Below are 115343 nucleotides of genomic sequence, written 5' to 3'. Positions count from 1 at the left end.
CAAAGCCGACAACGCCTCCGTCGCATACCACGAAGGTGCCCATCTGCAATGGCTTATAAACACGGGCATCGACCCACTTGTTTCTCCAGCTCGCCGGAGCCGGAAAGCAAAGCGGACGGAGCTCCTCCTCCCCGGCCACCTTGGCGACAAGCCGGCCTTGCCGGTCATGTGCCAGCCTGATAAACACCTTGTCGCCGACCTCAGGTCTCAGCTCATGCAGCTCAGGAAGCTCCTTGAACGGGAGCAGCAGGTTGCGGCCAAGCCCCATTTCCAGGAAACAGCCGAAGCGCGGATGCAGATCGACGACTTCAAGCAGCGCCACTTCGCCCAGAGTGACGAGAGGCCTTTTCATCGTGGCGGCAAGCCGGTCCTCCGTATCGTAGAACAGGAACACTTCAACCTGATCGCCGACCTGTACCTCTCCCACCGTCTCGCTATAATGCAGAAGCACGTCCTGCTCTCCCGTCGACAGGAAATAACCGTGGGGTGACACCTCTCGGGCTATTTCCAGCTTGACAAAGGTACCTGCCTCCAGTCTCATACCCGCTCTACCACTTTCGCGTCGGACCATAGCCTTTCGATGTTGTAATACTCCCGATCGTCCCTATGGAATACATGAACGACGACATCGCCCATATCGAGCAGCACCCAGCGCGCCGTATCCATCCCTTCCATGCCGCGGATTCTTACCCCCTGCTCCTCGGCTTTTTTGCGGATTTCCGTAGCGATCGCTTGTACCTGAGTTTCCGAGTTCCCGTGACAAATCACGAAGTAGTCGGCAATGAGCGAGATTCCCCGCAAATTCAAGGTTACCAGATTCATCGCTTTCTTGTCTTCCGCCGCGTCGACCGCGAGTGTCATCAACTGTTCTGGCGTTATGGTCATTAAGCTTCCTCCTAGAAAAATCAGTATGTAAATGTCACACCTATGAGTCCTATAGCTTCTCCGCTGCTTGGATCTCCTCAATCAAACCGTTACGTGCAAGCACCGTCAGCGGGTAAATCCGTTTTCCTTTTTCCAGCAAAAATGAGATGGTGCCGTCAAAGCCGGCAACCAGTGCCTTCTCTACACTATGTTCGGCGATTTCACGAATATTATTCACACCCGGAAAGTCTCGGCCCGGCTCAATATAGTCAGCAAGACACACAATCTTCTCCAGCAGGGACATGCCGATTCGTCCGGAGGTATGATACCGGATGGCATGTAACACATCCTCATCCGTGACGCCATATCGCTCCTTGGCTACGATGGCTCCTGCCGGCGCATGCCAAAGCTCTTTATCGTAGTCCAGCCAATCCCCGGGGTCGCTGACGTCCCGAAGCGCCTTCGCTTGCTCCTCCACCGGCCAGTACTTACATACGTCATGCAAAATGGAGGCAAGCTCCGCCTTCTCCGGGTCTGCACCATACTGCCCGGCCAGCTTCACGGCCGTCTGCATCACTCCGAGCGTATGCTCCCAGCGCTTAGGCGGCATCTGGAAACGGACGGATTCGATAAGCTCCTCACGCTTCATACAACCGGTTCACCTCGATATATTGTTGTACCCGATCCGGCACCCAGTAACGGATGGATTTGCCCTGCTGCCTGCGATTCCGAATCTCCGTGGAGGAGATGTCCATCTGTGGCATGGCCGCGGCAACGACAGCACTCCGGATGGCATCCGGCAGCTCAGACGGATTCACCCGGTAGCCCGGGCGCTCCAGCCCAATGAAGGTAACGAGCCGGGCAAGCTCCTCGATCTTGTACCATTTCGGTAAATAACCGACCATGTCCGCACCGATGATGTAATAAAATTGATGCTCGGGATACTCCGACCGAAGCTGGGTTACGGTGTCAATGCTGTAGGAAACGCCGCCCTTGCGAAGCTCAACATCCACGGGCTTGAACCCCGGCTGGCCTTCGACTGCAAGACAGACCATCTCCCAGCGCTGCTCGGCCGAAGCTCCCTGCGTCCTGGGTTTATGCGGAGGCACATTCGTGGGCATGAACCATACCTCCTGAAGTCCCTCCGACTCCATCGCGCTTTGGGCCGCCATCAGATGACCGTTATGAATCGGGTCAAACGTTCCTCCCATTAGGCCGACCTTCATCCTTCTCCCCCGCTCCCGTACGATCCGGAACTACTCCGGAAGCTCGATTGTCTTATGCTCCTTCGATTCCTTGTACAGCACGACAATTTTACCGATTAGCTGGACCAGCTCCGCTTCGGCGCCTTCCGCTAGCTGCTGAGCTACCTCAGCCCGGTCCTCCATAACATTATTGAGAATTGTCACTTTAATGAGCTCACGTACTTCCAGAGCCTCGTTGATATGACGGATCAGATGATCGTTCACACCGCCCTTGCCGACCTGAAAAATCGGGTTCAGATGATGCGCCTGCGAACGAAGGTAACGCTTTTGCTTGCCTGTTAACATGTTGTCCTGCCTCTATTCTCTCGTAATTTGTCCTTTTAATCGGTGAACGATTGTACAACGACTTCCCTCATCGCCGCAATCGGAGCCGGCTGTCCCGTCCAATACTCGAACGCATAGGCGCCCTGATATATAAACATGCCCAAGCCGCTATGTATGGTCGCGCCCTGCTGCTCGGCTTCACGAAGGAAGCGCGTAGTCAGCGGATTGTACACGAGGTCGCTTACGACCGTAGCCGAACCGATCAGCGAGGTATCCATAGGAACCTCATCGACGTTCGGATGCATGCCCAGAGAAGTATTGTTCACAATCAAGGCAGCCTCTCCGGCGGCAGCGGCCACTTCGTTCAGGCCGAGACCGATCGTCTGGCAGAAGGAGCTCATCGAAGCAGCCAGCTCCACCGCCTTTTCTTTCGTCCGATTGGCGATATAGAGCTTCGAAACGCCTTCCTTCGCGAGCGCATAGCCGACACCTCTTGCCGCGCCACCCGCTCCGAGCATCAGCACCGTTCGGCCTTGCAAATCGATGCCTGTCTCTTCCTTCAGCGAACGGACGTAGCCGATCCCGTCGGTATTATAACCGATCAGCTTCCCGCCCTCGTTCACAATCGTGTTCACCGCTCCGATGATCCTTGCGCCTTCGTCAATCTCATCCAAGTAGGACATGACCTCCACCTTGTGCGGGATGGTCACGTTGACGCCGCGGAACTGAAGAGCGCGAATGCCCGCTACAGCATCCTTGAGCGTCCCGGGCAATATATGAAACGCTGCATATGCCGCATTGAGCCCCGCTGCCTCGAATGCACGATTCAGCATGATGGGCGACTTAGAGTGCCGAATCGGATCTCCAAATACACCGTACATGGTCGTATAGCTGTTGATTTTCCCCTGGTTCATTGCTTATCCTCCCCGTTACAGCCTGAAGCTAAATCAGCGATTCTCTAACCGCTACCTTTACTCCCTTAGGTGCATGGATCACAAGATCCGCTCCGGCCTCCCCGTTAACCTTCACCCAGCCTAAGCCGGAAATCGAAATATCCTGCTGCGTTCCCTTCGGAATGCGAATGGCATGTTTGGTCAGCGGCGGAAGCTCCTCGAGATCCGCGGCATTCGGCGGCGTTAGGAGGGTTCCCTTATGCTCCGCATAAAGCTCATCAGCCCGCTCCAGCTTCGTCCGGTGGGCTCCGATGGCGTTCGAGAGGTAGAAGGTAAACGACTGACGCTCTCCTTGTACAAAATCGAAACGGACCAAGCTTCCGAAGAAGACCGTCTGTTTTGCGTTCAACTGATATACGAGCGGTTTGACCGGCTTGTCCGGCATCAGCTTATGCAAATCCTTCTTATCGACAAGCTCCGTTAAACGGTGCTTGTAGACAATGCCCGGCGTATCGATGATTTCCGTTCCGTCATCGAGCGGGATGCGGACGAGATCCAGCGTCGTGCCCGGATATTGCGATACGGTCAGCTCGGCCTCCAGATCGCTGTAATCCCGGATAAGACGGTTGATGAGCGTGGACTTGCCGACATTGGTGGCACCGACGACATAAATATTTTTGCCGTCCCGGTTTTCGTCCAACGCTTCCAGCACCCGCTCGAAGCCCATGTTCTTCTTGGCCGAGCAAAGCACGACCTCAACAACCTTCAAGCCCGCTTCCTTCGCTTGGCGACGAACCCAGTTGACAAGACGGTTCATATTCGTCACCTTCGGCAGCAGGTCGATCTTATTCACCACAAGCACAATCGGATTGTTTACGACAAACCGGGAAAGTCCGCTGATCATGCTGCCTTCAAAGTCGAAAATATCGACGATATTGACCACGAGCGATTCCGTCGATCCGACATGGCTCAAGAGCCGCAGAAAATCGTCCTGGTTCAAGGTTGCGCTGGAAGCCTCGTTATAGTTCTTGATGCGAAAGCATCGCTGACATATGATCGGGTCCCTCTCCAGGGCCTTCTCCGGCACATAGCCGATGCGGTCCGCATGCTCGGTCTGTATGGAGACCCCGCAGCCTGCGCAGTTTTTTTTATCCGTAAGCATTTCCGTCATCTTGCATCCTACCTCTTCATAAGCGTGATGGCTTTCTCGATATTGCGGTTCACGATCTTGGTGAACAGGCCTTCGTCCTTCAGCTCGATGGGACTGACCAGGATCGTATGCAGTCCGAGCCGGTTGCCGCCAAACACATCGGTCAGCAGCTGATCCCCGATCATAATCGTCTGCTCCGGCTTCAGGTTCATCATGTGCAGAGCTCTGCGAAACGATGCGCCGATCGGCTTCTTCGCCCGGTAAATAAAAGGCAGGGACAGCGGCTCTGCGAATGCGGACACGCGTACCCGGTGATTGTTCGAGACGATCACTACCTGGAAGCCGATTTGACTGACAACCTTCAGCCAATCGATCAGCTCGGGTGTTGCCAGCGGCGCCTTCGCCCCGACCAGCGTATTGTCCAAATCCGTAATAATACCGCGAAATCCCTGCTTAAACAATGTATGCAGATCTATATCGAATATCGTTTTGACCTGCTCATCTGGCTTCAGCTTCTTGAGCAATAACGTTCACCTCAGGATATTGGCTTTCTACGTCAAACTATACCATAATTGTCCTTTTTGTTGCAAAAAAAGAGGCCGGCCCCATAAGCGGTTATCTTATGGAGCCGCCTCCTGCTTCTACATCTGCGACCGCAGCTTCTCCACTATCGAAGCGGTCACCCTGTAATCCTCTTCCGTCACTTCCGCTTTACTGTACTTGGCCTTCTCGAACGTATTCAGCACGCTCTCGAGATCCGCCGACATCCATTTGCTCTGCTTCGTCCAGCGGCGAACCGCTTCCCGCAGCGTTTCGTAATCCTCTCGCACATAGCCGTTACGCCTCAGGATACGCAGCATCCGCTCGCACTCGACGATGATTTTTTGCTTCAGCAGAGAGGCCCGGCGTCTCCGGGCACGCTCCCGGAGCAGCTCCGGCACTTGGAATCTCCAAGCGAGGAATGCTGCAACAGCTGCAGCTGCGGCAACCATTCCGCCGTAAGCCACATGATGCGGCTCCACGACAGAAGCCTCAGCCGCAGTGTCCTCCGGCGTTGTTGCGGCTTCTACCGCCAGATCCGGCTGCAGCTCAGGCGCAAGCGTAGCCCGTGGCAGCACGAATCCGGCCGTCGGCTCGAACGGCACCCAGCCGTAACCGCTGAAGTACACCTCAACCCAGGAATGCGCATCGGAATTGCGAACGGTATAGACACCGCCGGCATCTGGATTGAGCGCCTCCTCCGGCAAAAAGCCTAGCAGCTCCTCGTCAATGAGCGTGGTGCCGGAAGCATAGCCCTTGACCCAGCGGGTCGGCAAGCCTACGGACCGAGCCATGACAGCCATGGCCGACGAGAAGTAGTCGCAATAGCCTTCCTTAATTTCGAACAGAAACCGATCGACGAAGTCACGGCTGCGTCCTTTGGAAAGGTCCGGCTGATTGTTGTAGGGAAACGAGGATTGCAAATACTGCTCGAGGAGCTTCGCCTTATCGTAAGGCGTCGATCCGCTTTTCGTAACATCCGCCGCCAGCTGGCGCACTCGTGCCGGCAAGCCTTCCGGCAGCTGCAGATAGTCGGCAAAGTCCGTTTTGTTCGGTACGTCAGGCGCTTTGCGCAGCAGCTCCTCATCGATGACAGGCATTTGGGATACGACCTGATATGTTTTGGGAAACGGCTGCCGTTCGTTGAATTGCAGCTCCGCTTGCTGGGCCGTCCACTGCATCGCTTCAAAGCCGGTCTTGGCTCCATTGATGTCCGTCACCTTCTGAATGGAGAAAGCTCCGAATAACACCGGATATTTCTCCTCGTTCATCATGGTGACGGTCTGGGTGACCTCTACCGTCTGAAGCTTCCCTGCAGGCTGCCTGCTGTCCGCCGGCAGCACACTGTCGGCCCTGACGGGAACGGATGCCGCCCGCCGCTCCGAATCGCTCTCTTCCCAGCCGCGGCCGGAATAAAGAGATCGAACCTCCCCGCGCCAATAGCTGCGATGAGTCGTATCCACCGTCATAACGGGCGAATAATCGAACTGGAAGCCTCCGCCAAGCGAAGAGTCGTTCCTGCTGTAGCCTGAGGAGGAATCCCCTGCGAGGCCCGGAGCAACGAGCACGCCTTTGCCCGTGGTGAAGTTCATCGGCTCGCCTCGCAGCTGTCTCCACGCCGTGTACGGATCGGTCATAAGCGGCCCTACCTCCGGCATAAGCGCTCCAGCCGTTACAGTGAGCGTAATCAGCCCTATAACCGGAATCGCGATGGAGGACGGATATTCGGCCAGGTAGCCCCATGCAGACGGGTCCTTCCGGCGAAGCTGCGAGAAATGACATAGGATCAGCAAAAACAGCCCAGAGCCTACGACAAACGCGACCTCGGTCCACAAATAAATCATGGAAAAGGAATCGCGGATACAGAGCGCCATAACACCAATCAGCATTAATGCGTAAACCCGCCACTTCACTTCGACCCACCAGATGACTGTGAGATAAACTACCCATGTGCCTAGGCCGAACCATAAATAAGGCGTCAGCTCGTAGAGGTTCAAGAAGAGCTTGGAGGACAAGAAGCTGCCGAGCGTCATCGGCTCGACGACCTTAAACCTCTCCAGCACAGCCACGTTAATCCAGATCACGGAGATGAGCTGCAGCCCTCCTCTCAGAAGCCAGTGCAGCTTCGGCACATGCTCCCAAACAAAGGTAGCGAGCAGAACAAGCTGAACAATCAGTACCGTTTCGGGCAGCCAGACGCCGTCCTCTTTGGAAATCCACGAAACAAACTGGAGCAAAAACACCCCGCTAAGCAAAACGGTCAAGCGATGTGTCCAATCGGTAAAAAACAGCTTGCGCAGTATGCTTTTCGATTCCGTCATACGGCACTCCGACCTCCTAACGCCACCGGCAATTCAGCCAGCGAGGAGATGGCATAGCCCGCCATGCCTCTGCTTTGAAGCTGCTTGAGCCAAGCTTCTTTCCCTTTGAGCTCCGGTCCGATCCAAAAATGACAGGGATTCAGCTGCATCTGCTTCAGCCACCCCATAATCTGCAGCATCGGCTCCCCGGATACCGGCGTAATGAGAGCAACGAAGCTACCTGGCGCCATGTCCTGCACTTTCTCCTTCAGCACCTGGCGAATCGTATAAGCTCCGTCGGACTCCACTTCCACACAGTGCTGCATAACGGCCTTCAGCTGATTTTGCCCGAGCTTGGGCTCGAAATAAACGTCGTCCGACCCGTGCGAGATGAGGCCGAGCGACAGACCGCGGTGCGCCCCGTATTGGAACAGCGAAGCTGCTACGGAGACGGATAGCTCGAATAGCTCTTCGGCTTCGTACACCCGTTGCTGGCGATCAAGAACCAAATACGTCTTAGGCAGCGATTCCCGCTCAAACTCTTTCGACTTCCACGTGCCCGTCTTCGCCGTTGCATTCCAGTGGATTCGGGACAAACGGTCTCCGTAAATATATTCACGCACGCCGTTGATTTGGGTTGTTTCACGAACCGCCCGGGTGGTCGTCGAGTGATGGTTCGTTCCTTTCATCATCTGGTGGAACTGCTGCCACTCGCGAATCGGTACGGTTTGCGGCAGCACGGCGATCGTCTGCGGCAAATCAAGAGCTCCGCTATGCTCGAAAAGCCCGAATATATCCTCCGTCACGCACTCGGTCCGACCGAAGGAATACATGCCGCGGCGCAGCGCGGGCGTTTTGTACTCCCACTGTCCCCGGCGCCGCCAATCCGGTACGATCGTCGTTTCAAAGACAAGCTCAATGCCATTCTTATGCACGAGCCGATCCTTCACAAAAATATAAGGCATCGGCCAAAAGCCGGGGATTTGCAAATCTATCGCGACTCCGACTGAGCTTCCGGCCTCAATGGTCGTGCCGTACTCACTGCTGCTTAAGGTGCGGTGACCCTGAGTCCGCTTAATTCCGCTCCACTGTCCGAGCAATAAATAAATACTAAGAAGAGTAATGATGACAAATAGCATGAACGCCAGCTTCCCGCCCTGAAACAGCAGGAATCCCAAGCTGCCCGCGAAGGCCGCGAGCACGCTCCAGAATTTCGCGCTGAGCCGCGGACGTTCCGCTTGGCCATGAGCGAAGATGGATTTCATCATGATTATTTCTCCCACCGGACAGGCACTCGTACCTGCTGAAAGACGGACTGCAGCACCGTGCCAACCGTCGCCCCTTCCATTCGCGCTTCCGCCTGCAATATGATTCGGTGCCCGAGGACATAGGGAGCAAGGAACTTAATATCGTCAGGGATAACATAATCGCGTTCCTGCAGCAGCGCATACGCCTTGGAAGCTTGAACGAGCGCCATGGTTGCGCGGGGACTGGCGCCGAGATAGATCGAAGGATGCTCGCGCGTAGCTCGAACGATACTGACCAAGTAGCCGGCCACGGCTTCCTCCAAATGCACCTGCTTAACTTGCTTTTGCAGCGCCAAAATCTGATCCACCTCCGCAACCGCTTCCAGTTCGTCAAGCGGGTGCACAATGCTCTGGGATACGATCATCCGGGTTTCCGTCGCTTCATCGGGATAGCCAAGGCTGAACTTCATCATGAACCGGTCCAGCTGCGCCTCCGGCAGCATATAAGTGCCTTCGAAGTCGATAGGGTTCTGGGTCGCCAGCATCAGGAAGGGCTTCGGCAGCTCGTGCGTCTCTCCGTCTACCGAGATATGGCGCTCCTCCATCGCTTCGAGCAAAGCGGATTGGGTCTTGGTGGTCGCCCGGTTGATCTCATCGGCAAGCAGGATGTTTGTCATAATCGGTCCCGGACGGAACATAAACACCTCATCCTTCGGATGATAGATCGAAACTCCGGTGATATCGGTAGGCAGCAAATCGGGATTGCATTGTATTCTACGGAACTGGCCGCTGATCGATTTGGCCAATGCCTTGATCAGTACCGTTTTGCCGGTTCCGGGCACATCTTCCAGCAATACATGACCGCCGCCGATCATCGCCGTCAGCAATAACATAATTTCGTCGGTCTTCCCGAGGATGCATGATTCCAAATTCGTTTGAATGCGCCGCAGCGCTTGCACATCTTCTTTCAACATGGTTTCCATCGTCTCCAGCCTCCCCGTAAGATCATGCACATCATGTCCATAACATCTACTACGTAATAACCGTTCAAAAGGTTTTCCATTCTAGCTGCGGGCAGACTCCTAGAAGCTTACTCTCCATTTTACAGCAACGAAAAAACGCCGTATACGTGTAAAAATACTGAAATTGTTTGTATAATTACACATTTATGCCATATTTCCCGCGGCTTTCTGTGATTCCTATGGAAAAGAGCCTCAAAGCACCGCTTTGGCGGTTCCTTTGAGGCTCTTGTTATCGTCTTGCCGTTATCCTTGCGGCTTGAAGACCAGTGCTGCAAGGAAGGAGAAAATGATCGCTGCCGAAATGCCTCCGCTGGTCACCTGAAAGATACCCGTGATAATACCGATCGGACCGCTGCGCTCCAGCTCGGACATGGCCCCGTGCACCAAAGCATTGCCAAAGCTTGTTATCGGCACTGACGCTCCTGCACCGGCAAAAGCGATGAATCGGTCGTATAAGCTGACGTCGCCGACCCAAATGCCGTCGACAATCGCACCCAGCACCACGAGCGTGCTCATCGTGTGCGCCGGAGTCAGCCGCCCGACGTCCATCATCAGCTGCCCAAGAACACAAATGGCTCCTCCGCATATAAAAGCCCATAGAAATGTCATTCGTGATGCCCCCCGCTTTCTATAGCTACTGCATGTGCGATACATGGGATGCTCTCCCCTTGCTGGAAGGATAGCGGAGAAAGCAGTGCACCCGTAGCAACGACCAGTACCCGATGCAGCTCGCCGCGCTTTAGCTTTTTCAGAATATGACCGTACGTCACCGTTGCCGAGCAGGCACAGCCGCTTCCCCCGGCTTGCACCGGCTGATTCTCAACGTCGAAGATCATCAGGCCGCAATCGCGAAATCTCGTTTGATCCATGGCCACCCCTTGCTCCATCAAGAGATCGCTGGCGATATCAAATCCGACCTTGGCCAAATCACCCGTCACAATAAGATCATAATAGCCCGGCTCACGCTCAAAATCGCGGAAGTGAGCCGTAATCGTATCCACCGCCGCCGGTGCCATCGCGCCTCCCATATTGAAGGGATCCTTAATGCCTAAATCAACGATGCGGCCGATCGTAGCGCCGGTCACCACAGGCCCCCGGCCCTCCTTGGCAATAATCGCAGCGCCGGCCCCTGTGACCGTATACTGCGCAGTCGGCGGCTTCTGAGAGCCGTATTCGGTCGGATAACGGAATTGCTTCTCCGCCGTGCTGTTATGGCTGCACGTTGCCGCCATCACATGGGTGCCGTAGCCTCCGTCCACAATCATCGAAGCAATCGCCAAGCCCTCCATGGATGTGGAGCAAGCGCCGAAGATCCCAAGGTAAGGAATTTTCATCGAACGGACGGCGAAGCTGTTGCTGATGATCTGATTCAGTAAATCCCCGCCCACATAGAACTGTATCTGATCATTGGACAACCCCGAGTGTTCGACAGCGAGCTTGGCCGCTTCCTCCAGCATGACCTTCTCGGCCTTCTCCCAGCTCGCCTGGCCGATAATATTGTCCTCGTGCACCACATCGAACTGATCGCCTAGGGGACCCCGGCCTTCCTCCGGGCCGACCACCGTTGCCGAACTGATGATGACCGGCTTGTTCCGAAACTCCCAGCTTTGCTGACCCTTGTGCATTTACTTCCACCCCATCCCCAGTGCAAGATGTACGAGAGCAATGAAGAATGCCGCGACCGTACCATAAACAATGACGGAGCCTGCCAGCTTAAACATGTTCCCTCCGACGCCGAGAACCAGCCCCTCGCTGCGATGCTCTATGGCTGCGGAGGACATGGAATTGGCAAAGCCTGTGACCGGCACGGCCGTACCTGCGCCTGCCCATTGGGCGATTTTGTCATATACACCAAACCCCGTTAATAAAACAGAAATGAAAATCAACGTGGCCACCGTCGGGTTATTTGCCGTTTTCTCCGAGAAACCGAACCATGAAATATACATCTGCGTGATGCACTGACCAAGAAAGCAAATAAAGCCTCCAACCAAAAATGCCCGAACGCAGTTCATGAAAACAGGTCTTGCCGGCTCCTTCTTCTTGGCAAACGCCTGATATTCCTTATGCGACCAATTCAATGAACCTTTCGATTTTGTTTTCGTCGCCATACTGATCCTTCTCCTTCTATCGTTCTTGGTTTAACGGGATTCGTCAGGCGTCATGCCTGCAATAAGCTGTTGGAGTCGTTCCGCTTGCCTAGCATACTTCTTCATATCATCTTTTGAAGGTGCGGAGGCATCGCGGTATTTCAGCAGCTCCGCTTCACATACCTGCATTGCTTCCAGGAGCGTGTCCTTGGTTGCCGTCTGGATGGAAGCCGCCTCGTCATTGTACAAGTCAATGTAAAGCCCCCCATCCGTATCCAACTGACCGAAGAAAACCTGATCTAACGTAAGGTTTAGCTTGTCCAGCTCCTTTAGGACCCATTCCCTTGTCACGCCAATTTTAGCTAAAGTGTCGTCCATCAATTCTCCGTCTTGAATTAAGGTATGCGGCGAATGCACTGCCTTAACCGGAAGCTTAATATCATTTGGAGTAAGGGGCTGGTTTCCTTTCTTCAGCATGACACTCACTTCACCGCTTGGCTCCAGCGTAGCAAATTCCACATCGGCCACCCGAAACGTATTTTTTTTGCGCAATTCCTCAAGCAGCTCGTCGATGGTCAAATGTTCTTTCAGCAGATTTTTGTCAATAATTTTACCTTTATCAATAAGGACTGTCTCTTTCCCTTCAAAAAGCCAGCGAAGCCACTTGCTGTGAAGAGTGAGCTTCTCTATCCATAGGGGGATAAGCGTCCATATCAGAATTGCCGCGATACCGTGAAAATAGTGCGCTTCAAGCTCCGTTGACATAAAACCGGCCAGCTCTCCCAAAGTGATCCCGGTGACATATTCAAAAAAGCTGAGCTGGGAAATCTGCTTTTTCCCGCGAACGCGCGCCAGCACAAACAAGATGACCAAGGCTCCTAAGGAACGGATGACTATATTTAACGTACCCTCCACGGCAAGAGCTCCTTTACAGACTCAGTAATCAATGCAACAAAATTAATTATTTGCTAAAAGCGCCTTGGTTATTTATTGGATAGGTTTTACTTTACTTGGTAATCCGTCAAAGCAAATAAAAAAGAGCCCTTCGGAGACAATTCCGCAAGGGCCGATGAGGTTTCCCGGGCAATTACAAGGCAATCAGCAATAAAATCACGAGCAGGATGAAAAGCACTAAGGCCATCACTGCATAGCTTTGAGCATGCATACGAACCGCTCCCATCAGGCGATTTAATTGTTCAACTAATCACAGCGTATGCAGCTCCGAAAAAAAAGGGCTGTGCACCTGCCTATCTCTATACCATGGATTGGCAATCGTGTTATAATAACGTCATTGTTCACGTTAACATAATCTTATTTTGCAGGAGGCGTCATCATTTATGAGTATTCAGTCGAAGGATCAGCTGCTTGAGTTCGTTCATGAAGCCGTTCGGAATACCCCGGTTACCGACATTCACACCCATTTATTCGCCGAGTCGTTCGGGGAACTGTTGCTATGGGGGGTGGATGAGCTGCTTACCTATCATTACTTGATTGCGGAGACGTTCCGCTACAGACAGGATTTATCCTATGAAGACTTCTGGCAAATGACCAAGCGGGAACAGGCGGATCTGATCTGGCAGACGCTCTTTATCGAGCACACCCCTTACAGCGAAGCGTGCCGCGGCGTCGTTACGGTATTAAACCGGCTTGGGTTCGATGTCGGCAAGCGGGATTTGGAGGAGTATCGCTCTTATTATGCCCATGTGAGTGCAAGTGAGTATATCGACAGAATTCTGGAGCTTGCTAAGGTGAAAACCGTCGTCATGACGAACGATCCGTTCGACGCGTACGAGCGAGAGCGCTGGGCTGAAGGGGGGTCCGTTGATCCCCGTTTCCTGGCGGCACTGCGGATTGATCCGCTGCTTAATTTATGGGACGGCACTTGGCCGAAGCTGGCCGAGCAGGGCTACGATGTGAAGGAGGATCTGTCCGGCTCCACGCTTGCCGAAATACGCCGTTTCCTGAAGGACTGGATCGCCCGGATGAATCCGCTCTACATGGCCGTATCGCTGCCGAATGACTTTGCTTATCCGGAGGATTCGGTCCGCGCACGCATTATTGACGAGTGTATTATCCCTGTAGCCCGTGAGGCGGCCATCCCGTTCGCGATGATGATCGGCGTGAAGCGCAAGGTCAATCCGTCTCTTAAGGATGCTGGAGACAGCCTTGGCAAAAGCGATATCGGGACGGTCGAGCGCATCGTCAGCAAATATCAGGATGTGAAGTTTCTCGTCACCATGCTCTCCCGCGAGAATCAGCACGAGCTTGCCGTCACGGCAAGAAAAAACCGCAATCTGCTGATCTTCGGCTGCTGGTGGTTCTTGAACAATCCGAGCTTGATCGAGGAAATTACCCGCATGCGTTTCGAGCTGCTTGGCGGCAGTATCATTCCGCAGCATTCCGATTGCCGGATCCTGGACCAGCTGTTATACAAGTGGGACCACTCGCGCGGCATCATTGCCAAGGTGTTGTACGACAAATATGCCGATCTGTTCGACGCCGGCTGGCGTCTTGAGGAGGACGAGATCAAGCGGGATGTAGAAGATCTGCTGGGCGGGACCTTTTGGAAGTTCCTCGGAAAGCCGGACCGTGCTGCATAAGCTAACGAAAAAAAGACCGCCGCGGCGCAAGTGCCGGGCGGTCTTTCCCATAGTTATAATGCTTCTGCCTGCCTCACAGCCTCTGCATCCGGTTCGAGCGTGCCTCCTGCCGCAACCGTAAGCATCCGCTCAATAATGACAATCGACTGCGCTCTCGTTGTCCGTTCCTCCGGAGCCAACCGGCCGCCGGACAGCCCCTGCAGCAAGCCGAGCTTTACGGCATTCTGCAGAGCCCACGCAGTTTGCACCACAGCCTGAGGCGACTGAAGTTCCTTGATTGCCGCCCGCACGGCAACTCTGGCCATCTCCGCACGGGTCATCGGCTCATCCCATGCAGCTTGGACGTCCTCTTGCCCGTACACTCCCGCTGCAAGCAAGGCATCGATGTACGGCACGCTCCACGATTGCCCAGCGGACGGCGCTGACGTCGGCAGCTTCAACGCCACTGCAGTCAACTTTGCAAATTCCGCTCTCGTGACAGGCAGCTCGGGCCGGAAGCTTCCGTCCTCATAACCGTCGACATAGCCCTTGCCGGCAGCGGCGGCAATAGCCTTCTCCGCCCAATGTCCGGCCAAATCACCGAATAAAGGTGAGAACCCTCCCACTGCCGTCGGAGTAGTACTGTTCTTAAATGAACCGTCTCCCAGCTGACCATTGATATTCGAGCCCCAGGTCCATACGGACCCATCCTGCAGCATGGCCGCTGAGTGCGAGCCCCCCGCTGCGATTGAAGCAATTGCTCCGGGTATCGCTACCTTTACCTGCTTCACACTGCTTGTGTTCGACCCATCCCCCAGCTGTCCCTGAGTGTTCGAACCCCAAGCCCATAAGCTGCCATCCTGCCTCAATGCCAAGGAGTGATAACCTCCCGCTGCAATAGCCGCTACATGATTGAGTTCCAGGATGACGGGCTCCTTGCGGAGCGTGGAGGTACCGTCCCCGAGCTGGCCGTACGTATTGTAGCCCCATGCCCACACGGTGCCGTCCTTCTTCAGGGCAAGAGAGTGCGTCCGCCCTGCTGCGATGGCCTTAACGTCTGAAAGACGATTCACAGGCACGGCGTAGCGTACTGCGTCCCCTTTGCCATTGCCGAGCTGCCCGCCCGTATTGTCTCCCCATGCCCATACCTTGCCGTCCGAGCTCAAGGCAAGCGCGTGGTTATAGCCTGCGGCTATCGCTTGAATATTGCTTAAGCCGGGGATCCGAATCAAGCTTTTCTCTCCCATGACCTGGCCGTTCGCAAGCTGACCGAAGCTGTTGTCTCCGGCCCCCCAAACGGTCCCGTCCGCCTTCAGAACGATCGTAAAGCTGTTGCCCACAGCTACGGCAGCCGCTTCGGACAGTCCGGGAATAGGCGCCGGCTCCCTCCTGCCGTCCGTCGTCCCGTCCCCGAGCTGGCCGTAAATGTTGTTCCCCCAGGTCCAGACGGTTCCGTCGGACTTCAGAACGGCCGTATGCCCATAGCCTGCAGCGACTTGCTTCACTTCCTTCAGGGAGCTGAGTGCAGAAGGTTTATTTCTGTAATTTCCTTTGTCCAGGCCGAGCTGCCCGAACGTGTTCTCCCCAAAGGCCCAGAGCTGTCCATTGTTACGGACCATCGTAAAGCTTTCCCCTGCTGAAAGAGCGACATCCGCCATGGAATAGCTGTCCGTCTTTGGCCCCTCATCCCCCTTGCTTGGCGGGGCAGCCGCAGCTTTTACGTTAAAATCCCCCACCTGCTGTGGCTTATACCGGTCTGTTGTCGTTCCGTCGCCCAGCTGGCCGAGCGTATTGTTGCCCCAGGTCCAGAGCGAACCGTCTTCCTTCACTGCGAAGGAATGAAACCTTCCGGTCCCGAAGGCTTCGACCTTGCCTAACGATTCCATCTCCATGGGAACACTATATTTCTCCACTTCCTTCGTACCCAGCTGCCCCAAGCCGTTAGAGCCCCACACATAGAGCTCATTATCGCGGGTCAATGCCATGGCATGGGAATTTCCTGCAGCAATCTTTTTCACTTTCGGCAAACTTATACTATTGCTCAGCGTCGATTTGTCATTGTAGCTGCCGTCCCCCAGCTGCCCGGCAAAGTTGGTGCCCCATGCGTACAAATAGCCCATGTCGTTCAGTGCTAGGGAAAACCCGTTCCCCGCTGCAATCTCCACCGCATCCGTAAAATACGGAATGAAGTAAGGCACGGTGAGATAACCCGTGGAATACTGATTCATCTGGGTTCCATAGCTGGCGGCGCCCCATACGCAAACCTGATTCTTATAGCCGTCGTACGGACTGTTCCATATCGCAAGCACGTGGTTCGCTCCGGATGCGATCGCTTTAATATATTGCAGATTAGGAATCATCGCCGGAACATTTCTCCCGGTCGTCGTGCCATCGCCCAGCTGGCCCCTGTCGTTCGCTCCCCAGGTCCAGACGGTCCCGTCCTTTTTTAAAGCAACCGAATGCGAATTCCCTGCAGCGATAGAAACGATATTTTCCAGTCCCTTGATTTGAAACGGCGTCATCCGGTCCGTCTGCGTGCCGTCGCCAAGCTGTCCGCTATCGTTCTGCCCCCAAGCCCATACGGTTCCGTCTTTTTTCAAGGCAAGGGTATGGTTCAGACCGGCGGCGAGAGCAGTAATGCCCGTCAGTCCTTCAACCTGACTTGGAACAAACCGGTTCCCCCCCGCTGTTCCGAGCTTCCCCCGCAGATTATCCCCCCAAGCCCATACGGTTCCGTCCGCTTTCAGCGCCACGGAAAAGCCTTGGCCGCCCGTCACCTGCACCATCGGCTCGTTTGCCTGCGAGGGAGCGTCTGCGGCTAGCGCAGCTCCCCCGCCTGCAAAGGACGACCATATAAGAAGCAGCAGCATCGCCCAAGACCAGCTGCGCCGTGCGAAATCATTCCTAAATGGCTTCATTGTGTTGTCTCCTTACTGTAGTAACCATAGTTCATTGCCTGCTATACGCCGGCAGCCGAATCGCTCGTCAGCTCGGCAGGCTTACCGCGCCGGAAGCGGCGCTTAATCGCATCCATGATGCCGTCCAAGAACGTATACACCACCGGAATCAGCACCAGAGTAATAATCGTGGAGAAGGTCAAGCCGAAGGCCACTACCGTAGCCATGGACGCTTGCGCCTCAGCCCCTTCTCCGAAGCCGATGACAAGAGGCAGCATCGCCAGTACCGTCACTGCGGTAGTCATCATAATCGGCCGCAAGCGCACCTTGCCTGCTTCGATTAACGCATCGTACAGCGTATACCCCCGTTTGCGAAGCTGGTTGGTATAGTCGACCAGTACAATCGCGTTATTCACCACGATCCCGACCAGCATAATCATCCCCATAATGGAGTTCATGTTGATCGTCCGGTTCGTCAGATACAGTCCTACAATGGCGCCGATAAAGGTCGGCGGCAGTGAGAACATGATGATAAACGGTCCGTACAACGACTCGAATTGGCTCGCCATCACCATGTATACCAGCACGACCGACAGGATCAGCATCAGATAAAGGCTGCTGAAGGCACTGTTCGTATCTTGTCTGGAAGCCAAAGTAATCGAATAACCGTCCGGCGCGGGGATGTTCTTCAAAATCTCCTCCACCTGCTTCATAACGTCGCCAAGCGGCGCACCCGATACGGCCCCTTGTACAGTCGTCAGACGTTCGCCGTTAATGTGCCGGATCTGAACCGGACTCGAGCCCGGCTCAACCTTTGCAATGGCGCTGAGCGGAACTTGAGCTCCCCCTTGCGCATTAATGACGATTTGATTTAAATTCTCGAGGTTGTTGGTGAATTCCGACGGGAATTTCACCAGCACGGAAATTTGCGTGTCCCCTGCTTTAAACTGGGTCGCCACCGAGCCCTGGTACGCCGTCCGGAGGGCGGTCATGACCTCTCTCGCGGTTACTCCATAGTAGGAAGCCGCGTCCCGGTCGATCTTGAGATCATAGGCGGGAATACTTCGCTCCAGCGTATTCTGGACGCTTCGCAGGGTCGGCAGTGCTCGCATCTCTTCCGCAACCATGTCACCCAGCTTGCTGAGCACGGCCATATCGGGCCCGTTCAGGTTGACAACAACCGAATCGGCTCCGCCCCCGCCGCCTCCAAGACCCGGAAGCCGGACGGAGGAGCGTGCGTTAACGTTGATCTGCGCACCAGGGTATCCCTGCGTCAGCGTACGCACCTGATCGACTACCTGCTGGGTTTTCAGTGTGCGTTCTCCCAGGGGTTTGAGCGTTACCGCAATGCTGGCGTTGTTCGTGGAGGCGCTTTGAAAGGCTCCTCCCCCCGCGCTACCCACGGTAGTGAAGATGGTATCGACATCGGGCAGATCCTTGATTTTGTTCTCTACCTTCGTGGCGATATCGTTGGTAATCTCGAATTTCGTGCCTTGTGGCATGCTGATGTTGACATTGAACTGCCCTTCATCGGTAGAGGGCATCAGCTCATTGCCGACGAATTTGACAAGAAAGACGCTTCCTCCCAGCATGGCAACCGTTGCCACAACGATCACCCAGCGATGGCCGAGCGACCAGCGAAGAATCAAGGCATAGCCGGAGGTGAACCGGTTCATTCCTCTGCCGAACCACACGGCAGGGTTGTAGGAGCGGCCTTCAGGCAGCGTCTCCTCATGATGCTTCTTCAGCAGCTTCGCCGCAAGCATCGGAACGAGTGTGATGGCCGCGAACAAGGCGGCGATATGGGAGAAGCTTACCGTAAGCGCCATCGGCGCAAAGAAGTTTTTGATGATGCCGTTAATGAACACCGTCGGCGCAAAAACGGCAATCTGTGCCAGGGCGGATGCAAGCACCGCCGTACCGACCTCAGCGGTACCCTTCTTGGCTGCTTCTATCGGAGATAAGCCCTCATCCCTTTTGCGGAAAATGCTCTCCAGCACTACCACGGCAAAGTCGACAAGCGAGCCGAGACCGAGCGCCAAGCCGCCAAGCGTGATCGTATTGATCGTCTGGTTGCCGAAGTACATCATACTGAAGGTGCTGATAACCGAGATCGGAATTACGACACCGATAATCAGCGTTGCCCGAATACTATTTAAGAACAGCATAAGAACAATGATGGAAAAAATAGCCCCGAACAACGTATGCTCTATTACGGTATTGATCGAGCTCTTAATGAATTTCGACGAATCGTTCAGCACGGCCAGCTTGACGCCCTCCGGCAGCTGGCTCTCAATTTCCTTCATCGTCTTGCGAATGTTATCGGCGACGGATACGGTGTTCCCGTCCGATTGCTTCTGAATGGATAAGCCTACGCTTTGCTCCCCGTTGCGTCTCGCATCGAAGGTAACCTCCTGATACGTATCGACGATTTTGGCAAGCTCGCTGAGCGGTACGGATTGGCCGCGTGACAGCGGCACCCGTACTTTTTCAATCTCCCCGGTTGATTTAAATTCGCCGTTGATGCGAAGCGGTACCAGCTGCTGACCTTTATACACCAAGCCCGCATCCTGCGTCTGGTTATCGTTTCCTAGCGCCTGGGTCACCGAATTAAGGGTGAGTCCGTACTGCAGCAGCTTATTCTGATCGAGCAGCACTTGAATTTGTCTAGTACGTCCACCCGTCACGCTAACCGATGCCACGCCGTCTACCCGCTGCACGGCGGGGCTGACGACGTTGTCGGCAAGATCGCGCAGGGTCAGCAGATCGGCATCCTTCCCGTAAAGCGACAGGTTCATAATCGCCTGGCTATTCGGGTCCGCCCGGTTGACGACCGGCGCGTCGGCGTCCGATGGAAGCTGCCTTCGCACCCGGTCGAGCCGTTCCCGCATCGTCTGGGTAGCCTCCATAATGTCGGTGCCGTAATTGAACTGCACCGTGACGGTGCTTCCTCCTGTCCTTGAGTTCGAGGACACGGAGGATACATTGGCGATCGTAGCCATCGAAGCCTCGATCCGGCTGGTCACTTGCGCCTCTACCTGTGCTGGAGAAGCGCCTGCCCAGTTGACGGATACGGAAGCCGTCGGAATTTCCATATTCGGGTATAAATCCACCGGAAGCAAGGGTGCTGCGATCGAGCCCAGTATCGTGATGGCGATCATCAGCATCATAATGGTAACCGGACGGTTAACCGAGAAATTCGCTAACTTCACTGACCTCCACCCGCTCTCTCGGTTTGCCCTTGGCTCCCCTGCGGACTCCCTTGCTGATTGGTCTGCGGCTGCCGCTGATTGCCTTGACCGCCTTGACCGCTTGGCGCATTCTGTCCGCTTTGTCCGTTCTGTCCGCTTTGTGCGCCTTGTCCGTTCGGTCCGCTTTGGCCGTTCTGCCCGCTCTGGCCGTTCTGCCCGCCCTGATTACCCTGCTGGCGCTGCGTGCGCTGATTGCCCTGCTGGTTTCCTTGCTGGTCGGTTGGCGCGCCCGGCTGCCCGTTCGGGGTCCCCTGCTGACGCTGCCCGCCGCTTGGCTGGGCCGCGCCCTCCTGACCCGGCTGCACCACTTGGACTGCAGCCCGATCGGACAGCAGCTCCTGTCCCTTAACAACGATCTCGTCGCCTTCCTTCAGCCCGCTTGTAATTTCAAACAGCGCGCTGGTAAGCGTTCCGACCTTCACGGACACCTTGCGGGCACGTCCCTCCTGCACGATGAAAACCGCGTTGCCGCTCGGCTGGCTGAGCACCGCATCGGCCGGCACCATGATCGCTTTGCGGCCCTCCGATTTGAGGCTTGACGTCGCAAACATGCCCGGCAGCAGCTCATGCTTCGGGTCATTCACCTGGATGTCAACGCCGTACGACTTCGTCACCGCATCAAGTGTAGGACGAACCGCCGATACGATGCCATCGAAGGTTTTGTTCAGGGTCGGTACATTCACCTTCATTTCCATGCCAACCTTGATTTTACCGATCGTGGCCTCAGAGATGCTTACTGTAGCCTGAACAGGGTCAACCGCGGCGATCGATACGATATTCGCCTGTGAGCCGGCGTTCTGGCCGACCGGCGTATTAATGGCTGTGACCACCCCGTCAACCGGGGACAGCAGTACGCCGTCCTGAAGCTGCTCCTGCAGGTTGCGCAGGTTCGTTTGGGCTTGCTGGTATTGAGCCTGGTTTACGGCGAGCCCTTCCTTGGATTGTGAGTTTATGTAATCCTGCTCGTTTTGCGAAAGCGTAGCGTTCAAGGAGCCCAGGCTCAGCTGCAGCGTGGCTTCTGCGTTTGCCAAGGCCAGCTGGTCCTTCTGCACCGTTTGCGAGTTGGTTTCCATAATCATCGAAAGCGTATTTTGCGCATTGGTCAGCGTGATCAAATCCCGGTTCAGCTGCTCTTGCGCAAGCTGTACCGCTTGCGAGGCTTCCGCCGTCTCCACCGCGTTCTGCGCGTTAATCAGCGCGGTCTGTGACACGCTCGACGGATTCTGCGCCTGCTCCAGCTTCAGCTGTGCCTGCTGGAGCTTGACCAGCGCAGCGTCAATCCCGTTTCTGCTGGTCACGGCAGCGATATAAGCGTTCTGTGCAGCCTGCACATCGAGCTGCAGCGACTGCAGGTTGTTAATCGCATTCGCTTGGGAGGTTAAATAGCTGTCCTGCTGCGCGGTGAGGGCGTTCTTCGCGTTCTCCAGGTTCGTGTTATAAGTAACGATCGCGCTGTTCAGGCTTTGCTGGGAAATCGCGACCGCTTGCTTCGCTGCCGCAATCGTGTTCTGCTGATCGCTGATCGCCTTGTTGAAATTCGCTTGCGAGATGGCAACCTGCTGCTTGAGTGTTGCGATCTGATTCTGCAGATCCAAAATGCTTTTCTCATTGGTTGCCCGCTGAGAGGCGATTCGTTTCTCCGCCGTTGCTTCGGCATTCGCCTGATCCTTAATAGCCTTTTGCAGCTGTGCCGAGCTCACGGCAAGAGCGTTCTCCTGCTGGGATATTTGCTGCTGCAGCGTTGAGGTATCCAGCTTCGCCAGCGGATCGCCTGCTTTAATCCTGTCTCCGACCTTCACCATAACCTCCGTTACCCGGCCGCTGACACGGGAGGAGACGTTAGTAGTATATTGCGGAGTGATTGATCCTGTAAACACCTGTCCGCCGCCCATATCGGACATCTTAACGACCTGCGTCTCTACTGGAAACGAGCGAGGTCCGCCGCGCTGCGCCGGGGAAGCGCCGGGCTGTCCGGGTGCTACCGTACCGGCAGGAGCAGCGCCCTGGGTATTTGGTCCCCCTCCATTCAACAAAGAAACACCGACAACAGCAATGACAGCGATGACTGCTACGGTCGTTACGATCCATTTTTTTGAAACATTCTGGATCCAGCTAAACATGTCCATACCCTCCTGAATCGTTCATTCCTATCCGCACCGCATCAAGGAAGAAATCGCTTTCATTATCTGATGATTAAGACAATACATCTTGTTTCAAAATAGCTCAAATTCATGATCAAACTGTGATGGAATTGTGAAAAATGTGTGAAGAAACAAATACGAAGGAATAATGCGAAGAATGTCGAAGGGAAGTACGAAAAAAGAAAAGGACTCCCTAAGGAGTCCCTTTGACGGTGATTTTGGATTTTGGTACCTGAATCTCACGAAAGCCGGATGACTGACCTCCACTCACAATGCAGTACGGGTACTACAGTAACGAGTCTTTGGCACATCCCTCCGCTTCTATATCGATTCAAAACCTGCTTCCACGGTATTATTCGTTGAATCACTCAACGGAACCACACCTCTCTTGTTCACCGTCGATAATAATATGTCCGGTATGAGGAGTCTTTATACGCCGCTTTTCAAAAGAAAGCTATTCGATAATGACGACTACCGTTCCTAATGTTACGTGGCGAAACAGCCATTCCACATCTTTATTGTGCATGCGGATGCACCCGGATGAAGCTCTGGATCCGATGGACCAAGGACGATTCGTACCGTGAATGCCATAAGTATAGCCTCCGGTCCCCGGTACATTCAGACCCAGCCACCGGGTCCCCAGCGGATTATCCTTATGTCCTCCGGGGATTTGCTTGCGTACATACCACGGCTTTTTGATTTTGGTCGTAATTCGAAATTGACCTACGGGCGTCAAGGACTTGCTTCTTCCAGTAGCTACGGGAAAGGAATGGGTTGCATGGCCGTTCATATAAACCGTCAGCCGATTCCACCTCTTATCAATGACAAGATACATTCCTTCCTCTTTCAGTCCGGCAAGCCGCTCTTGCTCCAGCTGCTTCTGCCTATCATTAGGAAGAGCGGCTGCTGCTTCCGCTGCCCTCGCAGTGAAGGGCACCAAATAAGAGCCGACAAGGAGGAGGACAAGCAGCATACCATGAATACGTCTTAGTTTCATACCCTACAGACTCCATTCCTTATTTTGCAAGCATTTTACAATAGCTTCCTATATTGTTTGTTTCCTTCGGCATGCCTATGCAATAACAAAATCTTCTTCTTACCCGACGTCTTTACTGATTTCCAGGGATTGTCTCCGGGCGTTGTTACGCTTATGATGGAACTACATGTGATAAAGAGGAGGAAACGTGATGAACATGCGTATCGGCATCGTCGGAACGGGCGGCTTCGCCAAGAAACACGCCGGGATTGTATCAAGAATGGACGGTTGTGAGGTAGTCGGCTTTACAGGAACAAGCTTGGAGAAGGCGGAAAAAGCGGCCTCAGGATATTCCGCGGCGGCGGGCTATGAGCAGGTAGAAGCAATGCTGGATAAAGAAAAACCCGATGCTGTTTATATTTGTGTCCCCCCTATGGCTCACGGCCCCATTGAGCGCAGCTTAATTGAGCGGGGGATCCCTTTCCTAGTAGAGAAGCCCTTGGGTGCGGAAGGAACCATCCCCGGAGAGCTGGCGAAGCAAATTACCGAGAAGCAGCTGATTACTTCCGTCGGCTATCACCTGAGGTATACGGATGGCGCGCAAAAAACGAAAGAGCTGCTCGAGGGGCGTTATGTCGGACTGGCTAACGGTTATTGGCTCGGAAGCATGCCGGGAGTGGCCTGGTGGCGGACACTTCAGGGCTCGGGCGGACAGTTCGTCGAGCAAACGACACACATTACCGATCTTGTCCGATATTTTTGCGGGGAGGTCAGCGAGGTATACGCACAATTCAACAGGGTCGTCATGCATGAACGGGTCCCGGGGACGGAAGTTCCCGATAATGGCGTCGTCACCCTGAAGCTGCGCAGCGGAGCGGTCGTTAGCCTGACGAATACGTGCATGCTTCCGATCAACCATACAAGCGGGCTTGATCTGGTGACGGACTTGGGTGTTGTGGAGTTTCGGGCTCATGCGGTCCGCGATATACGCAAAGGTCAAATTACCGAATTTCTCAATCTAACCGATCCGTATGTGAAAGAAAATGAAGCTTTCCTTCATGCAGTCCGAACAGGCGATACAAGCAGGATACGTTCAACCTATGAGGATGCGCACCAAACCCATCTGGTATCCATGGCTGCTGTTCGCTCTGCGGAAACCGGCATACCTGTACGTCTATAACATTACACAAGAAAAGAGGGAATGCTCTTCAGGGAGCGTTCCCTCCTTCCTTTCTATAACGGCTGGGCGGAAGCCCGTAATAATGGGTGAAAAACCGGGTAAACGAATAAATTTCGGGGTAGCCCACAGCCTGTGCTATCTCGGTAACCGGCCATTCCGAATCGAGCAGCAGACTTGCCGCCTTTTCCATGCGAAGCTTCTGCAAATATTTGGCCGGAGCGATGCCCAGCTTCTCGGTGAATTTGGTTGAAAAGTACGACCTGTGTATGCCCGCTTCACTCGCAGCATCCTCTACCGTAATTCGTTCACAGAAATGAGCTTCCATAAATCGGATACTTCGTTCCAGCCAATCGTCCTTTCTCCCTGCCGCCTCCCTGCCTTTACCCGCCTGAAGCGCACTAAAGACACCGTACAGCGCACTCATTAATCGGGCATAACCCCCAGGCTCGTTCGCCTGCGTGAAGGCAGCAAGCGCTCCCACAAGCTCCCTTTCCAGCTCCCGCGTCATCATCCGTCTTGCATATGGCTTCTCCTCGGACAGCCCCGTTTCTTGCAAAAGCTCGGGCACTAGCTCACCGTCTACCGTGAGCCAGCACATTTTGAGAGGCTGCCTGCTGTCAGACGGCTGCATATATTCGTACTTGATTCCCGGGAACACACAAAAGAAGTCCCCTTCCTCCAGCTCGATCTGCTGTTCTTCATATAGAAGACGCACGGCGCCATCCATAACAAAATGCAAACTATACGTTTCCATGACCCTCGGGCCTACGCGGTACGTCGGCTTTGCCAGGTTTCTGCCTGCGCGCAGCGGCCACAACCCGCGCAATCGCTCTTGCTCCGTAGGACTATAAAATAAAAGCTCGGCGTATTCCATGCCGTAATCCTGCATTGCCGGTACCTCCCAGATGCGTTTCATGAAAGTTTAGCATACCGGAAACCTAACAAATTGACAAGGATAATTCTAAGGACTCAGCGAGTTGGAACGCAAAAAAGGCTGCATCCGAAGCAATTATCACTTCAGACACAGCCGCTTTTCATTTGCTCCTAGGCTTGACTTGCTTCAATCGCCTTAGACAGATCGAACAGAATGTCATCAATAGCTTCCGTTCCGATGGACAAGCGGATCAGACCCGGCGTTACGCCGCTCTTCACTTGATCCTCCGGCTTCAGCTGTTGATGTGTTGTGCTGGCCGGATGAATGATCAGGGACTTCGAATCCCCGACGTTCGCCAGATGGGAGAAGAGCTTTACATTGTCGATGACCCTCTTACCCGCCTCTACTCCGCCTTTGATCTCGAAGCTGATAATCGCTCCTTGACCTTTCGGCAAGTATTTTTGAGCAAGCTTATAGGAAGGATGGCTCTCCAGCCCCGGATAGCTTACCCATTCCACGGATTCGTGCTTCTCCAGGAACTCGGCAACCTTCTGAGCATTTGAGCTGTGACGCTCCATGCGCAGATGCAGCGTTTCCAGGCCCTGCAGCAGCTGGAAAGAGTTAAACGGCGAGATGGCGGCTCCCAGATCGCGAAGCAGCTGAACGCGCGCTTTGATAATATAAGCAACCGGGCCAACCGCATCGGTATATACAACGCCATGATAGCTAGGGTCCGGAGTGGTCAGACCAGGGAATTTGCCGCTGGCAGCCCAGTCAAATTTCCCGCTGTCCACGATAACACCACCGATAGAAGTGCCATGGCCGCCGATAAATTTAGTAGCCGAATGCACGACAATGTCCGCCCCGAAATCGATCGGACGAAGCAAGTACGGGCTTGGGAACGTATTGTCCACAATGAGCGGAATCCCGTTCTCATGCGCGATTTGTGCTACGGCCTCAATATCGAGCACGTCGCCCTTCGGATTGCCGATCGTCTCGGCGAACAGCGCTTTCGTTTTCTCGTTGATGGCGCCGCGGAAGTTCTCCGGATTGCTAGGATCTACGAATCGCACCTTCACACCCATCTTAGGCAAGGTGTGTGCAAACAGGTTGTATGTACCTCCGTACAAGCTGGAAGCGGATACAATCTCGTCGCCTGCCTCGGCGATGTTCAGAAGAGCAAAGGTAATGGCCGATTGCCCCGAGGAAACGGCCAGCGCCGCAGCACCGTTCTCCAGCAAAGCGACTCGCTTCTCGAATACATCCGTAGTCGGATTCATGATGCGGGTATAAATGTTGCCGAACTCTTTCAGCGCGAACAGGTTGGCCGCATGATCCGAATCCCGGAAGCCATACGATGTCGTTTGATAAATCGGAACCGCCCGGGAATTCGTTGTCGGGTCGATTTCCTGACCGCCATGCACGGCTAACGTTTCCGGTAAAAACTGTCTTTCCTCTGACATTTTCCCAGCCTCCATTATTCAACTAGATAATAGCATAGTAAAACTCTCACTATCATTATGAATCTCTACTATTTTACTAAATAATAGCAGCTCTGAGAAGAGCGCTTACTTAACATACAGACGGCTTGTCTCTTCCCATTTCTCTCCAGGAGCAAGTGACAGCAAACCGATTTGCTCCGCAGGCAGATCCACCATAGGCGCGTTCACCAGATTCATCTGCGGCTCAGGGCAGAAGAAGCCGGGGGTCGCATTGTTATTCCAGATCATCCAATGCTTGTAGGCTGTTCCCACATCATAAACAAGCGTGACCTTCCTGCTCACATCGGTGAGCTCCATCCGGTTGCGCCCATTCTGCGGATCGCTCGTGTAGTGATTGTCCATCGGCTCGAAGAACGGGGACAGGCCGGTTGTTTTCATGAGCTCCTCCTCCGCGGTTAACGGCTGGAAGCTGCCTGTCGGCAGCATGCGCTCGTTCAGCTCGTAGCGCCGGCCTGTCGTCATCATGAACCGGCAGTCATCCGGCGTGCTCCCCGGAATAAACGGAGCGTTCAGCGTCGTATGGAAGGCTAGCAGGCAAGGAAGCTGCGTATCGCCGTCGTTATTGACAAGCACATGCTGCAGCAGACCGTCCTCGCTTAGCGTATAGCTGAGCTTGATCGTGAAGGAATGAGGCAAATAAGCATATACGGAATGCCCGGGTCTTACCTTCAAGGCGAGCGTCACCTTGCTCTCGTGGTCGTTCGATGAGAAGTCCAGCACCTCCCATGGAATATTATGCACAAAGCCATGAAGGTGGTTATTCGTTTTCTCCTCATTGACAGGGAATTGATATACCGCTGCCTGCCAAGGAAACTTCCCATCCTCGTAACGGTTCGGCGGGAAGAGAACGGGAATGCCGTGAACGATGGGAAACTCCTTGAAGGAAGTCATCTCCTCCTCCGCCGGCTCCCGTAAGAATCTGTACCCGTTCTCCGTATCCCGAAACGCGATCAAATTAGCGCCGATTTCCGGCAAAACGGCGGCTTCGTATCGGCCTGCGCGCAGCCATACCGCCTTCTCTCCATGAAATTCTCCCCAGAAGCTTTGGTTCGACATGTGATCCTCCCTAAAATATCAATGTGTAGCAACTTACCTATTCTCGATTCGATCGAGCATTCCTGCCGGGCTTTTCCAAGCAGCGCGAAAAAACTCATCCCTTTCAGAGCGGAATGAGTGGTACGAGCCAACCTGAGTGAATACACTGTACAAGCATCGCTTTGCTTTCGCAAAACTCAGCATCGCTTTCGAGGCAAGTTTTGCCTCGCAAAACTCTGAGGGGGATCGAGGAATGAGTATTTTTTTTAGCTACATCTTTTTAGGGTTATCGCTCGCCGCTCCGATCGGTCCGATCAATGCGGCACAGTTGAACAAGGGGCTCCGCAGCGGCTTTTGGCATTCGTGGCTTGTCGGACTCGGCGCCATGATCGCCGATATGGTGTACATGCTCCTCGTCTATTTCGGCGTCGTCCACTTTCTAAGCACGCCGTTCATGCAAACCTTCCTATGGCTGTTCGGCTGCTTCGTGCTTTGTTATACGGGTATAGAGAGCCTTATGGGAGCCGGTAAAATAACGAACGCCCGCGATGACGACGAATCCCTGGTTAAGTCGTTCTTCTCCGGCTTTCTGATGTCGCTCTCCAATCCGCTTACCATCTTGTTCTGGCTCGGAATTTACGGCTCCGTGCTGGCCAAGACGGCCAAAACCGCCGGCCCTGAGGAGCTGGTTCTTTATAGCTGCGCCATCATGCTGGGAGTGGTGCTTTGGGATATCACGATGGCTTCCATGGCCAGCACCTTCCGCAAATATTTAACGGCTAGGCTCCTTACCCTGATTTCCATACTTTCCGGCTTGTCGCTCATCGGCTTCGGCTTGTACTTTGGGCTCGAAGCGTGCAAAATGCTCTTTTTCCGCTGAGGAGGCTCCGGCCTTCTTCTTTTTTTTCCATACATATCGCATGACCAAGGTCAATACGCCAATGACGATGATAAACCCAAGACTGATCATGAAGCCTGGGCGGGTATCGTCATGAAACAAGCTGCCGCTGACTGCGCCAAGAATAAGAGCCATCCCGGCAAAACGTTTCGTCTGCCCCCAGCCTGTCAATGTAAGAAGCTTACCGGAGGTAACTAGGATAAACAGCCAATTATACAGCAGCATCAAGCCCGCCGCCGTAGTGACATAGTGGTATAACCGATCCGGGAGCAGCAAGGCCATCAAGATGGAAACCATTAACCCTATCGTTGTTAGCCCGATCGCAGGCAATGGCAGCTTACGCTTATACTCCTTGGCGAAAACAGGCGGAGCGTCACCGTCCCCTGCCAGGGTGACGAGAATGGTGGTGACCGCGAATAAAGAAGCCACCATTGTAGAAAATCCGGCAATGATGAAAACCCCGTTGAACAAATGCGGAACGAAAGGTAAATTCCAGTTGTTCAACGCCAGCAAAAACGGACTCTCCTTATCATTGAATTGATCCATGGTCACCAAAACGATCGCCAAGGACAAGGAAATAAGATACACGACGGTCAGCAGAAGAATCATAATTTTCCCTGCTTTCGGCGCTTCCTTCGGTTCCTTGAGACGGGTGGCCATCAGCCCCATAATTTCGATTCCCCCGAACGCATAGAACGCAAACAAGAACGCTGACCACAGGCCGATCGCCCCGTTCGGGAGCAGCTGCTCTCTTGTTACCGGGGCCGATGGGGCGCGCGAACCGCCCGGAAGCCAGCCCAAAAGTCCGATTGCAGCGATCACGATAAAGATGAGGATAGCGGCTATCTTCATCACGGCAAATACATGCTCCGTCCTCTCGAACCCTTTATGCCCCGTTAAAATCACGATCAAACCAAGCACCGCATAAACGGAAGCGAGCAGCCACATCGGCACGTTCGGGAACCAGAATCGGGAGAACAGGGAAAGCGCCGTCATCTGGCTGCCCATAATCAGCAGCTCCGAGGACCAGTACACCCAGCCGCTGCTAAAGCCCGCCCACCGCCCGTAGGCCTTCTTCGCGTAAGAACGGAAGGATCCCTTCAGAGGCTCCTCCGCCGTCATGCGTGCAAGCACGTCAAATACCATATAAGTTCCGAAGGCAGCAAGAATGAAGGCGGCTAGAACGGCCGGCCCCCCAGTTTCAATGGCAATGCCGGAACCGAGAAAGTACCCCGTTCCGATGGTACAGGCTACTCCCAGCAGCGAAAGCTGCCACCATTTCATTTTTTGTTCCTTGGCACTTCCATTGGTTTTCTCCATAGTGCGAATCCCTCCGACGCCTAAGGTATGGTTTCAATACCTTATCCTGCTTTAGCCGTTCTTTTTTTATGCACATGGGTCCTATCGCAGCTCCCTCATTCGACACAGCTATCCATGGTTCGATATTTACCCCTCACCCCGGATACGCATTGTATCCTGTAAAAAAATGTTATATAATATTTTTGGTTACTTGGAACTACACCATGGCGATCACGATTCGACAAGTGCCTTACCTTGAACGGGAAGGAATGATTGATGAGCTCATTTGGTGAAGAAGCAAGCACTCCGCCGCTCGACAAAAACGCGAAAGAACGGCGAATTGATTTTAATCCTGAGAACGATTACATGAATTGAAACTTTTTCGACTTCTTTGTCGTATTATCATATAAAAAATCATGATTTGCTGTTTCAACAGATTCGATCATGGGTATAAATGAGTAGAGAAAATTATTTTCCCTATTACACCTAGAAAAGAAGTGGTTCGTTCGAACCATATAATAACGGCTCTATTATGAAAGAGAGGGATAACCACAATGAGTTACGCCATTTGTTATAAGGGTAAGCTGCTCAGTCAGGCAATGGATCGGGAACAGGCGGAAGCCAAGCTGCAGAAGCTCAGCACCTGCTTTATCGGCTTAGAGCTTGTGGAGGTGGAAACGAAGACGAAGGAAGAGACCGCGCCTCCCATTCACAAGGGTATGAATCTGCTTCAGATCATGGAAGCATAATATAAAAAGGAAAAAGCACAAGGTCCGTTCCCGGGAACAGACCTTGTGCTTTTTTTTGCTTGTTTGCTCTAGAATGCGGCAATAACCGCGTCCTTGTATTTTTCCTTTATAAAGTTCTTCACATCATCCGAGTTCAGCGCCTTAACCAGCTTCTGCATCGCTTCGGAGTCCTTATTGTCCGGACGCGCCGTCAAGATGTTGACATACGGGGAGTTCTTGTCTTCGATAAACAGCGCATCCTTCGTAGGAGACAGCTTCGCTTCCAGCGCATAGTTGGTATTGATCAGCGCAAGGTCTACTTCGCCCAGAGCGCGCGGCAGCATGGCTGCTTCCAGCTCCTTGATCTTCAGCTTTTTCGGGTTGTCGACAATGTCCTTCACTGTCCCCTTCACGCCTACGCCTTCCTTCAGCTTAATGAGGCTGTTCTTCTCCAGCAGCGCCAGTGCCCGGCCGCCGTTGGAAGGGTCGCTCGGAATTGCAACGGTTGCGCCCTCCTTCAGCTCATCCACCTTCTTGATTTTCTGGGAATAGGCGCCGAACGGCTCAATGTGGACGCCCGCCGCCTTCACGAGGTTCATGTTCTTGTCTTGATTGAACTGCTCCATGTACGGAATGTGCTGGAAGAAGTTAGCATCCAGCTGCTTCTCAAATACTTGAACGTTCGGCTGGACATAATCGGTAAATTCCTTGATTTCCAGATTTACGCCCTGCTCCTTCAGCTTAGGCTGCACGAATTTCAAAATTTCCGCATGGGGTACGGCTGTAGCGCCTACCTTCAAGGTAACCTCTTTCGCTGCGGGAGCCGGAGCCGCTGCATTGGAGCTTCCGGAGGAAGCTTCCTGCTTGGTTCCGCATGCGGACAAAGAGAGGGCAAGTACGATGGATAAAGCTGTTGTGACTACTTTTTTCATGTGAATGGTTCCTCCTGTAGTAAAAATGCAGTGAATATTTATATGAAGCCTTACTTGCGCTGATACTTCCGGACGAGCCGGTCGCCGAGCGTTTGCAGGACTTGAACGAGCGCAAGCAAAATGAGCACGGTCACAATCATCACAGTGGTCTGGAAGCGTTGATAGCCGTAGCGAATGGCCAAATCGCCCAGACCGCCGCCGCCGATAACTCCGGACATCGCCGTGTACGATACCAAAGTGACGGCTGTAATGGTGACGGCCGCTATGAGTCCCGGACGGGATTCCGGCAGCAGCACCTTCGTGATCAGCTGCATGCGGGTCGCTCCCATCGCTTGGGCCGCCTCGATAACACCTCGATCGACCTCGCGCAGCGCTGTCTCGACAAGCCGTGCGAAGAAGGGCGCTGCCGCGATGACAAGCGGCGGGATGGAGCCGGGAACGCCTAACGAGGTGCCCACAATTAACCGCGTAAGCGGAATGACCAGTATCATCAGAATGATGAACGGAACAGAGCGGAGCACGTTCACTACAAAGGATAGGACCGCGTAGATCAACGGCTGCTCCAGCAGCTGTCCTCTTCCCGTCAGATAGAGCACGATGCCGAGAGGCAAGCCGATGAGTACGGTGAATAGGGTGGAAGCCCCCAGCATGGAAAGTGTATCCAGCGTATTCGAGCCGATCTCGGCCCAGTCCAGCTCCATAAGCTTATCCATGCGTCAACACCTCCACATCCAGGCCGCGCTCGCGAAGCAGGTCGATGGCTCGCTGCGCCTCAGCTCCGGTCTCTCTAAGCTCCAGCAGCAGCTGACCATAGGGCGTATCCTTCAATCGCGATACCGTTCCTTGCAAAATGACGAAGGGCACCTTCGTATCGCGCATCGTTTCGTACAACACCGGCTCATACGTCATCTCACCAAGGAAGGTGATGAGGATGCGGGTTGTGTTCCCCGGCGCGCGCCCCGGCCATTCTGCAGTAAGCGGTTCGGAAGCCTCCGCTACAAACTGCTTCGTTGTAGGGTGCTGCGGCTTCAGAAATACATCCGTAACCGGGCCAAGCTCCACAATCCTGCCTCCGTCGAGTACAGCGACCCGGTCGCAGATCGAGCGGATGACCTGCATTTCGTGGGTGATCAGGACGATCGTGATGCCCAGCTCCCGGTTGATGTCCATAAGCAGGGCCAAAATCGACTGTGTCGTTTGCGGATCAAGCGCCGACGTTGCCTCATCGCACAGCAGCACCTTCGGATTCGTCGCCAGCGCTCTGGCGATGCCGACCCGCTGCTTCTGGCCTCCGGACAGCTGGGCGGGATATTTGTGCTCGTGGCCGCCTAGGCCGACGAGACGGATCAGCTCTTGAACCCGACGCTCTACTGAAGGCTTGTCCGCCTTGGCCAGCTTAAGCGGAAAAGCGATGTTATCCGAGACAGTTGCAGACGACAGCAAATTAAAGTGCTGGAAGATCATGCCGATCGAACGCCGTTCCACCTGAAGCTTGCGGTCATTCAGTGACGTAATGTCGATGCCGTCGACGATAACTTGCCCTGAGCTGGGCCGCTCCAGCAGGTTGATGGTCCGGATCAGCGTGCTTTTTCCAGCGCCGGAATGGCCAATGACACCGAAGATTTCGCCTTTGCTGATGGTAAGGTTTATATGGGATAAGGCTGTGATTTTTCTATCTTTTACCAGGTACTCCTTGGTAACTTCATGAAGCTGTATCAATTCATCCACCCCCTTGGTTAGGCATGAAAAAAGCCCCTGCACACAGAGGTACAGAGGCTGACTTTATCGCTCTTGTCCCTCTCATCTTCCAGAATCGCGCCGATTCTGGAGGAATTGGCACCATACTTCCCTGCGTTACGCATGGAACGGTTGCCGGGCTTCATCGGGCCTTTTCCCTCCGCCTCTCTTGATAAGAAGTTTGCTATTATTTTACCTTAGGTCATTAACAAGTAGTAATTTTATTACGAATTGACGATACTGTCAACCACTATTTGTTCTCTGGATCGACCAGTTGGCAATCCTTGAGCGGGATCAGACGCGTCTTATGCTTGAGCTTGTAGCCGAAGTAGAATGCCGCAAACAAAGGCAAGCCGATGTAGGACGAGAGCAGCGCCTTCCAATCGATTGCATCGCCGGTGACAGCCGAGTAGCCTTGCCCGATCATAACGAACAGGCAGAGTGCGAATGCAAAGATCGGTCCAAACGGATACCACCGTGCTTTGAAGGGCAGATCGTTGATACGAAAGCCTTGCAGCCGATACGCTTTGCGAAAGCGATAATGACTGACCGCGATCCCAAGCCACGCCAGAAATCCGCACATGCCGGACAAATTCAGCAGCCAGATGTAGACGACGCCGTCGCCGAACAGGGAGGTGAAAAATGCCAGCATCCCTACGGCTGCCGTCGCTAGCAGCGAGGTTACCGGAACCCCGCGGCGATTCAGCGCACCAAGCCACTGCGGCGCCTTCCCCTCCTTAGCGAGCACCCAAAGCATCCGGGTCGAGGCATACATTCCGGAGTTACCGGCGGAAAGCACCGAGGTCAGAATGATCGCGTTCATGACGGAAGCGGCAAAAGCCAAGCCGGCATTTTCGAATACGATGGTGAAGGGGCTTACCGCAATATTGTCGACGTCTCCGTTGATCAGCACCGGATTCGTATAGGAGATCAGCATCCCGATAACGAAAATAGCCAAAATATAAAATAAGAGGATGCGCCAAAATACTTGCCGGATTGCTTTCGGGATATTCACCCTCGGGTTCTCGCTCTCCCCTGCTGCAACCCCCAGCAGCTCCGTCCCTTGGAAGGAGAAGCCCGCCGCCATGAACACGCCCAGCATAGCCATAAAGCCTCCATGGAACGGAGCGTCGCCCTCTGTAAAGTGAGTGAACCCGACCGGTTGTCCGCCCAGAATCCCGAAGATCATGAGCAAGCCGACTCCGATAAACAGAATGACGGTAACGACTTTAATCAAGGCAAACCAATATTCGGCTTCCCCGAAGCCTTTGACCGATAAATAATTAAATAGCAGCATGATAGCAAGGAATAGCACACTCCAAGGCAAAGACGGCGTGTCGGGAAACCAGAACTTCATGATGAGTCCGGCGGCCGAAAGCTCGGCGGCGATCGTTACGGCCCAGTTGAACCAATAGTTCCAGCCGAGCGCATAGCCAAGCGCAGGGTCGACGAAACGTCCCGCATAAGTACTGAAAGAGCCGGACACCGGCATGTAGGCGGCCATCTCTCCCAGGCTGGTCATCAGGAAGTACACCATGATGCCGATCGCCGCATACGCCAGCAGCGCTCCGCCCGGTCCTGCCGTGGAAATGGCCCCGCCGCTGGCCAGGAACAAGCCGGTCCCGATGGAGCCCCCGATCGAGATCATCATCAGATGCCTTGCCTTCAGCCCGCGCTGAAGTTGTTTATTTTGTTTATTGCTCACTTGTACTACCCCTTCTTCCCTATGGACGAATCAATCCAAAAAACATCCACTAGTTTACTAGAAAATGCCGGGTTGTGGCAATGGAATTCTTTAGGCGGTAAGGTAGGTCCCGTTGAATGAAGGGGCGTCGATGCGGTATTATAAAAGTAAAATAACTTTTCGGTTGTAAAGCATACACCGTTCCTCCCTGCGCTCAAGTTAGGGATGGACGGTGTTTTTTTTGTGCTTATATCCGGCAGAGGAGTGAAGGCTATTGGTATTCGAAGCTTTGTATAAGGAATTTATGATTCGTCATGAGCGAGGCTGCTCCAAGGAACGGCTGCGGAGACTGCTATTGCCGTGGATTTCTCGCCCTCTCCCCCATGTTAGCGGCATGCTGGGACACTAACGTCACGGTAGCGCTGATCGCGCGGCGTCACGGACCTCGACATGCCTTGCAATAAAAAAGGATCTCCCGTGACTACCGGCATGGGAGATCCTCACTGCTTATGGCATCTTTTTTCCTCGCGAGGTAACGTAAAGCGAGTACCACTCTTCACGCGTCAGCGTAATGTCCATTGCCGCTGCACAGGCACGAATACGCTCCGGGCTCGTTGTGCCGATGACCGGTTGAATTCCGGCCGGATGGCGCATCAGCCAGGCGAGCACTACCGCTTCCGGCGTCGTTTCCTTTTGCTCGGCAAGCTTCTGGACCAACGCGGCGGTTTGCTTCACTTGGTCCGGCTGCCCGGCCAAATCACGCCCGGTGTACAGGCCTTTGGACAACGGCCCCCAGGATTGCACCTGAATGTTCTCAAGCCGGCAATGCTCCAGCGTGCCCTGGGCGAAATTCACTTCCGCCCCCGGCTTCTGGTTCACGAGTACCCCCGCATCGATCCAATCCAGCTTGGACAGGCTGAGCTCCAGTTGGTTAACGATGAGCGGCACGTCCAAGCTAGCTTGCAGCATTCTCATCTGAGCGGAGTTCATATTGGAAACGCCGAAGGTTTTTACTTTCCCTGCCCGCAGCAGCCGGTCGAACGCCTCCGCCACTTCCTCCGGCTCCATCAACGGATCCGGCCGATGCAGCAGCAGAATATCGATTGCATCAACCTTAAGGCGGCTCAAGATGCCGTCAACGCTTTGGACGATATGCTCCTTGGAAAAATCATACCGGCCCCGCCGACCCGGTCCATCCTCGAACCGGATGCCGCATTTGGACTGGAGCACCATTTTCTCCTTCAGCTCTGGGCGCTCGGCCAGCACTTGTCCAAATACTTGCTCCGCTTTACCATAAGCGTAAATATCCGCATGATCAAACATAGTAATTCCCGCGTTGAGGGCAGCATCTACAGCCTCATGAGCGGCACGCAGGTCCTCCGCAGTTAACGGATCCCGCTTCCAGCCTCCGCCTAGCCCCATACAGCCCAGCACCAATCGGCTTACGGCAAAGCCGCGTTGTTGCAAAGGTATTTTCCTCGACATGTCCAATCTCCCTCCGGCATTACATTGTCATCGGTACCTTACTCTCTACCTAGTATAGGCCACCACATCCCATTAAGAAATATCTGAAAAAATGTTCAGCTACTTACGTCGAGGTAACTACTCGTAAAAAGCATTGACAGCAGCCCAAAATGCTGATAATATTTAATCCATACTATTCCAATAGGAATTAATAAATTATAATCCACCGTACACAGCGGAGACGAATACCTGCCCGACAGGTATTGGGCTCCGTTTTTTTATTTCGCCCGGTACCTATAAAGCTTAGCGGTTGAAATACGCCGCATAATAGAACAGGAGGATTCATCTTATGCACATTCGAAAAAAACTAGGGATCATGGCACTGGTGGGAGCCCTCTCCCTTTCGATGCTGGCCGCCTGCGGAACCGTGCAAACTATAGCTACTCAAGGCGCAGGAGGCGGCGAAAAGCCCAAAGAAAGGGTCGTAGTCAATATCGGGGTGCAAGGAAAGACAGGGATTCTGCCCTATGCCAGGGAAAAGGGCTATTTCGAAAAGGCCTTTGCTTCAGTAGGAGCAGAGGTGAAATGGTCGGAATTTGCCAGCGGTCCGCCGCACTTCGAGGCGCTCACAGCCGGACGTATTGACTTCGGAGCTGTGGGAGGGACTCCTGTCGTGTCCGGGCAAACGGGAGGCGTCGACTTTAAGGCAATAGCCGTCACCTCCGACGGGAAGAAAGGGAACATGATTGTCATCCCCAAAAACAGTCCGATTAAAGAGCTGAAGGATTTAAAAGGGAGAAAGGTCGGGGTGGCCAAAGGGAGCAGTGCCTATAATTTCCTCTATATGGCTATCGATCGAGCCGGTCTGAAGGGGGATGACGTGAAGGTCATTCAGTTGCAGCCGGATGAAGCAAGACCTGCACTGGACAGCGGAGCCATTGATGCTTGGGCGGTGTGGGATCCGTATGCTACGACGGCCGTTCATCAAACCGGGGCCAAGTTCCTCGCTACCGGCCAGGATCTGAACATCAATGCACCCAGCTTCCTGATCGCCCGTACAAAGTTTACGAAGGAGCATCCGGAGTTGACGGTGTTATTTCTCAAAACCTACGAGGAAGCCCGTACCTATTTTGTTTCCCATCTGGATGAAGTGGTAGAGGATATTTCCAAAGCACAGAAGCTGGATAAGGCCATCACGGCAGAGGTGCTGAAAAATGCGGAGCCGATTCTATCGCCGGCTATTCCGGAATATGCCAAGGCGCACCAGGAGCAGGCGGACTTCCTTTACTCCGTTGGGGCGATCAATAAGAAGCTGGACACCTCTCAGGTTATTGACAATACGTTCGTAGAGCAAGCCTTAAAAAAATAAAGAAAACCTCTGCATTCAGCAGCGTTAAAAAAGACGCGTCAGCCCGGTTGATTTAGCCGTGCGCGCGTCTTTTTTTGTCATTATTTAATAATGGCGATCGATCCGATCAAAGGAAGGGGCTTCGCTTGACCCTGCGCCGCGTTCACAATCCCAAGGATCGCAAAGATCAGAACGAGCAGGTTCGCGATCGGCAGCAGCAGCCAGCCAATCAGCGGAATGATGCCCAGCACGATATTCACCGCAATGCTTAGAAGCAGCAGCAGCAGCCCCTGATTGGCATGATATCTTGCGAAGCGGGAATCCTTGGCGACCAGAAGCGGAACGAAGAACAAAATGTATCCGATAACCGCCATCCATTTATTGTTTTGTACGTCTGCTGCATCGTAGGAGCCTAAAGCCGTTTGATTCGTTTCCATAATTACACCTCGGTATCTAAGTTCTAAGCCTAGTATACCGGAATTCGCTGCCGAATTCTGTGTCGTATACTACAATCCTTCTACGGCCGACTGCAAATAATTCCTTTCCTGAGAGGCCGAATGGATCGGGGAACCCTCCCCTTTAGTGTAATCCGAGGCCTCTACAGCTTGCAGCATATGCCCGCGAATGCATTGCAAGGCATCCCTGCATGCGATCAATTGCTGCACCTCCATAGACAGCATCCTTTCAGAAATCTCTTTGGCGGCGGTTTCGCCGAGCCATGATTCAAGTTCCGACCAGAGGTACGAAGCCTTTTCGGCATTAGGGTGTTCGGGTTTATCGTTATGTATTGTCATGGAAGTCCCCTCCTCCCTCCATTATATCGAATTTTGTCGAATGAGTCATCATCAAATTAGCGGGACAAGCTGCATGCCACGAAACAAAGGGAGAAGTGCACCCGCTATGCACATCTCCCAAGTGTAAGCTATCCCGTAAAGCTGTCCCGCCATTTCAGCCATCTTTTTTCCAAGTAACGAACGAATGAATCCGAGCCTTTGCCGACAACAGCGAAAATGATGATCCCGACAAACACGATAGCCGTCTGTGAAAACTGTCTCGCGTCAAGAATCAGGTAGCCGACACCCTCGCTGGAGCCCATCAGCTCCGCGACGACCAAGCCCAGCCAGGCAACACCGATGGACAATCGCAGGCCGAGCAGAATGTTCGGCAGCGCCGCAGGCAGCACAAGCTTTGTAATTTGCTGCCAGCGGCTAAACTCCAGGATCCGCGCCACATCGAACAGCTTCGAATCGACATTGCGTATGCCAAGAAACGTATTAACGTACAGCGGGAAGAACGCCCCCTTCGCAATAAGCAGCACCTTGGAAAATTCCCCGAAGCCGAACCAAAGGATAAACAGCGGCGTTACCGCGAGATGCGGTATGGTACGGATCATTTGTACGGTAGGGTCAAGCGATTGTTCAAATTTCTTGAACAGCCCTGTAGCCAGCCCCAGCACAAGTCCAAGTCCCCCTCCCAACAGAAAGCCAAGCGCCGCACGATAGATGCTGATCTGCAGGTGCTTGAGAATTTCTCCCGAGGCCGTCAGCTCATAGAAGGTAACGGCAATGGTCGCAGGAGTCGGCAAAATATTGCCGGAAACGAAGCCCAGGGACCCCGCCAGCTGCCACAGGATCAGGATGAGAGCCGGCAATGCGCTGCCACGCGCGGCCCGTATCCAAGTGCTCTCCTTCGGCCCCGCGGAAGAAGGAAGCAGAGCTTCCTCCGAAGGTTGTAGTGTATTCCCCGCTTGCGTCCGGCTGCCGGCGCTTGCGGGTATGGTTTTGGCGGTTAAGCTCATGCATCATCTCACCTTTCCCCTCATTAAATCCCTGAGCTGTCGATCAGCTCCAGCTCTTCGACACGCTCGAATTCGCTGAGCACCTTATGGCGCAGCTGCTGGAACGAAACGGTCGATTTCTTGCGCGGATAGGGCAAATCCACGGGAATCACATGGCGTATCGTGCCGGGCCTCGCATTCATAATCACGACCCGGTTCGCCAGAAACACCGCTTCGTCAATATCATGGGTCACAAGAATCATGGTCGTCTGATTTTTTTGCCATATGTCCAGCAGCACCTCCTGCAGGTGTCCCCGCGTAAAAGCGTCCAAAGCGCCGAACGGCTCATCCAGCAGAAGCACCTTGGGATTGCGGAGCAAGGCGCGTGCGATCGCTACCCGCTGCGACATCCCGCCGGAGAGCTCCCGAGGATATGCCTTCTCGAAGCCGTTCAGCCGAACCAGAGCGATCAGTTCATCGACCTTGCGGCGCACCTCCGGATTCGTTAACGGCAAATCGGCCGCAATATTTTTCTCTACCGTTAGCCAGGGGAACAATCGATGCTCCTGAAAAATAAACCCTTTATCGATGCTTGGTCGCTCCACCTTCTCCTTCTCCAGCAGCACTTGCCCACGGTAGTCGGTATCCAGGCCGGCGACGATTTTGAGCAAGGTGCTCTTTCCGCAGCCGCTCGGTCCGATCACCGTGATGAATTCCCCGCGCTTTACTTGAAGCGAAATATCCTGAAGCGCTTGAACAGAGCCCTGAGGGGTGGGAAAAGACTTGAATAACCGTACAATATCCAATAGTACACTCATGGCTTCAGCTCCTTATGCACTCTCGATAGTCAGCTCCGTATTCTCTTGCGCTCGCTCTGCCAGCTTCTGCTTGACAAGCGGCAGCAGCAGCTCTCCTGTCGTTTTCGCTTCTTCCAGGTTCGGGTAGCCGGATAAAATAAAATAGGAAATGCCCAAATCCACGTATTCCAGGATTCGATCGGACACCTGCTCCGGTGTGCCTACAAGCAGCATCGAGCCGCCGCCCCTCACTGTAGAAAGTCCTGCCCATAGGTTCGGGGCGAGCAGAAAGTCATGGTCCCGCGACAGCTCACGCAACTCGTTTTGACGCTTCTGGTTGGTCGCATCGGTAGTGGCAAAGCGTTGATTGGAATTGTCGATTGCCTTCCGTTCCACTTTACTGATGATGTCCCACGCTTCACGCCATGCCTCTTCCTCTGTTTCCCGAACAAGCACCTGTGCCCTTAAGCCGTAACGAAGCGTTCTGTCGATTCCCTTCTCCCGCTTCAGCTCCGCACGAAGCTGCTCCAGCTCCGCAATCTGCTCGCGTATCCAATCGATCGGCTCCGCCCACATAAGAAAGACGTCGGCCGTTTCCACCGCAGTTCGCTTCCCGGCAGCCGAGCTGCCCCCAAAATATAAGGGAGGGTGCGGATTCTGAATCGGTGCGGGCAAGCTCGCCCCGTCCTCGAGCTGAAAGTACTTCCCTTGAAACTGTACGCGTTCCGCTCCTCCATAGGTAGAATTCGAGGCTAGGAAGCTATCCGAGCCTTTCTTTGATTGCGTCCAAACCTCTTTCACAATGTGAAGAAATTCCCTTGTTCGTTCGTAGCGGGCATCATGATCGTGGGCCAGCGGATCTCCGGTAGCGATAAGATCCTGCGGCGAGCCGCCCGTCACCACATTCACCAATGCCCGGCCTCCCGATATATAATCGAGTGAAGCAGCCATGCGAGCCGCCAGGACGGGCGCGATGAGTCCCGGACGGAATGCGACAAGCGGCTTAAGCTTCCGGGTATGGGCAGCGATGGCGGAGCCGACTACCCAAGAATCGATGCAAGAGCCCCCGGTGGGGATGAGTGCGAAAGTAAAGCCTGCTTCCTCCGCCGTCTTCGCTACTTGAATCATGTACTCTGCGGTAGATTCCCTTTCCGGCTTCACCCCGATATATTTGCCGTCGCCTGTCGTCGGTATGAACCAGCCGAACTCCACTTGCTGAGACTTGTTTGTCATAACATTTCACTCTCCTTTACATGTTTGAACGGATTCCCAACGATCAACTCAGAAGGGATAAAAAAAGGAGACTCCTCTTACCTGCTCCTTCAATAGGATGCGAGATAAGCGAAGCCTCCGGTGAACCGGTAGACATATTAACTACAATTCCAATGTGTTTACTATGTTTTAATGAGCTCAGTATAGTTCAGTATCCCATGCAGTGTCAATATCTTTTTTCTAACTTCGCATAAGAAGGAAATAGCGAGATCCCGAAGGACCCCGCTACGCTATCTACTAGTTGGTTGCACTCCCGCCGTATAGGAACCGATATTCCCAGTGACGTCCGGCGATCGAATCGGTCCGCACCCCGCCGGATTCAGGCGAATAGGTATGAAGCATCATTCCGTCGCCCAAGTAGATCGCTACGTGAGTAATCGTCTCGGCAGTTTTGTCAATGCCGCTGTAATCGGATGCGCTTGAGCCGTTATAGGACATGAAGAACATCAGATCACCGCGCTTCAGCTGACGCCAATCGGAAGTAACGGCACCCTGCTGCTTTACGTAATCGCCCTGGGCCCGGGAATCTCCCGGCACAACCGTCCGTGTAGCATCCCAGAAGGCTTGCTGCACCAGATCGGAGCAATCGAACGTCGCCGTATCGAACCGCTCCGAACCGAACTCATAGGGCGTCCCGGTGTAAGCCGAAGCCGCTTGTATGATGCTTTCAATTCGCTCCTGAAGAGGCAGCACAACGGTCGTTACCGAGAAATCTGCTGTAATATACTTACTGCTGCTGCTGAGATAGCCGACCACGCCATTTTTATCCTTTGCCTTATACCAGCTGTCATTGATTTTCTCCAGAACGAGAACCTCCTCGCCTGTAGACAGCATCCGGATTTTGGACGCTTCGGTGGAAGGACCGGTCCGGAAATTGACCCCATAGATGATTTTTGCATTGCTGATCAACGTTATGTACTTCGTGCCGGAGCTTACATAGCCCATAGTCCCCTGCTGATCCTGAATCCGGTACCAATAGGGATTTACCACGTCAAGAACGGTAACGACCTCTCCTGTCTTCAAATAACGCATGACCTGGCTTGAGGTGCTCGGCTGGTCCCGGAAGCTTACCCCGGCAACGGCTTGTGCCTTGGTGGGAACCGTTTCCTCCGCTTGTACAGCGGAACCTAGGGAAAGTACAATAAAGAGTAAGACCAATAAGGATGCAAGCTGCTTCTTCATGCTGTGATAACCTCCGTGTCTTTGGGTTGGAATGGAAAAGAACCCTCTCCTTACCAGCCGTTGAAGAAAGAGGGTTATCCCGGGTTCCCTAGATCCTTCGGCAGCTGGCGAGCATGGTTGAACGATCAACCGAAGCCCCTGTAGCTTTGCGTCACCGGCTTTCGCCGACTTTGCCATTATCGTGAGAGGTTAACTTAAATCATTTCGTGACTCTATTATAGTTTGAGTGGGTACCGATCGAAAATAGTCGAAACGATGCATCATTTCCCATGGGAAAACAAGGCTAGAAGCCCTATTGACCCCTTGTAATATAATGGAAATATAAATATAGGTCACAGCTTAGAGCGGTCCAACGCATGTAGCCTCACTCGATAATTGCAAAATGTTTAAAATTGTTTCACAAAGATTCCGTAAAAATTGCCCGTTGCTTCGAATAGTATGAAAAGAAACTATCCACGGGAGGTCTACACTATGGAGAAACGATGGACTCGCTACGAGCTGCAGGAGCCCTTGATTGCGCTGCATAACGGGCATCTGTACAAGGGACGGGACCTCGCACTGAGCCGCCAGGTTCTCGTGTTCATCGTCAAGCTTAGCGGCAGCTACCCGGCACAGGAGTATATAGAGGAATTGGGCAAAGGCGGGCATACGGCCTGGCCTTCCCTGCTGCATGTTCTGGATGCGGAGGTTACCGCTGAGCAGGTATCCATCATTCTGCCCTACGAGAAGGGAGAACCGCTGATCCGGTTGATCGAGCATCATACACTTTCCTTCGAGCAGATCGTCAAGCTGCTGGTCGAGCTGGGACACGACCTTCAGGACGTGCTGGAGCGGCGCCCGTTGGACTTTTCCTTACGGGCGGAAAATTTGTGGCTCCGGCATGACGGCAAATTGAACATCATTCACTCATGGGATAAGGGAACCGCAAAGGAGCGCCCCGCGAAGGAGCTTTGCCGATTGTTTTTCCAGCTGATTACCAGATCCTCCCATGTCCCGGAGAACTCCGAACCTTTCCGGGTTCGCCTTGCCGCGGCATTGGCGGAGCTCGGAGTACAGGAATCGGCCCGGAGCATTCTGGTTCAGGCGGCCCAGCGCACCATGCAGGAGCAAACCTCGCTGGCCGCCTGGATACGCAGTCTCCAGGACGCCTTGTCCGGCACAGGTGACCCCGAGGTCGCGTCAGTAGAGGAAACGGAAGAATACGAAGAAGAGGAACCCGTCAGGAAGAGGGGCTGGACCTCCTTTTTCGGTAAAAAAATGTGGATCGGCCTTACGGCCGGCGTGATCGGACTTGTTGTTTTTATCGGCGTATTTGCTTTACTGTTCGAAACTGTAGGAAAAATGCTTGCTTCAGATGAGAGAAAGCCGGCCGTCACGCAAGCTCCGCCCCCGGCTCAGGAGAACCCGGCTCAAGAAAAGCCGAAGCCCGCTCCCGAGCCGAAGCCTGCCCCTCCGGCCGGAGACGGACCTGTTCAGGTGCCCGCCCTTAAGGGGCTTGGCAAGGAAGAGGCGGAGAAGCTGGCGCTTTCCTCCGGGTTGAAATACGCTTATTTCCTCGAAGTCAACGAGCAGCCGGCAGGTAAAGTGTTCAAGCAGGAGCCCCAGCCCGGCGAAACGGTGGATAAGGGGACCCGGGTTACCTTCTGGATCAGCAAAGGGAAGCCTTAAGGGCTATAAAAGCGCCCCTACGCACGCTTGCCATGGCAAACGTAATAAGGCGGTTGAGGGCTTATCTAAGCCTCCTCCGCCTTATTGTGCTTGCCGCAAGCCTTCTCGGCTACTTCACAGCTATTGCCGCCACCGTCGATAAGAAATGGGCCAGCACGGCACCCACTTGGTCGACATGAGACTCATTGATTTTGTTTTTGTACTGCATAGTGACCCTCAGAATATCTTGCTCCGGCTGAAGCAAGCGCTGCTCCCAGCTGTATGCGGTTCGCCGCTCCAGCTCAAGCACCGTGGAATCGGCCCAATCGGCCCACAGCTTGTCCGATTGCGACTGCACATACGACTCGTAAGCCGAAGGCATATCGATCCATAGCTGCAGCGACACCCCGGGCTCCTCCTCCGCAAGACGCAGCCCCCGCAGCTCCCCTGCAAAATCCAGCAGCTCGCTCGTTAAGGTGAAACCGGCACTGCATGCTCCTCCCGTATGACGGAACGTGATGCTAAAGCTTCGGCTCATATCCGCCAGGTTCACCAAATCCTCGCGCATCGTAATCAGAAATTCCCCTTGCGCATCAAGATCATAGGCCTCTCCTTCGAAAACTACCTTCAAATTGTCATAAATCGTCGGATCAAACATACCCATCTCTCCCCTGTCTTCCTGCATAATCCATCCTTATTATTATCATAGTAAAAGGGATTCCCAAAAGAAAGGAGGGACAACCCATGGCTGACAAAGCAACCCAAGCGCAAAATTCCGTGGAAACGGCCCATAACGCCGTACAATCCGCCGAAGCGAACCCTACTGACCGTCAAGTCGCTCAGGCCCAGCGTTCCCTTCGCCATGCGCAAGCTGCCGTTGATCAAGCGTTGGAAAGCAGCAGCAACGAATCGGCAGTCACCTCGTCCGTGAATCAATTAGCGGAGGACCAAGCTGCTATCAACGACAGTGCTTCCGAATAATCGGAGGGCGATGCCTTAAAGCCTGTGTCCGCTGTCAGCATACGGACACAGGTTTTTTACGTTAAGCATGTCTACTTTGGTTTATGCTCCGCTTTCTGGTATGATGTCTAAATGCATCAGGAACTCTTCATTTCTTTCCAGCAAAGTTAACGTAAAGGAACGATCATAGCATGAACCAAACCTACACCCTGCGCCAAAAAATCAAACAGCTTCTCTTTGTATTATTGCCGATCCTGGGAACTCAGGTGGCTATGTTTGCCATGAGCTTCTTCGATGTGTTCATGACCGGTCATTACAGCGCTGTCGACCTGGCCGGCGTTGCGATCGGAACGAGCCTTTGGGTGCCCGTGCAAACCGGACTCAGCGGTATCCTGCTTGCCGTCACTCCGATCGTGGCGCAGCTTGCGGGCGCAAACCGCAAAGACTCCGTCCCTTTTAAAGTCGTACAGGCCTTATACGTATCAGTCCTGCTTTCTACAGCCGTAATTGTCATCGGCTTCTTCACCGTGAATCCGATTCTGAGCCTAATGGGGCTTGAAGCGAAGGTGGAGAGCATGGCCAGAGACTATTTGATCGCCATTGCCGCCGGAATCCCGGGACTGTTTCTTTACACCGTGCTCCGCTGCTTCATCGACGCGCTGGGACACACGCGAACCTCCATGTACATCAGCTTCGTTTCGCTGCCCATCAACGGACTGCTGAACTACTTGTTCATTTATGGGAAGATGGGGCTGCCTGAGCTCGGCGGAGCAGGAGCGGGCGTCGCTTCCGCCATTACCTACTGGGTCATTTTTTTGATCGCGTGGCAGGTCGTCGCTCGGATCAAGCCGTTTACGGAATATGCTGTCGTCAGCCGGTTTTATCGAATCTCCCTATCCGATTGGAAGGAGCTCCTGACGATCGGACTGCCGATCGGGCTGTCCATTTTTTTCGAGGTAAGCATCTTTGCCGCCGTGACCATGCTCATGAGTGAATACAGCACGATGACCATAGCGGCGCATCAGGCGGCCATCAACTTCGCTTCCTTCCTGTACATGATCCCGCTTAGCATCTCCATGGCGCTGACGATCCTGATCGGGTTCGAGGTCGGGGCGCGCCGGTTCCGTGACGCCCGCATCTACGGCCGGCTCGGCATCGGCTTCGCCTTGGGCATGGCTGGAATTTGTACAGTGATTCTCCTGCTCTTTACCAAGCCGATTGCAGGCATCTACACCGGCGATCCGGAGCTTCTTGAGCTGACGGGACATTTTTTACTCTATGCCATCTTCTTTCAGCTCTCCGATGCCGTGGCCGCTCCTATTCAAGGGGCGCTTAGAGGCTATAAGGACGTGAACGTCACCTTCATGGTAGCGCTGATATCTTATTGGGTCGTAGGACTTCCGTTCGGCTATATTCTGGCTCATTATACTGAAATGGGTCCGTTCGGCTACTGGATCGGATTAAGCACCGGCCTTACCTTGGGCGCCATCGGACTATTCATACGTCTGGTGCGGATTCAAAAGAAAGTGCACTTGCCCGCAAGCTCCGAAACTTAAGAAGCGTTAGCCCTCTCCTCCCCTTCCTCTTGCTCAGCGTCCGAGGCCAGGCACAGCCCCGCCTGATACTTGGTGTTGTCCACAAACACAAAGCCGGTGAGAAACACGCTCTCCTCGGGCTGCTTCGTCACGACATGGAGCTTTTGGCAATTCAGACAATAATACATGGAATCCGACCTCTTTTCCGTCATTAAGACAATGATAGACAAAGCATATGCCGGATCCGCGCGAAACATACCTAAAAAAAGCCTGTCAGCACCGGAGCACCTCTCCTGCCGACAGGCTTTGGGCGTTAGCTTCCTGTTTGAATCAGACGTACCGATTGCTCCTGCAGTTGCTGTATATATGCCGTATCCGTCTGCCGGTCCGTGATCACCGTATCGATCTGTTCCCAATCGGCGACATGGGCGAACGACTGCTGTCCGAATTTGCTGTAGTCTGCCATCAAAACCACCTGATCGGCGATTTCGATCATTTTTTGCTTGATCAGCGCCTGCAGCTCATTCGATTCGCTGACCCCCCGCTCCGGATGAACACCCTTGCAGGAGAGAAACGCTTTATCCACGTGATACGTGCGAAGCGAACGCTCCGCAAGAGGGCCTACGTACGAAAGTGAACGCGAAGTGAGCCGCCCCCCGGTGCTGATCACCTGAATTTTCTCCTTCGTGCTCAGCTCCATCGTCACCCTGATCGAATTGGTCACAACCGTTAGCGGAACGTCCGGCAGAATTTGGGCCATATACCAGGCGGTAGAGCTCGCATCGAGAATAATCCGGTCGTTCGGTTGGATCAGGCTGATAGCCGAAGCGGCAATGTCCCGCTTTTGCTCGGCATTCGTCGTTTCCCTGACCAAATAAGGAATTTCCGAGGTGCCCTCGGATTGAACGCTTACCGCCCCGCCATGGCTCCTGCGGAGCTTTCCTTCACCCTCCAGCCGGTCCAGGTCGCGCCGGATCGTTTCCTCCGTCACCTGACAAAGCTCACTCAGCTCGGTCACCCGAATACTCCCTCGTTCATTCACCAGCTGTACGATTTTCTGCCATCTCTCTGCCACCAGCATTGCTTTCATCCGCTCCCTTGATTTTCCGTACCTATCCTTCCCTGCTCTCTATTGTACAACAAGACGGTCCGGCAGACTACCTGAAGCGGTTCGGTCATCAAATACGCGCCCAGGGTCAGGGATTGACAATTTCTTCATATTCCTCTACAACCATAGAAAGGAGTCATGCCACGCACTCTCCCGAAGAGTTCTATGCCTGGCTGGCTTACCTAAAGGAAGTCAAGGCGTATGGGACGGAGTAACGGCGGGGCTGCAATTTTTGGGCGACACCCGAATGCTCCGAATCGTGGAAGAAGCGACCTCCTTCATAGGTGAACGCAATCGCCGTCTCGGGCTCACTTGGAACGATGAAACCGTTCAGCCTCATGAGTTCATCCAGTGGCAATAACACCGGTATACGAAAAAAACGGTATGCTCCCCGGCTCGACCGCCGGAAAGAACATACCGTTTTCACTGCAGATTACTCGCCGTCTTCCGGCGAAGAGAAGATCCCCATGCTCAGGTAACGCTCGCCTGTATCCGGGGCGATGCATACCACGCGCTTCCCCGCTCCCAGCTTGCGGGCCACCTGGATAGCCGCGAAGACGGATGCGCCGGACGAAGGACCTACCAGCATGCCCTCTTGACGCGCCAGATTCAGCGTTGTCTTAACCGCTTCCTCATCCCGGATTTGAATGATTTCATCGTATACCTTGGTGTTGAGGATTGCCGGAATGAAGCCGGGACTCGTCCCTACCAGCTTATGAGGACCCGGCTTTCCTCCGGATAATACCGGGGAGCCTTGAGGCTCCACAACCGCAATGTGCAGGTTCGGCAGGTGCTCGCGAAGCGTTTCCCCCGTACCGGTAATGGTGCCTCCCGTGCCCGCCGTCGCTACGAAGCCATCCAGCTTGCCGTCCATTTGCTCCAATATTTCCAGCGCCGTGGTCACACGGTGAATGTCGGGATTGGCCGGGTTCTCGAACTGCTGGGGAATGAAGCTGCCCGGAATTTGATCCCTCAGCTCCAACGCCTTGGCGATAGCGCCCGGCATCCTTTGTTCGCTGGGCGTCAAGACGACTTGTGCTCCGTATGCCTTAAGTATATTGATCCGTTCCTTAGACATATTGTCGGGCATAATGAGGATAGCCTTATACCCTCTCGCCGCTGCAATCATCGCTAAGCCGATGCCGGTGTTGCCGCTGGTCGGTTCAATAATGGTTGCACCCGGTCTCAGCAGCCCCTGACGCTCTGCTGCCGTGATGAGTCCGTATGCAGCGCGGTCCTTCACACTGCCCGACGGGTTGCATTTCTCCAGCTTCACATACACTTCCGCCGAGTCGGCCGGAACGATCCGCTGCAGCCGGACAACCGGCGTTTGGCCGATCAGCTCGGTAATATTGTTATACATTCCCATGATGATAGGTCCACCTGCCTTTACTTAGCCAAATCCAAGTGCTTCATGATCTGTTCGCGCAGCTGTACAAAATCCGCCCCGTTGCGGTTGCGCGGCCGCGGCACCGTCGACCGGATGGTCTCTACGATGCGGCCGGGGCGGGGGCTCATTACATATATCGTATCCGCCAGGTAAATGGCTTCATCAATATCATGAGTGATCAGCAGAACGGTTTTGCCCGTGCCTTCCCATAAGCGGATCAGCTCGTTTTGCATCGTAATTTTCGTAATTGCGTCCAAAGCTCCGAAAGGCTCATCCAGGAGAAGCACTTCAGGATCCATCACCAAGGCCCTGGCGATGGATGCGCGCTGTCTCATGCCTCCGGACAGCTGATGCGGGTAATACTTCTGGAAGCCGGCCAGCCCCACCTTCTCGAGCATGGCATCGGACTTCTGCTTACGCTCGGTTTTGGACATTCCGGCAAGCTCAAGCCCGAAGCCTACGTTCTGCTCCACCGTTCTCCACGGATACAAGGCATGCTCTTGGAAAATCAGCACTCGGCTGGGATCCGGTGCTTGAATCGGCTTCGCATTTGCGGTCACGACTCCCGTTGTCGCCGTTTCCAAACCGGCAATCATCCGAAGCACCGTACTTTTACCGCACCCGGAGGGACCGACAATCGCAGCGAATTCTCCCTGCTCCAGTCGAATATTGACCTGCTTTAACACCTCTAAAGTTCCGAACGCTTTGGAGACGTTGTCTACATGGATGGTTTGCACGTTATTCAGCTCCTCCCGTCTTCACATAGCGGTAACGGAGCAGCCTGCGCTTCAGCCATTCCAGCAGCACCAGATCAAGCAGCGCCGCGATGGTGCCGATCACGAGAATACTCATGAGAACGCCCTCCATATCGGCAACCTCCCCGCGCCAGCGGGAATAGTAGCCGAGACCGATGGAGGCGCCGCCTACCATTTCGGCTGCGATCAGGGAACGCCATGCGTTACCGAAGGCTACCTGAGCCCCGGTAATAAACGCCGGCAGCGATTCCGGTGCAAACACCTTGAGAATCAATTGCCGCTTAGAGGCTCCAAGCACCCGCGCCAGCTCCAGATGCGTACGGTTCACGCCTTCCGTGGAGTTAAGAACCGAAAGCGCCATCGGGAAGAAGCTTGCAATAATGATAACGGTAATGATCGTAGCATCGCCGAACCCGAGCAGGATGACAAAGAAAGGCACCCATGTGATTGGAGGTATCGACTGCAGGATCGAAATCAAGCTGCGGAGATACACCGCAAAGCCTTGAGAGACGCCCGCGATCAAGCCGAGCGTAGCCCCAAAAAGGCAAGCCAACGGGTATCCCAAGGCTAGACGGTACAGACTGCTTTTGATCCCGTCGGTAAATTCAGGTTTGTTCGTACTGGCGAGCAAGCGTTTGAACACATCAGGCACGTCCGGCAGCAGATAGGCCGGCAGGAACAATGCAGCTATCTGCCAAATAAGAAGAAGGCTCCCTACCGCATACAGATAGGGGAGCACCTTCTTCCAGGAGGAGCTTGACTTCGGTTTCGCTTGTGCCGTCGCTGAGGATGATGAGCCCACCGAGAATTCTCCTTACATATTGATTTTTATCATTCACCTAGAGCGCGATCTCTATTTTTTCTGTTGCTGCTGCCAAGTAAGGTCGAGAATATCCTTCACATTCACAGTCTTTTCCAAAATCCCTTGGCTGCTCATGATATCGGAAATTTCCTGCATACGAGTGATCTGGTCAGGGGTGATCTCCCAGTTAAAAATTTGTGTTTCAATAGCTTGTTTAATCACTTCAACCGATTTCATTTCGCCGCCATGATGGGAAGTCATGGTGTCCTTATCCACGAATTTGCTCACGAGCAGCTCGGCGGATTTGGAAGGATCCTTCTGCAGCATTTCGATAGCTTCCTTCTGCGCATCAAGAACCATGTTCACCGCATCGCGGTTTTCCTTCAAGTGCTTATCGGTTGTGATAACCACCATACAAGGGAACGGCCAAACCTTGCCGATCTCGTAGATTTGCTTCATGCCCATCGTCTTCGTCGCAATGCTGTCATACGGCTCGAATACGAATGCCGCATCCACCGCTCCGGAGGCTAACGATTGAATTGCCTGTGCCGGCTCGACATACACCATTTGAAGATCCTGCTTCGTCAGATTCGCATTCTTCAGTGTGACGCCGGTAAGAACGATATCCGCCGTGCTCCCTTGACCTTGGGATGCAAGCTTCTTCCCTTTCAAATCCTCCACCTTCGTAATGCCGCTGCCTTCCTTCACCAGAATGCTGTGAAAGCCCATCTGCGCGCCGCCGACAACCTTCAGTCCGGCACCCTTGGAAGCCCAAGACACCGCGTTGGTAAAGCCGAGCACGCCCGCATCCACCTGACCTCCGACCATCGCTTTAATCAGGTCCGTACCGCTGTTAAACTTCTGCAGCTTCGCGTTCAAACCGTGCTTATCGTAAAGCTTCGCTTCATAAGCAAGCATCGCCTGAGCATCGTCCATAACGTTCAAATAACCGATTACGAAATCCTTCTTCGCCGCCGTTGCAGCGCCTCCGGTTCCCCCTGCGGATGGAGCCGCCTCTTGCTTCGCATTCGTACCGCAGGCCGACAGCACCAGCAGGGTCATGATGACCAAGAAGCTTAGCAGGGCTTTGTTTCTTCTCTGTAGACTAATCAAGATGTGAGCCTCCCTAAATGTGAAAATACCTACTAATATAGTAGGTATTATAGTGGAATGAAGAGATATGTCAAGAACTATTCTTTTTCGATAGTTCGTACGATTAAATCTGAAACGGGGGAATCCACCGGCCGTCCACATCGGTAAAACCGTATTCCTGGGCCAGCCGGCCCACCTGAAGCACACTGCCGCTTTTTTTCATCACATCGCGGTCTGCGGCTAACGCACAAACGGCCCGCCCGATATAATGAGTCGATTCCGTCAGCTGCAAGGCATCCACCTTCTGCCAATTCGCTTCATCCGTATCATGGCCCGAAAGGACAAGCTCGGTTCTCATCCATCCCGGGGAAAGGGCAACGACCGCCACTCCCTTGTCCTTCAGCTCCTGAGCTAATCCGAAGGCCATACGATTGATGGTGCTTTTGGCCAGATCGTAATAGAACGCGGATAAATACTTGCCGTCGTCCCAGAAGGTCGGATGTACGATAAGCCCTCCTCCTGTTTCCAGAAGCAGCGGAACGGCATAACGATTCATGCCGAGCTGCGCCCGCACACCGCCTTGAAACATCGCATCCCACAGCTCCAAGGGATATTCCCAGAAGGGGATCGGCTTAAGGCTCCATTCGAGGTCATGCCCTCCCCAGGCGTTGTTGACCAGAACATCCAGCCTGCCCTGTTCCTTCCGTATTCGCTCCACCAGCGCCTCCGACTGCTCGTCCTGCCTGTGGTCACATCGGCAGGCATACGCCGTCCCTCCGGCTTCCCGGATTTGGTCGACCGTCTCGTCCACGCTCCCCGGAAAACCGTTCGTCGTCTCTCCGCGCACGCTTCTTCCGGACACATAAACGATTGCCCCTGCCTTCCCGAGTTCTATCGCGATGCCGCGTCCTGCCCCCCTGCTTCCGCCTGCTACCAGAGCAACCTTTCCCGCCAACGTCGTTTCTTGCATCAGTCATCTTCACCTTTCCTTAGGAATGATTCCCATGATAAAAGGCAAATATGTCATCTTCCGTCATGTTTGACAAAAGTAAAAATCGAGCGGACCAAAGCCGGGTACCGCAGGTTTGGACACGCCCTCCCCCGCAGTAGACAGCCGTTACAAAGAAAGAGGGTACCCGGCAGATGCCGGATCCCCTCTTTCTGTTACTCGGCGGAAAGCACGATATGTGCTACCGTAAGCTTAGGAACTTCGTAGGTGAAGCTGTTGCCCGTAATCCGGCTGATCCCTTCCCGCTCGGTAATCCGCGGGCTGGTGCCGTCGAACGCCCATACGCGCGCCGATGTATACTGTGTGCTTCCGGCGATGTTCAAAACGGCATTCATCGCATGGTCATTGTTTTTGTTCATTACAATTAGATGAAGCTTGTTGTCGCTGTCCTTAAAGACGGAGCCGTAGATGGAGCTGTTCTCGATGTTTGAGGTTTCGGCCTTCACCTTCGTGTCGCCGAACCTCGCGCCGCCTCCGTCGTAGTTGTTGAAGATCTTGAAGGCTGCCGTTACATAAGGCGCATCCTCTAGGTTGTTCACCATTTTCCAGAAATTTGCCAAATATACTCCGTATTTCCCGAAAATCCCGAGCACATCCGCATGGGCGATTCCGCCGTAGACGTTGTTCTCTCCACCGTAATTGTACTCTGTAATCGCAATCTTCGTTCCCGGGTTGTACTCATCGATCGACTGCTGCAATCTCGGGATGACCGGCAGGAAGGAGCTGTACCACTGCCCGATCCAGCTGTCTTCGGTATAGCTGGGATCCCACAGCGACCGCGGTGCCTGCATACGCGCCAGGTTCGCTTCCAGCTTATCATTGGAGCCGCTGTCCGTGATCCGGTAGCCGCCGGCGGAAATTTCCGGATACCAGTGGAAATCGAACACATCCAGCAACCGTTTGTTTTCCCGCTCGGAGGCGATCCGGAACTTATCGAGGTAATAATCGGCATACCAGCGATAATTTCCTTTCACGGACTCCCAATCATCCGCTGCGTGCATGCTGTACATTTCATCAAAGCTGTAGGCCACCGGGCCGAACATTTCGGCATAAGGATCGACGTGCTTCACGGCCTTGGCCAGCTCGATTCCCTTATTCAATACCTCCGCACTGCCCGGCTTGGCCGGATGCATGTGAGGATGCGTGCTCTTCCACAGACTCGGCTCGTTATCGATCGCATACCCCTTGATGCCCGTAGGCGTCGAGGCGTTACCGTGCTTATTCACGAGCAGGTTGACGAATTCATCCATGTACACCTTGTCGTCGGTTAGATCCGGCGTCAGGCTGAACGGCGCCCCTTTGGCCGCCTGCACCTGCTTCCAGCGGGAAGACGGAGCCGTCTCCGCCGAGCTTACCTCCCCATTCTTGTCCGCCGCCACATAGCCTGCGGTCTGCAGAGTGGTTAAGGTGTAAGCGCCCATAGCTTGAGATTTCTGATGAAAGCCGGAGACGCCGATGCCCGGATCGTCCATATTACCGCCCCATGGGATGCCGCCATAATACCACGGCACATAGTTGTCGCTTCGATGGAAATAATCGTCGCCGGCATTGGAGGCATTATTTTCCCAGTTGTAGGTTGACATTCGGTTACCGCCCTGACGTCTGGAGCCCCAGTTTTCCGTACCGGTCAGGTCATCATTCGTTCCATAAATATACGGGCTGATCGGTGCGCGCTGGGCCTCCGTATCCACCGTGAAGTTAACGGTGAACTTGCCTGTAGGCACATAGAGCGTATTCAGCTTGAGCGACGAGCTCCATGCACCTGTCGTTGTGCCGTCCTTCGCTCTCACTCGATACGTATGAGACGTTCCCTGGGCAAGGCCGGTATGGTTATAGATTGTGGCTGTGCCTGCATTCATCACGGAGCCGTCGACTTCGATGTCGTAGCCTGTAATCTCTTCCTGAAGCTGATTCCAGGTTACGGTGATGGCGTCCTGCGAAGCTTTCGCCCTTACGTTCTCCGGTGCAGGCAGGATTTGCTCGCCCGTAGTTTTAACGGTCAGCGCCGAGCTCCACAAACTCAGCTTGTCGCCCTTTCTCGCTCTTACCTTGAAGGTATGCCGCGTACCCGGACGCAGCCACTGACTCAGGAACTCGCTTCCCTGCACGTTCTCGGTGATGGCACCGTCCGCATCCACGTCATAGCCGGTTGCCCCCGCCACGGCGTCCCAGGTCCATAGGATCGACGTTTCGTCGGGCACCGCCTTGATATTCGACGGGAATGCCGGCATATCGAGCAGCACCGGTTCCATGCCCCAATCCAGCTGCCCCAAGCGGTAGCCCGTCGCTTTCTCATTGGCTACCGACTCACTAGAACCGTTGAAGGAGTAATCGTCGGTTTGCTTAAAGCTCGACCAGTCGCTTTTGTTAAGCCAAGTGTATACGCCCACCTTGCTTCCAGGCTGAAGCGTCCCTGCGTTTTCCTTGAAGCCAATCTCCAGGTAATGGTCCGCGTTCGCGGAAGGAATCGGCATTTTTACGAAGGCGGTCGTGACTTGATCCTTAACGGCCGTCGTCCAGAAGCCGAGAGACAACGGCTTCTCCCCATCGATGGTAAAATAATAACGGGCCCTCACATCCTTCAGCTCTATTGCGTTCTTGCTGATGTTGTAAATTTCAATCCCCGGGCTCGGCTGTTGAGTGGAAGCGTTCGTTCCCGTTTTGATGTTGACTTGCAATGAACCCTTGCTTACGGCAGGCGCTGTTTTCGCCTTTACTTCGCTGCTCCATAGCCCGACCGCATGGCTGCTCTTGGCGCGCACCCGATAGGAATGAGCCGTATCCGTCTGCAGCCCGCTATGGATGTAGCTTGTACCGGTGATAGTGTCTACGATGGTTCCGTCCGCTTCCACCTCATACATCACGTTACTGTCTGCAATAGCGTCCCAGGTTAAGGCCACCTGTGTTTCTCCGGGAACGGCCTTCACGTTCGCAGGAGCAGGCAGCGACGGCTGCTGTACCGAGCCCACGGTAAATTGCCCCGCTTGCGCATTGTGGTGATAGACCGCCGTGCGGTCCGGCTTTTGAACGTCGACCGCCACTTGATACACGCCTTCCGGTGCGTTTGGCGGAACATTCCAGTTCGCTGCCAGCCGCTTCACCTGCGAAGCCTCGAACGTCTCCAGGAAGGTTTGCGACATCGCTTTGGCTCCGTTTGGATCAACCAGGCTCAGCTCGACCAGCGCTTGCGAATACACGCTCGCTACAACCGAGGCGTCTACCTGCACTGAGGTCCCTCGCTGCGCTTGTGCCGGCGTCACACCGGCATTGCTGGTGAAGGTGAGCGTCGGAGCTCCCTTCGTGACCGTCAGCTCTGCCGCTCCGGCATGCCATTTGTACATGCTGCTCCAGCCGGCTCCGAACACCCCCATGCTGACGATGTATTTGCCCTCCGGCAAGCCTGCGGGGAGGGTCCATTCAAACGGAACGGTCGCCGGAACGCCGGCTTTGACGCTGATATTGTCCTTGAACATTTGGTGAACCTTCTTCAGCGAAGCGTCGAATATCTCGACGTCCACCAGCAGCGCCGTCGTTTCGGGTACCGTCACCTTCGCATCCAGCTTCACGGCAGAGCCAGCAGGGGCGCTGCCCGGCTGCACTGCTACAGCGGTGTCGACTGAGGCAGCGGCAACCGCGACGGCAGACCCTCCTATCGAATGGGGGCTGATGCTCCCCAGCATAAGCGGGAACGCCAGCAGGCATGCAGCGATTTTCTTTCCCATTTTTACAGATGATTCCATTTAGTGAAACTCCTTTCCTTTGTTGAGACGGTAAATCGTAGTTATGAAATTTAGTTATCGGTCAGTTATTGGGTTCTCGTCTCTGTCCTGACACATCATAGCAGAACGTCCGGAGCGTTTACTGTATGGTTCACCACAAAGTGCGGAATATAGTTCCATATTACCAGTCATATGATTCTTAGGAACTATATACGTAATTTTGTCAAACCCCTTACAATCCGGTAAGATAGAAGTGGAGAGGAGTGACGCAGCATGGCCTTCGGCGCCAGAGTTTTAAAGACAGGCATAGCCATTACCTTAGCCCTTTTTTTAGCCGGGCTTCTGCATATGACGCCTCCGGTCATCGCCGCGGTGGCTGCCATTTTTGCCGTTCAGCCGTCCATCTACCGCTCCTGGAGGTACATGTGGGAGCAGGTGCAGACGAATGTGCTGGGTGCGGTACTCGCCATGACGGCAGGCTTGCTGTTCTCGAAGGATCCGGTCGCCATCGGCTTGGTCTGTGTACTGATCATTGCGATTTGTTTGAAGCTGAAAATGGAGGAAACCGTCGGGCTCACCCTGGTTACCGTCGTGGCTGTCATGGATGCTGCCGGGGATTGGCATTTCGCGCTCAACCGCTTTGTTCTGATCATGCTGGGGCTTGGATCGGCCTTTCTTATCAATATCTTGTTCTTCCCGCCGGATCCGAGGAAGCAGTTCATCGCACAGATTCATTCCGTTTTTGCCAAAATGTCGCTGCTGCTGCGAACCGTCATCTCTAACGAGGTGAAAGAGGTCGTTTTCCGTGAGGAGAAGGAGGAGCTTGAGCGAAGCATCCAGTCGATCGCCGACAAGTACCGGCTGTTCGAGGAAGAGACGAAAAAGCTGAAGCGAGGTAAGGTCAGCCACATTCGGCAGCTGATCGTATATAAGCAAATGCTCCTTGCCCTGCAGAAGGGTGCAGCCGTGCTGGATGCCGTCCAGCAGCATTACTTCCAGGCCGTTCGCTCGCCGGAAACCGATGCCCTGTACGATGAACACCTGGAGAAGCTGCTGAAGTATCATGAGCAGGTGCTGCTCAAATTCGAAGAGAAGCTGAAGCCGGACATTCGGCTTGCCCCTTCGGGCGGAAAAGAGAATGACCGTTTTATCGATACGATGATCGAGCGGTATACCGCGAATCCCGAAGGCAAGGTACGGCTGGCTATCGTAGCGGCGGCCGTGTATGACTACGGCTACCATGTCGGGCGTCTGGATAAGCTGGTGGGGCGGGAGCTGAAAGAGGAAGCGGGCGTGGAGACCGGAGAACCGGATGGTACATAGGCCTGCCTTTCTTTGGAAACCATAGGTGTGCAAACCACAGGAGGTACTACACGCTATGGAAAATTCATTTGAGGATGCTGTGCTGCCGGTCACCAGTGTGACTAGCGGTGAGATTCAGGAGGCGGCGCAGGGCATTCACTGCCTGCCCGTTCAGATCGTCAATGTCGTCTTCGCCGACAATGGCTCGGAGGGCTGGGTGCTCATCGATGCCGGCATGCCCCGCTCTGCGGAGGTGATCCTCCGCGAGGCGGAGCACCGTTACGGCTCGGCAAAGCCGGAAGCGATTGTGCTGACACACGGTCATTTCGACCATGTCGGCGCCATCGTCGATCTGGTAGAGCACTGGCAGGTGCCGGTGTACGCACATGAGCTGGAGCTCCCCTATTTGACAGGCGAACGGGATTATCCGCCGGCCGATCCCGCCGTTGATGAAGGCTGGATTGCAAAGCTTTCGCCGCTGTTTCCGAATGCGGGCATTGACTTGAAGCCCCATGTCCGGCCCTTGCCTGCTGATGGCACCGTACCCGGACTGAAGGACTGGCGATGGATTCACACACCGGGACACACACCGGGCCATGTCTCCCTCTTCCGTGAATCGGACCGCTGCCTGGTTGCAGGAGACGCCTTCGTGACGGTGAAGCAGGAATCGCTGTATAAGGTCGTGCTCCAAGAGCTGGAGCTGAACGGCCCGCCCAAATATTTCACGACCGACTGGTCCGCAGCCTGGGAATCGGTGAAGAAGCTGGCCGCCCTCCAACCCGCCATTGCGGTTACCGGCCATGGCCGTCCGATTCGCGGCGAGGAGCTGAACAGGGCGCTCGGAGAGCTGGCCGAGCGCTTCGATGAGCTGGCCATTCCGAGCGAAGGGCGCTTCGTGCATTAGACGGCAGCATGCCAAACAGAGCCTTCAGCGTAAGCCGTCGGCTCTGTTTTTACTCTATTATAGAAGGGATTGCATACCCTTATGGCATTCGGCATTAAGATAGAAGAACTGGCCGCGTGGAAGGCAGCCGTAGCTCGCGGGGAGCTCGCCTTCCTTACCCATTACTGGATTGACGAGCGGTTTCCCGGCGTAACGTCGGTCACCAAGGTCGGCTGCTCCGATGTCGAACGATTAGCCGATTGGTGCCGCGCTAACGGACTGCCTCCCCGCCATATTCATCACCGCCCGCCGTACCCTCATTTTGACCTGCTCGGTCCAAGGCAAAAGGAAATTTTGCTCAAGGAAGGCTTATCGGAGCATATCCGCAGATTTAAGCTGTAACTCAGCGGCCGCAGGCGCCCCGATTACTGCTCCTCACTTGGCGTAACCATCGCCTTCAACGCTTCGAAGGATACGGGCGTGTAATCCCAATGCTCGACGCACAGGTTGATATACTGATTGCCTTCATATTTCTGCCCGTGAATGTGTCCGTGAAGATTCACATAGGGCATATGTTTGTTCATATACATCGGCTCATGCGATAAGAAGAAAAACCCGCCATAGACAATCGGATGCTCATGCACCTCCTGAAAGCCTGCCTCGAGCCACCAGCTGCGGCTTCTTCCCCGGTCATGATTGCCCATGACGAGCACCTTATATCCTTGGAGTCTGCTGAGGATATCGGCGGTTTTCTCCTTGTTCAAGAACGAAAAGTCCCCCAGGTGATACACCTTATCCTGTTTGCCTACCGCAGCGTTCCACTTGGCGATCATCGCCTCCGTCATCTCTTCCGCATCCTGAAACGGACGATCCTCGAAATCGATGATATGCGCATGGCCGAAATGCTGGTCCGAGGTCATAAACACCTTCTGCATGGATACGTCGCTCCCTTACGCTAAGCTACCGTTACGATGATCGGCTCTTGCTTCGTAATGATGATCGTATGCTCATGCTGCGCCGTAAAGCTGCGATCCGTTACGCTCAGCGTCCAGCCGTCCGGCTGCTCCACAACGAATTCTGCACCCGTGGACAGGAACGGCTCGATCGTAATGACCTGACCCTCCTTCAGCATCCGCTTGTCATGCTTGTTATACACTGGCCAAATCTCGGAGGGCGCTTCGTGAATCGCTTTTCCGACGCCGTGGCTGCATAGATTGCGAATGACCTTGAAGCCGCCTTTAGCCGCCTCCGTCTCAATGATGCGGCCCACCTCGTTCAGGCGTACGCCATGCTTCAAGGAAGAGATGACCTTCATCATCGTCTCATGGGTATAATCGCACAGCCGAACCAGCTCCGGTGTGAACGGAGGCATTTGGAACGAATGGCCGGTATCGGCCACATAACCGTCCTTTTCGGCGCATACGTCGATATTCACAAGATCTCCCGGTTGAATGATCCGGCTGCCCGGAATCCCGTGAGCAACCTCTTCATTAATGCTGATACAAGTGTGACCGGGAAAATCATATATTTTCTTCGGCGCGGACACTGCCCCATGGCTTTGCAGAACGCGCCCGCCGATCTCGTCGAGCTCCTTCGTGGTCATGCCCACCCTGGCACTGCGCTTCATTTCCTTCACTGCCAGAGCAACGATTCTGCCGATTTCCTTCAAGGCTTCAATATCTCTCTCCGAGCCGACTGTCATCTTTCGCACCACTCCAATACGTATAGGTATAAACTTATTTTACCACAACCGGAGGGCAAAAGATGTATCCGCACCCGCACATGTTCCACAGGACTCCTATAGCAGAAGGCTGCCCTCCTCCCACTATTCCGCCGCTTGAACCGGCTGCTTCAAGGCAGCTTTCGCGCTTCGGCGCATCCCCAAGGCCGCTTCGAGCAGAACACCGGTGCCGAGCGCCGTACACTCTAGCGGCTTCTCCGCGATCATGACCGGCACGCCGGTCTCCTTGCGGATGCGCTCGTCAATTCCCTCCAGCAGGGCGCCTCCCCCGCATAGCAAAATGCCCTGCTCCACCATATCGCCGGCCAGCTCCGGAGGGCACTGATCAAGAGTGGCGCGTATAGCCTCAACGAGAGAGCCCAAAAAATCGTCGATTACAGAGAAGATTTCTTTCGAGCTGATGCGCAGCGATCGAGGAAGCCCGGCCACCAGATCGCGGCCCCGGATCTCAATAGAGCGCTCCTCGGTGGAGAGCGTAGCCGAACCGACCTGCATTTTAATCGTCTCCGCCGTACGTTCTCCGATCTGCATGTTATACTTTCGTTTCACGTAATCCATAATGTCCCTGTCAATGGACATGCCTGCCCGCGGAATGGTGTGGCTGGCGACAATGCCTCCGAGCGAGATAATGGCCACCTGGCTTGTCCCGCCGCCGATATCGACAACCAAATGTCCGACCGGCTCGTCGATCGGCAGCTGCGCTCCAAGTGCTGCGGCCAGCGGCTCCTCAACGGCAACCGGCTTGTGCATTCCCTTTTGCATCAGAGTCTCCTCTACGGCTCTACGCTGCACATTCGTGATGCCGCAGGGCACCGATATATAAACTTTGGAGCTGCGCCGAAACAGACCTCGCCCCTGAAGCTTTTGCACAAAGTGCTTCAGCATGCTGCTCGCCAAATCAAAATTGGCGATCACCCCATTCATCAGAGGGTAAGCGATTTCCACATGGTTCGGAGCCCGTCCGATCATCGCTTGTGCAGACGCGCCTACAGCCAATATTTCCTGAGTGTCCTGACGATAGGCGACAACGGACGGCTCGTGCAGCACGATGCCTTTGTCCCTCTCATAAATAACGGTGTTACAGGTACCCAAATCAATTCCATAAATCGTCTCCCAACGCTTCAACACGCTTCGGATTCCTCCCTTGCTCCCTTTTTCCTACTGCCTAAAGCGGTACTGGGTATCCTATACTATTCTGTCGATACCCCGGTTTTAAGGGGACAAGGTAAGAAATGCCTGATATTACCGCTGTCCGCGGTCGAAGGGCTCGTCCGGCTTTTCGGGAGAAGATTCGCGAAAGCTATCGATAAATTGCTGCGCGCTTCTCGACAAATACCGATCCTTGAGCCATAAAATACCTACCTCGGACTTCATTTCGACATCCTCAATCTCCAGAATGCGCACGACATCCATCGGAAAGGAGGACATGACCGACTTCGGAAAAACGGTTGCGCCAATTCCGCCGGCTATAAGGGAAATAATGATAGCTACGCTTGAGCATTCGCAAACGATCGTCGGCTCAAAGCCATGACGGCGGCACTCGTTTACCACCTGCTCATGCATTCGCGTCGTTTTGTCGGTCTTTAATGTGAGAAAGGGGAACCGGGCAATTTCCCTCATCGGGATCGCCGACACATCGGCATATTCCTCCCACCCGCTGGGGATAACTACCACTAGCGGATCCGAGGGCAGCGGCAGCACGCCGTATTGACTTGAAGCCGACAACGCCTCGAAGGGCAGCCTGGCCACCACCAGCTCGATGCTGCGCTTGTCCAAGAGCTCGCCGAGAAAGAAGTGATCTCCCTCCACGATTTTGTACCGTACCTGCGGATACCGTTCCCTGAACCGTTGAATGCGCTCCGGCAGTAAGGAAATGCAGGATACGACCGAGCCGATGGACAGCATCCCCTGCACGCTCTCCTCCCGCTCCTTCACCTCGCGAATCGTCTCGTCGAATTGCAGCAGCAGCGTTTCGGCCTTGACACGCAGAAGCTCACCCGCATCGGTCAGCTTGAGACGCTTGCCGTCGCGGTCGAACAAGCGTACGCCAAGCTCCTCCTCCATGAGCTTCAGCTGTCTGCTAAGGGGAGGCTGCTCCATGTTCAACAGCTTCGCGGCACGGGTAATTTGCCCCTCCTGGGCGATGGTCAAAAAATATTTTAACTGGCGAAAATCCATCCGGCTTGCCCCCATTCACTTCCATACCTAAAAGGTATGATGAACACATCAAATAGATATTTTTAATATACCCCAAGAAGTGATAGCATTCAATTCATAGACTATTTTACTATAAGGAGAGACGGTCCCTATGGCACAAGCTGCACCAATCCAAATTCAGCGCACGCTTCACAAGAAAGAGAAGCCTAACGAGAATCAGCTGGGCTTCGGCATTTATTACACGGATCACATGTTCATCCTTGATTACTCTACGGAACGCGGCTGGCACGATGCCCGTATCGTTCCTTACCAGCCGATTACGCTGGATCCCGCCGCGAAGGTATTCCACTACGGACAAACGATTTTTGAAGGATTGAAAGCTTATAGAACGGAAGACGGCCGCATCCTGCTGTTCCGTCCGGAGCAGAACTTTCAGCGCTTGAACCGTTCGAATGAGCGTTTGAGCATTCCTCACCTGGATGAAAGCCTGGCTCTTGAAGCTCTGAAACAGCTGGTGCTTGTCGATCAGGACTGGGTTCCCTCCGCGCCCGGAACATCGCTTTATATTCGGCCTTACATTATCGCAACCCAACCGGCGCTCGGCGTCGCTCCGTCCACTCACTACAAGTTCATGATCATCATGTCGCCTGTAGGAGCCTATTATGCGGAAGGCCTCAATCCGGTCAAAATCTACGTGGAATCCGACTATGTCCGCGCCGTGAAGGGCGGTGTCGGCGAAGCCAAAACGGCCGGCAACTACGCGGCAGGCTTGAAAGCTCAGGAAGGAGCTACAGAAAAGGGTTATTCCCAGGTACTCTGGCTTGACGGTGTCCATCGCAAGTATATTGAGGAAGTCGGCAGTATGAACGTATTCTTCAAAATCAACGGTGTAGTGCATACTCCTGCCTTGAACGGCAGTATTCTTAACGGAATCACCCGCAAATCCATCATTCAGCTGCTGAAGCATTGGAACATCCCGGTGGAGGAGCGTACCATCTCCATTGAGGAAATCTATGAAGCAGGCCGGAACGGCAGCCTCGAGGAAGCCTTCGGTACGGGTACCGCGGCCGTTATCTCTCCGATCGGCGAGCTGAACTGGCGCGACGACAAGCTGACGATCCGCGACGGGCAGACCGGCGAGCTGTCCGGCAAGCTGTACGACACACTGACAGGCATTCAGAAAGGCTCCACGCCGGATCCGTTCGGCTGGACCGTTGAAGTCAAAGAAGCGCTGGTATAACAGAAAAGGCAGGCATATGACGCGATATCCCGCGTCTATGCCTGCCTTTATTGTTAGCCCTTCACCGCCAGAGCGTCACGGTCCACCGTACCTGGCGTTTTTTCCATCCAACCGTTATCGATCAGCAGCTTCGCCCCATCCTCCGCATACGTTAAGATTTCAGTCATCAGACGTGTGTAAGCCGCAACCACATCTCTTCGCATGGATACAGAGATGGCCGCTCCATAATTCTGCACTCCCGCCGTATTCAAACCGGTGATATGAAAAAGCATCAGTTTATCGGAGAACGGAGGCTCCGTGGAATCCAACACATCGGAATCCCAGGTCATAGGAGCCAGAAGATCGTCATCCTTCAAGCATGATGAAAAGACCTCCAACTGCTTTTGAGCCAAATCCTTTCCCCGCAGAAAATATTGCTTTACCTCAGCGGATTGCGCCGTTTGGGCAAAGCCGGTGATGAGTGCCTTGCCTAGAGCGTTGGTCTGAATATCTGAATAGAAATGGCTGATTTCCAATGCATTGAGCGGTCGCTTGTCACCGAAGAATCCGTTCAAGAAGCTTTCCTTCTGTACATATTCCGCACTTTCCGGTGTCGGGAGGTAGGGGGAGCGAATATACAATCCCTTGGAAAGCAGAAAACCGGCTGCCTTATTGTATAGCTCCGTGACGGAGGCTAAGCATTCGGAGAAATACACTCTGACATCGGTCCGGGCAGAGACGGCTAAAGCCATTGCATACAGAGAGAGCCCTTGCTTGGCTACGTTTCGGAGATACACCAGCATAAAGGTATCGGAAAAAAGCCGGGGTGCTCCGACGTTGACATCCTTGTCCGTAAATCCGATGGGAATAGGGAATCGCTCATTTTTAAATATGAATGCAATCGTTGCTGCTCGCAGCATAACATGGCCTGGCAGGTTTACATATTTGGGGTTTTAGGCGGTCAAGCTAGAGTGAACGAATTTCTGCGAAAGGAGCGTGCATGCATGAGTAGAATCACCCTAGGCAGCATCACGATTGATGTTCAGGACGAACGGCTTTATAATTCCGATTATTATACGATTCATTGCGAGCAAGCCCGGCAGTCCGACCATTGGCTTCAGTCGATTCAGGAGAGGCTGGAGGATCCGGAGAGACTCATCATTGAAGGAGAAGGTGCAGACACGAAGGTCTACTCCCGGCAGCCTGACGCCATCTTGGAAATGGCAAAAGCGATGAACGAGCACATGGGCGTCAAGGTTGCGGAGGAAGAGTTTACCCGAGCTCGCGATCTATTGATTCGCAAGCAAAGCGAGTCATAATAATTAAAGCTTCTATCGAAGCCCTCTCGGGGATGTACATTCGTGTTCAAGAGGAAGCTTTTCTTGAAACATCAGAATCCTTGAGCTCCGCTCAAAACTTATAAATTCTAATGTTATAAAACAAGCCGTCCCGGTGTGTTCCGAGGCGGCTTGTTTGGTAGCGGCTTTATTCGTCTTCTTTAAATATAGGGTCCACGGTTAGGGCAAAGGTAAATTCCTTCTCGTCCAAACGGTACTGCGGCAGCAGCTCCGGTCCGCAGGAATTCGAGCCGACCCCGCCCATCTTGTAATCGAGATGAACGACGGTCTCCTTGCGTTTGCGCAGCTTGTAATCATGCGAAGCTGCTGTTAAATCCTCAGGGGTATAGTGTGCCGCGTTAAACGAAAACTCGCCGCCTGCCGGCACGGAGAACCGAAGACCCATTCCGAGTTCATTCGAAACGATAGCCCATTCGGTGCCGTAACGAGAGCCGTTCTCCTGCGGCATAATGTAATTCTCGAACATTTCATCGACCGAAAGCAAGTATTTGCCCTTGCGCGAGCTCTGACGCTTGTCGATATAGCTCTCATGCGGACCGTAGCCGAAATATTCGACCTCCTCCGCTCCTTTAGGCATGATCAGCTGCAGACCAAAGCGAGGAAGATGCACCAATCCTTCTCTTATTTTCATGCGAGCTTCCAGCGCAATGCGCCCCGTCCCGTCAATGCTCCACTTGGCTTCTCCATGCATCAGAGGATATCGGATATATCCGCCGAGCGAGAAGCTTACCGTAATTTCTACCAAGCTGTCGGACGTTTGAGTCCAGCTGCAGCTGTATACCTTCATTTCAGCCCGGTCGTAGCCTTCCTTTACCCACTGATTTTTGACGTTGCGGTCGTTATCCGTCGGAGCCCGCCAAATCGCAAACTTCGCGGGAGCCTGCAGCATTTCGACGTCATGCTTAGAAATGCTGATGAAGGTGCCGTCGTACAGATCAAATGCATGACGGAAATCAAAGCCCTCCACTCGGAGCACATGTCCATGCTGCGACGTGTTGATCGGTGATTCTCCTTCCCTAACGACCTCTTGTGCTTTGACTGCATTTGCGGAAGGCAGCTCAAACTGCTCGAAGGTAATTTCATGTCCGACGCCTGCCCATGCGGTTTCCTCCAGCGTACGGAATGTAATCGTTACGAAGTAGCGTCCCGTATCCGCTGTAGTCGTATATGGAATAACAATGCTCTCCTTTTGCCGAGGAGCTGTAGTCAGCGGCTTCAGCTGTCCCTGCTGCACCACTTTGCCGTCTTTTTCCAGCTTCCAGCTTCCGGTAAGATGCGACAGATCGATGAAATCATACAGGTTTGTCACCATGAATTTGCCGTTTAGGAGATCCACGGCTTCCACACGTACCGGAGCAATAACCTTCTTGAGCTCCAGAAGTCCGACATGCGGCTTCCGGTCCGGAGTGACCAGCCCGTCGATACAGAAATTGCCGTCATTCGGCTTATCGCCGAAATCACCGCCGTAGGCGAAGAACGGCGTTCCGTCAGCCGTTTCGGTTTTGATTCCGTGATCAATCCACTCCCAGACGCAGCCGCCCATCAGCTTCGGATATTGGTAGATTACGTCCCAATAATCCTTCAAATCTCCCGGGCCGTTACCCATCGCATGGCTGTATTCGCAGAGAAAAAGCGGCTTCGTATTGGCATCGTTCTTGGCGTATTCCTCAATGTATTGGACGGATGAATACATCCGGCTTTCCATGTCGAGACTTTCCAGATTCGTATTTCCTTTATAATGCGGAGCCGCTCCCTCATAATGAACCGGTCGGGATGGATCTCTGCGCCGCGTCCACTCGGCCATCGCAATATGATTCACGTCGTAGCCCGATTCATTACCCATGGACCAGATGATCACGCATGGATGATTCTTGTCACGCTCCACCATGCGTTCGGCACGTTCCACGAACGCCGCTTCCCATGCCGTGTTGGCGGAGAGCTTATGGAAGGCGCCTTCCGCCCAGTGCTCGGCACTCCCCATGCCATGAGCCTCCAGATCCGCCTCGTCAATCACGTAGAAGCCGATCTCATTACAAAGCTCCAGAAAGCGCGGATCATTCGGGTAGTGCGAGGTCCGAATCGTGTTCACATTGTGCTGCTTCATTAGGTGCAAATCTTTCAGCATGTGATTGACCGGGATCGTTTGCCCAAGCTCCGGATGGGAATCGTGGCGATTGACGCCCTTGAGTTTAATCGGCTGTCCATTAATCCGGAACACACCGTCCTTGATATCGACCTTTCGGATGCCTACAGGGAAAGCGACCACCTCTTCCCCGCTATAAAGGTACAATTGATACAAGTAGGGCTTCTCCGCATTCCAGAGTACCGGGTTCCCCAGTGTAAAGCGGAGGGCTCCCCTTCCGTTAATCGAAGCAACACTTTCGCCGACGAGCCGTCCCTCGGCATCCTTTAGCTCAGCGCGAACCTCCGTAAGTCCCGTCGTTTCAATCTCAGATGTCAACGTTGCCTGGAGATAATCATCGGAGAGCTCCACTTTATTGAAGGTGTCTCTGATGTGCACGGTATCCCGTGCCAGGAGATAGACATCCCGAAAAATTCCCGAGAACCTCCACAAATCCTGATCCTCCATGTAAGTACCGTCGCACCATTTCAGCACCATCACAGCAATACGGTTGCGGCCGCTGCGAAGATAGGGGGTCAGCTGGAACTCTGCAGGCACGCGGCTGCCTTGGCTATAGCCTACATAGGCTCCGTTCACCCAAAGGTAAAAGCAGGAGTTTACTCCTTCGAACACGATGTACTTGTCCTTGTGATCCCAGCGGCTGGACACGTGAAAATCTCTTACATACAACCCGGCCGGATTGGCATCGGGAACGTAAGGAGGGTCGCACGGAATCGGATAGTTGACATTCGTGTAATGCAGCTGATCGTACCCGTTCGTTTGCCAACAAGAAGGAACGATGAGGTCGTCCCATTCGCTTACATCGGCATGCTCCTCGAAAAAGCCATCCTCTACTTGCTTCACGCTGGAATGGTACTGAAATTTCCAACTGCCGTTCAACGTTCGGTAAAAGGGCGATCTTCCGCGCTTCCTAGCGTTCGCGTGAACGGCATCGCCGTAGGGAATATAATACGCCCTCGGCTGCTGCCGATTGACCTGAAGGACACTTGGATTTTCCCAATGCTTCGTCACAGAAATCATAGCTATGATCAGCTCCCGATATGGATTGGTATGAGTATATTTTGATTATAACTTCTCTTGTTTTCGGAGGATATCAAATAATATTATGCTTGATATGACAATATTCATATGACCCGGGACACCCTCCTCATCGTCTCTGCGACCACGGGCTCCTTTATTCGGGAGGGAACACCGCGTCTGCCGATGCAGAAAGAAAAAGACCGCCGCAGCGGTCTTTTCCCATCCCTATTCCATAACTTCTTGCAGATTCTTGAATTGTCCTGTGAACATCCGGTGATATGTGCCCTCTTCCTCCAACAGCGCCTCGTGACTGCCTCTTTCGACGATATTCCCGCGGTCGATGACCATGATCGTGTCCGCGTCCCGTATCGTGTTGAGGCGATGCGCTATGATGAAGCTGGTTCGCCCCCGCATGATGTTCAACAGGGCATCCTGAATGTGGAGCTCGGTTCGCGTATCGATGCTGCTCGTCGCTTCATCCAGAATCAATATCGACGGCTTCGCCAGAATCACCCTTGCGATCGCAAGCAGCTGCCGCTGCCCCTGACTAAGATTGCCGCCATTCTCAGACAACAGGGTGTCGTATTGATTAGGCAACCGCCGGATGAAAGCATCGGCATTCGCCGCCGCTGCCGCCTCCAGCATCTCCTCATCCGTAGCATCCGGCTTGCCGTACTTGATGTTATCCCGGATTGTCCCGGAGAACAGATAGGTGTCCTGCAGCACGATACCGAAGCATCTCCGCAAGCTGTCTCGTGTGTATTCTTTAATATCCCTGCCGTCTATGAGAATGCGCCCTCCCGTAACATCGTAGAAACGGGTCAACAAATTCACTATAGTCGTTTTCCCCGCGCCGGTCGGGCCAACCAACGCAGTGCTGCTGCCTTCCTCGGAACTAAAGCTGACCTCCTTCAGAATCGGCACATCCGCGCGGTAGCCGAAGCTGACGTCCTCGAAGGTGACCCGGCCTTTCACATCGCGAAGCTCTACCGCACCCGGCGGATCCGCGGGCTCCTCCTTCTCATCGAGCACCTCGAACACGCGTTCCGCACCGGCTACGCCGGATTGAAGAATATTAAAGGTGTTCGCCAATTCGTTAAGCGGCCTGACGAACTGCCGGGAATAGCTTAGAAAGCTTGCGATGACGCCTACCGTAATATGTCCCTTCAAGGCGAGCACAGCCCCGACGATGGCTACGGCTGCGAACCCGATGTTATTAATTACACTTAATAGCGGCATCAAAAACCCGGACCAAATCTGTGCTTTTAAGCCGACCTCATAAAGCCGTTTGTTAACGTCATCGAACTCCCCTATGGCTTTCTCCTCTTGATTGAAAGCCTTGACTACCTCGATCCCCGAGATCGTCTCTTCGATATGCCCGTTCAGTCGTCCGAGCTGCGCCGATTGCTCCTTGAACATGACGCCGGTCTTCCGCGTAATGGTACGTGCCAGCAAGTAGACCAGCGGCACCGTGATCAGTGTAGCGAGCGTCAATATCGGACTTAAGACCAGCATCATGATAAGCGATCCTGCGATAGCAATAGACCCTGACATCAGTTGAACCGTCGTTTGGGATATCGTATTGCTTACATTATCGATATCGTTCGACAGGCGGCTCATGAGCTCCCCATGCTTACGGCTGTCGAAAAAGGCCAATGGCAGCTTCTGCAGCTTGGCAAACAAGCTCTGGCGCAAGCTTTTGACTACACGCTGCGACACCCCGGCCATAAACCAGCCTTGAAGAAACGAGAGCAACGCATCGGAGACATAGGCTAACGTAAGAATAAGAACCATCGTTTCCAGCAGCCCGAAATCAACCTTGCCATCCGCCGCTGTCATGGCATCGATCGATACCCCGATGAGATAGGGACCCAGCAGCGTTAGGCAGGCGCTCACGGCGATAAACATGAATAGGATCGACAGCCGCTTGCGCTCCTGTCCTAGGTAGGACCACAGCCTCTTTAGCGTAGCGGTAAACTGCTTGGGCTTGGCAACAGGACCGCGGGCGCGCGGACCGCCGAAGCCGCCTCCCGGCATGCCCGGCCGCTGGGCGAAGGGAACGTCCGGCGGAGGCGACTGGTCTTTGGCGGAATTACCAGGTTTAGACATCGGAGGTCACCTCTTTTCCGATTTGGGACTGGAAAATTTCCTGATACACTTTGCAGCTTTGCATTAATTCCCGATGCTTACCGACCCCAACGATCGAGCCTTCATCCAGTACGATGATCTTGTCGGCATCCATAACGGAAGTAATCCGCTGGGCAATGAGCAAGCAGGTTACATCCCGGGCGTAAGTGCGCAGCGCTTCCTTGATCTTCGCTTCGGTTGCCACGTCGACGGCGCTGGTGCAATCATCCAGGATCAGGATATCCGGCTTACGTACCAAAGCGCGTGCGATGGAAAGACGCTGCTTCTGTCCGCCGGAGAAATTAACCCCCCGCTGGCCCAGAACCGTCTCATAGCCTTCCGGGAACGAGGTGACAAAGGAATGAGCCTCGGCCATTCGGGACGCCTGCTCGATCTCCTCCATGGTTGCATCCTCCTTGCCCCAGCGAATATTCTCGGCGACCGTTCCCGTGAAGAGCACCGATTTTTGCGGGACGATGGCAATGGTCTCCCGAAGCTTTTTCGGATCCAGCTCCTTCACATCCACCCCGCCGACCTTGACCGTTCCCGATAATGTGTCATAGAACCTTGGAATCAAGCTGACGAGTGTGCTTTTACCGGAGCCTGTGGAGCCGATAATGCCGACCGTTTCGCCCTTACGGCATTGAAAGCTGATATTTCTCAGCACAGGCTCGCCCGAAGCACCCTCGTAGGAGAAGGTCACGCGGTCGAATTCAATAGTGCCCCGCCGGCTGTCCTCTTTCGTCAATTGGGCATGCTCGTTCCATGTCATCGTATTATCGTGCATGAACACCTCGCCGATTCGTTCTGCAGACGCTCTGGCGCGAACGAACATATTGAATACCATGGAGATCACCATGAGGGCAAACAAAATCTGCGTCATGTAGTTGACGAACGCAATGATCGTTCCGACCTGAAGCTGCCCGCGGTCGACATACAAGCTGCCTAACCATAGTACGGCGATAATCCCGAAGTTGACGGACAGCATGATCGCAGGGTTAAAAATAGCCATGGCCCGCATCACTTGAATGGACCGTCCCTGGTATTCGTTGTTCACCTCTTGAAACCGGTCGACCTCATGATCGAACCGATTGAATGCCTTCACTACACGTACACCCGACAAGTATTCCCTCATGACTCCATTCACGCGGTCCAGCGCCTGCTGTACCCTGACGAAGCGGGGATATCCCACCTTCATATTCAGAGCAATCAGCAAGCCTACTACGGGTACAACCACAAGCAGTACAATCGAAAGCTGGGGATCAAGTCTTACAGCCATAATTAAGCTGCCTATGCACAGCAATGGAGCCTTGACGAAAATTCGCATCAGTCCGTTAAAAAAGTTTTGCACCTGCGATACGTCATTCGTTAGCCTTGTGATGAGCGAAGCCCGTTCGAAATGGTCTATGTTCTGAAATGAAAGCGTTTGTATTTTTTTGAACAAATCACTTCTCAGCTCCATACCGAAGCTTTGCGACACCCGGCTGGCAAAAATGTTGCGCATCGACGCAGCCACGGCGCCAACTGCAGTTATCAGGAACATAAACCCGCCTGTCCGCAGCACATAATCCATTCGCCCCTCGGCTACCCCCACATCGATGATTTTGGCCATCATTGCAGGCATCAGCAAGTCCGCTGCCGCTTCCATACTAAGGAACAACAAGGCGAAGCAAAACATCTTCCAATGCTTCTTCATATACTTCAATAAAAATCGCAACAGCCACTCCTCCCATGCTGACAGGTTTCCTTCCTATTCCTTAAACATACTCCTATCTTTTCAAAAAGTCACCATTATCTTAGGAAAAATTCAGTTCAACCGCTCCATTTGGAATGCACGCTTAAGTTTCGTATAATTTGATTATGATGAGGAGAGAGGGATGAGGATGCAGCTTAAGTGGCTCGAATGGGCAAAGCAAATTCAAGCGATCGGTCAAACGGGTCTTGCCTACTCCAAGGATATGTATGATTTGGAGCGATTCCAAATGCTCCGGGATTTGAGTGCCGAAATCCTTCACGAATATACGGAAGTGGAGACGGAGAAGATCCGGAACCTCTTCGCGTTCGAGGAAGGCTATGCTACCCCAAAGGTGGATATCCGCGCCGTTGTTTTTCAGGAAGGGAAGCTGCTTCTCGTCCGTGAGAAGCTGGACGGAGCTTGGGCACTGCCCGGGGGCTGGGCGGACATCGGACTTTCGCCCAAGGAGGTTGCGGTCAAGGAGGTTCGGGAGGAAGCCGGGCTGGAAGTAGCGGCCACAAGGCTGCTGGCTGTGCTTGATAAAAAGTTTCACGACCATCCGCCCGCGCCTTCCCATGTATACAAAATGTTTATTTCATGTGAAATTGTCGGCGGCGAAGCCAAAGAAGGGATGGAGACCCTTCAGGTCGGGTTCTTCGCCGAAGACGAGCTTCCTGAGCTGTCATTGGAACGCAATACTTTGGCTCAAGTGAAACGCATGTTTGAGTATGGACGAAACCCCGATCTGGAAATTATGCTGGACTAATAACAGCAAGTGTCTACATAAAGAGAGGATAGGATGAACAGATGAACAAGCTCAAGCTGGGATTAGTAGGTACAGGCAATATCGTCAAAAATGCGCACATGCCGGGATGGTCCTCCCACCCGGAAATCGAAATCGCTGCAGTATGCGACACCAACAAGCAGCTTGCAGAAGCGTTTGCTACCGAATTCGGGATTATGGCCGTATATTCGGACTATCGGGATCTGTTAAAGCGCGACGATATCGATGTCATCGGCATCGGAACGCCCAACTTGTTCCACTCCGAGGTAGCGATAGCCGCACTTCAAGCAGGCAAGCATGTGTTCTGCGAGAAGCCCGACGCGATCAATCCGGCGGAAGCTGAGAAAATGGCGGCCGCTGCGAAGCAAAGCGGCAAGGTGCTCATGGTTATGCGCAACAACCGGTTCCGCGCCGTTTCCCGGTTCCTCAAAACGTACGCCGATAAGGGCCACATGGGCGAAATATATACCGGACGCTGCGGCTGGATCCGCAGACGGGGCATTCCCGGACGCGGGGGATGGTTTACGACCAAAGCATTATCCGGCGGCGGTCCGCTGATCGATCTTGGGGTCCATATGATCGATCTGGCGATCTGGATCATGGGCAATCCTAAGCCGGTAGCCGTCAGCGGCGCTGCTTATAACAAATTCGCAGCGGAATCCGAAGAAGGAACCTTCGATGTGGAGGATCTGGCCTCCGGCTTTATTCGATTCGATAACGGCGCTACCCTGCAGATCGAATTCAGCTGGGCATCCAATATCGAGGAGGATCAGCGTTTTGTGGAGCTTAGGGGAACCAAGTCCGGATTTTCATTAATCGACGACCAAGTGAAGCTATTTACCGAGATTGAAGGGGTGCTCTGCAATGTTGAGCCGGTATTCCCTGCAAAGGATCCGAACGGGCATACGGTCAATATTCACCATTTTGTCGATGTCGTATTAGGTAAGGCAGAGCCGATCTTTACCCCGGAGCAGGGTGTCGATATGATCAAAATATTGGACGCCATCTATGAATCCGCTAAGCAAGGCAAGGAAGTAACACTCCATTAATAGAGAAACGCTCCATCCTATAGGTCGCGGATGGAGCGTTTCTTGATGATTTTAGCCGTTACGCTTGTACGGTTTGCCGATCAGCTGCATGGGATTCCTCCAAGAACCGCTCGCATTCAAGAGCAGCCATACAGCCGGTTCCCGCTGCCGTAATTGCCTGTCTGTACTTATGATCCTGTACGTCGCCGCAGGCGAAGACCCCCGGAATATTCGTTTCCGTGCTTCCCGGCTTCACGATGAGATAACCAAGCTCATCGGTCTCCAGCTGTCCGCCAAGAAACTTGGTATTCGGAGTATGGCCGATAGCGACGAAGATACCGTCCGTTTCCAGAAGCTCCTCTTGGCCGGTTTCATTATTTCGCACCTTTAAGGCGGTCACGCCGCGCTCCCCGGCTACCACTTCAAGCGGAGTGCGGTTCAAGCTCCATTTGATCTTTGTATTCTCACGGGCGCGCTCCTGCATGATTTTCGACGCCCGCAGCTCGTTCCGGCGGTTCACGATGACTACCTCGGATCCGAAGCGGCTTAAGAAATTCGCTTCCTCCATCGCGGAGTCTCCGCCCCCAACCACGATGATTCTCTTGTTACGGAAGAAGAAGCCGTCGCATGTCGCGCAGGTGCTGACCCCACGGCCGACGTTTTCCTTTTCTCCCGGAATGCCGAGGTATTTGGCTGATGCACCCGTCGATACGATCACCGATTCCGCTACTATCTCGCCTTGCCCCTCCACCTGCAGCTTGAACGGCCTTTGGGACAAGTCGACGGAGTTGACCCATCCCGTGCGGAATTCCGCTCCGAAACGCTCCGCCTGTTTACGCATATTCGCCATCAACTCCGGCCCCATAATGCCGTCAGGGAAGCCCGGGAAATTTTCTACCTCTGTTGTCGTCGTTAATTGTCCCCCTGGCTCGGGTCCTTCAATTACAAGCGGGCTTAATCCCGCTCTCGCCAAGTAAATCGCCGCTGTCAATCCACCGGGGCCGGTTCCGATAATGACCGTTTTCAACATATGAATTCCTCCTTTAAGCCACATCTCTATATAAAAAAATCATACCATCCATGCCAAGTTTCTGCATGAAGGTATGATGAAGAGCGAATGAAGGTTTCATGAAGATTCATCTGTAATTCGATAACCTACGCCGCGAACCGTTACGATATATTTCGGCGATCTAGGATCATCCGCCAGCTTCTGCCGCAAGCTCTTAATATGCACGTCGACTGAATTGCTTCCCCCGAAATAACCTTCTCCCCATACGCGTTCCAGCAGCTCTTGCCGGGAAAGAACGCCGCCGGAAGCCTGCAAAAGCACTTTCAGCAAATCAAACTCCGTTTTTGTCAGCTCCACCCGTTCGCTGCCGCGGGTCACAATCATCCGTTTCAGGTCAACGGCGATATCTTTGAAACGCAGCTCCTCCGTATCCTTGGAGAAACGGAAGCTTTCACTTTGTGTCGAAAGCTCTTCGATCTTCGCCAGCGCTACATCTACCGGACATGGCCAAGGCAAGGCATCTCCCTTGAGCTCTTTTCCTCCCGCACCGTCAACAAGAATAAGCTGTGCTTGACTATTCCCTGCCAGAGCCGGACTAATCTCTACGATCCCTTTCGTTCGATCCACGATCAGCAAATCTCCCTGCAGCTTGGATAGGACCGGATCATGCTCACTGTGAAACAGAAGCACGTCGTAGCAGCGTACCGTGAGTGCCAGGACCAAGGAGCGGAGAGTGGCAGGATACGGGCTGATGATCACAATACGCTTGGTAGTATCGCAAAACGCGCCCTCAACGGGGAGCTGCTCTTCTAGTTCTTCGTATGGCTGCATGCTGCACACACCCCCTTGAATAAAAAGTGCTCTCCCGTCATCTTATATCCGGTCTCCGTTGCGATGGCGGCAAGCCATTCCCGCGGCGCCTCCGTCAGCACCTCATCCACTCTTCCGCAGGAGGTGCACTGAATATGCTGATGATCCTCCATTCTGGCGTCATACCTGCTGGCATCGCCGTCCAGCTTCAGCTCACGAACATATCCTTCTTCCGTGAGGAACCGTAAGGAATTATATACAGTCGCGTAAGCAACTTGGAAACCGCGGGTTTTTAAGCGCTCAATGATATCGGCGGCGGTCGGATGGTCGTGGGAATCTGAAATGATGTCCAGAATCATTTTACGCTGTGTAGTAAGAAGACCTTTGCGCGTCATACGGACTCCCCTTTCATTTATTTATACTTAGTTTAAATTTAACTCTAAATGAAGAGGAAGTCAACAGGGTCTTGGAACAAAAAAAGATTCAGCTGCTCCCTGCTCTACCGGCAAGAAACCAACTGAATCCTACGATAAAATCTACAAATTAACTTGCGCTCGCTAGAAGCCGCTTGCACTCCTCCTCCAAATATCCGAAATCCTTCAAATCCCGTAAGCTTTGAAGGATGGTCATCTTATCATCGCCCGATAGCTCCAGCAGCTCGTCCAAATCAATCTTGGGATGCTTCTCCATAAAGACAAGCAAGCCTTTCGCTGCCCAGCTAAGCCGATTGTCACGAAAATCTCCGACAATTTCACGGAATACCTTATGCGGCAAAATCCCCCGTTCCACAAGGTTTTGGAGTGCTTGCGTCGTCTCCCTTGAGCTCATCCTGCCAAGGCTCGCAATTTCTTTCATATCGGGTATGGAAGCGGAGGCTTCCTGTATAAAGGTGCTTAATACGATACAAACCATTTGCTCGTAAATGTCCAAGCCCGGCACCTGCATAATTTCGGAAACAGAAAATTGGCGTGTTCCGCCGGAATGCGCGATCGAATTCAAAGTCCCGGTCCCTCCCATTGGATCATGTTTTCCTTTACCATTGTAAGCGATTCATATGACCGAATTATGTGCAAACCATGTTCATCTTTTTAAAAAAATGAGTTCACCGCAAAAATATTCCATCTTTTTACATAAATGACACAAAACCAAGAAACAAATGATTGCAATATTACAACATATTGCTATAATTAGTTGTGAAATCATTACAACAGGAAAAAGGCAAACTTATCGAAAGATAAGGACGCAAAGCCTCAAGCCTAAAGAGCGACCTCTACGGCGGTTGGGTTGCCAAAGTAATCATATTCCTTTCGTGAATATGCTTGCCTTTTCATGCCCAGGCAAGCTTTTTGGCATTTCCAGGCTTTGCTTACCAGCTGAGGTGATCCTAATAACATGAACGGTCTCATACACAAAATTTATGATTTCTTGAATCAACTTGGAGACGCTACCATGATCACCGACGTCCATGCCGTTGTCATTAAGGTGAACCCTGCATTTACCCGTCTCTACGGCTGGGAGGAGCATGAGATCATTGGGCGAAGGATGCCCATGGTGCCCGAGCGGCATTGGGCCGATACGGAGCTTGTTCATCAATCCTTATTAACCAACGGACAGTTCAACGAGTACGAAACGGTGATGCAGGACAAGCGAGGAACCCTTTTTCCCGTCTCGGTCAATTTATCCGTGCTGCGGGACCCGCAAGGAAAAATCTCAGGCTTCATTTGTATCACCAAAGACTTAAGCGAGAGAGCCCGCATGCCCAGAGATCTCGAATTAACAAAGGATGACCTTCGTCTCATGACGGAGCATATGACGGATAGTATTCTGGTTCTCGATTTGCAAGGCAATTTCACCTACGTCTCCCCAGCCTTAAGCCAAGCCATGGGGGTTTCTTCCGACCAGTCGATTCATGTAAAAGAAATCGTTGATCCCGTTGAATATGGGCAAGTGATGGAATGCTATGAAAGCATCCTCCGCGACAATAAGCCGCATTCCACCGAAATTCGCATGAGACATGGCGAAGATTGGCTTGTTTATGATGCAAAGGGCTCTCCTATTTTGGAAGCGACGGGAGAAATCAAGTCTGTTATTTTCATATGCCGGGATATAACGGATCGCAAGAAAGCCGAGCTGGCTTTGCAGGAAGCCGAGGAAAAATATCGCAGCCTTGTGGAGGAGGCATTGGTAGGCGTTTATATGTATCAGGATGAACGCTTCGTCTACATCAATCCCCGACTGGCCGAGATGTTCGGTTATACGGTAGCCGAAATGAACCGAATCCATCCCTTGAGCTTATTTGCAGAAAAGTACCGGCCGCTCCTTAGAGAGCAATTGAATAATATAAGCGCCAAGCGTACAAAGGACCTGAATCTGCAAGCGGAAGGCGTCAAAAGGGACGGCTCCGCCATCTTCTTCGAAATGAGCGGGAAAGGAACTTTATATAACGGCAAACCTGCGGCCATAGGAACCGTGCTGGATATTTCAGAGAGAAGGCGGGCCGAGAATGCCATACGGGAAAGCGATCGAAGATACCGGAAGCTTCTCGATCTGTCTCCCGAACCGATTCTCGTGCACAGCGGCGGCATCATCGTTTATGTGAACGAAGCGTGCCTTCGGCTGCTCCAAGCCAATCAGCGCTCCGATGTGATCGGTACGCATTTATTTCAATTTTTGCAAGATGAGGATACGCACAAGGCCATGCAGCGGCTCGAAACCGCCTTAAGCGTAAAAAGCAATCCGGGTTACATGGAGTACCGGCTTGTCTCGCTCGACGGTCAAGAAAGAGAAGTCGAATCTTCAAGTACGATGATCGATGTAGTGCTTGGCATTCCGGTCATTCAGACCGTGCTTAGGGATATTACCGAGCGTAAAAAAACAGAAGAGCTTATTCGCCGTTCGGATAAGCTGTCGGCACTCGGACAAATGGCCGCGGGCATTGCGCACGAAATTCGCAATCCGCTCACTTCTCTGAAGGGTTTCGTCCAGCTGCTTCGTTCCCAGTCCTCGGGGCATCCGGAATATTACGAGATTATGCTCTCCGAGTTGGACCGGATCAATGAAATTGTGACCGAGTTTATGAAAATCGCCAAGCCGCAAACGGCACATTTTGAAAAGAAAAACCTTGTGGAAACCTTGGAGCATATCGTTGCCCTTATGAATTCACAGGCTATTTTACATAATACCGAAATCGTCATGTACTCGGAGGGTGCGGTCCCTCTCATTTACTGTGATGAGAATCAGTTGAAGCAGGTCTTTATTAATATTTTGAAAAATGCCATTGAAGCTATGCCCCGCGGGGGAACTATCACGGTGTTCCTTCGTCCTATTTCGGAAGGCGAAATTGATATTCAGATCACCGACCAGGGCGGCGGCATTCCGGAGTCCTTCTTGGCGAAGCTGGGTGACCCGTTCTTCACCACGAAGGAGTCAGGCACCGGTCTCGGGCTCATGGTGTGCTACCAGATCATCGAGGCGCATCATGGACACATCGATATCAGCAGTGAGCTGGGGCAAGGCACGACGGTCCGTATCCGCTTACCAATACAATAAGAAAAGCTTCTACCGAAGCCCTTTCGAAGTAGTGCATTCGTGTCCAAAAGGTAGCTTTTCTTGAAACATCAAAATCATTGAGCTCCGCGCAATACTTATAAATTCTGATGTTATAAAAGAGGCTGTCCCCGGGATGATGAAGTGACCCTCATCATCCATGGGACAGCCTCTTCTCTTTTTACTTACCCCTTTAATGCCCCTACCATAACACCTTTCACAAAATATTTTTGCACAAACGGATATACACACAGAATCGGTACCGTGGCTACCATAATGGTAGCGTATTTGATGGTTTCCCCGATCTGGAAGCGGTCGCCCGCATCCGCACCCTGCGTCATACTGTCCGTAGAGTTGGCAATCAAAATTTCACGCAGCGTCAGCTGGAGAGGGAATAATTCCCGATCCTTGATGAAGATCGAGGCGTAGAACCAGCCGTTCCATTTTTCCACTGCGTAATAAAGGATCATCACAGCAATCACCGGCATGGACAGCGGGATGATGATCTTGAAGAGGATCGTAAAATGATTCGCCCCGTCGATCTTGGCGGATTCCTCCAGGCTCTCGGGAACAGCCATAAAGGCCGTACGCATAATAATCAGATTAAAAGTGCTGATGGCAAAAGGAATGATTGTCGACCACAGGGTGTCGAGCAGCCCTACATTCTTGACGATAAGATAGATCGGGATTAAGCCCCCATTAAAAAACATCGTGAAGACGATAATGAATATAAAGGCTTTGTTCCACATGACGTTTTTTCTGGATAACACATACGCTCCTAACGCCGTCATCAGCAGGTTGATCGTTACCCCCGCCACGAGGATGAACAACGTATTTCTGTAGCCGATGAGAATACCCGGATTCTTGAACACGCTCACATAAGCTTCCAGGCTAAAGCCAAGCGGCTTCAAAAGCAAGCCCCGGTGAGTTACGAGCTGGGTAGCGTCACTGATCGACGCCAGGGCAACATACAGCAGCGGGTAGAGAGTCACCATTACCAGTACGCCCAGCACGCTATAGATAATCACATCAAATATACGATCAAACAGACCCTTATCCGTTGTCATAAGCCCCTCCTCCTCCTCACCATAAGCTGCTTTCGTTCACCTTGCGGCTGATATAGTTCGCAGAGATGAGCAAAATGAGATTGATGACGGAATTGAACAAACCTACCGCTGAGCTGTAGCTCCATCCAAACTCCAAAAGACCCTTACGGTAAACGAAGGAAGAAATCACATCGGCCGTATCGTAAGTTACCGGGTTATAGAGCAGGATGATTTTCTCAAACCCGACATTCAACAGGTTGCCCATGCGCAAAATAAACATGATGACGATGGTCGGCATAATGCCCGGCAGCGTGATATGCAGCATTTGCTTCCATCTGCTTGCGCCGTCCATACGGGCCGCTTCGTATTGCTCCTGATCGATACCCATGAGCGCGGCAATATAAATGATCGACTCCCAGCCGATTTTTTGCCAAATTTCAGAAATGATGTAAATCGAACGGAACAGCTCCGGCTTCTGAAGCATCGCCTTTCCGTCATAGCCCAGATAGGTTAAGAACGTGTTGATAATTCCTTCGCTGTTCGTAAAGTCCTTAATCATCCCGCAAATGACTACCAGGGAGATGAAGTACGGCATATACGTAATCGTTTGAACCACACGTTTAAAGAGCTGGTGGCGAACCTCGTTAATCAGCATAGCAAGTATGATCGGGGCAGGAAATTCAAACAACAAGGAATACACACTGATGACTACGGTATTCTTCAAAATGCGCCAGAAATAATAGCTGTTGAAGAAATCTTTAAAATGCATGAGTCCTACCCAGTCGCTGCCGAGAATCCCCTTCATCGGCGTATAATCCTTAAAGGCAATGACGGCGCCGTACATGGGAGCGTAGTGGAATACAGCATAGTAAAGGAGCACCGGCACCATCATGAGATACAAGTATTTATTCAGCAAAAAGTCACGCGTCAATCGCCTGACAAAGGTCGGCTTGGATCCGGTCAGCTCCCGGGTCATTTCCAATTGTGCGGATTTGGCCATTCCACTCATCTCCTCCTTCCTCCTGACTGACTGGGAGGGCTTGCGCCCTCCTCCGTCATGCAATGGCATTAGCGTTTATTGTAACGCTCCAGTGCGGCCTTCTGAATTTCAATGGCGCGGTCAATCTTCAGCGACTTGAGCTTCTCTACATACTTTTCAAACTGATCCAGCGGCTCTGTGCCGAGAATGATCTTCAGCGTCATTTCATCGACCAATGTATTGACATCGGTCATGATTTTCGCATACTCGGAGCTTTCCTCCGGAGTTGGCGTTACCGGCGGCATCTGGTGCTTCGCTACGTCCGTTTTCCAAATCCCGATGGCTTCACGCTGATTCGGCAAAGCGAGATACTGCATAATGTAACGCTTATCTTGAACGAAAGGTCCGTTGTAGTTCGCGCGGATATGCATGGACATTGCTTGTGCAGGAGCCAGCTTATCCGGATTTTTCAGCAGCAGATCGGTATATTTCGGCTCGCCGTTCTCCAGCTTGTAGCTTACTCCTTCGGTACCGAAGTTAAAGAACATATGACCTTCCGGGCTATAGCCGTAATCAAGCAGCTTTACCGCCAGCTCGGCGTTCTTGGAGGTAGCTGTCACAGCCACCATACCGCCAGGAGAGAACGGCTGGTCTCTTTGTCCGAACTTCGGCGTATCCCCCTTCTTCAGCACCGGGTAAGGAGCGGCTGCAAGCAGACCCTTCGGATCCTTCGCTTCTACAAGCGGCTGCCATTTGCCGATCCCGCCGCCGGCATTGCCCACCGTTGCTCCGGTTGCACCGGAAGCGATGTTCGCATCCCACGCCTTGATATCGACGGTGGCGATATTTTTATCGAGGAGCCCGTCGGCATACCAGCTGCGGAATAACCCCAGGAACTCCTTATACCCCTTCTCTTGAGGTCCGAATTTAATTTGTCCGTTCTCCAAATAGAAGCCTCGGGTAACGCCGTAGGCCCCCATGAAAGGCCCGTTATTGAAATCGTTAAACACGCGCGGCTTGCTGTTCACCGTAAACGGCGCCGCAGCCCCTTTCTTTTCCTTAAACGCCTTGAGCATGGCTGTCCACTCATCGATGGTTTGCGGCATCGGAATACCGAGCTCATCCAGCCAATCCTTCCGGACGATCGGTCCCTGGTACACCATCAATGACTCATCCCCCCGCAGGAACGGGAAGGCATAGTAGCTGCCGTTGTCCGTTTTGATCATTTTATCGATCTCCGGATGCTCCTTTAAGTACTTCTTCAGGTTCGGCGCATGCTTATCGATGAGGTCGTTCAGCTTCAGAATGTAACCGTCCTTTATCGCCTTCTCGGGTCCGCCTGGGAAATCGAGGAAGTTGAACTCAATCATATCCGGCAGCTCTCCCGAAGCCAGCATGACGTTCAAGGCTTCCTTAGCCTGATTGGCAGGCGGAGCTGTAAATTTCAGAGGTACTCCCGTTTTCTTCTGCCATTCTTGGAAGAACGGCGTATCCGCATGGGTTGACTTCACGCCTGTCAGATTCGTCGGAAGCTCCATCCAATACGTTAATGTTTTGTCTGTCTTCATGGGGTAAGTAGTGGGTCCCCCCTGCGGGGCCGGTGTATTCTTGTTGTCGGAGGAAGACTGTGGGGCTGGGCTGGAGCAAGCCATGACTGCCGTCCCCATCATCGTTGTTACCACTAGTGCGGAAACGATTTTCTTCGGTTTCTTCATTGGAAGACCTCCTCTTTTATATCCGGATATACCGGTTATCTAAGCCCGAGAAGCTGAATCTCTCGTACCCCAAGTGTATGATATCGCTTTCATTTTGAATATCGTAAATTCATCCAAATCGATCTTCAAAATCGATTGCCCCGATCTTGAAAAGTGACAATCGCATCGTTAAAAATGACAATCTTGCATATTTTCAGGATCACCCTATACGAAAAAAACCGCTATTCTGCGGCTTTTTTCTCCATAAGCTCCTTATATTTGCCCGGGGTGATGCTTTCGTACTTCTTGAACGTCCGGATGAAAGCATTCACATCGTTAAAGCCCACACAGCCGGCAACATCGCTGACATTTTTATTCCGATCCGTGATCAGCCTCTTGGCTTTAGCGATCCGCGTCCGGTTTATCGTTTCGAGCAGGCCTTCTCCAGTATGGTCTTTGAAAAGCTTTGATAAATAGGCAGCCTTCATTTCAAAATGATCGCCGATCATTGAGATGTTCAAGTTCGGATCCTTGTAATGCTCCTCAATAAATGCATGAATCTGCGAGATCCGCTCCTCCATGACCCGCTGCTTCGATTGTTGAAGATGCTGCTGGCGGCGTGCCAGCGTATATTCACACACCTTCTCAACAAAAGCTATCAATTGATCCTTCATCTCCTGCATCGTTTCGCAAGAGGTCAGCCGCTCGATACGCTTCTCTACGTGGTGTAGCTTCTGCAGAAGCAGCGCATCCTGCGAGTCGCCGATTTCACTTAACGTTTTGATCAGCGTGCTGGCCAGATTGAGAATAAGGCATCGAGCCATAGTAACCGATAGAACCGTCCCGCTCAGGTTCCGCTGGATGACTTCCTCCAACGTCTGACGCGCCATTGGGAAATCGCCCAGCTTCACGAAGTTGATGAGCTGCTGCTCTAGCTGCAGCGGATAATAATACACAACATCCGGATCTTCCGAAGAGGTAATCTTGTGAATCTCTTCGTAGGATAAAATTTCTTCGCTGCCCATCACCAGCTTGTATTCCATGGCGTCCAGCGCCTCTTGGTAAGCATTCACGATTTCGTGAATCCCCTTGTGAATACGGCTTACGGATAAGGTAACCCCAATGTGGTATTTGCTGCTCAGAAATGCCTGTGCTGCTTTGCAAATGTCCAGGAGCTCGGATAACCGTTCCTGCCCCTGCTGCTCGCCGGAGAGATTAATCAAGCACGCCTGCATCTCTTCCATTTCCACTACGTAACCGAGATGCCGTTCATTGACCAGCTCTTCCAGCACATTCTTCATAATAAAATGCATCAGCTTGGTGCCTTCCGGCTCCGCCATGCCCGGGACTCGTTCCAGAAAACGTTCGCTATCGGACGTATAAATCATCATCACGGCAAAATCGTCGGAGCGCAGGCGAATATCGAATGCCGCCAGCGACTCATCGACCGGAATTTGACCATCCAGCTTCCCCTTAAGCAAGCGCTGGAGAAAGTTATTCCGCAATATCGGGTGCTGCCGCTTCCGCTCCAGCATAATCCTGTTCATCTCAACAAGCGTGTGATCCACCGCTTCCTGTATGAAGGAGAATTCGTTAAAGCTCCTCTGCCGCGGCACCTCCATTCGTCCTGTCAAGGCGTGAACAAGTCTGCGGACGGGATAATAATTTTTCATTACGAAAAAAGAGGTAAGCAGTATTCCGCCAAGCAAGCTGATCGCAATGCTCATATACGTCAGGCTCCGAACCCGCTCGGCCTTTTCCCAGAAGAGATCGCTTGGAATCAGCGAAACGTATTTGAGCTTAGACTTGGAAGACTCGATAAAGGATACCTCATATTGCTGATTGCCTTTCTTCCATAGAAAGCTGTTATTCTCCAGCATCGCCTGCTCAAATGCAGGGTCAAGCGTAATAGCTTCCTCAGAGGTAGATACCAGCGTTTGATTCATTTCATTTAATATCAGAACATGTCCCTTATTAAAGAGCTCCATGTTCTGAAGCGAGCGAAGAATGCGTGATTGGTCAATCATAATGACATTAGTTCCTACAGGAGCGTTATTCTCCGGGGGAAGGGTGCTTACGAACGCCAGCGATTTATTACGGCTTCCGTCCTCCTTCACTCGAGTCATGGTAATAAAACCCCTGAAATTTTTGCTCGTAACAATGTCCTTCCATTTGGCATAAGGAAAGGCAGCGCTTTCGTGGATGAGCTTATAGGCAAATTCGGATTGTCGATAAACCCCTGGCAGCAGCAGCGTATCTTTGCCCGGGATATAAATGTAAAAGAGGTCAATTAAGGAGTAGGAGGTCTGGTAATTCAAAAAATCCTTCGTTACCTGATACAGATCGTACATATACTCAGCGGGGTATCTCTCATATTTATTGGAATGCAGCAGCTCGCGGACCTTAACGTTCGTCGTCAGCTCGAGGTTCAGCCGCTCCATCGATTCAAATTGATTGTCCATCATTTCACGGACCTGAAGCAGAAGGGAATTGTTCGCTTGATGAATCTCCTGCCCGAGGGTGTTGCTCGATTGCCAATAAACAATGACGCTCATCGAGACGGGCAGCAGCAGAACAGCCATGTAGGACAAAAGCCAGGTCATAAGAACGCTGCGACGGTCGATTCGCCATTTATTCAGCATACAGCCCCTCCCGTTCCTTGTACCGATTCGAAATTTGTGCATCTACCCGTTTGCCTAGACTTTAGCATATTCGCCAAGAGGTGTCTAGAGCTATCCCTTGGAATAAAAATGAGGCTGCAGCCTTAGCGGAATGATCCCAACTTAGGTGTGCAGCCTCCATTTTTTTATTATCCCAGAGGCAACCGTACGTGGAAGGTGATCGTATCGGCGCTTGTAGTGACCCGGATGCCTCCGCGATACTGATGCAGGAGGTCGTTAACAATCGATAGGCCGAGGCCGGAATGCTCGCCCTTCCTTTTGGTTGAAAAGCCCGGCTGAAACATTTGCTTTAATGAAGCTTCATCCGGAACGGTCAAGCAGGGATTGGAGACACTGAGGCACAGCACATCCTTCTCTACCCAGCCCTTCAGCTCCACCCAACGGGAATCGGCAGGCAGCTTAACGACCTCATCGAAAGCGTTGTCCACGAGGTTGCCGATAATTTTGACAATATCTACGGACTTAAGCGCGTTCAAGGAAACTTGATTCAGGCTGTGAAACTCGTGACTGAAGCGAATTTTCCTCGTAATCGACATCGCTACCTTCGCCTGCACCTGAGACGCAATTACAGGATGGTGAATGTGGATGATATCATTCACTTCCAGAATCTCATCCACGAATTCCTTCGTATACGACTTCGCTTCCGCAAATTTGTTTAAAGAGATTAACGAATAGATGGTTTGTACATGGTTGATGAAATCGTGACGCTGCCCGCGAATGGTCGTGAACATTTTGTTCATATCGACGATGAATTGGTCCTGTGTCAACTGGACCGCATCCTCCTTGGTGCGGCGTATAATTCTAGTGTAGATGCTTGCAAAAATGATGCTGAGGATTGTAGCCAGCACTATGATGTAGAAGGCGTTCATAATTTGCGCCTCCAGCTGCTTGCGAATCTCGGCGTAATCCATAACGATGCTGATCACATACGGAAACTCCTTCCCGACGATATCCGTATCCGCCGTTACAGGAATGAAGCTTTTAATCAAACGCTTGCCATTCACCGTTGACGAGAAGGTCACAACCTCTTTGGAGCCGATCGCCGTCTGAACCGTTTCCACATCCGCCGGATCCTTGTATTCATAGCTGCCGAAATAAATGTCCTTCTCATATAAGGAAGTGAACTTCGCCCCGTTCTGCCCTTCGTATTGCGGTATGCTTTTGCCAAAGAACTTCGGGTTAAAGCCCGTTACTTCCAAAATAAATTTATTGTCAGCCAGAACCTCCTTGACAATCTGATCGTGTCCTACGAGCTTCTCGAATTCTTTGATCTGCGTTTCATGGACAAAGGGGTTGATAATGTAGTCCGTGGTTCCGTCATAATAATAGCCCCACTTATCAATATACGTCGGATCCGTTGCTGCGTGCTCTATCGGCCCGGACCAGTAATATTTCAGCTTCTGGCCTTCCGGGATCGTGACTTCCTTATGATCAAGGAGCTGCTGAAACGCAGTAAACCAAAATGTCCAGCCCTTGGTGCTCAGACCGATCTCCTTAGGGTCGGATGACTTCACTCCGACGATATCACCGTTCACTCGTTGAAATAGAGTGATATGTGATATGCCCAATGCCTCGCTTAGCTCGGCCAGCTGCTCGTTGGTGACGTCTTTCGCTTGCGGAGGCAAGGCGAGCTTCGCCGCTACGGCCGCCGCCCTCAGCTCTTGACCGACCAGATCCTCAACGAATCTTGCCGAGGTATGATAACGATTGATCGCACTGCGTAAATCCCCGGCAATCATCTCCGATTCCTTCTGTGAGCTGCGCTCCAGCATCTCTGTCGTCGTGAGAAAATACAATATATTGTTTAGGAGAATGGTAGAAAAGAAGATGATAACAAAGACGGTGATGAACTTCCCCTTTTTCGTGGCGGGCACCTATATCACCCCAATTATATCTATGGTTGGTTAACTTTGATAAATTATAGCACAAATCGACAGTGAAGAGATGGAAATTCCTCAGAAAAAGTTTCCCGCATACAAAAAAAGCACAGGCAGCCTTATGCCTGTGCTCCACTGACTTCACCATAATAGGAACGCCGATAATATGTCAACAGCCGGAAATAATGCTGCGAGCTCCGAATATAGGAGGTAATTTGGCAAATACTTCGCATATGCTCGGTCGATTCGATGCTGGAGGCGATCCGGTAAATCGTATTCAAGCTTCCAATCGCTTGATCCTTGCTGATTAAACCGCCTTCGAGATGGCGTAAGGTCGATTCGATCTCTTCATTAATAAACCACAATACTCTCGGCTTGAATTTCTCGCTGATCAACTGCGTTTACCTCCTCGGGGCATTGGTTTTGCGGCGCTGCATCCCGGCATATTCCGATCCGGGGTCCTGCACGATATGCGGACTTTCGAGCACTCTGGCATCCTTCCAATAGCAATGTACGCTGAAGCCCGGCGTAAAGCCGCGATTCATCATGCAGCCGGAACAAAAGCGGTCGATCTGCTCAGCGCTTAACGTGACGATTTTGTTCCTTAAGCAGCAATACACATGACCATGATCGTTCGCTAGATTAATATGCTCTACATATGACATTCGCATCTCCCTACCATTTCTATATGAAAACCTTATATTCATAGTATAACGGATATCGTCCGAAAAATTGCTCGAAACCTCGGAAGGAACCTTGTCGAAACCCTATATAAAAACCGCATAAAATTCCCCGGGCGCAGAACAGAAAAAAGCCCCGGCAGGAGGCCAGGGCTTGAACGTTTTCGGCAGTCTAGCTGACGTTACTTTCCAGCTTGCGGTGAATTAGCCAAATATTGAGCCCGGCGAGCGCCGCCAGCAGAAAGTAAATGGTTCCGTAGGTCGACGGATGCTGGATTGCTAACACATTCCACCCGCTCCAATCGAACTCGACGGTCTTACTCATCACAGCTCCGCTGATCGCACCCGCCAGAAAGTTCGTCAGGTTGTAGATGCCCATGCCAATTCCTGTTTGTTCCTTGGGAAGCGCAGAGGATACTACCTTAGCCAGCGCCGATTGAACGAAGGTAAAGGAGCTGTTGACGAACAGCAGCGCGCAGGCCACCGCGACAACCGACAGGCCGGTTACAACGGATAATGCCAGCAGACCGAAGGAAAGCAAGCTGAAGGCAACATATAATGTATACTTGCTGCCGCGCCGGTCGACCAGTTTGCCCCCTACACGCCCCATCAGAGCGGCCGCCATCGCGGCAGGGAATAGAGTGAGCCCTATGGCTTGCGCCGAAAGCTGATGCAAATAGTGAAGCATGATCGGAGTAGTCAAGAAAATGCCGAACACCGTAAACATCGCGAGAAATCCGATGATCAATCCGGAGCGAAACCCCTGCAGACGGAACAAGGAAAGCCGAATAAACGGATTGGATACTTTCTGGGTTCGGATAAAGAAAAAGGAAAACAATGCCGCACTGGCAAGCAGCCACCAGAAATTGAATTGCGTGACCGACAGCATGAACGTAGAAACGGCGGCGCCAAGCGACCCTGCTCCGATCAGGTCGATCTTCTCACCCTCACGCACATCTTCATCCGGCAAGGATGTTCGAATAAAAGGCAGCACGACGGGAGCGGCAAGCGAGATCAAAAATAATGAATTCCACGAAAAATGACCGGCGATAAATCCTCCGACAATCGGTCCGACCCCTGAGGAGAAAGCGATGGTAGAAGCGATGACCCCCATCACCCGCCCCCGCTGTTCCGGCGGAAAGAATCTTACCGGAATGAGCATCACGAGGGCCGGCACACAGGAGGCCCCTGCGGCTTGAATGAACCTTGCTGCCAGCACCAATGGGTACGTATGCGCGAAAAAGCCCAGCGCCGAACCGGCCGCGAACATAAGTAAGCCTATTGTTATAAGCCGTTTCAGCGGATATTTATCCGCCAGCTTGCCATACATGAGCGAACCCAGTGCGTAGATGATGGAATATCCCGTAACGATCCAACTGACCGAGGATGGACTAAGTCGGAAGGAAGAGGCGATATCCGGCAACGCCACATTGAACATGGTAGCATTCATGACGGAGAAAAATAATACGAAGCATAAGGCTTGAACCAAGCTTGCCTTCGCGCCGGCGGTTTTTTCCTGTGTGCGGACAGCGCTCTGCATACGGTCTTTCACCTCCCTATAGCTTGACATGGCTGGAGAGAGGCCATCCTTGTTCAGCAACCTCTTTGGCAATGAGGGCGGCTACTTCTTTTGCCCCTGTCTCATTGAAATGTGTATTGTCCTCTACCCCGTCCGGGTAGTTCGGATGCTCTCCCGGCTGAAGCCAAGTAAAGAGCTGCTTCGACTTCTCAGGTCCTAAGGATTGATACAAACGTCGCGTAAGGAGCTGAGCGTCTAACAGCGGAACCTCAAGCTGTGCGGCCAGCTTGCGCATCGCTTCGGGATAGTCTCCATGCGTATCCTTCAGCTCTCCCTGCTCGTCAAAATGTCGTCTTTCGACCGAGGTCAGTAATACAGGATTCGCCCCTGCCTGCCGTGCCGCGTCTACATACTTGGTAAGACGCTCCGGATAGGTCGACGCCGGATCCGTGTATCGTTCATTGGTCTTCTGGTCGTTATGCCCGAATTGGATAAACAGGTAATCCCCTTTACCGATCGTATCGGTAATAGGCTTCAATCGCCCTTCCTCGAGGAAGCTCTTGGAGCTCCTACCGCACATCGCTTCATTCTGAACTTGAACCGAGTCATCTACAAAGAGAGACAGCATCTGTCCCCATCCGGCCATTGGAGACTTATCCGCCGGATAAGTAGCCGCCGTTGAATCTCCGGCAATATAAACTTTCATTGTGTCCATACCCCTATTCTTTATTCCAGTCGTAACCTACAGCACGGAGGAACGCTCTAGCCAATACCGTATGACCGATCAAGCTCGGATGAACCCGGTCCCAAGCCAGTGCCGCCGGATAAATATGGCCAAGAATCGCATCCATCGCAGCTTGTGTGTCGACGAACTTCGTATCATGCTTGGCTGCAAGCTCTTTGACTACCTCTCCATATTGATCCATCGAGCGGCGCATCGCATCCGAGCGATTCGGTTCGATATAGAACGGCGTCATAAGAATCACGCCTTTGACGTTCGGAAGCGTCGTAACGATGAGCTCCTCCAGTGTGTTCCTATACTCTTCAATGTACACGTGTGATTCCGTGATCAGCGGCTGATCGTATTGACGCCAAACGTCATTGATCCCGATCATGACAGAAACCCAATCCGGCTTCAGATCCAGCACGTCCGTTTGCCATCTTTCCTTCAAATTACGCACCGTGTTTCCGCTAATGCCCATATTGATAATACGGAGCGCCAGCTCCGGATATACCGTCTGAATCAAGGAGTTGACCACGGACACGTAACCTTTGCCGATCGAATCGTTCCTCCCCTCGCCGTGCGGCCTCTTGCGATCCGTGTCCGTAATGGAATCTCCGATCATAACCAGCTTCTCATTCGCACCGAAAATCATAGCTTCTCCTCCGTTTACATTTCGATCTTTTAGTCATAAAACCAACTACCAAAGTATACCACAATCCTTTTCAACAAGTCCTCAAAAAATGAAAAGCAGACCGCACCGTGCAAAGTGCCGTCTGCCTATTTTTACGAACGAAACCATGGAAACGTCTCGTAGCTCTTTCCCAAAATTTCCTTCCCGTCACCGCCAAGCCAGCCGTCCAGCAAGGAGGCGTAGATGGACCTGAAATCCACGTTGTACTTCAAATCGCCGTTGTTATCCAGCTTGGTCAAGCTTGGATATTCCCCGTACATGCCTCCGCTCACGCGTCCCCCGAGCAGAAACACAGGGGCTGCCGCACCGTGGTCCGTCCCCCCTGTCCCGTTCTCCTTCACCCTTCTGCCGAACTCAGAGAAGGTCAGGACAACCACATCCTCCGCCAGCCCGTGCAGCTCAAGATCCCGATAAAAGGCACTGATCGCATTGTCATACACAGATAGCAATTCCGCATGCTGGCCCCGTTCGTCGGCATGATCGTCGAAGCCGTCCAGCTCAGTCCAGAATACTCGGGTTCCCGAGCCTGAGGAAAGAAGCTTGACAACAAGCCGTAAATCCTCTGCGAAGGCACCGGCCGGGTATTCCGTACGATTGTCATATTGCGATACCAAAGATTGGATGGCGCTGACACTGGAATAGGCATCCGTGCCTCGACTCGCGGTCACCTGAATTTTCGTATTGTTCAGCTGCAATCCGTACATGGACTGAAATGCCCTTGCCAGCCGGTTCTTTTGATCATTCGGCGTGTTCGGATTCAACCATTGGTATGATTCAATCGACTTCAGCAGCGGAGCGCTGACATTGCCCGTCTGAAGCGCCTTGGAGGAATATTTGCCGATTTCAATGGCTTTAAGAGGATTCGGATCCTTCGATAATGCCGATTCCAAGTAACGTCCGATCCACCCGCTCGTCTCGATCCGCTCGGGAACCGCCGTTTGCCATATATCCTTAGACCGGAAATGGGAACGGTTCGGTTCCGGATACCCCACTCCCTGCACAATGCCCAGCTTTCCTTCATCCCACAGTTTTTTAAGCCCTCGCAGGCTTGGATGCAACCCTACTTGGCCGTTGAGGTCAAGTATCTCCTTTTCCTTATAGGCGAGCGTCGGCCTTGCATCGTAATAAGCTCCCTGTCCGTAAGGGATCAGCGTATTGATGCCGTCGTTACCGCCGGCCAATTGGACGATGACCAGGACGGGAGCTCTCTTGCCTTCGGTAGCTGCAGACGAAGTCGTCATATTCTCCATATTTCCTGCCTTTAAGGGAAGCTGGGTTGCCCAAGCCCCGGCAGTTAAAGCTGCAATGAAGGACGAGCTGCGGATGAGAAATTGCCTTCGATTCATATTCTACTCCCCCTATTTCATCTGAGCTTCCGGACTTATGAGTATCAGATGGATCAAGCCTTTGAGCATCGTGGCATTCTTCTTGCCTGCCGTTACCTTACCCGAATCGGTCAAATACCGGATCAGCGCTTCCTTTGTCGTTGCCGATATCGGAGTCAGCCGTAAATGAGCAATCCAGGCATCGACCCATGCCTCCGCTCCGGCGTCCCCCGACTTGAATGGGGTTTCCAGATGTTCGGGGTACCTCCGTTCCTTCACCGCAAGGCCCGCAGCCGTTTCCGCGAAACGGTATCTGGCTAGAAGACTGTTCGAGCCAAGCCACTCTTCTCCGGAAGGCCATCCATTGACATCAGGCGGGTAGTATAATTCCTGCCCCATTTGTTTTAAGGCGCTGTTGATTTTGCTGTTCTCCATCTGAAGACCGAAGGCTCTCACAATCCAGATCGCATAGTCCACAGGCGCTTTCACCAAGCCTTGACGCTGCTCCGGCTCCCAAAATTCGGGGGATAAGAATAAGGCCGTAAGCACATCGCCGATAACATATCGCTCTCGGAAACGTTCGGCAAGACGTTCAATCCATTCTTGCGAAGGACTTTGCGCAGCGTAAGCAGTCAGAAGCTTTTTTACAATATACCGGCTCAGCGCTTGCTGACGGAAAAGGATATCGATTACATCCATATCGTTCCATTTGCCGGTTTCTCCTAGTATCAGCTTCTCCCCGTTATCATGCAGCTTTTCCCTAAATTGCACCTCTCCGGTTTTCTTGTCCGCTCTCCAGCCGGTGAAGGCTCTGGCGGTTTCCTTAACATCCTTCTCCGTGTAATGTCCGATACCCAGGGTGAACAGCTCCATTAGCTCGCGGGCATAATTCTCATTCGGCTTTCCCTTCTGATTCTGATTGGCATCGAGCCAGATCAGCATAGCAGGGTCGCGGCTGATTTTTCGGATGAGTTCCTTGAAGTCACCTGCAGCCAAGGTCCGAAACAGCTCATTCTGGGTCACCATAAGCTCGCCGTTATCAATCTTCTTCGCGTTGGTGGCGAAATGATCATGCCAGAACAGCGTCATTTTTTCGATAAAAGGGGTTCGCGTATGTATAAGCCGATAAATCCATTGGTTTTGAGCCAACAGCATCTGTGCGCCCAGCTTCCCTTTTTGTTCATTGACCCTCTCGATCACTTCACCGGCCGAAGGCAGGTAATCGAAGCCGCCGTCCAGCGATTCCCCGCTCACCAAGCGCCGCACCGTCTCTTCCTTCCCCAGCTGCAGTGCCAGCTCAGCCTCTTCCTTGCTAATTCCGAACGATGCCCGCATGAATAAATGCGTAATCTCCAGATCCGACCATGTCATGATGAACCGCGCCCCTCACATTTGTCAGCATGTAACTTTATTATATATGAATTCGCTTACAACCTAGTAATCAAATTTCAATGAATTTCTATTCTTATGCTCCGCTTTGGATGGCTTCCCACAAGATGATATAATAGAAGGTATGAACTTATCGTAAGCCTAAGGAGACTTTCTATGATTCCTAAGAAAAAGGTACTGATTATGACGGCTGTGGAGGGAGAACGCGACGCCGTACTGCGCGGACTCGGTTCACTTCCGTCTGTAGAGGTGGCTGTCGCAGGTGTCGGCCCTGTTGAAGCCGCCATCCATACTACCAAGCTGCTAGCTGCCGGCAAGTATGAGCTTGTGGTCAGCGCCGGCATTGCCGGAGGCTATGCTGGAAAAGCCTCGATCGGCTCTATTGTTGTAGCGAGCGAGATGGTTGCCGCTGATCTGGGAGCGGAGAGCAGGGAGGGCTTTCAAAGTCTGGACAAGCTTGGCTTCGGCTCCTCCCGCTTGGAGGCGGATGCGGAGTGGCTCTCCCGAACGGTAGAGGAGCTGAACGCGGCTGGGCTGAAGGTCGTTGTAGGGCCGGTGCTTACACTGTCTACGGTAACGGGCACGGCTGAAACCGCTGAAGAGCTGCAGCAGCGTATTACAGGCGCCTGTGCCGAAGGGATGGAGGGCTTCGGTGTGGCTTCCGCAGCCAAAGCCTTCGGCATCCCGGCACTGGAGCTTCGAACGATTTCGAACCCGGTAGGTCCAAGGGACCGCGCTGCGTGGCGCATCGGCGATGCGCTGGCGGCACTGGAATCAGCAAGTAAAGCACTACAGGAGGTATGGAAATGAACATCGCTTTTTCCCCTTGTCCGAATGATACGTTTGTGTTTCATGCATGGGTCCACGGTCTGATCCCTGGCGCCCCCAAGCTGGAGGTGATGTACGCGGATATCGATATTACGAACAAGCTGGCTGCGGGAGACGGCGGCGGCTTGGATGTAATGAAAATATCGTACGCCGCTTTGCCGTGGGTGCTGTCCGAGTATGCCTTGCTGCCCTGCGGCGGAGCATTAGGACGGGGCTGCGGTCCGTTGGTGCTTGCGAAGGATCCGGAGGCCTCGGTGAAGGGCGGCTCCGTACTAAGCGGACGCACGGTAGCGGTTCCCAGCGAGAAATCGACCGCGTATCTGCTGTTCCGGCTATGGGCTGCGCAGCAGGTACCGGGCGGCGTGGGCGAAGTGATCGTCATGCCGTTCCACGAAATTATGCCGGCTGTCCGCGACGGTAAGGTGGATGCCGGTCTCGTGATTCATGAAGCCAGATTCACCTATGGCTCCTACGGTCTAACGATGCTGGCCGATATGGGTGAATGGTGGGAGCAGGATACGGGCCTTCCGATCCCGCTGGGTGCCATTATCGCGAGACGCTCGCTTGATTTGAAGTCCATTGCAGGATGGGCTCGTGCTTCGGTTGAGTACGCATGGGCTAACCCCGAGGCTTCGCGCGATTATGTGATGCAGCATGCTCAAGAAATGTCACCTGACGTGGCCAAAGCCCATATTGATTTGTATGTGAACAAATTTACCGCCGATCTCGGGGAAGACGGTTATGCGGCGGTTGCCTCCCTGTTAACGAGAGCTGCCGACGAAGGCTTGGTGCCGCCTATCGATCCAGCCTTGCTAAGGCTGTCATAGGAGGACGCAGGGGATGAAGCCGTGGCTGAAAATACTAATCACGATTGCGGTTCCCGTGATCGTACTCATCCTGTTATTTCGCTGGAATTTGTGGGTCGGCTTAGCAGGTCTAGCCGTACTGCTCTTCATCATCGCTTATCAGCTTCGCGCGGTATACTACTCCGTTCAGGCGAACGGGTTGTACGCCAAGCAGGATTGGAAGGGTGCGGCAGAGCGCTTCGGTAAGGCGTACCAGCTCGGTAAGCGTCCGGGCTTTTTAATCTCGCAGGCTTTCGTGCTGTTGAAGGCGGGCGAACCCGCTGAAGCGGCCAGGCTTCTGGAGCAAGTGATGTCGAAGCCTCTAAACCGGGGTGAAGACATGAACGCTAAGGTCAATTACGCATTAGCCTCTTGGATGCTTGGACGCCAGGAGGAGGCCGTTCGGATGATGGAGGACATCTATCCGTCCTACAAAACCTCCATTGTCTACGGCAACCTCGGTTTATTCTATGTGATGCGCGGCGAATTGACGCGGGCGCTGGAATTCAATCGTGAGGCTTATGAATACAACGATGCGGATAAGACCATTCTCGATAATCTCGGCTTTACCTACTTCATGCTCGGCCGGTATGAAGAAGCGAAAGAGATTTATGAGAAGCTCATGGCCTTGAAGCCGACATTTGCCGAAGCTTATTACTACTTCGGCCTTACGCTTCGGCAGCTTGGGGATGCGGAGCGTTCGCTTGAGGTGATGCGGCAAGGGCTCGCCTACGAGCCTTCGATGATCACCTCCGTGCGCCGCGAGATGCTGGAGGAGCAAATCTCTGCGTGGGATTCGGACGCTGGAAGCAGGTAAACTGCTCAATTGCCGAGATGGCATACGCAAATTAAGGATACGAAATCGGCAGTAAAGCACACGCCGCTGCCCCAAACGGTCAACGTTCGGGATGCAGCGGCTTTTTTATATTTCTTGATTTACGCTAACCAATCGCAATTGGTCTTCTTATCCCACAGCTGTACCAGCTTCCCCACTGGCTTCCTGCTGAACTGCTTAGCAAGCAGGTAAGCCAAATAAAGCAGCCGTTCCGCGCCATATCCCGCCGCGATAGCGATGAATGGAAGTGCTGGAGCCTTATAGCGATACATCCCGTCGATAAACAAGACGATACAAAACGCAAAGACTGCAAAAAAAGTAAACCAAATGATCGATGTCCGGCGGAAGATGCCGTTTACAATCGCTGCTACTGTCCCGACGATGAATAAGAAGGTCGGCAGCAGGTTATAGAACAGCTTTACTATTCCCCTCACATGAGTGACATCCGTTTTCCAAACCCACATGCCTAGAAAAGCAATAACTCTTCTTCCATACAGCACCATAATATGATCCCAGTTATGAATCATATAGCTGAGCACTAGACTATTCATGATATCGATCCGGTAATCAGGCCGATACGCATAATCGTAAGAGGACGCCCTATCGTATATCCAGCCCTTGGCATAAATATTGTATAATACCATCTTGGCATTAAACTGAATCGAAGCGATCAGCGGAGTGAGCTTATGACCGGCTACCAAATAAATGCTTACCGCAGCGAGCAGAGCAGCTGCACTTCCTACGATATACTTGTGTTTCTTGATAAAAGAGGCTATCACTGAAACATTAAGCCGCTTACGGTACATAATATAGAAGAGGATGAACGCCAGCGATACTACGCCTGTTGGTCTAAATACAAGCATGTATATGGAAAAAACGATGAATAAAACGAAGTATGCCTTTTTTTTCGTTTCAAATGCCATCAAGAGCAAATAAATACATAGCAATAGCAAGCTAATAAAAAAGCTGTCCGTTAAAATATACGACGCCCACATCGTAATGCCCCATATATCATAAAAAAATAAGGAAGCGATAATCGCCGTCAGCCGGTTAAAAAGAATGCGTGCGATTTGGTAAACAAGTACTACACTGAGACCGGCCGTAACCGCTTGAATGATGACAACAACCTTCGGATCCTTAAACAAAGCCATTAATAGTGTAAGTAACAGATTATATCCTAAATATAAGATATCGTTCATGTGCAAGCCGATCTTCCAATTGTTCATTAAAGCGCTTGCATAATTTAAGTACCATTGGCTGTCGTCCGAGTAGGGGATCCCCTTGCCGGAGTGAAACCGATATAGGACATAATCAAGCCTTACCTTGATCGACATAAGGACAATGGGAATGATGTAAATGAACTCTTTATCTTTGTATTTATGAAAAATGTGCAGCCATCGGTTCATTTCACACACAGCTCCAAAGGAAAGTTATCGTAGATTGGGAATCTCAAATTATACATTCGACAGGAATCGACGATTTTCCTGCTTTCTTCATAGTTTTTTCACAAATTCATTATACAACAATACTGGTAATCTTTCTATAATTTACTTCAGTTCTGCTAGTTTTATGACTGAAAATCTTACGATATCAGCTAAAATTATCATAAATCCGATGGTATGAAAAAAACAGGTGCGGCGAATGATAAGCAAGGCTTCGGAGAGGACCCCTCTCTAGAGGACTAATACCTTATCATAAAGGAGTGTATGCTCATGTATAATCAAAATTTCTCCAACAATACCTTCGGTGCATATCAAGGAAATCCATACCAATCTGTGGGAAGCATGCAGTCGTTCTATGGTCAAGGACAACAGGCATTCGGTATGAACCCTTCCCCGGAAGCCTACCATACAGCGAACTATCGCGGGAACCAAATGGGGCATGACCAAGGGCTACGCGGAGATGCCTTCACTCCGGCTCAGCAGCAGCAAGGCCGCGGCTACGAAACGAACTACAACACGTTCCGTTACGGCGTACGCGGGAATGAGCAAGCTTATAATAATGTAAACAATGTGTCCTCCCAATTCGGAATGAACCGTCCGATGACCGGCATGAGCACGATGAATATGAACATGAACCGCAGCTTTTCAACCGGCTACGGTCAAGCAGGTCCATTACAATCCCAAGGCATGTACGGACAAGCGGCATCTCCGGAATCTTATCACTTGGCCCACTACCGCGGTAACGAGCAAGGTCATGACCAAGGTCTGCGAGGTGATTCCTTCTATCCGGCTCAGCAGCAAGGCGGCCGCGGTTATGAATCCAACTTCGGCAGCTTCAGCTACGGTGTCAGAGGAAACGAGCAGTCCTATAACCAAGGGAACAACGTGGCTTCCCAATTCGGCTATACCGCAGCGCCGATGAGCAGCTTCGGAAGCTTCCCAAGCCAGGGTAACTTCCGATAAGCCAAAGACAATAACAAAAAGCGGGTCACCCGACCCGCTTTTTGCTTTTCACGCATATTATTAATTGGAAGACTTCCATGAAACCACTTGCTCATACGGAATCGAGCCTCCGAATATGTCCAGGGCGCTGCCGATCGTTAAGTCGATTTTGCCTCCGCCCAAACGGTTTACGAGATCCATGTCGGAAAGCTGAGAGACGCCTCCCGCATAGGTGGTTGGAATAGTAACCCACGCGCCGAGTGACTCGACAAGCTCCTTCTCAATCCCTCTGCACATGCCTTCCACATCGACGGCATGGATAAGGAATTCATCGCAGTACTGGGAAAGCTCATCTAAATTTTGTTTCGTAACCTCATAGGAGGTATACTTTTGCCAGCGGTCTGTCATAACATAATACGAATGATCCCGTTTACGGCAGCTTAAATCCAGCACAAGCCTTTCTTTCCCTACAATTTGGACCAGGCCCTTCAACCGGTCGAAGTCAATTTGTCCGTTCTGAAAAACGTAGGACGTCACAATGACATGGCTGGCTCCCGCCTCAAGGTATTTCTCTGCGTTCGTATCGTTAATGCCTCCGCCGATTTGCAGCCCTCCCGGATAAGCCTTCAGAGCGGACAGCGCAGCCTCCTCATTGCCTTTGCCAAGCATGATCACATGCCCGCCGCGAAGCCCGTCCCGGGCATACATGCGCGCATAATCGGCAGCGGATTTATCCGACTCGAAATTGGTAACCAAGTCTTCCTGTTGCCCCTCGAGCAGCGTTGAACCGACAATCTGTTTGACTTTGCCGTCATGCAGGTCGATACAAGGTCGAAATTGCATTCCATACATCCTCTCTTAATCTAGCTCTGATGTATAGAATATACCATACCCGGCAAGCCTCATTCCAGACTCATCGACGGATCCTCCGTTTTGTTATCGGCTTCCTGCTGATCGTTACCGCTTCCGAAAACAAATAAATCCTTAATACCTGTTCCGCCGTCAGGCGTGAACACCGGGACGCTGGAGAACATGCTGGTAACAGTGGAAAAATAAAACTCGAACGGCTGCTGCTCCAGATTGCTCAATCTTTGCGAGAAGATGCCGGGAACAACCCGCGAACGGCTTTTCAATTTCTTTTTATAGTCCTTGCCGGTCGCTTCCTTCAAGGCAGCCTGCACTTCGTTCTTGACAACCTCTGTTTGCAGTCTGATTTTTTTCACGGTTTCATTGTAGCTATCCAATACGAACTTCGTCCTCTTGATGCCCGTACCGTTCTGACGATATTCGTAAAATTCCTGCTTCAGGCCGTCCTCCGTAGGTTCGGCATCCGTCTTTCTTTGGTCCATAAACTGCCATAGGGCCTTTGTTTTCTCCAGCTTTTCCTTTTGCTCCGTACAATACCCTTTTTGTCTTTGGTATTCTTCCTCGTATTCCGCAAGCAAGCCAACTTCTTCTTCCCGCTCCTGCATCTCTACGGCGAATAAAATCAGCTGCTCCTTATTTTTCGAACTCGCAAGAGGCTTTAGGGCATCAGTAAATAGTTGATTAAAATCAAATGGCACCAGCTGCTCCTCCGGTGTAGCCTTCAGCTCCTGGATATCCTTCAGGATATCCTCGCGAAGCTTGGCCACAAGCTCGGCGGTAACCGTCTCCTCCTTCACGGAGCCATAATCGGCAGCGTCCCCGCCTTTCCACTCGTTGGGTATCATCCCCCGATCCAGGTCATAGGGCTGCTCCTGATGCATCCGAAAATGGACGGAGCGCACTTCAGCCAGCTTTTTGTTCACATCCTTGCCTTCAATTTCCGCATGATTCTTATCCCCATATTCCAGCTTATATCTTGCCGTATGAGTTTTATCCGTATGGGACAGGTCGGAATCAAGCTCTTGCGAATATTGATCGTAGGTCTTCTTTCCGCCGCCGTTATTATTCAACGTAGGCTTGCCGAACCTGCCTCCGCTGCCGTTCATCACCGCTTTAGCCGACCAATGCTGCGGGATACGGGTAGGGAGCTGGATCGTCCATGGCTTGTCTTCATCCAGCTGCTTCAAATAACCGTGGTCGATTAATTGCTGCTGATCGACAGCGAAGTTGAGGCTCTTGTAGTTGATTTCCACCGTATAATCGAAATTGGCACCCTTCGTTGCCTTCCGGGCCATTTCTTCTATCGTGTTATTGTAAGCAAATTTGTTGTTATCCCCATCCTGGGGCGCAATGTTCCATTCCTGATCCGCTTGGATGCCTCCGAGCACCTGGTAGCCGACCAGGTGGCCTCCGTTGTAGTCCATGGCACGCGCCTCATCAGCGCCTTCACGAATGCCCAGCTCCTCATATCCGAAGTGACCTATCGCAGTAGCCAAAGGTCCATTCTCGCGTCCCTTTTTATTGACCGTTTTCATATTAATATTCGCTGTCACGGTGTGCGGACGGTCACAGCTCTCTCCAAGATGCTGGGTCCCTTTAAATTGGGCCTCCGCCACATTCTCTTCGCCAAAAATCCGTTTCAGCGCTCCATAGAAGGTCGGCAAGCCCCTGTCCGCCTGCACGGATGAAAATTTGCCGTCGGAGCCTTTTAAGTCTTTAAGCTCCTCGCTGGAATACGACTCTTTATCATAAGTATCATAGCCGGTATTGTCTTCGTTCGGCAGCTTATAGGAAGAACGCTGAATGACTCCTGAAGCCGGATTCCTTCCGCCAGCCCGGCCGCGCAGCATCTGGATGACAGCCCGATTGCCTAACGCACTCTGAAGCTGGGCCGCGTGTCCCGAACTCATAGAAGACGGCCGGACTGCACCGCCGGTCCCCTCCATAGTCTTCCTGGAACTCGACACCGTCCCGCCCTGTTTCGAAGGCACACGTCTATCGTGACCCATTCCCCTTCACACTCCATACAGGCATTTCATGAATCAGATTTTCTATATTCATTTTTACATGGAATGTACTAACTGTCCACCCACTATTTCCCTAATCGGTCGGCGGGTAAGATTTATTTAATAGCAAAAAAAAATGCCTTTCCCCCTTACAATCCCGGAAAAAGGCAGTTGGAAGACAAGCTTATCTTTGAATCACCCACCTGGCGCTGTTCAATATCAACCGACGATAAGAGGTGGGGCGGAAGGAAGGCGCATGATGGCCGGGCTGCAAATACACAACACGCCCTTGCCCGCGCTCATACGCCCAAGCCGCCGGATAGCGGCTTCCCTCAAACGCATACTCCATAATCACTTGGCAGTCTGCCGAATGTTCCAATTCGAAGAAGTACGGCTCTTCCTCCAGCGTAAAATCCCCAACACCATCCAGCAGCGGATGGTCTGCGGCCGTACCATAGTACTGAAGCGTCTGATACGGCGGATGCGTGATGAACCTGCCGCCGACCAGCTCCTTCAGCTCAGGGAGGCCTGCAATCGAAATGCCGTTGTGAATCGCAAGCAGGCCGCCCCCGTCCTCCACAAATCGAATGATCCCCTCGGACTGTTCCGGCGTGAGCGTTTTTTTCCAGCAATCCGTGTAGGATACGCATAGCGGTGTCTCTCGATAATTCAGAGAACGGAATCGATCGTAATCCTCGGTGCATTCCAGCTCGAAATCTCCCCCGAGTATGGCTTCCAGCTCCTGTCTTACCGGCTCCAGCGGGTGCCAAGGCGCATCCGTATTGTCGCCGATCAACACGATTTTTTTACGAACGTTTATGACTCTCTCCTCCTCTTAGTGAATCACCTATTTTAGCGAACTTCTGCTACTCCATACCCGTCTGATGAAGGATAGGACGAATCAAGGCGGCCAGCTTCTCTCCCATTAAGATATGTCCGTAATCCGAAGGATGGATGAGATCCGATGTCAGAGAGGTGAAATCCGTCATGATCTCGCTGCCTTCAAAGAGGTGAAGCTTTCCATGCCTTTTTTGCGCAGCGTATTGCCGGAGCACTTCATTGAATTGATGCTCATTCACCGCCATCCGATCGTCCTCGGCTTTGAAATACGTCGCCCGGTTTGGATAGATTGTCGTAATAAAGACCGGCTTGTCCGGATGCCGGTTAATAACCCGATCCAGCAGGTATTTGATTCTATGCTCGAACTCTTCGACAGTGAAAACGGATCTCATATTTACACCGAGCTCGAAAAAGGCAAAATCCCAATCGTTGCGTCCGGCAATAAAGTCCGCTACCTCGGGCTCGCATAAGCACGACCCGCTGAGCCCCAAGTTCAGTAGATCGGTTTCCAAACGTCTGGCGGCCTGCTGGGTGTATCCATTATAGTGGCTGAGCGCTCCCGCTCCATGAGTAATCGAGGATCCATAGGCTATAAAGGCAAGCTTAGGCACTTCATCGTGATGCGGTTCGCGAATCTCGTGGCCGTAAGCATCGATGTCATGAAACACGGCGGTAAACCGGTCAAAGAAGATTCGCCAGACACGAGAAGAGAAGGCTTGATTCTGCAGCATCTCCTCATGGACTTGAACGAACCGGTCGGGGACCTCCAGATTCAGTGTCGTGATCGCACCGGCTTGAAGCTGATGTGAAGAGTGGAAGAAATCGCCGCAGAACACGAGCACCTTGCCGCTGGAGCCGTATGCCGATACGGTGACTCGGATGCTGGCGGATTCCGTAACAAACCGAAGCTCGCAATTGTTCGATTGTACTGCCTTCGTACGCCCCTTGTCGCTCAGAGAGTGGCGGACTTCCGCAGGGAAGCGATGAAGGATCACCCCGTTTAGATGCTGTCGCTGCTCTAATTCGGCTACATTGTGAAGCTTGATTCCTTTGTAAATCATCCTTTCACTCCTTACCGGTTATATAACTTTGCTACAATGATCATACCTTGAAACGGAATAAGCCGATATGTTTTTTTTAAAGTAAACTTGCGCTTTTTTAACATCCAATTGCCGAAAAAAAAGAAACCAGTCTTCATCCTTGCTTTATCAGGGATGAAGGCTGGTTTCTTCGGGGGCGATGTTACGGCAAAACATTGCCTGCAGCGCGATAAATCGCATACCATTCCTGGCGGGTTAGATGTACATCAGCCGCTTTACAGCAATCTCTCAGCCGTTCCACGCTCATGGTTCCCGTTACAGGCTGCATGCGGGCAGGATGACGGAGCAGCCAAGCGATCGCGATTGTAGTATTGGATACGCCATACTTGGCGGCGATCTCGTCGATCTTTTGGTTCAGCTCCGGGAACTTCTCATTGCCAAGGAACGTTCCTTGGAACCATCCGTACTGAAATGGAGACCATGGCTGGATGGTGATATCATGCAGCCTGCAGAAATCCAGCACATATCCGTCCCGGTTCACTGCAGCGTCGTTCTCCATGTTGACGTTGATACCGCTGGAAATCATGGTGGAGTTCGTGATGCTCAGCTGCAGCTGATTGACGACAATCGGCTGCTTCACCGACTTCTTAAGCAGCTGAATCTGCATCGGATTTTGGTTTGAGACGCCGAAGTGTCTCACCTTGCCCGAGCTCTCCAGAAGATCAAACGCCTCGGCAACCTCCTCCGGCTCCACCAGCGTGTCCGGCCGATGCAGCACCAGGACGTCGAGATAGTCCGTTTGGAGCCGCTTCAGGATTCCGTCCACCGAGTCCAAAATATATTCCTTGGAGAAATCAAACGAACCCTGCTCCTTACGAATGCCGCACTTGGATTGCAAAATGAGCTTCTCCCGGAGACTATCGTTCATTCCTATAGCATCCGCGAAGATTTCCTCGCATTGGCCTCCGCCATAAATATCCGCATGATCGAAGAAATTGGCACCTTCCTCAAGCGCCGTCCGAATAAAACGCTCGGCTTCCTTCTTCTCGAGTGATTTCATCCGCATACAGCCGACAGCAATCACAGGAACTTCGAGCGTACTGGTTCCAAGCCGGATCGTTCTCATGTTCGTTCATCCTCCCCTAATTTGTTCCCATCAATGTCCTTGGTCATTGTCTCATACCCATGCAACCGTTATCAAGATTGTAGTTCACGTTAAACAAAAAAAGCTGCCTTGATCCCCGGTCAAACACCGGGACAGACAGCTTACTTTAGCTTATTGCTTCTATGGTGCAATATGAACCTCAAGCTGCTCAGCCCTGCAGGCCTCCTCAAACCAGGTCTCGGGCGATGGGTTCATGATTACTCCTGTAGCCCGCTCTAGCGGAATGATGGTAAACAGCGCGACCTTCTTCAGCTTCGTATGATCGAATACGGCATAAACCTGATTCGAGCGTTCGATTAGCAGCTGAGCAATTCTTGCCTCGTACTCCGAATGCGTCGTGAAGCCGCGCTCCAGCGAAACGCCGTCTACGCCAAGGAACATTTTGCTGATATTGATCTTCTCGATCACGTTCTCCGCAAGCGGCCCGATCAGCTCGTAGCTATTCGCACGCATCACCCCGCCGATCACAACCACCTGAACCCCCTCCGCCTCCGCCAGCTCGTAGGCGATGTTCACAGCGTTCGTAACAATCGTAATGTTACTGCGGTTCTTCAGCGCTTTGGCGATGAGGAAGGTCGTCGATCCGCCTGTCAGGCATACGACATCTCCTTCCTTCACAAGGGCTGCAGCCGCTTCGGCGATATGCTCCTTCTCCTCTTGACGGTAATAACGCTTATCGGCGAACGGGATTTCCGAGGTCGTTTGGACGAGCGATTCCTCATAGATCGCTCCGCCTATCGTTCGAATGATTTGTCCCGATTTCTCCAGATGATCCAGATCGCGCCGGGCCGTGGCCTCCGAGCAGCCGATGGCTTCGCTTAGCTGATGAATGGAAATTTTACCGAGCTTTTTAATTAATTCCAGCGCCTGTGCTCTGCGCTCTGCACTCTTCGAATATTGCATACGTTTCTCCTTTGACGATCCGTGTCCGGGTTGCAATGTATTACTCATTCTGAAGGATGAGGGCGGAGAAAGCAAGACCGGACGGGCAAAAAACGGATTAGAGGCGAATGATCTGGACCTGCTCCAAACATCGCAAATATTGATCGTAGATTAGATGACCGGCTTGATGCGACATGGCATTCGCCGCTGCTGCGGCCGTAGCCATGGCCAGCTTCTCGGGAGCCGAAACGCCGAGCTCTTCCCCGTACGCCATGCCCGCAACAAAAGCGTCCCCGCAGCCCACCGTATTCACTGCTTGAATCTCGGGAGGGATGGCGCGATAGAGGGCACCGTCGATGAAGGACACCGAGCCGCTGCCGCCCAGCGTAACACAGGCCTGCGCGATGCCAGCGGCCGCCAATTGCGCCGCCGCTGCCGCCCAGTCGCTTTCCTCCAGCTGTCCGCGCCCGAGCCAATCGGCCAACTCCTGCTCGTTCGGCTTTGCAAAATGCGGCCGCGCCTGCAGCCCGAAGCTCAAGGCGGCTCCGCTAGTATCCAGGAAGGCGCGGGAACCGGAGGTATGAATGATACCAATAAGCTCGGCATAGAGCTCGGCGGGTACTCCTTGGGGAAGGCTTCCGGCAAGAACCACAACGGCGGAGCGCTCGGATAACCGCCGGAGCGTCGCTTTGAGAGCCTGGATATGATCGTCCTGAATCGTCGGACCCTGCTCCAGCAGTTCTGTAGATTGGCCGCTTTCCTCATCAATGATGTTGAGACAAATGCGAGACTGACCCGGAACCTTGACGAAGGCGGTATGAATGCCGCGTTCGGCCAGCCGTTCCTCAATGAAGGTGCCGCTGCTGCCGCCGATAAAGCCGGTTGCGGTCACTTCCCCTCCGAGCAAATGAACGATTTTGGCCACATTGTTCCCTTTACCCCCGGGCTCGTCAAGTTGTGAAGCAACGCGGTGAACCCGGCCGAGCTGATGTCCTTTCACATAGTAGGTTTTGTCGATGGCCGCGTTCAGGGTAACCGTTGTAATCATCGGATCTCTCCGGCTTTACCGATACATCCGCACAGCTGCATTTTCTCGATCGCCAGCTGCTTGACCGCCTCTTTTGCCGGGACCATATATTTACGGGGATCATTCTCCTTCGGATGCTCTGCAAACACCAGCTTGATCGCGTCCGAGAAGGCGATGCGCAGCTCCGTCGCGATATTCATCTTCGCCATTCCCAAGGAAACGGCCTTCTTCACTTGTTCGGCAGGAATTCCCGAGCCCCCGTGCAGTACGAGCGGCACTTCAATTCGTTCGGCGATTTGTGCGATTCTGGCAAAATCGATATTCGGCTCCCCTACATAAATGCCATGAGCCGTTCCAATAGCCGGAGCTAGAGTTGGAACACCTGTGCGTTCGATAAAGAGGCTGCACTCCTCCGGATCGGCCAACAAAGCGTCGCGCTCATCCACAACAATATCGTCTTCGACGCCGCCCACCTTGCCAAGCTCGGCTTCCACATTGACTCCGGCGGCAGCGGCCACCTCCATTACCCGGCGTGTCTGCTCCACATTCACTTCAAAGGGATGCATGGAGGCATCGATCATGACGGAGGTATATCCGGCGCGTATACACTGGACAATCAGCGAAAAATCCGTGCAGTGATCCAGGTGAAGCGCGATAGGCAATCCGGTGCGGTTCGCCGCAACCGTCGCCGCAGCAGCGATATAATCGGGCCCCAGATGTTTGACCGTCCCCACGGTGGATTGAATGATAAGCGGCGATTGTGTCTCGGCTGCCGCCTCCACAACCGCTTGAAGCATCTCCAGCGTGTGAACGTTGAATGCCGCCACAGCGTATCGGTTCCTTCGGGCCGCTTGAAGCATGGCTGTTGATGAAATTAATGGCATGATGAGTTCCTCCCAATATAAATAAAATAGTTTGATTAGACTCGGTTACAAATTGATTGATAATAACATTTTTATGATCATAATAAACAATTGACTCACATCAATCAATCTTTTTTTTTCATTTTAACAAATATAATTTAAACCATAACATGTAATACCGTCTTTATTTTGATTGTTTTTAACATTTTGTGATTGATATTTTCAGTTTCATGTTTTACACTGTCGTTATAGCAGCACATTTCATTAAGGAGGTCGTTCAACGTGAGCCTGACTTATCGTGAAACGAAACAGCAATATGAAGCATTGCAGCAAACCTACGACTATCTGCTTTCCAAACGGGAGGAAATCGTCTCCTTCGTCCGCTCTCATTCGATTCGATCCATCACCTTTGTCGGCTGCGGCTCAAGCTACTGCTTAAGCGAGTCTGCCGCAAGCTCTGTCCGGTTACGGGCGGGGATCCCCTCCACTGCACTGGCCGGAGGCGACCTTATGCTGAATCCGAAGCGTTACCGCCCTCTGCTCGCCGATACCCTGCTGGTGGCTCCCTCCCGCTCCGGAAGTACAAGCGAGGTGGTAGAAGCGGTCCGATTGATTCAGGCGGATCAGCATGTACCGATCCTGGCGATTTCCTGCGTAGCCGATTCCCCGCTATCCAAGCAGGCTGATTTCTCTTTGGAGCTGCCTTGGGCCTTCGACCACAGCGTCTGTCAAACGAGAACGGTAACGAACCTGTATACCGTTAATTTACTGCTCGCCGCCTTCCTCGGAGACGATGAAGAGTTGATTGCCGACGTGAAGAAGGCCATCGATCAAGGTGAGGCTTATATGGCACGTGTGGAAGCCGGTTTACGGGAAACGGCGCGCGCGGCCTGGACGAATGCGGTCGTACTGGCAGACGGGGAGCTTCAAGGGCTCGCTGCCGAAGGCGCAATTGCATTAACCGAGATTGCCAAGGTTCAGGCGCATGCTTATCATCTGCTGGATGTGCGCCACGGCCCTATGGTTACGGTGGGACCGGATACCTTGGTCATCGCAGCAATTTCCGGCGAAGGCACCGTCCATCAGCAAAACCTGCTTCGTGACATTAAGGGGAGGGGCGCTACGGTCATAGCCTTCGCCGATCGGGCCGAGGCGATCCCGGATGAGCACGTCGATCTGGCCGTTATTTCGGATTACGAGCTGGATGTGGCGGCCCAAGGAATTCCATTTATTTTCCTGCCTCAAATTGCAGCACTGACAAGCGCCGAACGCCAGGGCATCGATCCCGATCAGCCCGACGGCCTGGTGGCATGGGTGAAGCTGTAACGACCCGCCTTGAGCAAAAAGCGATACCGGAGAATGCGCTGCACTCCGGTACCGCTTTTTTTCACGGACAAATATGCTAAGATGGAATCAAGCTGCGCGGGAAAGGAGGTCTTCAAGAATGCAAGGCTACAATGTCATCATGGTATACAACCGGGAAGAGGATCAATTATTGCTTTGCAAGCGGCTAAAGGATCCGTATAAAGGACTCAGCAACCTCGTAGGGGGGAAAATCGAAGCCGGAGAAGCCGGTCTCGAAGCCGCTTATCGTGAGCTGGAAGAGGAAACCGGGATTACGAGAAAGGACATCGAGCTGCGTCATGTAATGGATTTTACATATTATTACCAGCATTGTTATGTCGAGGTGTACGCCGGGAAGCTCAAGCGTGACGTTACGGTTTCGGGAGAGGAGAACGAGCTCTATTGGTCGGATCTGAACCGGGATTTCTTCGATACGTCCTTATATGCCGGCGAAGGGAATATCGGTCACATGCTGGAACAGGTCAAGCTGTACCGGGATCAGCTCTTCGGAGAGTAAGCGGGGCGGAGGTCCTCCGCCCTCGTTTTCACTGCATCAGGTCTAGGCCGAACCTGCGAAAATCCCTTGTATCCAGCTTGTGTCCCGAAGCAGCCCAAGCTACGCCCAGCTCCGAATACAGCAATCCCTTCTCCGCTGCGGAATGGATGGTGGAGACCACGTCACGAATCGTTGTCACAATCTCTCCCTTCTCTTCCTTCACGTCAACATGCTCCGAGGGAACGGGATGAATCCGGCCGGAGGAGGCAAAGGCACCGTTAGCGGCCACCATAAAGCTTCGGCACGCCTCCAGCGAGCAGTACAGCTCTTGGGTTTCCCCTTTCACCGCATCGATCATGTTGAGATACATATTTCGGCTTAGATTCTCGGATCCATGACGGAACGGGTGCTCTACCTTATTCTCATCCGTCCAGGTCAGCTCATTATTGTAATTCCACACCATCTCTCCCTTCGTTCCCTTCACTCGGATATGGGGCGGCAGATTGGCATCGTGGCACAGGGTGGAATAGTAGTGGATCGCGACACCGTTTCTCGTGCTTATGCGTACGCAGGAGGTGTCTTCCGTTTCAATCTCATGTCCCTTATACAGCTCGGCCGTTACCCACTCCGGGCCCGCTGCCTCCGGGTCGCCCTTGCCGGCAGCTACCAAGCAATTTTGAAACAGATGAGCTAACGGATTATGAATGCTGCCATCCATCACGTAGGCGCCGTTATGCATGATTTTACCGGCCCAAGGAGTTCTTTCATAATATGTATTCGTGCGTTTCCATGTCCCGATGCCGGTTACCGACACGAGCTCCCCGATCGCGCCCTCCTGAATCAGCTTGAGCATATGACGAAACGCCCGGCCTGATGTGTGCTGAAAATGGACGGTACAGACCGTTCCGTTACCGCGTTTTGCTTCGAGCAGGGTGTCGAGATCCTGTACGGTCGCCGTCGGGGGCTTCTCCATCATCACGTGAATGCCCCGTTCGATGGCATAAAGCGCCATTGGCTGGTGAAGGTGAATCGGCGCCGTGATCACGACAAAATCAAGCTCGCTATGCGCCTGCAGCAGCTCCTTATAGTCCGAATAATGCCGCGCTCCCATAGCGGTCAGCTGATCATACGATTCCTTGTGCAGCTCCGGCCGGATTTCGGCGAAAGCGATACAATCCAGCAGGCCTTCCTGAACCAAACTGCCGATCTGATTGACATGGAATTTTCCCCAGCCGCCAATGCCTATCAAGGCGATCTTCGTCCCCATTCGAGCTCACTCTCCCGGTTCGCACTCTATTCTTTATGCTGCTGCCGGAATTTATTTGGCGGCAGCTTGACAACATTGCGAAACGATCTGTAAAAGGTAGGCACGTTCTCGTAGCCCACCTCAAAGCAGATCGTAACGATATCCTTATCGGTCTCGGACAGCAGCTTCTGAGCCGCTCGGATCCGCACCTCGGTCATATACTGAAACGGCGTGATCCCGTAGCACTCCTTGAAAATGCCGTTCACATGCCTCGCACTCATGTTCATTTTGCTGGAAAGATCGCCGTTCGTGATCGGCTTGAAGTAGTTGTCATCAATATATTTACGTATCCGTTCCGCCCGATAATGGTTTGAGTCCGCTTTGGCGCCTTGCTGTTGGGATCTGGAGAGGAGCAATAACACCTCCTGCAAATATACCCGCAGAGCCCAGCTGCACAAAGCGTCATGATTGCCCTGCTCGAACATCATCTTGCGAAGCAGCTGCCGAATATCCGTAGCCATCATCGGATTAATATAAAGCACCATCGATTGCCTCAGTTGCTTCATCAGCAGCCCTCTCTGCACTTCTTCCCCAAGCGCAGCCTCTTCGAAAGCCAGTACAAGCAGGGTCAGTCTGCGGACGGACACGATGGAATGATCCGAACGGGGCACGATCAGCACGAAATTATCCGGCGTCAGCTCGGACCGTTTGCCCTCCATCGTAATGTAACCGTTCCCATCCAAGACGTAGAGAATTTGATGTATTGCATGGCGATGCTCAGCGACCTCGTGCCCGTCTCCATGCTTGCTCTCGTAGAGGAGGATTCCATTCTCCGGCAAATCGATCCTAGTTATCTCCATGCAACGAACGCCCCCGTAGAATCAAGTTATTTCCATTGTACTCCGCAGGGGCTTATTCGCAAAGGGTTGTTTCGAGCCAAGCGTTACACGTGCTCCCGGAATCTTGCTTTCGTTAAAGCCAGCGCATCGTCCCCCGGCATATCCCAAATGGCCTGATTAAAGATTTCAACCTCGATAGGTCCTTGATAGCCTGCCGCTTCCACGGCCGATCGAATCTTCTTGAGCTCGATGACGCCGTCTCCCATCATACCGCGGCCAAGCAGCATATCCGGCGTCGGCACCAGCCAATCCGACACGTGGTACCCTAGAATACGCGTCCCGGCACGAGCGATCTCCTTGTACAGCTCGGGATCCCACCAGACATGGAATACATCGACAACCACCCCGACCTCCTCCGGCGCGAACTTCTCGGCTAAGGTGTTCGCCTGTCCTAAGGTGTTGATGACGGAGCGTTCAGCTGCATACATAGGATGGAGCGGCTCAATGGCCAGCTTCACTCCATGGTCCTTGGCGAAGGGCACCAGCCTCTCGATGCCTTCCTGCACCCACTGTCTGGCGAGTCCGATGTCCTTGCCTGATGCGGGACCGCATACCAGCACCAGCACATCCGTGCCAAGCTCCGCCGCTTCCTCGACCGCCCTGCGGTTATCCTCCAGCTTCGTTTCCCGCTCCGCAGCCGTTTCCGCAGGAAACATGCCGCCGCGGCATAAGCTCGATACACGAAGTCCGGCATCCCGGATCATACGGCGTGCCTCCGTCAGCCCCGCCTCCTGCACCTTATGGCGCCAAGGCGCGATCCATCCGATCTCGGCCCGGACGCATCCGGCCACCGCCTGCTCTAAGGTCCAGCGCTCCGTCGTAATTTGATTCAGACTTAACCTTTGCATCAATTCCTTGTCCGCCATTCGCAAGCTCCCCTCTCTGCAGTACTTTTGTTATTCCACTCCCGCCAGCAGCAGCATCCGCTGCATCCGCTTTGCCGCCAGCTCCGGATCCGCGAGCAGTCTCGCTTCATCGGCAAGCACGAACAGCTCGGCAAGATGGGTTGCACTCCGCTGCCCCTCGGCTCCGCCCACCATGCGGAAATGGGATTGGAAGCCGTTCAAATAGGCCAAAAACACGACTCCAGTCTTGTAGGCATACGTAGGCTTTTGGAAAATATGTCTCGACAGAGGCAGCGTCGGATTCATCAGCTCATAATAGGCTTCCATACGCCCTTGATCGAGCGCCTGCAAAGCACTGGAAGCAACCGGTGCGATCGCATCGAAAATACCGAGCAGCGCATGGCTGTAACCCTGCTCGTCTCCGCTTATGAGCTCCGGGTAATTGAAATCGTCGCCGGTATACATCCGAACCCCTTGCGGCAGCTTGCGCCGCATTTCGATTTCCTTCCCTGCGTCAAGCAGCGAAATTTTGATGCCGTCCACCTTGTCCGCATGGCTTCGGATAATATCTAGGCATACCTCCATGGCCGCGTAATCATCCTTATGTCCCCAATACCCGGCCAGCGCCGGATCGAACATATCGCCGAGCCAATGCAGAATGACCGGCTCCTTCACTTGACTGAGAATGCGACCGTACACCCGGAGGTAGTCGTCCGGTCCTTGTGCGACCGCCGCCAAGGCCCGGCTTGCCATAAGGATGATGCGGCCTCCCAGCCCTTCAATGTAGGAGCACTGCTCCTCATAGGCAGCCTCCACCTGCTCCAGGGTAAGGCCGGGAGTAACCGGCAGATGATCGGTGCCCGCTCCGCTCGCCACAAGTCCCCCCACGGACTTGGCTTCCTTGACGGAATGAGCGATAAGCGTCTTGGCCGCTTCCCAGTGGAGGCCCATGCCCCGCTGGGCAGTATCCATCGCCTCGGCAACGCCGAAGCCGAGCGACCACAGACGATGGCGGTATGCCATAGTGGCCTCGATATCCAGCTTCGGATTCAAGATAGGGTCCGTGGTTGCGAAGGGATCGACGACGACATGCGCAGCCGAGAAAGCCGTCCGCTTCTCAAAGGATCCCTTGGCAACGCTGATAGGCTCATACCGGCCGACCTCATACAAATAGGTCGAGCCGTCCTGCCGCGGCAGCTTGATGTGCATATGCTTCCCCTCCTTTTCCTATAGGGACAGCTCAGGGATATCAATCCAGCGGCGTTCCTGCCAGGATTGAATCGCGAGCTCTGCCAGCTGGGTACCTTTAGCGCCCTCGAGGAGATCCCACGGGAAAGGCGCATCGGTTACGACGTGCTTTAAGAACATTTCCCATTGAATCTTGAAGCCGTTGTCGAACACTTGATTGTCCGGTACTTCCTCCCATTGCTCGCGGAATTGAAGCGGATTCGGGATATCCGGGTTCCATACCGGCTTGGGAGTGTTTACCCGATGCTGGGTTTTACAGGAACGGAGCCCTGCGACAGCGCTTCCATGCGTACCGTCAACCTGGATGTTAACAAGCTCGTCGCGATCCACGCGAACGGCCCAAGAGGAATTGACCTGAGCGACAATGCCGCCTTCAATTTCGAACGTGGCATACGCTGCATCATCCGCTGTACAAGCGTATTTCCGGCCGTTCTCATCAATCCGTTCGTCGATGTGGGTCACCCCCAGACAGGACACGGACTTCACTTCACCGAACAAATTGTCAAGTACATACCGCCAGTGAGCGAACATATCGACAATGATGCCGCCGCCGTCTTCTTTGCGGTAATTCCAGGAAGGACGCTGCCCCGGCTGCCAATCGCCCTCGAACACCCAGTAGCCGAATTCCAGTCGAACGGACAATATTTTGCCAAAATATCCGGAATCGATTAGACGCTTTAGCTTAATCAGGCCCGGGAGGAAAAGCTTGTCTTGAACGACCCCGTTCTTAATACCCGCTTCCCGCGCCAGGCGTGCCAGCTGGGTGGCTTCCTCCAGTGTTTCGGCAATCGGCTTCTCCGTATAAATGTGCTTGCCCGCTTGGATCGCCTTCTTCAAGGCCGCAGCACGGAGCACGGTCGTTTGGGAGTCGAAATAAATGACATTGTAAGGATCCGCCAGACATTCGTCCAGGTTCGTGCTTACGCGACTAAGACCATGGGCCTCCGCCAATGCGCGCAGCTTGCTCTCCGAGCGGCCCACCAGGATTGGATCCGGCATAATGACATCGCCGTT

103 protein-coding genes and 3 riboswitches (2 of these 106 cut by a window edge) are annotated in these 115343 nt (G+C 53.0%); of the genes, 22 read left to right on the top strand and 81 right to left on the bottom strand.

The window, feature by feature from the left end:
• From QMO62_RS03055 to QMO62_RS02985, 15 genes are all read right to left on the bottom strand, one after another.
• Positions 1–541, bottom strand: the 5' portion of a protein-coding gene (locus QMO62_RS03055) for a CvfB family protein (RefSeq protein WP_284638647.1). The gene continues 359 nt to the left of window position 1, outside the view; the window shows 541 of its 900 coding nt (coding positions 1–541); the start codon lies at positions 539–541; its stop codon lies off the left edge, out of view.
• A complete protein-coding gene (gene rsfS / locus QMO62_RS03050; protein ID WP_284638646.1) occupies positions 538–885 on the bottom strand; it encodes a ribosome silencing factor in 348 nt (115 codons plus the stop codon). The genes QMO62_RS03055 and rsfS overlap by 4 nt, the downstream gene beginning before the upstream one ends.
• Positions 886–934: 49 nt before the next feature.
• Positions 935–1513 (bottom strand): bis(5'-nucleosyl)-tetraphosphatase (symmetrical) YqeK, encoded by a 579-nt coding sequence (gene yqeK / locus QMO62_RS03045; RefSeq protein WP_284638645.1) that lies wholly within the window; start codon positions 1511–1513, stop codon positions 935–937.
• The gene (locus QMO62_RS03040) at positions 1503–2090 is read right to left on the bottom strand and encodes a nicotinate-nucleotide adenylyltransferase (protein ID WP_284638644.1); all 588 of its coding nucleotides are present in this window, start codon (positions 2088–2090) and stop codon (positions 1503–1505) included. Before QMO62_RS03040 ends, yqeK begins: the two co-directional genes overlap by 11 nt.
• A gap of 30 nt (positions 2091–2120) precedes the next feature.
• Entirely contained in the window at positions 2121–2414 is a 294-nt protein-coding gene (yhbY, locus tag QMO62_RS03035; RefSeq protein ID WP_284638643.1) for a ribosome assembly RNA-binding protein YhbY, read from the bottom strand.
• A gap of 35 nt (positions 2415–2449) precedes the next feature.
• Positions 2450–3307: a shikimate dehydrogenase gene (gene aroE / locus QMO62_RS03030; RefSeq protein ID WP_284638642.1), complete on the bottom strand. Its 858-nt coding sequence runs from the start codon at positions 3305–3307 to the stop codon at positions 2450–2452.
• A 28-nt stretch (positions 3308–3335) separates the two neighbouring features.
• Positions 3336–4457 (bottom strand): ribosome biogenesis GTPase YqeH, encoded by a 1122-nt coding sequence (gene yqeH / locus QMO62_RS03025; RefSeq protein WP_284638641.1) that lies wholly within the window; start codon positions 4455–4457, stop codon positions 3336–3338.
• An 8-nt stretch (positions 4458–4465) separates the two neighbouring features.
• A complete protein-coding gene (locus QMO62_RS03020) occupies positions 4466–4960 on the bottom strand; it encodes a YqeG family HAD IIIA-type phosphatase (RefSeq protein WP_284638640.1) in 495 nt (164 codons plus the stop codon).
• A 117-nt stretch (positions 4961–5077) separates the two neighbouring features.
• Complete coding sequence (locus tag QMO62_RS03015; protein WP_284638639.1) at positions 5078–7297, bottom strand: transglutaminase TgpA family protein; 2220 nt, start codon at positions 7295–7297, stop codon at positions 5078–5080.
• Positions 7294–8544, bottom strand: a complete 1251-nt coding sequence (locus tag QMO62_RS03010; RefSeq protein WP_284638638.1) for a DUF58 domain-containing protein — start codon at positions 8542–8544, stop codon at positions 7294–7296. The genes QMO62_RS03015 and QMO62_RS03010 overlap by 4 nt, the downstream gene beginning before the upstream one ends.
• 2 nt (positions 8545–8546) lie before the next feature.
• Positions 8547–9506, bottom strand: coding sequence for an AAA family ATPase (locus tag QMO62_RS03005; protein WP_284638637.1), 960 nt, complete (start codon positions 9504–9506; stop codon positions 8547–8549).
• 282 nt (positions 9507–9788) lie between these two features.
• Positions 9789–10154 (bottom strand): stage V sporulation protein AE, encoded by a 366-nt coding sequence (spoVAE, locus tag QMO62_RS03000; RefSeq protein WP_284638636.1) that lies wholly within the window; start codon positions 10152–10154, stop codon positions 9789–9791.
• Positions 10151–11170, bottom strand: a complete 1020-nt coding sequence (gene spoVAD / locus QMO62_RS02995) for a stage V sporulation protein AD (RefSeq protein WP_284638635.1) — start codon at positions 11168–11170, stop codon at positions 10151–10153. The genes spoVAE and spoVAD overlap by 4 nt, the downstream gene beginning before the upstream one ends.
• Entirely contained in the window at positions 11171–11653 is a 483-nt protein-coding gene (spoVAC, locus tag QMO62_RS02990; RefSeq protein ID WP_284638634.1) for a stage V sporulation protein AC, read from the bottom strand.
• Between the two features lie 30 nt (positions 11654–11683).
• On the bottom strand, positions 11684–12547 hold the full coding sequence (locus tag QMO62_RS02985) for a DUF421 domain-containing protein (RefSeq protein ID WP_284638633.1): 864 nt from the start codon (positions 12545–12547) through the stop codon (positions 11684–11686).
• A 422-nt stretch (positions 12548–12969) separates the two neighbouring features.
• Between QMO62_RS02985 and QMO62_RS02980 the strand changes: the two genes are divergently transcribed.
• Complete coding sequence (locus QMO62_RS02980) at positions 12970–14232, top strand: glucuronate isomerase (protein WP_284638632.1); 1263 nt, start codon at positions 12970–12972, stop codon at positions 14230–14232.
• Between the two features lie 53 nt (positions 14233–14285).
• Here QMO62_RS02980 and QMO62_RS02975 read toward each other — a convergent pair whose 3' ends face one another.
• The 4 genes from QMO62_RS02975 to QMO62_RS02960 all read right to left on the bottom strand — a co-directional run bounded on the left by QMO62_RS02975 (position 14286) and on the right by QMO62_RS02960 (position 23497).
• A complete protein-coding gene (locus tag QMO62_RS02975) occupies positions 14286–17129 on the bottom strand; it encodes an RCC1 domain-containing protein (RefSeq protein WP_284638631.1) in 2844 nt (947 codons plus the stop codon).
• A 41-nt stretch (positions 17130–17170) separates the two neighbouring features.
• Positions 17171–20320: an efflux RND transporter permease subunit gene (locus QMO62_RS02970; protein ID WP_284638630.1), complete on the bottom strand. Its 3150-nt coding sequence runs from the start codon at positions 20318–20320 to the stop codon at positions 17171–17173.
• Complete coding sequence (locus tag QMO62_RS02965) at positions 20317–22479, bottom strand: efflux RND transporter periplasmic adaptor subunit (RefSeq protein WP_284638629.1); 2163 nt, start codon at positions 22477–22479, stop codon at positions 20317–20319. Before QMO62_RS02965 ends, QMO62_RS02970 begins: the two co-directional genes overlap by 4 nt.
• Before the next feature lie 475 nt (positions 22480–22954).
• Positions 22955–23497, bottom strand: a complete 543-nt coding sequence (locus QMO62_RS02960; protein WP_284638628.1) for a L,D-transpeptidase — start codon at positions 23495–23497, stop codon at positions 22955–22957.
• Between the two features lie 190 nt (positions 23498–23687).
• On the opposite strand from QMO62_RS02960, the gene QMO62_RS02955 reads away from it, so the two are divergent.
• Positions 23688–24656, top strand: a complete 969-nt coding sequence (locus QMO62_RS02955; protein WP_284638627.1) for a Gfo/Idh/MocA family protein — start codon at positions 23688–23690, stop codon at positions 24654–24656.
• Positions 24657–24684: 28 nt separating this feature from the next.
• Here the strand turns inward: QMO62_RS02955 and QMO62_RS02950 are convergent, their stop codons facing one another.
• The 3 genes from QMO62_RS02950 to QMO62_RS02940 form a co-directional block, all read right to left on the bottom strand.
• A complete protein-coding gene (locus tag QMO62_RS02950; protein WP_284638626.1) occupies positions 24685–25545 on the bottom strand; it encodes a helix-turn-helix transcriptional regulator in 861 nt (286 codons plus the stop codon).
• A 155-nt stretch (positions 25546–25700) separates the two neighbouring features.
• Positions 25701–26993: a homocysteine synthase gene (locus QMO62_RS02945; protein WP_284638625.1), complete on the bottom strand. Its 1293-nt coding sequence runs from the start codon at positions 26991–26993 to the stop codon at positions 25701–25703.
• 105 nt (positions 26994–27098) lie between these two features.
• Complete coding sequence (locus QMO62_RS02940; protein ID WP_284638624.1) at positions 27099–28088, bottom strand: aldose 1-epimerase; 990 nt, start codon at positions 28086–28088, stop codon at positions 27099–27101.
• 232 nt (positions 28089–28320) lie between these two features.
• Between QMO62_RS02940 and QMO62_RS02935 the strand changes: the two genes are divergently transcribed.
• Complete coding sequence (locus tag QMO62_RS02935) at positions 28321–28947, top strand: LysE family translocator (protein WP_284638623.1); 627 nt, start codon at positions 28321–28323, stop codon at positions 28945–28947.
• Here QMO62_RS02935 and QMO62_RS02930 read toward each other — a convergent pair.
• The gene (locus tag QMO62_RS02930) at positions 28840–30285 is read right to left on the bottom strand and encodes an amino acid permease (protein ID WP_284638622.1); all 1446 of its coding nucleotides are present in this window, start codon (positions 30283–30285) and stop codon (positions 28840–28842) included. The genes QMO62_RS02935 and QMO62_RS02930 overlap by 108 nt on opposite strands.
• A gap of 533 nt (positions 30286–30818) precedes the next feature.
• Here QMO62_RS02930 and QMO62_RS02925 point away from each other — a divergent pair.
• On the top strand, positions 30819–31013 hold the full coding sequence (locus tag QMO62_RS02925) for a hypothetical protein (RefSeq protein ID WP_284638621.1): 195 nt from the start codon (positions 30819–30821) through the stop codon (positions 31011–31013).
• 68 nt (positions 31014–31081) lie between these two features.
• Here the strand turns inward: QMO62_RS02925 and QMO62_RS02920 are convergent, their stop codons facing one another.
• The 5 genes from QMO62_RS02920 to QMO62_RS02900 form a co-directional block, all read right to left on the bottom strand.
• Positions 31082–31924, bottom strand: a complete 843-nt coding sequence (locus QMO62_RS02920) for a MetQ/NlpA family ABC transporter substrate-binding protein (protein ID WP_284638620.1) — start codon at positions 31922–31924, stop codon at positions 31082–31084.
• Positions 31925–31974: 50 nt separating this feature from the next.
• Complete coding sequence (locus tag QMO62_RS02915) at positions 31975–32637, bottom strand: methionine ABC transporter permease (protein ID WP_284638619.1); 663 nt, start codon at positions 32635–32637, stop codon at positions 31975–31977.
• Positions 32630–33643, bottom strand: coding sequence for a methionine ABC transporter ATP-binding protein (locus QMO62_RS02910; protein ID WP_284638618.1), 1014 nt, complete (start codon positions 33641–33643; stop codon positions 32630–32632). The genes QMO62_RS02915 and QMO62_RS02910 overlap by 8 nt, the downstream gene beginning before the upstream one ends.
• Before the next feature lie 78 nt (positions 33644–33721).
• A riboswitch (SAM riboswitch) is annotated at positions 33722–33840 on the bottom strand.
• Positions 33841–33911: 71 nt separating this feature from the next.
• Positions 33912–35312 (bottom strand): amino acid permease, encoded by a 1401-nt coding sequence (locus tag QMO62_RS02905; RefSeq protein ID WP_284644842.1) that lies wholly within the window; start codon positions 35310–35312, stop codon positions 33912–33914.
• A 540-nt stretch (positions 35313–35852) separates the two neighbouring features.
• Positions 35853–36830, bottom strand: coding sequence for an aldo/keto reductase (locus tag QMO62_RS02900; RefSeq protein WP_284638617.1), 978 nt, complete (start codon positions 36828–36830; stop codon positions 35853–35855).
• 328 nt (positions 36831–37158) lie between these two features.
• On the opposite strand from QMO62_RS02900, the gene QMO62_RS02895 reads away from it, so the two are divergent.
• Positions 37159–38178 carry an aliphatic sulfonate ABC transporter substrate-binding protein gene (locus QMO62_RS02895; protein ID WP_284638616.1) on the top strand — a complete coding sequence of 340 codons (1020 nt, stop codon included), beginning with the start codon at positions 37159–37161 and terminating at the stop codon, positions 38176–38178.
• A gap of 80 nt (positions 38179–38258) precedes the next feature.
• On the opposite strand, the gene QMO62_RS02890 is transcribed toward QMO62_RS02895, so the two are convergent.
• The 6 genes from QMO62_RS02890 to QMO62_RS02865 all read right to left on the bottom strand — a co-directional run bounded on the left by QMO62_RS02890 (position 38259) and on the right by QMO62_RS02865 (position 43185).
• Positions 38259–38594: a DUF4870 domain-containing protein gene (locus tag QMO62_RS02890; RefSeq protein WP_284638615.1), complete on the bottom strand. Its 336-nt coding sequence runs from the start codon at positions 38592–38594 to the stop codon at positions 38259–38261.
• Positions 38595–38663: 69 nt separating this feature from the next.
• On the bottom strand, positions 38664–38951 hold the full coding sequence (locus tag QMO62_RS02885; protein ID WP_284638614.1) for a hypothetical protein: 288 nt from the start codon (positions 38949–38951) through the stop codon (positions 38664–38666).
• A 128-nt stretch (positions 38952–39079) separates the two neighbouring features.
• The gene (locus QMO62_RS02880) at positions 39080–39955 is read right to left on the bottom strand and encodes an ABC transporter permease (RefSeq protein ID WP_284638613.1); all 876 of its coding nucleotides are present in this window, start codon (positions 39953–39955) and stop codon (positions 39080–39082) included.
• A gap of 23 nt (positions 39956–39978) precedes the next feature.
• Positions 39979–40752, bottom strand: coding sequence for an ABC transporter ATP-binding protein (locus QMO62_RS02875; RefSeq protein WP_284638612.1), 774 nt, complete (start codon positions 40750–40752; stop codon positions 39979–39981).
• 12 nt (positions 40753–40764) lie between these two features.
• Complete coding sequence (locus tag QMO62_RS02870) at positions 40765–41964, bottom strand: LLM class flavin-dependent oxidoreductase (RefSeq protein ID WP_284638611.1); 1200 nt, start codon at positions 41962–41964, stop codon at positions 40765–40767.
• A 276-nt stretch (positions 41965–42240) separates the two neighbouring features.
• On the bottom strand, positions 42241–43185 hold the full coding sequence (locus QMO62_RS02865) for a C40 family peptidase (RefSeq protein ID WP_284638610.1): 945 nt from the start codon (positions 43183–43185) through the stop codon (positions 42241–42243).
• Between the two features lie 96 nt (positions 43186–43281).
• A riboswitch (cyclic di-GMP riboswitch) is annotated at positions 43282–43370 on the bottom strand.
• 286 nt (positions 43371–43656) lie between these two features.
• Between QMO62_RS02865 and QMO62_RS02860 the strand changes: the two genes are divergently transcribed.
• Complete coding sequence (locus QMO62_RS02860) at positions 43657–44853, top strand: PASTA domain-containing protein (RefSeq protein WP_284638609.1); 1197 nt, start codon at positions 43657–43659, stop codon at positions 44851–44853.
• Positions 44854–44962: 109 nt separating this feature from the next.
• On the opposite strand, the gene QMO62_RS02855 is transcribed toward QMO62_RS02860, so the two are convergent.
• Positions 44963–45490, bottom strand: coding sequence for a hypothetical protein (locus QMO62_RS02855; RefSeq protein ID WP_284638608.1), 528 nt, complete (start codon positions 45488–45490; stop codon positions 44963–44965).
• A gap of 86 nt (positions 45491–45576) precedes the next feature.
• Here QMO62_RS02855 and QMO62_RS02850 point away from each other — a divergent pair, with 86 nt between their 5' ends.
• Together QMO62_RS02850 and QMO62_RS02845 are read left to right on the top strand one after the other, a co-directional pair.
• Complete coding sequence (locus tag QMO62_RS02850; protein WP_284638607.1) at positions 45577–45813, top strand: hypothetical protein; 237 nt, start codon at positions 45577–45579, stop codon at positions 45811–45813.
• A gap of 170 nt (positions 45814–45983) precedes the next feature.
• Positions 45984–47348: an MATE family efflux transporter gene (locus tag QMO62_RS02845; RefSeq protein ID WP_284638606.1), complete on the top strand. Its 1365-nt coding sequence runs from the start codon at positions 45984–45986 to the stop codon at positions 47346–47348.
• Here the strand turns inward: QMO62_RS02845 and QMO62_RS02840 are convergent.
• The 8 genes from QMO62_RS02840 to QMO62_RS02805 form a co-directional block, all read right to left on the bottom strand.
• Complete coding sequence (locus tag QMO62_RS02840) at positions 47345–47539, bottom strand: DUF3973 domain-containing protein (protein ID WP_284638605.1); 195 nt, start codon at positions 47537–47539, stop codon at positions 47345–47347. The two genes, QMO62_RS02845 and QMO62_RS02840, sit on opposite strands and share 4 nt — an antisense overlap.
• 101 nt (positions 47540–47640) lie before the next feature.
• Positions 47641–48408: a DeoR/GlpR family DNA-binding transcription regulator gene (locus QMO62_RS02835; protein ID WP_284644841.1), complete on the bottom strand. Its 768-nt coding sequence runs from the start codon at positions 48406–48408 to the stop codon at positions 47641–47643.
• Positions 48409–48868: 460 nt separating this feature from the next.
• Entirely contained in the window at positions 48869–49804 is a 936-nt protein-coding gene (gene cysK / locus QMO62_RS02830) for a cysteine synthase A (RefSeq protein WP_284638604.1), read from the bottom strand.
• A 20-nt stretch (positions 49805–49824) separates the two neighbouring features.
• Positions 49825–50562 (bottom strand): ABC transporter ATP-binding protein, encoded by a 738-nt coding sequence (locus QMO62_RS02825; RefSeq protein ID WP_284638603.1) that lies wholly within the window; start codon positions 50560–50562, stop codon positions 49825–49827.
• A 1-nt stretch (position 50563) separates the two neighbouring features.
• Positions 50564–51382, bottom strand: coding sequence for an ABC transporter permease (locus QMO62_RS02820; RefSeq protein ID WP_284638602.1), 819 nt, complete (start codon positions 51380–51382; stop codon positions 50564–50566).
• Positions 51383–51433: 51 nt separating this feature from the next.
• Complete coding sequence (locus QMO62_RS02815; RefSeq protein ID WP_284638601.1) at positions 51434–52495, bottom strand: ABC transporter substrate-binding protein; 1062 nt, start codon at positions 52493–52495, stop codon at positions 51434–51436.
• 103 nt (positions 52496–52598) lie between these two features.
• Positions 52599–53444, bottom strand: a complete 846-nt coding sequence (locus QMO62_RS02810; RefSeq protein ID WP_284638600.1) for an SDR family NAD(P)-dependent oxidoreductase — start codon at positions 53442–53444, stop codon at positions 52599–52601.
• Positions 53445–53638: 194 nt separating this feature from the next.
• A complete protein-coding gene (locus QMO62_RS02805) occupies positions 53639–57223 on the bottom strand; it encodes a glycoside hydrolase family 44 protein (RefSeq protein WP_284638599.1) in 3585 nt (1194 codons plus the stop codon).
• Positions 57224–57475: 252 nt separating this feature from the next.
• Between QMO62_RS02805 and QMO62_RS02800 the strand changes: the two genes are divergently transcribed.
• The 3 genes from QMO62_RS02800 to QMO62_RS02790 all read left to right on the top strand — a co-directional run bounded on the left by QMO62_RS02800 (position 57476) and on the right by QMO62_RS02790 (position 59789).
• Positions 57476–58525, top strand: a complete 1050-nt coding sequence (locus tag QMO62_RS02800; protein WP_284638598.1) for an FUSC family protein — start codon at positions 57476–57478, stop codon at positions 58523–58525.
• 55 nt (positions 58526–58580) lie between these two features.
• Positions 58581–59408, top strand: coding sequence for an MBL fold metallo-hydrolase (locus QMO62_RS02795; protein ID WP_284638597.1), 828 nt, complete (start codon positions 58581–58583; stop codon positions 59406–59408).
• A gap of 81 nt (positions 59409–59489) precedes the next feature.
• On the top strand, positions 59490–59789 hold the full coding sequence (locus tag QMO62_RS02790) for a hypothetical protein (protein ID WP_284638596.1): 300 nt from the start codon (positions 59490–59492) through the stop codon (positions 59787–59789).
• 23 nt (positions 59790–59812) lie between these two features.
• On the opposite strand, the gene QMO62_RS02785 is transcribed toward QMO62_RS02790, so the two are convergent.
• The 4 genes from QMO62_RS02785 to QMO62_RS02770 form a co-directional block, all read right to left on the bottom strand.
• Entirely contained in the window at positions 59813–60322 is a 510-nt protein-coding gene (locus QMO62_RS02785; RefSeq protein ID WP_284638595.1) for a phosphoesterase, read from the bottom strand.
• 20 nt (positions 60323–60342) lie between these two features.
• The gene (gene map, locus QMO62_RS02780) at positions 60343–61089 is read right to left on the bottom strand and encodes a type I methionyl aminopeptidase (protein WP_284638594.1); all 747 of its coding nucleotides are present in this window, start codon (positions 61087–61089) and stop codon (positions 60343–60345) included.
• A gap of 123 nt (positions 61090–61212) precedes the next feature.
• Positions 61213–62256, bottom strand: a complete 1044-nt coding sequence (locus tag QMO62_RS02775) for a rod shape-determining protein (RefSeq protein ID WP_284638593.1) — start codon at positions 62254–62256, stop codon at positions 61213–61215.
• 114 nt (positions 62257–62370) lie between these two features.
• Positions 62371–63306 (bottom strand): LysR family transcriptional regulator, encoded by a 936-nt coding sequence (locus tag QMO62_RS02770; protein WP_284638592.1) that lies wholly within the window; start codon positions 63304–63306, stop codon positions 62371–62373.
• A 130-nt stretch (positions 63307–63436) separates the two neighbouring features.
• On the opposite strand from QMO62_RS02770, the gene QMO62_RS02765 reads away from it, so the two are divergent.
• Complete coding sequence (locus QMO62_RS02765) at positions 63437–64525, top strand: branched-chain amino acid aminotransferase (protein WP_284638591.1); 1089 nt, start codon at positions 63437–63439, stop codon at positions 64523–64525.
• Positions 64526–64578: 53 nt separating this feature from the next.
• On the opposite strand, the gene QMO62_RS02760 is transcribed toward QMO62_RS02765, so the two are convergent.
• A complete protein-coding gene (locus QMO62_RS02760; protein ID WP_284638590.1) occupies positions 64579–65424 on the bottom strand; it encodes a DUF3231 family protein in 846 nt (281 codons plus the stop codon).
• Positions 65425–65508: 84 nt separating this feature from the next.
• Between QMO62_RS02760 and QMO62_RS02755 the strand changes: the two genes are divergently transcribed.
• Positions 65509–65823 carry a hypothetical protein gene (locus tag QMO62_RS02755; RefSeq protein ID WP_284638589.1) on the top strand — a complete coding sequence of 105 codons (315 nt, stop codon included), beginning with the start codon at positions 65509–65511 and terminating at the stop codon, positions 65821–65823.
• Between the two features lie 166 nt (positions 65824–65989).
• On the opposite strand, the gene QMO62_RS02750 is transcribed toward QMO62_RS02755, so the two are convergent.
• From QMO62_RS02750 to QMO62_RS02740, 3 genes are all read right to left on the bottom strand, one after another.
• On the bottom strand, positions 65990–69025 hold the full coding sequence (locus QMO62_RS02750) for a glycoside hydrolase family 2 TIM barrel-domain containing protein (RefSeq protein ID WP_284638588.1): 3036 nt from the start codon (positions 69023–69025) through the stop codon (positions 65990–65992).
• A gap of 225 nt (positions 69026–69250) precedes the next feature.
• The gene (locus QMO62_RS02745; protein ID WP_284644840.1) at positions 69251–71062 is read right to left on the bottom strand and encodes an ABC transporter ATP-binding protein; all 1812 of its coding nucleotides are present in this window, start codon (positions 71060–71062) and stop codon (positions 69251–69253) included.
• A 64-nt stretch (positions 71063–71126) separates the two neighbouring features.
• The gene (locus QMO62_RS02740; RefSeq protein ID WP_284638587.1) at positions 71127–72869 is read right to left on the bottom strand and encodes an ABC transporter ATP-binding protein; all 1743 of its coding nucleotides are present in this window, start codon (positions 72867–72869) and stop codon (positions 71127–71129) included.
• A 166-nt stretch (positions 72870–73035) separates the two neighbouring features.
• Between QMO62_RS02740 and QMO62_RS02735 the strand changes: the two genes are divergently transcribed.
• Together QMO62_RS02735 and QMO62_RS02730 are read left to right on the top strand one after the other, a co-directional pair.
• Positions 73036–73653 (top strand): NUDIX hydrolase, encoded by a 618-nt coding sequence (locus QMO62_RS02735; protein WP_284638586.1) that lies wholly within the window; start codon positions 73036–73038, stop codon positions 73651–73653.
• Positions 73654–73694: 41 nt separating this feature from the next.
• Positions 73695–74720 (top strand): Gfo/Idh/MocA family protein, encoded by a 1026-nt coding sequence (locus QMO62_RS02730; RefSeq protein WP_284638585.1) that lies wholly within the window; start codon positions 73695–73697, stop codon positions 74718–74720.
• Positions 74721–74778: 58 nt separating this feature from the next.
• On the opposite strand, the gene trxB is transcribed toward QMO62_RS02730, so the two are convergent.
• The 4 genes from trxB to QMO62_RS02710 all read right to left on the bottom strand — a co-directional run bounded on the left by trxB (position 74779) and on the right by QMO62_RS02710 (position 77517).
• Complete coding sequence (trxB, locus tag QMO62_RS02725; RefSeq protein ID WP_284638584.1) at positions 74779–75729, bottom strand: thioredoxin-disulfide reductase; 951 nt, start codon at positions 75727–75729, stop codon at positions 74779–74781.
• Between the two features lie 96 nt (positions 75730–75825).
• Positions 75826–76539, bottom strand: a complete 714-nt coding sequence (locus QMO62_RS02720) for a winged helix-turn-helix domain-containing protein (RefSeq protein ID WP_284638583.1) — start codon at positions 76537–76539, stop codon at positions 75826–75828.
• Entirely contained in the window at positions 76518–76913 is a 396-nt protein-coding gene (locus QMO62_RS02715; protein WP_284638582.1) for a Fur family transcriptional regulator, read from the bottom strand. The genes QMO62_RS02720 and QMO62_RS02715 overlap by 22 nt, the downstream gene beginning before the upstream one ends.
• A 148-nt stretch (positions 76914–77061) precedes the next feature.
• Positions 77062–77517, bottom strand: a complete 456-nt coding sequence (locus tag QMO62_RS02710; protein ID WP_284638581.1) for a hypothetical protein — start codon at positions 77515–77517, stop codon at positions 77062–77064.
• 208 nt (positions 77518–77725) lie between these two features.
• Positions 77726–77810: riboswitch (cyclic di-GMP riboswitch) on the top strand.
• A gap of 100 nt (positions 77811–77910) precedes the next feature.
• Here QMO62_RS02710 and QMO62_RS02705 point away from each other — a divergent pair.
• Positions 77911–80067, top strand: a complete 2157-nt coding sequence (locus tag QMO62_RS02705; protein ID WP_284638580.1) for a PAS domain-containing sensor histidine kinase — start codon at positions 77911–77913, stop codon at positions 80065–80067.
• 182 nt (positions 80068–80249) lie between these two features.
• Here QMO62_RS02705 and QMO62_RS02700 read toward each other — a convergent pair whose 3' ends face one another.
• The 12 genes from QMO62_RS02700 to QMO62_RS02645 form a co-directional block, all read right to left on the bottom strand.
• Positions 80250–81131, bottom strand: a complete 882-nt coding sequence (locus QMO62_RS02700) for a carbohydrate ABC transporter permease (protein WP_284638579.1) — start codon at positions 81129–81131, stop codon at positions 80250–80252.
• 16 nt (positions 81132–81147) lie between these two features.
• Complete coding sequence (locus QMO62_RS02695) at positions 81148–82086, bottom strand: ABC transporter permease (RefSeq protein ID WP_284644839.1); 939 nt, start codon at positions 82084–82086, stop codon at positions 81148–81150.
• Between the two features lie 92 nt (positions 82087–82178).
• Entirely contained in the window at positions 82179–83804 is a 1626-nt protein-coding gene (locus tag QMO62_RS02690; RefSeq protein WP_284638578.1) for an extracellular solute-binding protein, read from the bottom strand.
• A gap of 221 nt (positions 83805–84025) precedes the next feature.
• On the bottom strand, positions 84026–86425 hold the full coding sequence (locus tag QMO62_RS02685) for a helix-turn-helix domain-containing protein (protein ID WP_284638577.1): 2400 nt from the start codon (positions 86423–86425) through the stop codon (positions 84026–84028).
• A 167-nt stretch (positions 86426–86592) separates the two neighbouring features.
• The gene (locus tag QMO62_RS02680) at positions 86593–88338 is read right to left on the bottom strand and encodes a sensor histidine kinase (protein ID WP_284638576.1); all 1746 of its coding nucleotides are present in this window, start codon (positions 88336–88338) and stop codon (positions 86593–86595) included.
• A 122-nt stretch (positions 88339–88460) separates the two neighbouring features.
• Entirely contained in the window at positions 88461–88736 is a 276-nt protein-coding gene (locus tag QMO62_RS02675) for a hypothetical protein (RefSeq protein ID WP_284638575.1), read from the bottom strand.
• Positions 88737–88742: 6 nt separating this feature from the next.
• Positions 88743–89006, bottom strand: coding sequence for a hypothetical protein (locus QMO62_RS02670; RefSeq protein WP_284638574.1), 264 nt, complete (start codon positions 89004–89006; stop codon positions 88743–88745).
• A gap of 187 nt (positions 89007–89193) precedes the next feature.
• Positions 89194–90561, bottom strand: a complete 1368-nt coding sequence (locus QMO62_RS02665) for an MFS transporter (protein WP_284638573.1) — start codon at positions 90559–90561, stop codon at positions 89194–89196.
• A gap of 16 nt (positions 90562–90577) precedes the next feature.
• Entirely contained in the window at positions 90578–91255 is a 678-nt protein-coding gene (locus QMO62_RS02660) for a rhamnogalacturonan acetylesterase (protein WP_284638572.1), read from the bottom strand.
• Between the two features lie 4 nt (positions 91256–91259).
• Positions 91260–91916 (bottom strand): SGNH/GDSL hydrolase family protein, encoded by a 657-nt coding sequence (locus tag QMO62_RS02655; RefSeq protein WP_284638571.1) that lies wholly within the window; start codon positions 91914–91916, stop codon positions 91260–91262.
• 131 nt (positions 91917–92047) lie between these two features.
• Complete coding sequence (locus QMO62_RS02650) at positions 92048–93301, bottom strand: DUF1501 domain-containing protein (RefSeq protein WP_284638570.1); 1254 nt, start codon at positions 93299–93301, stop codon at positions 92048–92050.
• A gap of 12 nt (positions 93302–93313) precedes the next feature.
• On the bottom strand, positions 93314–94651 hold the full coding sequence (locus QMO62_RS02645) for a DUF1800 domain-containing protein (RefSeq protein ID WP_284638568.1): 1338 nt from the start codon (positions 94649–94651) through the stop codon (positions 93314–93316).
• Between the two features lie 174 nt (positions 94652–94825).
• On the opposite strand from QMO62_RS02645, the gene QMO62_RS02640 reads away from it, so the two are divergent.
• The 3 genes from QMO62_RS02640 to QMO62_RS02630 are packed head-to-tail and all read left to right on the top strand — an operon-like array spanning position 94826 to position 97159.
• On the top strand, positions 94826–95479 hold the full coding sequence (locus QMO62_RS02640) for a futalosine hydrolase (RefSeq protein ID WP_284638566.1): 654 nt from the start codon (positions 94826–94828) through the stop codon (positions 95477–95479).
• On the top strand, positions 95476–96324 hold the full coding sequence (locus QMO62_RS02635; protein ID WP_284638564.1) for a 1,4-dihydroxy-6-naphtoate synthase: 849 nt from the start codon (positions 95476–95478) through the stop codon (positions 96322–96324). Before QMO62_RS02640 ends, QMO62_RS02635 begins: the two co-directional genes overlap by 4 nt.
• Before the next feature lie 13 nt (positions 96325–96337).
• Positions 96338–97159 carry a tetratricopeptide repeat protein gene (locus QMO62_RS02630; RefSeq protein ID WP_284638562.1) on the top strand — a complete coding sequence of 274 codons (822 nt, stop codon included), beginning with the start codon at positions 96338–96340 and terminating at the stop codon, positions 97157–97159.
• A 119-nt stretch (positions 97160–97278) separates the two neighbouring features.
• Here the strand turns inward: QMO62_RS02630 and QMO62_RS02625 are convergent, their stop codons facing one another.
• The gene (locus tag QMO62_RS02625) at positions 97279–98583 is read right to left on the bottom strand and encodes a glycosyltransferase family 39 protein (protein WP_284638560.1); all 1305 of its coding nucleotides are present in this window, start codon (positions 98581–98583) and stop codon (positions 97279–97281) included.
• A 306-nt stretch (positions 98584–98889) separates the two neighbouring features.
• Here QMO62_RS02625 and QMO62_RS02620 point away from each other — a divergent pair, with 306 nt between their 5' ends.
• A complete protein-coding gene (locus tag QMO62_RS02620) occupies positions 98890–99582 on the top strand; it encodes a hypothetical protein (RefSeq protein WP_284638558.1) in 693 nt (230 codons plus the stop codon).
• Positions 99583–99642: 60 nt separating this feature from the next.
• Here the strand turns inward: QMO62_RS02620 and hisA are convergent, their stop codons facing one another.
• From hisA to fba, 8 genes are all read right to left on the bottom strand, one after another.
• Complete coding sequence (gene hisA / locus QMO62_RS02615) at positions 99643–100404, bottom strand: phosphoribosylformimino-5-aminoimidazole carboxamide ribotide isomerase (RefSeq protein ID WP_284638556.1); 762 nt, start codon at positions 100402–100404, stop codon at positions 99643–99645.
• A gap of 59 nt (positions 100405–100463) precedes the next feature.
• Positions 100464–102338 carry a DNA/RNA non-specific endonuclease gene (locus QMO62_RS02610; RefSeq protein ID WP_284638554.1) on the bottom strand — a complete coding sequence of 625 codons (1875 nt, stop codon included), beginning with the start codon at positions 102336–102338 and terminating at the stop codon, positions 100464–100466.
• Between the two features lie 280 nt (positions 102339–102618).
• Positions 102619–103233: a ThuA domain-containing protein gene (locus QMO62_RS02605; protein ID WP_284638553.1), complete on the bottom strand. Its 615-nt coding sequence runs from the start codon at positions 103231–103233 to the stop codon at positions 102619–102621.
• Between the two features lie 67 nt (positions 103234–103300).
• Positions 103301–104335 (bottom strand): SGNH/GDSL hydrolase family protein, encoded by a 1035-nt coding sequence (locus QMO62_RS02600; RefSeq protein WP_284638551.1) that lies wholly within the window; start codon positions 104333–104335, stop codon positions 103301–103303.
• Positions 104336–104516: 181 nt separating this feature from the next.
• Positions 104517–105440: an aldo/keto reductase gene (locus QMO62_RS02595; RefSeq protein ID WP_284638550.1), complete on the bottom strand. Its 924-nt coding sequence runs from the start codon at positions 105438–105440 to the stop codon at positions 104517–104519.
• Positions 105441–105599: 159 nt separating this feature from the next.
• Positions 105600–106382 carry a DeoR/GlpR family DNA-binding transcription regulator gene (locus tag QMO62_RS02590; RefSeq protein WP_284638549.1) on the bottom strand — a complete coding sequence of 261 codons (783 nt, stop codon included), beginning with the start codon at positions 106380–106382 and terminating at the stop codon, positions 105600–105602.
• Between the two features lie 97 nt (positions 106383–106479).
• Positions 106480–107409 (bottom strand): 1-phosphofructokinase family hexose kinase, encoded by a 930-nt coding sequence (locus QMO62_RS02585; RefSeq protein WP_284638547.1) that lies wholly within the window; start codon positions 107407–107409, stop codon positions 106480–106482.
• A complete protein-coding gene (fba, locus tag QMO62_RS02580) occupies positions 107406–108272 on the bottom strand; it encodes a class II fructose-1,6-bisphosphate aldolase (protein WP_284638545.1) in 867 nt (288 codons plus the stop codon). The genes QMO62_RS02585 and fba overlap by 4 nt, the downstream gene beginning before the upstream one ends.
• Positions 108273–108533: 261 nt before the next feature.
• Between fba and QMO62_RS02575 the strand changes: the two genes are divergently transcribed.
• On the top strand, positions 108534–109577 hold the full coding sequence (locus QMO62_RS02575; protein WP_284638543.1) for an SIS domain-containing protein: 1044 nt from the start codon (positions 108534–108536) through the stop codon (positions 109575–109577).
• A 118-nt stretch (positions 109578–109695) separates the two neighbouring features.
• Entirely contained in the window at positions 109696–110112 is a 417-nt protein-coding gene (locus QMO62_RS02570) for an NUDIX hydrolase (RefSeq protein WP_284638541.1), read from the top strand.
• A 28-nt stretch (positions 110113–110140) separates the two neighbouring features.
• Here the strand turns inward: QMO62_RS02570 and QMO62_RS02565 are convergent, their stop codons facing one another.
• The 5 genes from QMO62_RS02565 to QMO62_RS02545 form a co-directional block, all read right to left on the bottom strand.
• Positions 110141–111358, bottom strand: a complete 1218-nt coding sequence (locus QMO62_RS02565; protein ID WP_284638539.1) for a Gfo/Idh/MocA family protein — start codon at positions 111356–111358, stop codon at positions 110141–110143.
• A gap of 26 nt (positions 111359–111384) precedes the next feature.
• Complete coding sequence (locus QMO62_RS02560) at positions 111385–112197, bottom strand: helix-turn-helix transcriptional regulator (protein ID WP_284638536.1); 813 nt, start codon at positions 112195–112197, stop codon at positions 111385–111387.
• An 83-nt stretch (positions 112198–112280) separates the two neighbouring features.
• Positions 112281–113102 (bottom strand): sugar phosphate isomerase/epimerase family protein, encoded by an 822-nt coding sequence (locus QMO62_RS02555; protein ID WP_284638534.1) that lies wholly within the window; start codon positions 113100–113102, stop codon positions 112281–112283.
• Between the two features lie 30 nt (positions 113103–113132).
• Complete coding sequence (locus QMO62_RS02550; protein WP_284638533.1) at positions 113133–114290, bottom strand: dihydrodipicolinate synthase family protein; 1158 nt, start codon at positions 114288–114290, stop codon at positions 113133–113135.
• Between the two features lie 18 nt (positions 114291–114308).
• On the bottom strand, positions 114309–115343 hold the 3' portion of the coding sequence (locus QMO62_RS02545; protein ID WP_284638531.1) for a Gfo/Idh/MocA family protein. It continues 117 nt past the right edge of the window; the window shows 1035 of its 1152 coding nt (coding positions 118–1152); its start codon lies beyond the right edge, outside the window; it ends in the stop codon at positions 114309–114311.

Origin of the sequence: Paenibacillus silviterrae (genome assembly GCF_030167925.1) — a bacterium.
Lineage (GTDB): Bacteria > Bacillota > Bacilli > Paenibacillales > NBRC-103111 > Paenibacillus_G > Paenibacillus_G silviterrae.
The sequence above is the reverse complement of the archived record's forward strand: the minus strand, read 5'-3'. Positions and strand labels throughout refer to the sequence as shown.

Coding starts and splice junctions, on each gene's coding strand:
- QMO62_RS02850 (WP_284638607.1), top strand. CDS start 45,577: ATGGCTGACAAAGCAACCCAAGCGCAAAATTCCGTGGAAACGGCCCAT.
- QMO62_RS02750 (WP_284638588.1), bottom strand. CDS start 69,025: ATGATTTCTGTGACGAAGCATTGGGAAAATCCAAGTGTCCTTCAGGTC.
- spoVAD (WP_284638635.1), bottom strand. CDS start 11,170: ATGCACAAGGGTCAGCAAAGCTGGGAGTTTCGGAACAAGCCGGTCATC.
- QMO62_RS02800 (WP_284638598.1), top strand. CDS start 57,476: ATGGCCTTCGGCGCCAGAGTTTTAAAGACAGGCATAGCCATTACCTTA.
- QMO62_RS02670 (WP_284638574.1), bottom strand. CDS start 89,006: ATGTCATATGTAGAGCATATTAATCTAGCGAACGATCATGGTCATGTG.
- QMO62_RS02610 (WP_284638554.1), bottom strand. CDS start 102,338: ATGAGTTCGGGACACGCGGCCCAGCTTCAGAGTGCGTTAGGCAATCGG.
- map (WP_284638594.1), bottom strand. CDS start 61,089: ATGACAGTCGGCTCGGAGAGAGATATTGAAGCCTTGAAGGAAATCGGC.
- QMO62_RS02790 (WP_284638596.1), top strand. CDS start 59,490: ATGGCATTCGGCATTAAGATAGAAGAACTGGCCGCGTGGAAGGCAGCC.
- QMO62_RS02975 (WP_284638631.1), bottom strand. CDS start 17,129: ATGAAGCCATTTAGGAATGATTTCGCACGGCGCAGCTGGTCTTGGGCG.
- QMO62_RS02625 (WP_284638560.1), bottom strand. CDS start 98,583: ATGAACCGATGGCTGCACATTTTTCATAAATACAAAGATAAAGAGTTC.
- QMO62_RS02890 (WP_284638615.1), bottom strand. CDS start 38,594: ATGGAAACGAATCAAACGGCTTTAGGCTCCTACGATGCAGCAGACGTA.
- QMO62_RS02865 (WP_284638610.1), bottom strand. CDS start 43,185: ATGAAGAAGCAGCTTGCATCCTTATTGGTCTTACTCTTTATTGTACTT.
- QMO62_RS02940 (WP_284638624.1), bottom strand. CDS start 28,088: ATGTCGAACCAAAGCTTCTGGGGAGAATTTCATGGAGAGAAGGCGGTA.
- QMO62_RS02595 (WP_284638550.1), bottom strand. CDS start 105,440: ATGAGAACGATCCGGCTTGGAACCAGTACGCTCGAAGTTCCTGTGATT.
- QMO62_RS02955 (WP_284638627.1), top strand. CDS start 23,688: ATGAACATGCGTATCGGCATCGTCGGAACGGGCGGCTTCGCCAAGAAA.
- QMO62_RS02885 (WP_284638614.1), bottom strand. CDS start 38,951: ATGACAATACATAACGATAAACCCGAACACCCTAATGCCGAAAAGGCT.
- QMO62_RS02660 (WP_284638572.1), bottom strand. CDS start 91,255: ATGGACACAATGAAAGTTTATATTGCCGGAGATTCAACGGCGGCTACT.
- QMO62_RS02935 (WP_284638623.1), top strand. CDS start 28,321: ATGAGTATTTTTTTTAGCTACATCTTTTTAGGGTTATCGCTCGCCGCT.
- QMO62_RS02745 (WP_284644840.1), bottom strand. CDS start 71,062: ATGCCGGGAGGCGGCTTCGGCGGTCCGCGCGCCCGCGGTCCTGTTGCC.
- QMO62_RS02600 (WP_284638551.1), bottom strand. CDS start 104,335: ATGATTTACAAAGGAATCAAGCTTCACAATGTAGCCGAATTAGAGCAG.
- QMO62_RS02880 (WP_284638613.1), bottom strand. CDS start 39,955: ATGAGCTTAACCGCCAAAACCATACCCGCAAGCGCCGGCAGCCGGACG.
- QMO62_RS03005 (WP_284638637.1), bottom strand. CDS start 9,506: ATGGAAACCATGTTGAAAGAAGATGTGCAAGCGCTGCGGCGCATTCAA.
- spoVAE (WP_284638636.1), bottom strand. CDS start 10,154: ATGACATTTCTATGGGCTTTTATATGCGGAGGAGCCATTTGTGTTCTT.
- QMO62_RS02560 (WP_284638536.1), bottom strand. CDS start 112,197: ATGGAGATAACTAGGATCGATTTGCCGGAGAATGGAATCCTCCTCTAC.
- QMO62_RS02635 (WP_284638564.1), top strand. CDS start 95,476: ATGAACATCGCTTTTTCCCCTTGTCCGAATGATACGTTTGTGTTTCAT.
- QMO62_RS02805 (WP_284638599.1), bottom strand. CDS start 57,223: ATGGAATCATCTGTAAAAATGGGAAAGAAAATCGCTGCATGCCTGCTG.
- QMO62_RS02930 (WP_284638622.1), bottom strand. CDS start 30,285: ATGGAGAAAACCAATGGAAGTGCCAAGGAACAAAAAATGAAATGGTGG.
- QMO62_RS02685 (WP_284638577.1), bottom strand. CDS start 86,425: ATGCTGAATAAATGGCGAATCGACCGTCGCAGCGTTCTTATGACCTGG.
- QMO62_RS02945 (WP_284638625.1), bottom strand. CDS start 26,993: ATGTCAGAGGAAAGACAGTTTTTACCGGAAACGTTAGCCGTGCATGGC.
- QMO62_RS02715 (WP_284638582.1), bottom strand. CDS start 76,913: ATGACGCGCAAAGGTCTTCTTACTACACAGCGTAAAATGATTCTGGAC.
- hisA (WP_284638556.1), bottom strand. CDS start 100,404: ATGCAATTTCGACCTTGTATCGACCTGCATGACGGCAAAGTCAAACAG.
- QMO62_RS02905 (WP_284644842.1), bottom strand. CDS start 35,312: ATGATGATCTCGATCGGGGGCTCCATCGGGACCGGCTTGTTCCTGGCC.
- QMO62_RS02720 (WP_284638583.1), bottom strand. CDS start 76,539: ATGCAGCCATACGAAGAACTAGAAGAGCAGCTCCCCGTTGAGGGCGCG.
- QMO62_RS02730 (WP_284638585.1), top strand. CDS start 73,695: ATGAACAAGCTCAAGCTGGGATTAGTAGGTACAGGCAATATCGTCAAA.
- QMO62_RS02590 (WP_284638549.1), bottom strand. CDS start 106,382: ATGCAATATTCGAAGAGTGCAGAGCGCAGAGCACAGGCGCTGGAATTA.
- QMO62_RS02645 (WP_284638568.1), bottom strand. CDS start 94,651: ATGACATGGTCGGATCTGGAGATTACGCATTTATTCATGCGGGCATCG.
- QMO62_RS02555 (WP_284638534.1), bottom strand. CDS start 113,102: ATGGCGGACAAGGAATTGATGCAAAGGTTAAGTCTGAATCAAATTACG.
- fba (WP_284638545.1), bottom strand. CDS start 108,272: ATGCCATTAATTTCATCAACAGCCATGCTTCAAGCGGCCCGAAGGAAC.
- QMO62_RS02705 (WP_284638580.1), top strand. CDS start 77,911: ATGAACGGTCTCATACACAAAATTTATGATTTCTTGAATCAACTTGGA.
- QMO62_RS02950 (WP_284638626.1), bottom strand. CDS start 25,545: ATGCAGGATTACGGCATGGAATACGCCGAGCTTTTATTTTATAGTCCT.
- QMO62_RS02870 (WP_284638611.1), bottom strand. CDS start 41,964: ATGACAAACAAGTCTCAGCAAGTGGAGTTCGGCTGGTTCATACCGACG.
- QMO62_RS02795 (WP_284638597.1), top strand. CDS start 58,581: ATGGAAAATTCATTTGAGGATGCTGTGCTGCCGGTCACCAGTGTGACT.
- QMO62_RS02650 (WP_284638570.1), bottom strand. CDS start 93,301: ATGAATCGAAGGCAATTTCTCATCCGCAGCTCGTCCTTCATTGCAGCT.
- QMO62_RS02565 (WP_284638539.1), bottom strand. CDS start 111,358: ATGGGGACGAAGATCGCCTTGATAGGCATTGGCGGCTGGGGAAAATTC.
- QMO62_RS02855 (WP_284638608.1), bottom strand. CDS start 45,490: ATGTTTGATCCGACGATTTATGACAATTTGAAGGTAGTTTTCGAAGGA.
- QMO62_RS02735 (WP_284638586.1), top strand. CDS start 73,036: ATGCAGCTTAAGTGGCTCGAATGGGCAAAGCAAATTCAAGCGATCGGT.
- QMO62_RS02960 (WP_284638628.1), bottom strand. CDS start 23,497: ATGAAACTAAGACGTATTCATGGTATGCTGCTTGTCCTCCTCCTTGTC.
- QMO62_RS02695 (WP_284644839.1), bottom strand. CDS start 82,086: ATGACCCGGGAGCTGACCGGATCCAAGCCGACCTTTGTCAGGCGATTG.
- QMO62_RS02845 (WP_284638606.1), top strand. CDS start 45,984: ATGAACCAAACCTACACCCTGCGCCAAAAAATCAAACAGCTTCTCTTT.
- QMO62_RS03040 (WP_284638644.1), bottom strand. CDS start 2,090: ATGAAGGTCGGCCTAATGGGAGGAACGTTTGACCCGATTCATAACGGT.
- QMO62_RS02965 (WP_284638629.1), bottom strand. CDS start 22,479: ATGTTTAGCTGGATCCAGAATGTTTCAAAAAAATGGATCGTAACGACC.
- QMO62_RS02895 (WP_284638616.1), top strand. CDS start 37,159: ATGCACATTCGAAAAAAACTAGGGATCATGGCACTGGTGGGAGCCCTC.
- cysK (WP_284638604.1), bottom strand. CDS start 49,804: ATGGGAATGTATAACAATATTACCGAGCTGATCGGCCAAACGCCGGTT.
- rsfS (WP_284638646.1), bottom strand. CDS start 885: ATGACCATAACGCCAGAACAGTTGATGACACTCGCGGTCGACGCGGCG.
- QMO62_RS02810 (WP_284638600.1), bottom strand. CDS start 53,444: ATGCAAGAAACGACGTTGGCGGGAAAGGTTGCTCTGGTAGCAGGCGGA.
- QMO62_RS03015 (WP_284638639.1), bottom strand. CDS start 7,297: ATGACGGAATCGAAAAGCATACTGCGCAAGCTGTTTTTTACCGATTGG.
- QMO62_RS02900 (WP_284638617.1), bottom strand. CDS start 36,830: ATGTCGAGGAAAATACCTTTGCAACAACGCGGCTTTGCCGTAAGCCGA.
- QMO62_RS02860 (WP_284638609.1), top strand. CDS start 43,657: ATGGAGAAACGATGGACTCGCTACGAGCTGCAGGAGCCCTTGATTGCG.
- QMO62_RS02630 (WP_284638562.1), top strand. CDS start 96,338: ATGAAGCCGTGGCTGAAAATACTAATCACGATTGCGGTTCCCGTGATC.
- QMO62_RS02925 (WP_284638621.1), top strand. CDS start 30,819: ATGAGTTACGCCATTTGTTATAAGGGTAAGCTGCTCAGTCAGGCAATG.
- yqeH (WP_284638641.1), bottom strand. CDS start 4,457: ATGACGGAAATGCTTACGGATAAAAAAAACTGCGCAGGCTGCGGGGTC.
- QMO62_RS02570 (WP_284638541.1), top strand. CDS start 109,696: ATGCAAGGCTACAATGTCATCATGGTATACAACCGGGAAGAGGATCAA.
- QMO62_RS02620 (WP_284638558.1), top strand. CDS start 98,890: ATGTATAATCAAAATTTCTCCAACAATACCTTCGGTGCATATCAAGGA.
- yqeK (WP_284638645.1), bottom strand. CDS start 1,513: ATGAAGCGTGAGGAGCTTATCGAATCCGTCCGTTTCCAGATGCCGCCT.
- QMO62_RS02690 (WP_284638578.1), bottom strand. CDS start 83,804: ATGAAGAAACCGAAGAAAATCGTTTCCGCACTAGTGGTAACAACGATG.
- spoVAC (WP_284638634.1), bottom strand. CDS start 11,653: ATGGCGACGAAAACAAAATCGAAAGGTTCATTGAATTGGTCGCATAAG.
- QMO62_RS02765 (WP_284638591.1), top strand. CDS start 63,437: ATGGCACAAGCTGCACCAATCCAAATTCAGCGCACGCTTCACAAGAAA.
- QMO62_RS02920 (WP_284638620.1), bottom strand. CDS start 31,924: ATGAAAAAAGTAGTCACAACAGCTTTATCCATCGTACTTGCCCTCTCT.
- QMO62_RS02915 (WP_284638619.1), bottom strand. CDS start 32,637: ATGGATAAGCTTATGGAGCTGGACTGGGCCGAGATCGGCTCGAATACG.
- QMO62_RS02785 (WP_284638595.1), bottom strand. CDS start 60,322: ATGCAGAAGGTGTTTATGACCTCGGACCAGCATTTCGGCCATGCGCAT.
- QMO62_RS03010 (WP_284638638.1), bottom strand. CDS start 8,544: ATGATGAAATCCATCTTCGCTCATGGCCAAGCGGAACGTCCGCGGCTC.
- QMO62_RS02585 (WP_284638547.1), bottom strand. CDS start 107,409: ATGATTACAACGGTTACCCTGAACGCGGCCATCGACAAAACCTACTAT.
- yhbY (WP_284638643.1), bottom strand. CDS start 2,414: ATGTTAACAGGCAAGCAAAAGCGTTACCTTCGTTCGCAGGCGCATCAT.
- QMO62_RS02655 (WP_284638571.1), bottom strand. CDS start 91,916: ATGATTTTCGGTGCGAATGAGAAGCTGGTTATGATCGGAGATTCCATT.
- QMO62_RS02550 (WP_284638533.1), bottom strand. CDS start 114,290: ATGCACATCAAGCTGCCGCGGCAGGACGGCTCGACCTATTTGTATGAG.
- aroE (WP_284638642.1), bottom strand. CDS start 3,307: ATGAACCAGGGGAAAATCAACAGCTATACGACCATGTACGGTGTATTT.
- QMO62_RS02755 (WP_284638589.1), top strand. CDS start 65,509: ATGAGTAGAATCACCCTAGGCAGCATCACGATTGATGTTCAGGACGAA.
- QMO62_RS02835 (WP_284644841.1), bottom strand. CDS start 48,408: ATGCTGGTGGCAGAGAGATGGCAGAAAATCGTACAGCTGGTGAATGAA.
- QMO62_RS02760 (WP_284638590.1), bottom strand. CDS start 65,424: ATGCTGCGAGCAGCAACGATTGCATTCATATTTAAAAATGAGCGATTC.
- trxB (WP_284638584.1), bottom strand. CDS start 75,729: ATGTTGAAAACGGTCATTATCGGAACCGGCCCCGGTGGATTGACAGCG.
- QMO62_RS02840 (WP_284638605.1), bottom strand. CDS start 47,539: ATGACGGAAAAGAGGTCGGATTCCATGTATTATTGTCTGAATTGCCAA.
- QMO62_RS02875 (WP_284638612.1), bottom strand. CDS start 40,752: ATGAGTGTACTATTGGATATTGTACGGTTATTCAAGTCTTTTCCCACC.
- QMO62_RS02770 (WP_284638592.1), bottom strand. CDS start 63,306: ATGGATTTTCGCCAGTTAAAATATTTTTTGACCATCGCCCAGGAGGGG.
- QMO62_RS02700 (WP_284638579.1), bottom strand. CDS start 81,131: ATGACAACGGATAAGGGTCTGTTTGATCGTATATTTGATGTGATTATC.
- QMO62_RS02665 (WP_284638573.1), bottom strand. CDS start 90,561: ATGCAGAGCGCTGTCCGCACACAGGAAAAAACCGCCGGCGCGAAGGCA.
- QMO62_RS02980 (WP_284638632.1), top strand. CDS start 12,970: ATGAGTATTCAGTCGAAGGATCAGCTGCTTGAGTTCGTTCATGAAGCC.
- QMO62_RS02640 (WP_284638566.1), top strand. CDS start 94,826: ATGATTCCTAAGAAAAAGGTACTGATTATGACGGCTGTGGAGGGAGAA.